General features: G+C 62.0%; 103 protein-coding genes, 2 tRNA genes, 1 other RNA gene and 1 pseudogene (1 of these 107 only partly in view). 60 read left to right on the top strand and 47 right to left on the bottom strand.

The features are described from left to right. The 5 genes from lnt to miaB all read right to left on the bottom strand — a co-directional run. A protein-coding gene (gene lnt, locus BLS27_RS21350) for an apolipoprotein N-acyltransferase (RefSeq protein WP_043211206.1) crosses the window boundary here: on the bottom strand, positions 1-225 show its beginning. The gene continues 1,293 nt to the left of window position 1, outside the view; only the first 225 of its 1,518 coding nucleotides appear in the window; it begins with the start codon at positions 223-225; its stop codon lies beyond the left edge, outside the window. Between the two features lie 8 nt (positions 226-233). Continuing rightward, positions 234-1,073 (bottom strand): HlyC/CorC family transporter, encoded by an 840-nt coding sequence (locus BLS27_RS21345; RefSeq protein ID WP_043211207.1) that lies wholly within the window; start codon positions 1,071-1,073, stop codon positions 234-236. Positions 1,074-1,094: 21 nt separating this feature from the next. Further along, positions 1,095-1,568, bottom strand: a complete 474-nt coding sequence (gene ybeY, locus BLS27_RS21340) for an rRNA maturation RNase YbeY (RefSeq protein ID WP_043211208.1) — start codon at positions 1,566-1,568, stop codon at positions 1,095-1,097. Next, on the bottom strand, positions 1,561-2,559 hold the full coding sequence (locus tag BLS27_RS21335; RefSeq protein WP_043211210.1) for a PhoH family protein: 999 nt from the start codon (positions 2,557-2,559) through the stop codon (positions 1,561-1,563). The genes ybeY and BLS27_RS21335 overlap by 8 nt, the downstream gene beginning before the upstream one ends. Positions 2,560-2,748: 189 nt before the next feature. Further along, positions 2,749-4,077: a tRNA (N6-isopentenyl adenosine(37)-C2)-methylthiotransferase MiaB gene (gene miaB / locus BLS27_RS21330; RefSeq protein WP_043211212.1), complete on the bottom strand. Its 1,329-nt coding sequence runs from the start codon at positions 4,075-4,077 to the stop codon at positions 2,749-2,751. Between the two features lie 125 nt (positions 4,078-4,202). On the opposite strand from miaB, the gene BLS27_RS21325 reads away from it, so the two are divergent. Beyond that, positions 4,203-4,529: a DUF1820 family protein gene (locus BLS27_RS21325; RefSeq protein ID WP_043211213.1), complete on the top strand. Its 327-nt coding sequence runs from the start codon at positions 4,203-4,205 to the stop codon at positions 4,527-4,529. A 9-nt stretch (positions 4,530-4,538) separates the two neighbouring features. On the opposite strand, the gene BLS27_RS21320 is transcribed toward BLS27_RS21325, so the two are convergent. The 4 genes from BLS27_RS21320 to BLS27_RS21305 all read right to left on the bottom strand — a co-directional run bounded on the left by BLS27_RS21320 (position 4,539) and on the right by BLS27_RS21305 (position 8,066). Further along, positions 4,539-5,090: a tetratricopeptide repeat protein gene (locus tag BLS27_RS21320; RefSeq protein ID WP_043211215.1), complete on the bottom strand. Its 552-nt coding sequence runs from the start codon at positions 5,088-5,090 to the stop codon at positions 4,539-4,541. A 235-nt stretch (positions 5,091-5,325) separates the two neighbouring features. Beyond that, entirely contained in the window at positions 5,326-6,609 is a 1,284-nt protein-coding gene (gene hemL, locus BLS27_RS21315; RefSeq protein ID WP_090346789.1) for a glutamate-1-semialdehyde 2,1-aminomutase, read from the bottom strand. 15 nt (positions 6,610-6,624) lie between these two features. Then, positions 6,625-7,248, bottom strand: coding sequence for a thiamine phosphate synthase (gene thiE, locus BLS27_RS21310; RefSeq protein WP_090346788.1), 624 nt, complete (start codon positions 7,246-7,248; stop codon positions 6,625-6,627). A gap of 17 nt (positions 7,249-7,265) precedes the next feature. Then, on the bottom strand, positions 7,266-8,066 hold the full coding sequence (locus tag BLS27_RS21305; protein WP_043211219.1) for a hydroxymethylpyrimidine/phosphomethylpyrimidine kinase: 801 nt from the start codon (positions 8,064-8,066) through the stop codon (positions 7,266-7,268). 265 nt (positions 8,067-8,331) lie between these two features. Here BLS27_RS21305 and BLS27_RS21300 point away from each other — a divergent pair, with 265 nt between their 5' ends. The 4 genes from BLS27_RS21300 to BLS27_RS21285 all read left to right on the top strand — a co-directional run bounded on the left by BLS27_RS21300 (position 8,332) and on the right by BLS27_RS21285 (position 14,338). Further along, positions 8,332-10,323 carry a sensor histidine kinase gene (locus BLS27_RS21300; RefSeq protein ID WP_090346787.1) on the top strand — a complete coding sequence of 664 codons (1,992 nt, stop codon included), beginning with the start codon at positions 8,332-8,334 and terminating at the stop codon, positions 10,321-10,323. A gap of 94 nt (positions 10,324-10,417) precedes the next feature. Continuing rightward, positions 10,418-12,070 carry an acyl-CoA dehydrogenase family protein gene (locus tag BLS27_RS21295; protein WP_043211221.1) on the top strand — a complete coding sequence of 551 codons (1,653 nt, stop codon included), beginning with the start codon at positions 10,418-10,420 and terminating at the stop codon, positions 12,068-12,070. A 138-nt stretch (positions 12,071-12,208) separates the two neighbouring features. Next, complete coding sequence (amn, locus tag BLS27_RS21290; RefSeq protein WP_167358127.1) at positions 12,209-13,696, top strand: AMP nucleosidase; 1,488 nt, start codon at positions 12,209-12,211, stop codon at positions 13,694-13,696. A gap of 6 nt (positions 13,697-13,702) precedes the next feature. Further along, positions 13,703-14,338 (top strand): pseudouridine synthase, encoded by a 636-nt coding sequence (locus BLS27_RS21285; RefSeq protein ID WP_043211222.1) that lies wholly within the window; start codon positions 13,703-13,705, stop codon positions 14,336-14,338. 53 nt (positions 14,339-14,391) lie between these two features. Here the strand turns inward: BLS27_RS21285 and BLS27_RS21280 are convergent, their stop codons facing one another. After that, entirely contained in the window at positions 14,392-14,595 is a 204-nt protein-coding gene (locus tag BLS27_RS21280) for a DUF2788 domain-containing protein (RefSeq protein WP_023378567.1), read from the bottom strand. A gap of 54 nt (positions 14,596-14,649) precedes the next feature. Then, positions 14,650-15,126 carry an Lrp/AsnC family transcriptional regulator gene (locus BLS27_RS21275; protein ID WP_003249795.1) on the bottom strand — a complete coding sequence of 159 codons (477 nt, stop codon included), beginning with the start codon at positions 15,124-15,126 and terminating at the stop codon, positions 14,650-14,652. A gap of 395 nt (positions 15,127-15,521) precedes the next feature. On the opposite strand from BLS27_RS21275, the gene BLS27_RS21270 reads away from it, so the two are divergent. Then, positions 15,522-16,343, top strand: coding sequence for a DUF6515 family protein (locus BLS27_RS21270; protein WP_043211223.1), 822 nt, complete (start codon positions 15,522-15,524; stop codon positions 16,341-16,343). A 23-nt stretch (positions 16,344-16,366) separates the two neighbouring features. On the opposite strand, the gene BLS27_RS21265 is transcribed toward BLS27_RS21270, so the two are convergent. Further along, positions 16,367-17,236 (bottom strand): cation diffusion facilitator family transporter, encoded by an 870-nt coding sequence (locus BLS27_RS21265; RefSeq protein ID WP_090346786.1) that lies wholly within the window; start codon positions 17,234-17,236, stop codon positions 16,367-16,369. Positions 17,237-17,257: 21 nt separating this feature from the next. After that, entirely contained in the window at positions 17,258-17,677 is a 420-nt protein-coding gene (locus BLS27_RS21260) for a hypothetical protein (protein WP_043211235.1), read from the bottom strand. A 118-nt stretch (positions 17,678-17,795) separates the two neighbouring features. Here BLS27_RS21260 and hrpB point away from each other — a divergent pair, with 118 nt between their 5' ends. After that, positions 17,796-20,324, top strand: coding sequence for an ATP-dependent helicase HrpB (gene hrpB, locus BLS27_RS21255; protein ID WP_090346785.1), 2,529 nt, complete (start codon positions 17,796-17,798; stop codon positions 20,322-20,324). Positions 20,325-20,383: 59 nt separating this feature from the next. Here the strand turns inward: hrpB and BLS27_RS21250 are convergent, their stop codons facing one another. The 4 genes from BLS27_RS21250 to BLS27_RS21235 all read right to left on the bottom strand — a co-directional run bounded on the left by BLS27_RS21250 (position 20,384) and on the right by BLS27_RS21235 (position 23,435). Next, a complete protein-coding gene (locus BLS27_RS21250) occupies positions 20,384-20,908 on the bottom strand; it encodes a hypothetical protein (RefSeq protein ID WP_090346784.1) in 525 nt (174 codons plus the stop codon). Between the two features lie 116 nt (positions 20,909-21,024). Continuing rightward, positions 21,025-22,098, bottom strand: a complete 1,074-nt coding sequence (locus BLS27_RS21245) for an endonuclease/exonuclease/phosphatase family protein (protein ID WP_090346783.1) — start codon at positions 22,096-22,098, stop codon at positions 21,025-21,027. Between the two features lie 61 nt (positions 22,099-22,159). Next, the gene (locus tag BLS27_RS21240) at positions 22,160-22,654 is read right to left on the bottom strand and encodes a hypothetical protein (protein WP_090346782.1); all 495 of its coding nucleotides are present in this window, start codon (positions 22,652-22,654) and stop codon (positions 22,160-22,162) included. A gap of 124 nt (positions 22,655-22,778) precedes the next feature. Beyond that, entirely contained in the window at positions 22,779-23,435 is a 657-nt protein-coding gene (locus tag BLS27_RS21235; protein WP_090346781.1) for a YciC family protein, read from the bottom strand. Between the two features lie 156 nt (positions 23,436-23,591). Here BLS27_RS21235 and BLS27_RS21230 point away from each other — a divergent pair, with 156 nt between their 5' ends. Next, entirely contained in the window at positions 23,592-24,320 is a 729-nt protein-coding gene (locus BLS27_RS21230) for a DUF2076 domain-containing protein (RefSeq protein WP_090346780.1), read from the top strand. 108 nt (positions 24,321-24,428) lie between these two features. Beyond that, positions 24,429-24,911: an NYN domain-containing protein gene (locus BLS27_RS21225; protein WP_177343708.1), complete on the top strand. Its 483-nt coding sequence runs from the start codon at positions 24,429-24,431 to the stop codon at positions 24,909-24,911. A gap of 20 nt (positions 24,912-24,931) precedes the next feature. On the opposite strand, the gene BLS27_RS21220 is transcribed toward BLS27_RS21225, so the two are convergent. Beyond that, positions 24,932-25,390, bottom strand: a complete 459-nt coding sequence (locus BLS27_RS21220; RefSeq protein ID WP_043211229.1) for an Lrp/AsnC family transcriptional regulator — start codon at positions 25,388-25,390, stop codon at positions 24,932-24,934. 155 nt (positions 25,391-25,545) lie between these two features. On the opposite strand from BLS27_RS21220, the gene yedA reads away from it, so the two are divergent. Both yedA and rhlE1 read left to right on the top strand, forming a co-directional pair. Further along, on the top strand, positions 25,546-26,466 hold the full coding sequence (yedA, locus tag BLS27_RS21215; RefSeq protein WP_090346779.1) for a drug/metabolite exporter YedA: 921 nt from the start codon (positions 25,546-25,548) through the stop codon (positions 26,464-26,466). A gap of 93 nt (positions 26,467-26,559) precedes the next feature. Further along, complete coding sequence (gene rhlE1 / locus BLS27_RS21210) at positions 26,560-27,891, top strand: RNA helicase RhlE1 (RefSeq protein ID WP_090346778.1); 1,332 nt, start codon at positions 26,560-26,562, stop codon at positions 27,889-27,891. A 35-nt stretch (positions 27,892-27,926) separates the two neighbouring features. Here rhlE1 and BLS27_RS21205 read toward each other — a convergent pair whose 3' ends face one another. From BLS27_RS21205 to pmrG, 3 genes are all read right to left on the bottom strand, one after another. Then, entirely contained in the window at positions 27,927-29,168 is a 1,242-nt protein-coding gene (locus BLS27_RS21205) for a TIGR03862 family flavoprotein (protein WP_090346806.1), read from the bottom strand. Between the two features lie 149 nt (positions 29,169-29,317). Beyond that, complete coding sequence (locus BLS27_RS21200) at positions 29,318-30,232, bottom strand: histone deacetylase family protein (RefSeq protein WP_043210167.1); 915 nt, start codon at positions 30,230-30,232, stop codon at positions 29,318-29,320. Positions 30,233-30,381: 149 nt separating this feature from the next. Beyond that, entirely contained in the window at positions 30,382-31,071 is a 690-nt protein-coding gene (gene pmrG / locus BLS27_RS21195) for a lipopolysaccharide core heptose(II)-phosphate phosphatase PmrG (protein WP_090346777.1), read from the bottom strand. 168 nt (positions 31,072-31,239) lie between these two features. Between pmrG and BLS27_RS21190 the strand changes: the two genes are divergently transcribed. The 5 genes from BLS27_RS21190 to gabP all read left to right on the top strand — a co-directional run bounded on the left by BLS27_RS21190 (position 31,240) and on the right by gabP (position 36,226). Then, a complete protein-coding gene (locus BLS27_RS21190) occupies positions 31,240-31,809 on the top strand; it encodes a GNAT family N-acetyltransferase (RefSeq protein ID WP_043210154.1) in 570 nt (189 codons plus the stop codon). A gap of 95 nt (positions 31,810-31,904) precedes the next feature. Continuing rightward, positions 31,905-32,774, top strand: a complete 870-nt coding sequence (gene tesB, locus BLS27_RS21185) for an acyl-CoA thioesterase II (RefSeq protein WP_043210152.1) — start codon at positions 31,905-31,907, stop codon at positions 32,772-32,774. Continuing rightward, entirely contained in the window at positions 32,771-33,361 is a 591-nt protein-coding gene (locus BLS27_RS21180; protein ID WP_043210149.1) for an HAD family hydrolase, read from the top strand. The genes tesB and BLS27_RS21180 overlap by 4 nt, the downstream gene beginning before the upstream one ends. A gap of 65 nt (positions 33,362-33,426) precedes the next feature. Next, positions 33,427-34,437: a zinc-dependent alcohol dehydrogenase family protein gene (locus BLS27_RS21175; protein ID WP_090346775.1), complete on the top strand. Its 1,011-nt coding sequence runs from the start codon at positions 33,427-33,429 to the stop codon at positions 34,435-34,437. A gap of 394 nt (positions 34,438-34,831) precedes the next feature. Continuing rightward, a complete protein-coding gene (gene gabP, locus BLS27_RS21170) occupies positions 34,832-36,226 on the top strand; it encodes a GABA permease (RefSeq protein ID WP_043210144.1) in 1,395 nt (464 codons plus the stop codon). Between the two features lie 197 nt (positions 36,227-36,423). Here gabP and ssrA read toward each other — a convergent pair. The 5 genes from ssrA to BLS27_RS21145 form a co-directional block, all read right to left on the bottom strand. After that, positions 36,424-36,815: a transfer-messenger RNA gene (gene ssrA, locus BLS27_RS21165) on the bottom strand. 89 nt (positions 36,816-36,904) lie between these two features. After that, positions 36,905-37,198: a hypothetical protein gene (locus tag BLS27_RS21160; RefSeq protein WP_043210142.1), complete on the bottom strand. Its 294-nt coding sequence runs from the start codon at positions 37,196-37,198 to the stop codon at positions 36,905-36,907. Positions 37,199-37,378: 180 nt separating this feature from the next. Continuing rightward, positions 37,379-40,189 (bottom strand): FAD-binding and (Fe-S)-binding domain-containing protein, encoded by a 2,811-nt coding sequence (locus BLS27_RS21155; RefSeq protein WP_090346773.1) that lies wholly within the window; start codon positions 40,187-40,189, stop codon positions 37,379-37,381. Between the two features lie 72 nt (positions 40,190-40,261). After that, positions 40,262-41,407: an FMN-dependent L-lactate dehydrogenase LldD gene (lldD, locus tag BLS27_RS21150; protein WP_043210138.1), complete on the bottom strand. Its 1,146-nt coding sequence runs from the start codon at positions 41,405-41,407 to the stop codon at positions 40,262-40,264. Positions 41,408-41,470: 63 nt separating this feature from the next. After that, positions 41,471-43,141, bottom strand: coding sequence for a lactate permease LctP family transporter (locus BLS27_RS21145; RefSeq protein ID WP_090346771.1), 1,671 nt, complete (start codon positions 43,139-43,141; stop codon positions 41,471-41,473). Between the two features lie 254 nt (positions 43,142-43,395). On the opposite strand from BLS27_RS21145, the gene BLS27_RS21140 reads away from it, so the two are divergent. Next, positions 43,396-44,163: an FCD domain-containing protein gene (locus tag BLS27_RS21140; RefSeq protein ID WP_043210135.1), complete on the top strand. Its 768-nt coding sequence runs from the start codon at positions 43,396-43,398 to the stop codon at positions 44,161-44,163. 114 nt (positions 44,164-44,277) lie between these two features. On the opposite strand, the gene smpB is transcribed toward BLS27_RS21140, so the two are convergent. Continuing rightward, entirely contained in the window at positions 44,278-44,760 is a 483-nt protein-coding gene (smpB, locus tag BLS27_RS21135; RefSeq protein WP_043210132.1) for an SsrA-binding protein SmpB, read from the bottom strand. A 163-nt stretch (positions 44,761-44,923) separates the two neighbouring features. Between smpB and BLS27_RS21130 the strand changes: the two genes are divergently transcribed. Next, the gene (locus tag BLS27_RS21130) at positions 44,924-45,358 is read left to right on the top strand and encodes a type II toxin-antitoxin system RatA family toxin (RefSeq protein WP_043210130.1); all 435 of its coding nucleotides are present in this window, start codon (positions 44,924-44,926) and stop codon (positions 45,356-45,358) included. Beyond that, a complete protein-coding gene (locus BLS27_RS21125; protein ID WP_043210129.1) occupies positions 45,351-45,659 on the top strand; it encodes an RnfH family protein in 309 nt (102 codons plus the stop codon). The genes BLS27_RS21130 and BLS27_RS21125 overlap by 8 nt, the downstream gene beginning before the upstream one ends. Positions 45,660-45,749: 90 nt before the next feature. Here the strand turns inward: BLS27_RS21125 and BLS27_RS21120 are convergent, their stop codons facing one another. Continuing rightward, the gene (locus tag BLS27_RS21120) at positions 45,750-46,280 is read right to left on the bottom strand and encodes an outer membrane protein assembly factor BamE (protein WP_043210127.1); all 531 of its coding nucleotides are present in this window, start codon (positions 46,278-46,280) and stop codon (positions 45,750-45,752) included. Positions 46,281-46,377: 97 nt separating this feature from the next. Here BLS27_RS21120 and fur point away from each other — a divergent pair, with 97 nt between their 5' ends. After that, a complete protein-coding gene (gene fur, locus BLS27_RS21115) occupies positions 46,378-46,782 on the top strand; it encodes a ferric iron uptake transcriptional regulator (RefSeq protein WP_043210124.1) in 405 nt (134 codons plus the stop codon). Positions 46,783-46,913: 131 nt separating this feature from the next. Here fur and recN read toward each other — a convergent pair whose 3' ends face one another. After that, on the bottom strand, positions 46,914-48,587 hold the full coding sequence (gene recN / locus BLS27_RS21110) for a DNA repair protein RecN (RefSeq protein ID WP_043210122.1): 1,674 nt from the start codon (positions 48,585-48,587) through the stop codon (positions 46,914-46,916). Positions 48,588-48,781: 194 nt separating this feature from the next. Between recN and grpE the strand changes: the two genes are divergently transcribed. The 8 genes from grpE to BLS27_RS21070 all read left to right on the top strand — a co-directional run bounded on the left by grpE (position 48,782) and on the right by BLS27_RS21070 (position 59,206). Further along, positions 48,782-49,336: a nucleotide exchange factor GrpE gene (grpE, locus tag BLS27_RS21105; RefSeq protein WP_043210121.1), complete on the top strand. Its 555-nt coding sequence runs from the start codon at positions 48,782-48,784 to the stop codon at positions 49,334-49,336. Positions 49,337-49,437: 101 nt separating this feature from the next. Continuing rightward, positions 49,438-51,363 (top strand): molecular chaperone DnaK, encoded by a 1,926-nt coding sequence (gene dnaK, locus BLS27_RS21100; protein ID WP_043210119.1) that lies wholly within the window; start codon positions 49,438-49,440, stop codon positions 51,361-51,363. Between the two features lie 207 nt (positions 51,364-51,570). Continuing rightward, positions 51,571-52,695, top strand: a complete 1,125-nt coding sequence (dnaJ, locus tag BLS27_RS21095) for a molecular chaperone DnaJ (RefSeq protein WP_043210117.1) — start codon at positions 51,571-51,573, stop codon at positions 52,693-52,695. A gap of 13 nt (positions 52,696-52,708) precedes the next feature. Continuing rightward, positions 52,709-53,515 carry a 4-hydroxy-tetrahydrodipicolinate reductase gene (dapB, locus tag BLS27_RS21090; RefSeq protein ID WP_043210115.1) on the top strand — a complete coding sequence of 269 codons (807 nt, stop codon included), beginning with the start codon at positions 52,709-52,711 and terminating at the stop codon, positions 53,513-53,515. A gap of 320 nt (positions 53,516-53,835) precedes the next feature. Further along, positions 53,836-54,972 carry a glutamine-hydrolyzing carbamoyl-phosphate synthase small subunit gene (carA, locus tag BLS27_RS21085; RefSeq protein ID WP_043210113.1) on the top strand — a complete coding sequence of 379 codons (1,137 nt, stop codon included), beginning with the start codon at positions 53,836-53,838 and terminating at the stop codon, positions 54,970-54,972. Between the two features lie 106 nt (positions 54,973-55,078). After that, entirely contained in the window at positions 55,079-58,300 is a 3,222-nt protein-coding gene (gene carB, locus BLS27_RS21080; RefSeq protein ID WP_043210112.1) for a carbamoyl-phosphate synthase large subunit, read from the top strand. Further along, positions 58,297-58,779: a transcription elongation factor GreA gene (gene greA / locus BLS27_RS21075; protein WP_080642091.1), complete on the top strand. Its 483-nt coding sequence runs from the start codon at positions 58,297-58,299 to the stop codon at positions 58,777-58,779. The genes carB and greA overlap by 4 nt, the downstream gene beginning before the upstream one ends. Next, positions 58,757-59,206: a hypothetical protein gene (locus BLS27_RS21070; protein ID WP_052352448.1), complete on the top strand. Its 450-nt coding sequence runs from the start codon at positions 58,757-58,759 to the stop codon at positions 59,204-59,206. The genes greA and BLS27_RS21070 overlap by 23 nt, the downstream gene beginning before the upstream one ends. Positions 59,207-59,218: 12 nt before the next feature. On the opposite strand, the gene yhbY is transcribed toward BLS27_RS21070, so the two are convergent. Next, complete coding sequence (yhbY, locus tag BLS27_RS21065) at positions 59,219-59,527, bottom strand: ribosome assembly RNA-binding protein YhbY (protein WP_090346768.1); 309 nt, start codon at positions 59,525-59,527, stop codon at positions 59,219-59,221. A gap of 102 nt (positions 59,528-59,629) precedes the next feature. Here yhbY and rlmE point away from each other — a divergent pair, with 102 nt between their 5' ends. From rlmE to BLS27_RS20980, 16 genes are all read left to right on the top strand, one after another. Continuing rightward, positions 59,630-60,256: a 23S rRNA (uridine(2552)-2'-O)-methyltransferase RlmE gene (gene rlmE, locus BLS27_RS21060; RefSeq protein ID WP_043210105.1), complete on the top strand. Its 627-nt coding sequence runs from the start codon at positions 59,630-59,632 to the stop codon at positions 60,254-60,256. Between the two features lie 203 nt (positions 60,257-60,459). Continuing rightward, the gene (gene ftsH / locus BLS27_RS21055; protein ID WP_043210103.1) at positions 60,460-62,367 is read left to right on the top strand and encodes an ATP-dependent zinc metalloprotease FtsH; all 1,908 of its coding nucleotides are present in this window, start codon (positions 60,460-60,462) and stop codon (positions 62,365-62,367) included. An 8-nt stretch (positions 62,368-62,375) separates the two neighbouring features. Further along, entirely contained in the window at positions 62,376-63,227 is an 852-nt protein-coding gene (folP, locus tag BLS27_RS21050) for a dihydropteroate synthase (protein ID WP_043210099.1), read from the top strand. 16 nt (positions 63,228-63,243) lie between these two features. Continuing rightward, positions 63,244-64,584: a phosphoglucosamine mutase gene (glmM, locus tag BLS27_RS21045; RefSeq protein ID WP_043210097.1), complete on the top strand. Its 1,341-nt coding sequence runs from the start codon at positions 63,244-63,246 to the stop codon at positions 64,582-64,584. A gap of 66 nt (positions 64,585-64,650) precedes the next feature. Then, positions 64,651-65,406, top strand: coding sequence for a triose-phosphate isomerase (gene tpiA / locus BLS27_RS21040; protein ID WP_090346765.1), 756 nt, complete (start codon positions 64,651-64,653; stop codon positions 65,404-65,406). A gap of 4 nt (positions 65,407-65,410) precedes the next feature. Beyond that, complete coding sequence (gene secG / locus BLS27_RS21035; protein ID WP_043210094.1) at positions 65,411-65,803, top strand: preprotein translocase subunit SecG; 393 nt, start codon at positions 65,411-65,413, stop codon at positions 65,801-65,803. Between the two features lie 21 nt (positions 65,804-65,824). Continuing rightward, positions 65,825-65,910, top strand: a tRNA-Leu gene (locus BLS27_RS21030). Positions 65,911-66,008: 98 nt separating this feature from the next. Further along, positions 66,009-66,085 (top strand) — tRNA-Met (locus tag BLS27_RS21025). Between the two features lie 129 nt (positions 66,086-66,214). Next, positions 66,215-66,673, top strand: a complete 459-nt coding sequence (gene rimP, locus BLS27_RS21020; RefSeq protein ID WP_043210161.1) for a ribosome maturation factor RimP — start codon at positions 66,215-66,217, stop codon at positions 66,671-66,673. Between the two features lie 59 nt (positions 66,674-66,732). Further along, on the top strand, positions 66,733-68,214 hold the full coding sequence (gene nusA, locus BLS27_RS21015) for a transcription termination factor NusA (protein ID WP_043210092.1): 1,482 nt from the start codon (positions 66,733-66,735) through the stop codon (positions 68,212-68,214). Positions 68,215-68,241: 27 nt separating this feature from the next. Next, positions 68,242-70,776 (top strand): translation initiation factor IF-2, encoded by a 2,535-nt coding sequence (gene infB, locus BLS27_RS21010; protein ID WP_043210090.1) that lies wholly within the window; start codon positions 68,242-68,244, stop codon positions 70,774-70,776. 115 nt (positions 70,777-70,891) lie between these two features. Next, positions 70,892-71,290 (top strand): 30S ribosome-binding factor RbfA, encoded by a 399-nt coding sequence (rbfA, locus tag BLS27_RS21005; RefSeq protein WP_043210088.1) that lies wholly within the window; start codon positions 70,892-70,894, stop codon positions 71,288-71,290. A 3-nt stretch (positions 71,291-71,293) separates the two neighbouring features. Next, positions 71,294-72,211 carry a tRNA pseudouridine(55) synthase TruB gene (gene truB, locus BLS27_RS21000; protein ID WP_043210085.1) on the top strand — a complete coding sequence of 306 codons (918 nt, stop codon included), beginning with the start codon at positions 71,294-71,296 and terminating at the stop codon, positions 72,209-72,211. Between the two features lie 149 nt (positions 72,212-72,360). Next, complete coding sequence (gene rpsO / locus BLS27_RS20995; RefSeq protein ID WP_011532144.1) at positions 72,361-72,630, top strand: 30S ribosomal protein S15; 270 nt, start codon at positions 72,361-72,363, stop codon at positions 72,628-72,630. Between the two features lie 251 nt (positions 72,631-72,881). Next, positions 72,882-74,987, top strand: a complete 2,106-nt coding sequence (gene pnp / locus BLS27_RS20985) for a polyribonucleotide nucleotidyltransferase (protein WP_043210083.1) — start codon at positions 72,882-72,884, stop codon at positions 74,985-74,987. A gap of 258 nt (positions 74,988-75,245) precedes the next feature. Next, the gene (locus BLS27_RS20980) at positions 75,246-75,599 is read left to right on the top strand and encodes a BON domain-containing protein (RefSeq protein WP_043210081.1); all 354 of its coding nucleotides are present in this window, start codon (positions 75,246-75,248) and stop codon (positions 75,597-75,599) included. A gap of 111 nt (positions 75,600-75,710) precedes the next feature. On the opposite strand, the gene BLS27_RS20975 is transcribed toward BLS27_RS20980, so the two are convergent. Continuing rightward, positions 75,711-76,025 carry a heme-binding protein gene (locus BLS27_RS20975; RefSeq protein WP_090346762.1) on the bottom strand — a complete coding sequence of 105 codons (315 nt, stop codon included), beginning with the start codon at positions 76,023-76,025 and terminating at the stop codon, positions 75,711-75,713. Positions 76,026-76,085: 60 nt separating this feature from the next. Here BLS27_RS20975 and BLS27_RS20970 point away from each other — a divergent pair, with 60 nt between their 5' ends. Continuing rightward, on the top strand, positions 76,086-76,499 hold the full coding sequence (locus tag BLS27_RS20970) for a VOC family protein (RefSeq protein ID WP_043210077.1): 414 nt from the start codon (positions 76,086-76,088) through the stop codon (positions 76,497-76,499). Positions 76,500-76,618: 119 nt separating this feature from the next. On the opposite strand, the gene BLS27_RS20965 is transcribed toward BLS27_RS20970, so the two are convergent. From BLS27_RS20965 to dksA, 13 genes are all read right to left on the bottom strand, one after another. Then, complete coding sequence (locus BLS27_RS20965) at positions 76,619-79,555, bottom strand: DUF748 domain-containing protein (protein ID WP_090346759.1); 2,937 nt, start codon at positions 79,553-79,555, stop codon at positions 76,619-76,621. Positions 79,556-79,633: 78 nt separating this feature from the next. Further along, positions 79,634-80,503: an oxygenase MpaB family protein gene (locus BLS27_RS20960; protein WP_043210159.1), complete on the bottom strand. Its 870-nt coding sequence runs from the start codon at positions 80,501-80,503 to the stop codon at positions 79,634-79,636. Positions 80,504-80,534: 31 nt separating this feature from the next. Continuing rightward, entirely contained in the window at positions 80,535-82,469 is a 1,935-nt protein-coding gene (gene acs, locus BLS27_RS20955) for an acetate--CoA ligase (RefSeq protein ID WP_043210073.1), read from the bottom strand. Between the two features lie 256 nt (positions 82,470-82,725). Next, entirely contained in the window at positions 82,726-84,390 is a 1,665-nt protein-coding gene (gene pgi, locus BLS27_RS20950; RefSeq protein ID WP_043210071.1) for a glucose-6-phosphate isomerase, read from the bottom strand. Between the two features lie 141 nt (positions 84,391-84,531). Next, positions 84,532-85,395: a pantoate--beta-alanine ligase gene (panC, locus tag BLS27_RS20945; protein ID WP_043210067.1), complete on the bottom strand. Its 864-nt coding sequence runs from the start codon at positions 85,393-85,395 to the stop codon at positions 84,532-84,534. Then, positions 85,392-86,192 carry a 3-methyl-2-oxobutanoate hydroxymethyltransferase gene (gene panB, locus BLS27_RS20940; RefSeq protein WP_043210064.1) on the bottom strand — a complete coding sequence of 267 codons (801 nt, stop codon included), beginning with the start codon at positions 86,190-86,192 and terminating at the stop codon, positions 85,392-85,394. Before panB ends, panC begins: the two co-directional genes overlap by 4 nt. A 250-nt stretch (positions 86,193-86,442) precedes the next feature. Further along, positions 86,443-86,922 carry a 2-amino-4-hydroxy-6-hydroxymethyldihydropteridine diphosphokinase gene (gene folK / locus BLS27_RS20935; RefSeq protein ID WP_043210062.1) on the bottom strand — a complete coding sequence of 160 codons (480 nt, stop codon included), beginning with the start codon at positions 86,920-86,922 and terminating at the stop codon, positions 86,443-86,445. A 2-nt stretch (positions 86,923-86,924) separates the two neighbouring features. After that, on the bottom strand, positions 86,925-88,307 hold the full coding sequence (locus BLS27_RS20930) for a polynucleotide adenylyltransferase PcnB (protein ID WP_090346757.1): 1,383 nt from the start codon (positions 88,305-88,307) through the stop codon (positions 86,925-86,927). 913 nt (positions 88,308-89,220) lie between these two features. Next, on the bottom strand, positions 89,221-90,675 hold the full coding sequence (locus BLS27_RS20925) for a sigma-54-dependent transcriptional regulator (RefSeq protein ID WP_043210058.1): 1,455 nt from the start codon (positions 90,673-90,675) through the stop codon (positions 89,221-89,223). A 4-nt stretch (positions 90,676-90,679) separates the two neighbouring features. After that, positions 90,680-93,655 carry a sensor histidine kinase gene (locus BLS27_RS20920; protein WP_167358126.1) on the bottom strand — a complete coding sequence of 992 codons (2,976 nt, stop codon included), beginning with the start codon at positions 93,653-93,655 and terminating at the stop codon, positions 90,680-90,682. Beyond that, the gene (locus BLS27_RS20915; RefSeq protein ID WP_003250005.1) at positions 93,639-93,815 is read right to left on the bottom strand and encodes a hypothetical protein; all 177 of its coding nucleotides are present in this window, start codon (positions 93,813-93,815) and stop codon (positions 93,639-93,641) included. Before BLS27_RS20915 ends, BLS27_RS20920 begins: the two co-directional genes overlap by 17 nt. 154 nt (positions 93,816-93,969) lie before the next feature. Then, positions 93,970-94,857 (bottom strand): tRNA glutamyl-Q(34) synthetase GluQRS, encoded by an 888-nt coding sequence (gene gluQRS, locus BLS27_RS20910; protein WP_090346753.1) that lies wholly within the window; start codon positions 94,855-94,857, stop codon positions 93,970-93,972. Between the two features lie 63 nt (positions 94,858-94,920). Beyond that, positions 94,921-95,367, bottom strand: a complete 447-nt coding sequence (gene dksA / locus BLS27_RS20905) for an RNA polymerase-binding protein DksA (RefSeq protein WP_043210050.1) — start codon at positions 95,365-95,367, stop codon at positions 94,921-94,923. A gap of 211 nt (positions 95,368-95,578) precedes the next feature. Here dksA and BLS27_RS20900 point away from each other — a divergent pair, with 211 nt between their 5' ends. Both BLS27_RS20900 and sfsA read left to right on the top strand, forming a co-directional pair. Beyond that, positions 95,579-96,751: a pyridoxal phosphate-dependent aminotransferase gene (locus BLS27_RS20900; protein WP_043210048.1), complete on the top strand. Its 1,173-nt coding sequence runs from the start codon at positions 95,579-95,581 to the stop codon at positions 96,749-96,751. After that, the gene (gene sfsA / locus BLS27_RS20895) at positions 96,751-97,464 is read left to right on the top strand and encodes a DNA/RNA nuclease SfsA (RefSeq protein WP_070576470.1); all 714 of its coding nucleotides are present in this window, start codon (positions 96,751-96,753) and stop codon (positions 97,462-97,464) included. The genes BLS27_RS20900 and sfsA overlap by 1 nt, the downstream gene beginning before the upstream one ends. Here sfsA and BLS27_RS20890 read toward each other — a convergent pair. After that, positions 97,454-97,771, bottom strand: a complete 318-nt coding sequence (locus BLS27_RS20890; RefSeq protein ID WP_070576466.1) for a Rieske (2Fe-2S) protein — start codon at positions 97,769-97,771, stop codon at positions 97,454-97,456. The two genes, sfsA and BLS27_RS20890, sit on opposite strands and share 11 nt — an antisense overlap. A 152-nt stretch (positions 97,772-97,923) precedes the next feature. On the opposite strand from BLS27_RS20890, the gene BLS27_RS20885 reads away from it, so the two are divergent. The 4 genes and pseudogenes from BLS27_RS20885 (at position 97,924) to BLS27_RS20870 (ending at position 101,500) form a co-directional block, all read left to right on the top strand. Further along, positions 97,924-98,799 carry a heme/hemin ABC transporter substrate-binding protein gene (locus tag BLS27_RS20885; RefSeq protein WP_043210041.1) on the top strand — a complete coding sequence of 292 codons (876 nt, stop codon included), beginning with the start codon at positions 97,924-97,926 and terminating at the stop codon, positions 98,797-98,799. Between the two features lie 50 nt (positions 98,800-98,849). Then, the gene (locus BLS27_RS20880; RefSeq protein ID WP_167358128.1) at positions 98,850-99,833 is read left to right on the top strand and encodes a FecCD family ABC transporter permease; all 984 of its coding nucleotides are present in this window, start codon (positions 98,850-98,852) and stop codon (positions 99,831-99,833) included. Between the two features lie 53 nt (positions 99,834-99,886). Then, a pseudogene (locus BLS27_RS20875) lies at positions 99,887-100,600 on the top strand (heme ABC transporter ATP-binding protein); the annotation flags it as partial. A gap of 12 nt (positions 100,601-100,612) precedes the next feature. Further along, positions 100,613-101,500: a ChaN family lipoprotein gene (locus BLS27_RS20870; protein WP_090346746.1), complete on the top strand. Its 888-nt coding sequence runs from the start codon at positions 100,613-100,615 to the stop codon at positions 101,498-101,500. 184 nt (positions 101,501-101,684) lie between these two features. Here the strand turns inward: BLS27_RS20870 and BLS27_RS20865 are convergent, their stop codons facing one another. Continuing rightward, positions 101,685-101,963: a TfoX/Sxy family protein gene (locus tag BLS27_RS20865; RefSeq protein WP_043210034.1), complete on the bottom strand. Its 279-nt coding sequence runs from the start codon at positions 101,961-101,963 to the stop codon at positions 101,685-101,687. A 213-nt stretch (positions 101,964-102,176) separates the two neighbouring features. Beyond that, positions 102,177-103,739, bottom strand: coding sequence for a bifunctional aminoglycoside phosphotransferase/ATP-binding protein (locus BLS27_RS20860; RefSeq protein ID WP_090346744.1), 1,563 nt, complete (start codon positions 103,737-103,739; stop codon positions 102,177-102,179). A 153-nt stretch (positions 103,740-103,892) separates the two neighbouring features. On the opposite strand from BLS27_RS20860, the gene mrcB reads away from it, so the two are divergent. The 9 genes from mrcB (at position 103,893) to msrQ (ending at position 113,748) form a co-directional block, all read left to right on the top strand. Then, complete coding sequence (mrcB, locus tag BLS27_RS20855; RefSeq protein WP_090346742.1) at positions 103,893-106,214, top strand: penicillin-binding protein 1B; 2,322 nt, start codon at positions 103,893-103,895, stop codon at positions 106,212-106,214. Positions 106,215-106,239: 25 nt separating this feature from the next. Beyond that, the gene (locus tag BLS27_RS20850; protein WP_090346739.1) at positions 106,240-107,013 is read left to right on the top strand and encodes a tetratricopeptide repeat protein; all 774 of its coding nucleotides are present in this window, start codon (positions 106,240-106,242) and stop codon (positions 107,011-107,013) included. Beyond that, positions 107,010-107,342 (top strand): YqcC family protein, encoded by a 333-nt coding sequence (locus BLS27_RS20845; protein WP_043215773.1) that lies wholly within the window; start codon positions 107,010-107,012, stop codon positions 107,340-107,342. The genes BLS27_RS20850 and BLS27_RS20845 overlap by 4 nt, the downstream gene beginning before the upstream one ends. A gap of 409 nt (positions 107,343-107,751) precedes the next feature. Continuing rightward, on the top strand, positions 107,752-109,476 hold the full coding sequence (locus tag BLS27_RS20840; protein WP_043215778.1) for an acetolactate synthase 3 large subunit: 1,725 nt from the start codon (positions 107,752-107,754) through the stop codon (positions 109,474-109,476). Position 109,477: 1 nt separating this feature from the next. After that, entirely contained in the window at positions 109,478-109,969 is a 492-nt protein-coding gene (ilvN, locus tag BLS27_RS20835) for an acetolactate synthase small subunit (protein ID WP_003250040.1), read from the top strand. A 58-nt stretch (positions 109,970-110,027) separates the two neighbouring features. Further along, positions 110,028-111,044, top strand: coding sequence for a ketol-acid reductoisomerase (ilvC, locus tag BLS27_RS20830; protein WP_090346737.1), 1,017 nt, complete (start codon positions 110,028-110,030; stop codon positions 111,042-111,044). Between the two features lie 153 nt (positions 111,045-111,197). Continuing rightward, positions 111,198-112,049 carry a CDP-diacylglycerol--serine O-phosphatidyltransferase gene (gene pssA / locus BLS27_RS20825; RefSeq protein WP_043215775.1) on the top strand — a complete coding sequence of 284 codons (852 nt, stop codon included), beginning with the start codon at positions 111,198-111,200 and terminating at the stop codon, positions 112,047-112,049. Positions 112,050-112,126: 77 nt separating this feature from the next. After that, positions 112,127-113,140 (top strand): protein-methionine-sulfoxide reductase catalytic subunit MsrP, encoded by a 1,014-nt coding sequence (gene msrP / locus BLS27_RS20820; RefSeq protein ID WP_043215776.1) that lies wholly within the window; start codon positions 112,127-112,129, stop codon positions 113,138-113,140. Next, complete coding sequence (msrQ, locus tag BLS27_RS20815; RefSeq protein ID WP_090346734.1) at positions 113,140-113,748, top strand: protein-methionine-sulfoxide reductase heme-binding subunit MsrQ; 609 nt, start codon at positions 113,140-113,142, stop codon at positions 113,746-113,748. The genes msrP and msrQ overlap by 1 nt, the downstream gene beginning before the upstream one ends. Positions 113,749-114,228: the final 480 nt, after the last annotated feature.

Raw genomic sequence — 114,228 nt, 5'->3', positions numbered from 1 at the left:
GACGTAGATCCACCAGGTGCCGGCACCGTACAGGCCGAAACCGAACCACCAGCCACGCCACATCGCCTGGCGCGGGCTGAGCTCGCGCAGGCCGAGGTAGAGCAGGGCGATGGACAGCAGCGCCAGAGGCCAGATGTCGAACGGCGCCAGGGCCAGGAGGGTCGATGCGCCGGCCGCCAGGGCCAGCAGGTTACCGGGCCAGCCGGGGCGGGTGATCCAACGCATGTTTGTCCTTAACGGGTGATCGGAGTCAGGCGCAGCAAGTGTATCCGCCGGCTGTCGGCGTTGAGAATACGGAACTTGTAGGCCCCGATCTCGGTGGTCTCGTTGCGCTTGGGCAGGTGGCCGAAGGCACTCATCACCAGGCCGCCCACAGTATCGAACTCATCGTCGGAGAACTCCGAGTCGAAGAACTCGTTGAAGTTCTCGATCGGGGTCAAGGCCTTGATCAGGAAGTCGCCACTGGGCAGTGGCTTGATGTAGCTGTCTTCCTCGACATCGTGCTCGTCCTCGATGTCGCCGACGATCTGCTCGAGCACGTCCTCGATGGTCACCAGGCCCGCCACGCCGCCATATTCATCGATGACGATGGCCATGTGGTTGTGGTTGGCGCGGAATTCGCGCAGCAGCACGTTCAGGCGCTTGGACTCCGGCACGAAGGTGGCCGGGCGCAGCAGGTCCTTGATGTTGAAGCTGTCGCCGTTCTCCTTGAGGATCAGCGGCAGCAGGTCCTTGGCCAGGAGGATCCCGAGCACATCGTCATGGCCTTCACCGATCACCGGGTAGCGCGAGTGCGCGGCATCGATCACCGCTGGCAGGAATTCGCGTGGAGACTGGCTGGCCTTGATGCTGATCATCTGCGAGCGCGGCACCATGATGTCACGCACCTGCAGGTCGGCGACCTGGATGGCGCCTTCGACGATGGTCAGCGCTTCGCTGTCGAGCAGTTTGTTCTGATGGGCTTCGCGCAGCAGCTCGAGAAGCTCCTGGCGGTTTTTCGGCTCATGGGCAAAAGCCTGGGTCAGTTTACCCAGCCAGGACTTCTGCCCATTGCTCGATCGGTCTTCGCTCATGGCGGTTACTCGTGATCCTTTTCAGTTGTCAGGTTGTGTGATTTCGTCGTCGGCGTAAGGGTCCGGGTGACCCAATTCCGCCAGCAAGGTTCGTTCCAGGGCTTCCATCTCCTCGGCTTCGTCGTCCTCGATATGATCGTAGCCAAGCAGGTGCAGGCAGCCATGGATGACCAGGTGCGCCCAGTGGGCTTCGAGCGACTTGCCTTGCTCGGTGGCTTCCCGCTCGACCACTGGCACGCAAATGACCAAGTCGCCCAGCAGGGGGATGTCGAGCAGGTCATCGGGAACGTCGGCGGGGAAGGACAGCACGTTGGTGGCGTAGTCCTTGTGCCGGTAGGTGTGGTTCAGCTCACGGCCTTCGGGTTCATCGACCAGGCGAATGGTCATTTCCGAGTCGGCGGTGCGCTGGCGCAGCGCCAGTTCGCACCAGCGACGGAAGGCAGCGTCATCCGGGGCGGCAGCATCCGTGGCCCGTTGCAGGTCGAGTTCAAGCATCTTTGCCGGGGACCTCGGGCTTTGCCTGGCGCGCGTCGAAGCGGTCGTAGGCTTCGACGATACGCTGCACCAACGGGTGGCGGACCACATCCTTGGGCTGGAAGTGGGTAAAGCTGATGCCCGGCACGTCCTTGAGCACTTCGATCACATGGGCCAAGCCCGACTTGGTGCCGCGCGGCAGGTCGACCTGGGTGATGTCGCCGGTGATCACCGCCGTCGAGCCGAAGCCGATGCGGGTGAGGAACATCTTCATCTGCTCAAGGGTGGTGTTCTGGCTTTCGTCGAGGATGATGAAGCTGTTGTTCAGGGTACGACCGCGCATGTAGGCCAGCGGGGCAATTTCGATGACTTGGCGCTCGATCAGCTTGGCCACGTGTTCGAAGCCGAGCATCTCGTAGAGCGCGTCGTACAGCGGGCGCAGGTACGGGTCGATCTTCTGGGCCAGATCGCCAGGCAGGAAGCCGAGCTTCTCGCCGGCTTCCACTGCCGGGCGCACCAGCAGGATGCGGCGCACCTGTTCGCGCTCCAAGGCATCCACGGCGCAGGCTACAGCCAGATAGGTCTTGCCTGTACCGGCCGGACCGATGCCGAAGTTGATATCGTTGGCCAGGATTTCCTTGACGTAGCGCTGCTGGTTGACCCCGCGCGGGCGGATGTTGCCCTTGCGCGTGCGTAGCGACACGCTGACCTCGTTGACCGCTGGGTTGTCTAGGTTCTCGACGGTCGATTCCTGCAGGTACAGGTGGACGGTTTCCGGCGACAGCTCGGAAGCCTTGGCTTCGCGATAGAGGCGACGCAGCAGTTGCTCGGCGGCAGAGGTGGTCTTGGGTTCGCCAATCAGTTCGAACTGGTTGCCGCGGTTGCGGATTTCGATGGCCAGGCGTTGTTCGATCAGGCGCAGGTGCTCGTCGAACTGGCCGCACAAGTTGGCGAAGCGGTGGGCCTCGAAGGGTTCGAGGATGAAACGATGAGGTTGTATGGGTGCGTTCAAGGTCGTTTTTAGCCGCTCGACGGCAATGGAGGTGAACTCAAGAATAACCCCTGAAGGGCAGTGGCGAAAGCACTGAAACGATCAAGGGACAGGTATCTGTGGTGGCGCATTGGCGGGTAGACCCACTCCCACGAGGTTTACCGCCATTCGGTGGGAGCGGGTTCCCCGGCGAACAGACCACCACCATCATCATTCAATCAATGAGCCGACCAGCGAATGGGGCTTGGCCTCTTCGATGCGTACATCCACCAGTTGGCCGATCAGCGCTGGATTGTCGCAGTGGAAGTTGACGATTCGATTATTCTCGGTACGGCCTTGCAGCTTGCCTGGGTCACGCTTGGAGAAGTCGGTGACCAAGATGCGCTGGACACTGCCGACCATGCGTCGGCTGATTTCGAAACCCTGCTGGTCGATGCGGTGCTGCAGCAGTTGCAGACGCTGTTTCTTGACCTCCTCGGGCGTATCGTCCACAAGCTCCGCGGCCGGGGTGCCGGGACGTGCGCTGTAGACGAAGGAGAAGGAAAAGTCGAAACCGACCTCGGCCACCAGCTTCATGGTTTGCTCGAAGTCCTTCTCGGTCTCGCCGGGGAAGCCGACGATGAAGTCCGAGCTGATGCAGATGTCCGGTACCGCAGCCTTGAGCTTTCGCAGCTTGGACTTGTACTCGAGGATCGTGTGGTTGCGCTTCATGGCCGCCAGCACGCGGTCGGAGCCTGCCTGTACCGGCAGGTGCAGGTGCTTGACCAGCTGTGGCACCTCGGCGTGGGCCTGGATCAGGCTGTCGGAGAATTCCAGTGGGTGCGAGGTGGTGTAGCGGATCCGTTCGATTCCGTCGACTGCCGCCACCACACGGATCAGCTCGGCGAGGTCTGCCAGACGGCCATCGTGGGTCAGGCCGCGATAGCCGTTGACGTTCTGGCCCAGCAGGGTGATTTCGCGCACGCCATTCTCGGCCAGGTGGATGACCTCGGCCAGTACGTCGTCGAAGGGGCGGCTGACCTCGGTGCCACGGGTATAGGGCACCACGCAGAAGGTGCAGTACTTGCTGCAGCCCTCCATGACCGAGACGAATGCCGTCGGGCCGTCGATGCGGGGCTCGGGAAGGTGGTCGAACTTTTCGATTTCAGGGAACGACACATCGACTTGCGGTACCCGAGTGATGCGCGCGGCGTCGATCATTTCTGGCAGACGGTGCAGGGTCTGCGGACCGAACACCACATCGACGTAAGGCGCGCGCTTGCGCAGGGCCTCGCCTTCCTGGCTGGCCACGCAACCCCCGACGGCGATGACCATGTCTGGGTTGCGGTCCTTCAGGGCGCGCCAGCGGCCGAGCTTGGAGTACACCTGATCCTGTGCTTTTTCGCGGATCGAACAGGTGTTGAGCAGGATGACATCGGCGTCGTCGGGGCGCTCGGTGACTTCCAGGGCCTGGTGTTCGCCCAACAGGTCGATCATGCGCGAGCTGTCGTACTCGTTCATCTGGCAACCGTGGGTTTCAATGTAAAGCTTCTTGGCCATGGCAAATCATCTGCTGCGGGTGCTGAAAGGCCGCACATTATAGAGGTGGCACCGGGTGCTTAACAGGGCAAGCGGTCTGCTATGATGCCGGCCATTTTCCTAACACGGTGTCGTCTTCTTCGATCATGAGCAAACGCGAACCCGCCATCTATAAAGTGATCTTTCTCAACCAGGGCCAGGTCTTCGAGATGTATGCCAAGCAGATCTACCAGAGCGACCTGTGGGGCTTTCTTGAAATCGAGGAGTTCGTTTTCGGCGAGCGCACCCAGGTCGTAGTCGACCCCAGCGAAGAGAAGCTCAAGGCGCAGTTCGAAGGTGTGGTGCGCAGTTTCGTGCCGATGCATTCGATCGTGCGTATCGACGAGGTGGAGCGATTGGGGACGGCGAAGATCAGCGAGGCCAAGGGTGGCGGTAACGTGATGCCGTTCCCGATGCCAATGCCGGAGAAGTAGGTCGGCCCGTCAGGGCAGGGGGGAGAAGGGTGTGCGCCCTTCGGCGTTTTGCAGCTCCAGCAGGTATTTGCGGAAAATCTGGCCGAGCACCTGGGTGGCGTGTTCGAGTTCATCGCGGGGCATCTGCTCGGTGACTTCGTCGGCCAGGTCCAGGGCGTCTTCGTCGCCATTGACCGCTGCCATTTTCAGCAGAATGTAAGCCTGAACGTTGTTGGCCGGAACGCCTTCGCCATGGAAGAACATCGAGCCGAGACGGTATTGCGCCTGGGCCTGGCCTTGCAATGAGGCCTTCTCGAACCAGTTGACGGCCTTTTTCAGGTCTTTGGGTGCCTGGTTGCCACTGTAGTAGAACTCACCCAGCTCGTATTGCGCCTGGGCATCGCCCGACTCCGCCGTCCGTTCGCAAGCCTTCAGGGCGTTCTGCAGGTCCTCTGGCTGTGTGTCGAAGGTGCAGCGTCCCGTCGCTGGAATCAGCAACGAGTTGCCACCCTCTGCCAAGGCCAGCAGGGGCTGAAGAAGCAGCAGGCAGCCCAGGGTAAGGGCGCGGCCGGTGCGGTTCATGGGGATCGACTTACCTCTGCAAAGCTGCGGCCAATGTCTCTGGTGGCACATTATGGGATAAGCAGCGCCTACCTTACAAAGTTTTACTCGAAATTCTGTATTGAGAAGCCTTTGTCGATTGCACAGCATTTATCGCCTGCCTCGGCTTCTTCGCGGCTGTACCCGCTCCTACAAGTCATGCGTTGAACCTGTGGGGGCGGGTATGCGTGCGCAGAAGCCGATGCAAGGCGGGCAATCACTTCAGTGCAGCGAAGGCTTTTTCGGCGGCGTCCAAAGTGATCTGCAGCTCCTTGTCGCCGTGGGCAATGGAGGTGAAACCCGCCTCGAAGGCGCTTGGTGCCAGGTACACGCCGCCCTCGAGCATCAGGTGGAAGAAGCGCTTGAAGCGTTCCACGTCGCTGCCCATCACGTCATCGAAGGTGACGATGTCGTCGGCACCGCTGAAGTACAGGCCGAACATGGCACCGGCCTGGGTGGTGACGAACGGTACGCCAGCGGCATCGGCACGCTGTTGCAAACCATCCAGCATGCGGGAGGTGAAGGCGGTCAGTTCGTCGTGGAAGCCTGGGCGGCTGATCAGCTTGAGCGTGGTCAGGCCTGCCGCCATGGCCAACGGGTTACCCGACAGGGTACCGGCCTGGTAAACCGGGCCGAGCGGGGCGATGCATTCCATGATCTCGCGCTTGCCGCCGAAGCAGCCAACCGGCATGCCGCCGCCGACGATCTTGCCGAATGTCGACAGGTCCGGCTTGATGCCGTAGTAGCCCTGGGCGCCGCCGAGGGAGACACGGAAACCGGTCATCACTTCGTCGAAGATCAGCACCACGCCGTGTTTGTCGCACTGCTCGCGCAGGCCTTCGAGGAAGCCCGGAGCCGGCGGTACGCAGTTCATGTTGCCGGCGACGGGTTCGACAATGATGCAGGCGACGGTCTTGCCGACTTCGCTCAGGGTCTTCTCGACGGCGGCGATGTCGTTGAACGGTAGGGTCAGGGTGTGCTTGGCGAAGTCCGCCGGCACACCGGCCGAGCTCGGTACGCCCTGGGTCAGCAGGCCGGAGCCGGCCTTGACCAGCAGGCTGTCGGAGTGGCCGTGGTAGCAGCCTTCGAACTTGATGATCGCATCGCGGCCGGTGTAGCCACGGGCCAGGCGGATGGCGCTCATGGTCGCCTCGGTACCTGAGCTGACCATGCGCACCATCTCCATGGACGGCACGATCGAGCAGACCAGGTCGGCCATCTCGGTTTCCATGGCGGTCGGGGCGCCGTAGGACAGGCCGTGTTCGAGTTGCTTGCGTACCGAGGCCAGGACGTCCGGATGGCCGTGACCCAGAATCATCGGGCCCCAGGAGCCTACGTAATCAACGTAGCGCTTGTCGTCTTCGTCGACGACATAGGCGCCTTCGGCATGTTTGAAGAACAGCGGGGTGCCGCCGACGCTGCGGAAGGCGCGGACCGGCGAGTTCACACCACCAGGGATGTGCTTCTGGGCTTGGGCGAACAGGGATTCGGAACGGGACATGGGATTTCTCTCGAATCAGGAAGCGAACAGGGCATTGAAGGCGCGGGCGCGGCGGGTGACTTCCTGCGCGCTGTCGACACCGAACAAGCCATGGATCACCGCCAGCAGGTCGGCGCCATGGGCGACCAGGGGGGCGGCGTTGTCGAGGGTGATGCCGCCGATCACGGCGATCGGCAGTTGCACGCGGGCACGGGCCTGGGCGAGCAGGGCGATGTCGGCCGCTGGCGCGCCGGGCTTGGTGACCGAATTGAAGAAGCGACCGAAGGCCACATAGCTGGCGCCCTCGGTGGCGGCCTGCTCGGCCAGCTCGAGCTGGGCATGGCAGGTGGAGCCGATGATCGCATCGCGGCCGAGCAGGGTACGGGCCGGGGTCAGGGGGCCGTCGGTCTGGCCCAGGTGCACGCCGACGCCCAAGTGCGCGGCCAGTGGGGCGTCGTCGTTGATGATCAGTTGCGTGCCGTAGCGCTCGCAGAGCTTGAGCAGGCCTTCGGCTTCGTGCAGTCGGCGTGCTGCGTCGTCGCTCTTGTCACGATACTGCAGCAGGCAAACACCGCCTTCGAGGGCTGCCTCGACGTGGGAGAGCAAGCGACCGGCGAGCAGTTGGCTGTCGGTGATCGCGTACAGACCGCGTAACTTCATCTGTCAGGCCTCATGGATCAGGAGCAGAAGTCCAGGGGCAGCCGGCGAGGGACGAACTGCCCCTTGCCCAGTTGCTCGGCGTCGCGCAGCGTGCGCCAGGTGTAGTCCAGGGCGCTGCGCACTGCACTTTGCAATTGCTCACCCAGCGCCAGTCGGCCCGCCAGGGCGCTGGCCAGGGTGCAACCGGAGCCATGGTAGCTACCCGGCAGGCGTTCGCAGGTCCAGGTGTGCTGTTGACCGTCGCGGCTATAAAGGCGGTTATGGATTTGTGCCTCGTCACCGTGACCGCCGGTAATCAGAAGATGTCTACAGAACGGCAAAAGTTTCTCGGCGCATTCGTCCGCGGTGCCTTCGGGCAGTTCAGCCAGGATCCGGGCTTCGGGCAGGTTCGGCGTGGCGATGGTGGCCAGCGGCAGCAGGCGTTCGCGCAGCGCATAGCCGACTTCGTCCTTGCCCAGCCGGCCACCGCCACCGGCGCGCAGAACCGGATCGCAGACGAGTGGCAGGTGCGGATGGGCGGCCAGCAGTTCGGCGACGGTATCGACCATTTCGATCGAGCCGAGCATGCCGAGCTTGACCGCTGCTACGGTGGAGTCGGCCAGCACGGCGTTGGCCTGTGCCAGAACCCACTCGCGGTCCAGCACGCGGAAGTCGGAAACGTTGACGGTATCCTGCACGGTCAGGGCGGTCACGGCAGGTGCGGCGTGACAGCCTTGGGCGATCAGGGCTTCGATATCTGCCTGCAGGCCGGCGCCGCCACTGGGGTCGTGGCCGGAAAGACAGAGGACAACGGGGCGGGAGCTGTAGGTCATGTTCATGGTCGGCGAGCTTACCACCAAACCTGTGGGGGCGAATCGCCCTGCTGATGGCTTTTGTTGATCAAGTGGTCAGATTTTTGTGTTTTGTCTTTCTGTAAGCATTGAGATAGAGCCTTTACTTTGAAATTTGAAGTGGCTGGTTGCCCTGTCCGAAGGCTATGCTAGAGTGCTCGGATAACTCGACAAATAGGCGCTGCCGGAATTCGTCGTCTCAAAGGGAAGGGAGGCCACCACGACGCGACTGGACAGGCCATGCTGGGGCTGTATGCGCTACTTGCTGATCATGCTTTTGGGCTGTGTGCCCCTGTTCGCCGGAGCGGTCGATTTCGACAGCGCCACCCGGTACCTTCCATTGGGTCAAGTCATGCAGGTCTTCGAAGACCGCGATGGCAGCGCCAGCATCACCCAGGTCAGTTCGCCGGCGTTCGCCAGCCGTTTCCGGCAGCATCGTGAGGATGTCCTGAACGCGGGCTATTCCACTTCGGTGTTCTGGCTGAAGATCGACCTGCGCAACATCAGCCCACCTACCGCACCTTCCCGTCAGTGGCTGTTGGAGTTGGCCTATCCACCGCTGGATCACCTGGATCTCTATCTGCCTGATGGCCATGGCAGTTATCGTCTGGTTCAGCGCACAGGCGATGCCTTGCCCTATGCCAGCCGGCAGATCCGCCAGAACAACTATCTATTCGAGCTGCCTTTGAACCCAGGTCAGGCGACCACGGCCTACCTGCGTTTGCAAAGCCAGGGATCGATCCAGGCACCGGTGGCGTTATGGTCAACCGAGGCTTACATGGAAGAGCAGCCAACTCGCCTCTATGTACTGGGCATGATCTACGGCGTATTGCTGGTGATGCTGGTTTACAACCTCTTCATTTACCTCAGCGTCCGCGACGTCAGCTACCTGTATTACATCCTCTATATCGCCTCATTCGGGCTCTACCAAGTCTCGGTCAACGGCGCGGGTGTCGCTTATTTTTGGCCGGACAGCCCTTGGTGGGCCAATGCCGCCACGCCGTTGTTCATTGGTGCAGCGGGGCTGTTCGGCTGCCAGTTCGCCCGGCATTTCCTGCAATTAGGCGGCCTCAGCCGTGGCTTCGACCGGCTGTTGCTGGGATTGATGGCCGGTGGAGGGCTGATCATGGTGCTGGCAGTCACCATGCCCTACGGCCTGGCTTTGCGTATGGCGACGCTGTTGGCGCTGCTGTTCACTGTAAGCATCTTCACCGCCGGGCTTTATGCCTGGTGGCATGGAGTACGGGTGGCGCGCTGGTTCATCATCGCCTGGACCGCGTTCCTCCTGGGCGGGCTGGTCAATACCTTGATGGTGCTCGGTTACCTGCCGAACGTATTCCTGACCATGTATGCCAGCCAACTGGGCTCGGCCTTGGAAGTGGCGTTGCTGTCCCTGGCTCTGGCCGATCGTATCAACAGCCTGCGCGAACAGCAGGCCCAGGCCTTGCGCGACACTGGCCGCACCCTGGAGCAGCTCAACCAGCAACTGGCCCGAAGCAACCGTCTGAAGGACGAGTTCCTGGCCACGGTCACCCATGAGCTGCGTACACCGATGAACGGCGTGATCGGCTCGCTGGAGCTGATGCACACCCTGCCGATGACGGCCGAGCACGCCCAGTATCACCGCACCGCCACAGGTTCCGCCCAGGACATGATGGCTATGGTCGACGACATCCTCGTGCTCACCGAGCTGCAGGCGGGGCGTCTGCGGCCCCATGCCGCGCCCTTCAGCCTGCGCCGGCAGTTGCAGGAGCTGCGGGCAGGCTTCGCCGGGCGTGCCCTGGGCAAAGGCCTGTACCTGAGCCTGGATATCCCAGCGGAGCTGCCCGACGAGCTGCTTGGCGATGCGCAGAAACTGCTGCGCTGCCTGGCCTGTCTGGTGGACAACGGCCTGAAATTCACTCACCAGGGCGGCGTGGTGATTCAGGTGCGGGGGCGCAGGCTCGGGCCAGACAACCTGGCGTTGACCTTCACCGTCAGCGACAGCGGCATTGGCTTCGACGACTTGGACCAGGCCATCCTCTACCAGCGCTTCTTCCAGGTCGATGGCTCGATGACCCGCCGTTATGGGGGGCTGGGCATCGGGTTGTCGATCTGCCGTCAGCTGGGCGAGCTGATCGGCGCCCGCTTGGCCCATGAGTCGACCCGCGGGCTGGGCAGCCGCTTCGAGCTGTCCTTGAACCTGTCCGTAGCCCAGGCGCAATGGCCGTCCGGCCGGTTGGCCTCGGGGGCAATGGGCGGTTAAGGACGGGCGAGTTAGTCGTTTTTGACACTTTGACTGACCTTCAAGGAGTGCTTCACTGGGGCTTTCAGGCATGACCGGATCCAGGGAGCCCCCGATGAACCTGCACCAGTTCGCTGAAACCCACGAAGTCACTAACCAGCCGCCGTCGCTCGACGGCGCCAACCTGTACCGCCTCGACCAGCCATTGCAGGAGTGGTCCCGGCGCTTCGGTGCCGGCTGGGCCGAGTCGCGGATCGACGCCTACGGTGCCTTGGCCGGCGGCCCACTGATGGCTGCGGGTTTTCTGGCCAATGCCCACAAGCCGGAGTTCAGCAGTCATGACCGTTATGGTCACCGCATCGACCTGGTGACATTCCATCCGGCCTATCACGAGCTGATGCGCACGGCGGTCGAGCATGGATTGCCTTCTTTGCCCTGGGCCGAACCTCGTCCCGGCGCCCATGTCGCGCGCGCTTCGATGACCTACCTGCACAGCCAGGCAGAAGCAGGCACTGGCTGCCCCCTGACCATGACCTTCGCTGCGGTGCCGGCCTTGAGACTGCAGCCGGAGCTGGCCGAATACTGGTTGCCCAAAGTACTGGCGCGCGAGTACGACCCGCGAAACGTGGGCGACCGGCACAAAGCCGGGGTGACCCTCGGCATGGCCATGACCGAGAAGCAGGGCGGCACCGATGTGCGGGCCAACACCACCCGGGCCTATCCGGTCGGAGCCCCGGGCCCGGGCCAGGCGTACGAGCTGGTCGGCCACAAGTGGTTCTGCTCGGCACCAATGTGCGATGCCTTCCTGACGCTGGCCCAGACCGACAAGGGCTTGAGCTGCTTCCTGCTGCCACGCCACCGCCCCGACGACACGCACAATCAGTTCTATATCCAGCGTCTGAAGAACAAGCTCGGCAACTGCTCTAATGCTTCCAGTGAAGTGGAGTTTCGCGGCGCCCTGGCGTGGATGATCGGTGAAGAGGGGCGTGGAGTGCCGACCATCATCGAAATGGTGGCCATGACTCGTTTCGATTGCATGGTCGGCTCCAGCGCTTTGATGCGACAGGCGCTGACCCAGGCCGCGCACCATTGCGCCCATCGCAAGGTCGGCGGGCGCATGTTGAGCGAACAGCCATTGATGCAGAACGTGCTGGCCGACCTGGCATTGGAAAGCGAGGCGGCACTGGCGTTGAGCCTGCGCATGGGACAGGCGCTGGACCAACTGGACGATCCACAGCAGGCGCATTTTGCACGCCTGGTGACCGCCGTGGGTAAGTACTGGATCTGCAAACGCGCTCCGGGAATGATCAACGAAGCTGCCGAATGCCTGGGCGGTGCGGGCTACGTGGAGGACAGCATCCTGCCGCGCCTTTACCGCGAGGCACCGGTCAACTCCACGTGGGAGGGCTCGGGCAATGTGCAATGCCTGGATGTGCTGCGCGCTTTGTCCAAAGAGCCGGGCGTGCTCGACGCATTGTTCGCCGAACTTGGCGATGGCCACGGCGACCCGCGCCTGGCGGCGCATATCGGCAACCTGAAGGGCGCATTCGCCGATACCGGTGATATCCAGTACCGCGCCCGGCAACTGACTGAAGACATCGCCGTGGCCTTGCAGGCCAAGTTGTTGCTCGAAGCGGGCAATACGACGGTCAGTGACGCCTTCATCGCCAGCCGGTTGGGCGCGGGTGGGCGGGTCTATGGGGCATTGCCAAGGGGTGTCGATGCGCAGGCGTTGGTGGCGCGGGCGACGCCGGTCTGGTCGGCCTGAGGCGCCCTGTTCGCCGGCAGGCCCGCGCCCACAGGGACCCCGTGCGGACCAGGTAGGAGCAGGTGTGTCAGCGGTGAGGGCGAATACGATTGTCAAGGATGTAATTGCAACAGAAGGCAGGCAAGATGGAAGTCATGCATGTCAGAAGACAGGAAGACCAGCGTGAGCCAAGCGTTTGTAGTCGTTGATACACCTGAACAGGCCGTCGATCGTCTGGCGGCCTTGCATGAACAGGCCACCGGCGCCCTCAGCCAGGCCCTCAAGCGCTACCTCAAGGACCGCACCGAGCCGGACGACGACCAGCGGGCGCTGTTTCGTTATCCCGCCCTGCGCCTGACCTACTACAGCCATGGTGAAGTGGCCGCCACCACCCGGGCCTATGCCAAGGTGCAGGTGGCAGGTACCTACAGCGTCACCATCACTCAGCCGGCGGCGTTTCGCGGTTACCTGCTCGAGCAACTGCGACCGCTGATGCACGACTACACCGTGACCCTGGAAGTGGGCGTCAGCGAACAGAACATTCCTTACCCTTATGTGGTCGACCAAGGCGATGAGCTGGCCGGCAGTGGCATCACTGCCGCCGAGCTTGCGCGGGTCTTCCCAAGCACCGACCTGTCGGCGGCCACCGACAACATCGCCGACGGGTTGTGCGACTGGGGCAGCGCCGAAACCCTGCCACTGGCACTGTTCGATGCCGCCCGCGTGGACTTCTCCCTGCGACGCCTGGTGCATTACACCGGCAGCGACTGGCGGCATGTCCAACCGTGGATCCTGCTGACCAACTACCATCGCTACGTCGACCAATTCATCGGTCATGGCCTGGAGCAACTGCGTCAGGATTCGCGCTTCGTGCGTATGGTCCTGCCGGGCAATGTCATCATCGAAAAGGGCATGGACGACGACGAGACCCAGGCCTTGGTGGCCAGTGTGGTCTGGCACCGTTACCAGATGCCGGCTTACCACCTCATCGCTGCCGATGGCGATGGCATCACTCTGGTCAATATCGGCGTCGGCCCGTCCAATGCTAAGAACATCACCGATCACCTGGCCGTGCTACGCCCGCATTGCTGGCTGATGATCGGCCACTGCGGAGGCCTGCGCCAATCGCAGACCATCGGCGACTATGTGCTCGCCCACGCCTACATGCGTCGCGATGGCATTCTCGATCGGGTGGTGCCGCCGAATATCCCGATCCCGGCCCTTGCCGAAGTGCAGTTGGCACTGCAGGAGGCCGCGGCGCAGGTGACCGGCGAGCGTGGCGAGCAATTGAAAAAGCGCCTGCGCACCGGCACCGTGCTGACCTACGATGACCGCAACTGGGAGCTGCGCTGGGCCCAGGAGCGACCGCTGATCAACCTGTCCCGCGCCGTGGCGGTGGACATGGAGAGCGGCACGATCGCTGCCCAGGGGTATCGCCTGCGGGTGCCTTACGGCACCTTGCTGTGCGTTTCGGACAAACCGCTGCACAGCGAGATCAAGCTGCCGGGCTCGGCCAATGCCTTCTATAATCGTGCGGTCAGTCAACATCTTAAGATCGGCATCGCGGCCCTGGATTTGCTGCGTACCGAGCTCAATTCGCTGCACTCGCGTAAACTGCGCAGCTTCGATGAGCCGCCGTTCCGCTGAGGATCCATGTCCCTGCCACCCCGTTCCAAGCCGCGCCGTCCCCAGGCGCGGCCCACAGGTCCGCGCCGCCAGCCCAAGGCGCCGCCGGCCGAACCCCGCCTTATCCTGTTCAACAAACCCTTCGACGTGCTGACCCAGTTCAGCGATGGCGAAGGGCGCGCGACGCTCAAGGACTACATCGACATTCCTGGCATCTATCCGGCCGGGCGCCTGGACCGTGACAGCGAAGGCCTGCTGTTGTTGACCAATGACGGTCGGCTGCAAGCGCGCATCGCCGATCCCAAGCACAAGTTGCCCAAGACCTATTGGGTGCAGGTGGAAGGTGAGCCGAGCGAGGCGCAACTGCAGCAGTTGCGCGAGGGGGTCGAGCTCAACGATGGGCCGACACTGCCCGCCGAGGCCCGGTTGCTTGAGGAGCCAGTGCTTTGGCCGCGCAATCCACCGGTGCGGTTTCGCAAGAGCGTACCGACTCATTGGCTTGAGCTGGTGATTCGAGAAGGGCGCAACCGCCAGGTGCGACGCATGACGGCGGCAGTGGGGCTGCCCACGCTACGGTTGGTGCGGGTGAGGATCGGCGATTGGGCGCTGGATGGGCTGGAGCAAGGGTGCTGGCGGGAGGTTGCGCCGAAGCTACTTCGTTAGGCGGCTACTGCGCAGCCCATCACAGTCTCTGGCCAGCGCTCCTCCCCGTGCGGCTAGACCCCTTCGAGGAACCCTACCACCACGCTCTTGATGATGAAGGCCAGCACACCCAGGCCCAGGACGAAAAACAGAATCAAGGTGCCGAAGCGGCCTGCCTTGGACTTCTTTGCCAGGTCCCAGACGATGAATCCCATGAAACCGATCAGCACGGTCACCAGAACGATCATCATCCATTCTTCGAATACGGCGGGATCCATCAGTGTTCTCCAGGCAGGCTGAGCGCCGATTATAAGCGGGGCGGCAGGGGACGGTCAGCGCAGATGCGTCAACGGCAGTTCAGTGCTGGCCAGCACTTGGTTGAGCACGAAGCTCGAGCGCACGCTGGTGACGCCTTCGATGCGAGTCAGGCTGCCGAGCAGCAGTTTCTGGTAATGGTCCATATCCGGGACCACGACTTTCAGTTGATAGTCGGCATCCATCCCAGTGACCAGGCTGCATTCGAGCACCTGGGGCAAGTTGCGAATGGCGGCCTCGAAAGTCTCGAAGCGCTCGGGGGTGTGGCGGTCCATGCCGATCAGCACATAGGCGGTCAGGCTAAGGCCGAGCTTCTTGCGGTCCAGCAAGGCTACTTGGCGGGAGATGTAGCCGTCGTCTTCCAGTTGCTTGACCCGCCGTGAGCAAGGGGAGGGGGACAAGCCGATACGTTCGGCCAACTCCTGATTGGAGATGCGGGCGTCGCGCTGCAATTCGGCAAGGATGCTCAGGTCATAGCGGTCGAGCTTGCTCATGGAAATGGCCTTTTCTGTTCGGATTGCTGCGAATTATCAATCCAGGGTTAAAAATTGCGCAAGTGCTATTTATCTGAGCAATATTCGCAATCCTCTGCTCCGCCGCCTCCCGTATCGTTACCAACAGAATCACTGCCCGGACAACAGTCCACGGCGACCGGCCTCAGGAAGGCCGTCGCGGCCAGCCATCCAACAGGATCCGCCAGGCCCCCGGGCTACGCACCGTCCAGAAGACGATGTGAGGTGAGCCGACGCCACAAGCGCCGAGCACGGACGACAATTCCCAAAGGGAGGCCATGGCCTCCCTTTTTTCATGCCCGGAATCATCTGCATCTGCCCTCGCCGCGATAGACTGCATGCAGTTCCAATGCAGTTCTTACCATCGAGAGGGCAACATGAGGTCGCGCATCCGGCAATGGGCAGGTGTTGGTTTGCTGGGCCTGGGCATCAGCCTGGGCGCATGGGCCCAAGGGGCAGGCGAGGGGCAGGGCGCGCAGGACCCCAACGGCGCGACCATGGGCCGCTCGCCACTCAATTCGCGTGACGAGGTGCGCCAGACCCAGCCGCCGCGCCAGGGGTATTACCAGGACATCCCCCGGCGCAATGGCGGCTATCACTGGGAAGCGGGTGGGCCTGGGCAGCGTCCCGGTGGAGACTGGCCCGGGCGTCCCGACGGCCATGGCGATGGCTGGGGGCCTGGCCCGCAGTACCATCCCGGACACAGGATCGACCACTTCCCGGACCGTTATTGGAAGGTGCCCCATCAGGGGCAGGACTACTACTATTCCAGCGGCTACTGGTATCGCCCGCAAGGCGGCGCGTATGTGCTGGTAAGGCCACCCTATGGCGTGCGGGTCGGCTACCTGCCGGTCTACGCCCAAGAGGTCTGGTTCGATGGCACGTTGTTCTTCCAGGTCTCGAACACCTATTACCAATACCTGAGCGACAGCCAGGAATATGTGGTGGTCAATCCCCCCAACATCCTGCCCGCGCCGGGGCCGCAGTTGAGTACTGGATATGACGTGATCGCCCATCCGTTGTCCGGGCAAACGCCTCGGCAGCAGAACCAGGACCGTTATGAGTGTCATCGCCAGGCCGTGCAGCAGTCCGGTTTCGATCCGGCCGCGGCGGCCGTCGCGCCACCAGCCCATGTGGCCGATGCCTACCATCGGGTACTGGCCGATTGCCTCAGTGCCCGGGACTACAGCGTGAATTGAAGGCTGCGGACCTGATCGACGGGTTACACCGGATCGGCATGCACCATCACGTCCGCTCGCGGGTAACGCTGGCGGATGGCAGCTGATGCCTGCACGCACAATTCGTGGGCGTCATGCAGTTTCAGCTCGCCGGGAAGCTCCAAGTGAAGTTGGACGAACCAGCGGTTGCCCGATACTCGGGTGCGCAGGTCGTGGGCGCCTTTGACGCCGGGGATGGCGCAGACCAGTTCGAGCATGCGCTCGCCGATATCGGCCGGCAGTTCCTGGTCCATCAGGATCGCCGTGCTCTCGCGGGCGATCTGCACGGCGCTCCAGAGGATATACAGGGCGATCCCCAGACCGAACAAGGCATCCAGTTGTGGCCAGCCAAAGCGCGCCAGCATCAGAGCGAGCAGGATGCTGCCATTGAGCAGCAGATCGGAGCGGTAGTGCAGCGAGTCGGCGCGCACCGCGGTGGAGCCGGTGGCGCGGATGACCTTGCGCTGGAACGTGAGCAAGGCCAGGGTCAGGACAAGCGACAGCAGCATCACTGCGATGCCGGCAGCGGTATCGCCCAGCGGTTGCGGCGATTGCAGGCGATCGACCGCCTGTACGCCGATCAGCACCGCACTGACGCCTATGAACAGCGCCTGGGCCATGCCGGCCAGCGCCTCGGCCTTGCCATGGCCGAAGCGGTGATCGTCGTCGGCCGGGCGCAGGGCATAGTGCACGGCCAGTAAGTTGAGGAAGGAGGCGACGGCGTCGAGGGCCGAGTCGGTCAGGCCGGCCAGCAGACTGACTGAATCACTCAGCCACCAGGCGACCGCCTTGCTCACGACGAGGATCGTGGCCACGGCCAGGGACGCGCGCGTGGCCAGGCGTAGCAGGCGTTGGTGTTCGGCGCTCGAAGTCATGCCGCAGGTGCGTTCCCTGGATCAGGCGGCCGGTACCAGGCCATAGGCGGCCAACTGCTCGACGCTGCCCCGGTGCTGGATCAGCCGAGGGTCGTTCAGCGGCAGGCGTTGGCCCAGTTCGCTTTCGAGGATAGCTTGCAGCTTGGCCTTGTCGACCTGGCCATCGGCATTGATGGCTGGTTTGAGCTTGACCGGGTCGATGTGGGCGGTAACGCCGGGCGGGTAATAGATGGCCCCGCTGGCGAAGTCGACGCCGAAGGCGATCAGGCCGGGGATGACATAGAACAGAAGACCCACAGCGTCGAGCGCGGCGATCACGGGGTCGATCTTACCTTCGATCTGGCCGCGCCGGTCGGGGTAGAACAGCGTGCCGCAAGCGGTCAGTTGGGTGAGCAGGGTGACGATGAGCGCGCCACCGATGACGCGGGTAGGGATGCGCATTGGGATCTCCGCAAAGTGACCAACGAGGACCAGGCCGGTCGCCTGGTCCTGATGTTTAAGACCATGATAAGGCAGGCTCGGTTCGCCGTTATACTCGGACGACTGTTCGAGGACCACCATGATTTCATTACCAATCGATGCCGTACTGCCCGCTCTGCGTCAAGCCCTGAGCGAGCGCGATGAGGCCGTACTCGAAGCCCCGCCCGGCGCCGGCAAGACCACCCGGGTACCCTTGGCCCTGCTCGATGAGCCCTGGCTGGCCGGGCAGACCATCCTGATGCTCGAACCCCGCCGTCTGGCGGCCCGGGCGGCGGCCGAGCGCCTGGCCAGCGAGCTGGGCGAAAAGGTCGGGGAGACTGTCGGCTACCGCATCCGCCTGGACAGCAAGGTCGGGCCCGATACCCGCATCGAGGTCGTCACTGAAGGCATTCTTACCCGTCGCCTGCAGGCCGACCCTGCGCTGGAGGGGGTGGGTCTGCTGATCTTCGACGAGTTCCACGAGCGCAGCCTGGACGCCGACCTGGCCTTGGCGTTGAGCCTCAATGGCCGGGAACTGCTGCGCGACGAGCCGCCGCTGAAGATTCTACTGATGTCCGCCACCCTGGAAGGTGAGCGGCTGTCGCGCCTGCTCGACGATGCCCCGGTAGTGAGCAGCGAGGGGCGCATGCACCCTGTGGATATTCGTTGGAGCAGGCCGTATCAGCCAGGCGAGTTCGTCGAGCCGCGGGTGGTCGATTGCGTGCTCCAGGCGCTGGCCGAACAGCCCGGCAGCCTGCTGGTGTTTCTGCCGGGGCAGGCCGAGATTCGGCGGGTCCATCAGTCGCTGCAAGAGGCATTGGGCGAACGCTCGGATGTGCTGCTGTGCCCATTGCATGGCGAACTCGAGCTCAATGCTCAGCGCGCCGCCATCGAGCCTGCGCCCAAGGGCCTGCGCAAGGTGGTGCTGGCCACCAACATCGCCGAGACCAGTCTCACCATCGACGGTGTACGCGTGGTCATTGACGCCGGTCTGGCGCGTGTTCCTCGGTTCGACCCCGGCAGCGGCATGACGCGTCTGGAGACCCAGCGCATTTCTCGCGCCAGCGCTACCCAGCGCGCCGGTCGAGCAGGGCGTCTGGAGCCTGGGGTGTGCTACCGGCTGTGGTCCGAGGCTCAGCACGATCAGTTGCCGGCCCACGGTAGCGCCGAGATCCTCCAGGCCGATCTGGCCGGTCTGGCCCTGCAACTGGCGCGCTGGGGTGTCTGGCCCGATCAGTTGCGTTGGCTGGATCCACCTCCGAGCGCTGCCCACGCCCAGGCCTGCGACCTGCTCGCCCGGTTGGGGGCGTTCAAGCCGGGCAGTCGCGAGAGCCTGAGCGAACACGGCCAGGCCATGGCTGAACTACCTGCGCACCCGCGCATTGCCCATCTGTTATTGCGTGGCCAGGCACTGGGCCTGGCCGACATGGCCTGCGATGTGGCCGCGCTGCTCGGTGAGCGCGACATCCTGCGCGGGGCAGGCGCCGACCTGCACAGCCGGTTGGCCCTGCTCAGCGGCGAGACTAAAGCGACCCGTGGTGGTCAGGGGGGCGTGCAGCGCGCCCGGCAATTGGCGCGCCAGTACCGGGGCCTGCTGCGCGGCATGCGGGGCGCTGCTGTCGTCGATGTCGATCACCCCCGCTGGTTGGGGGCATTGCTGGCGCTGGCCTATCCCGACCGGGTGGCCCAGCAGCGGCGCGAGGGTAGCGCCGAGTACCGATTGGCCAATGGACGCGCGGCGCTGTTCGCCGAGGTGGATGCGCTCATGAAGTGTCCCTGGCTGGTCGTCGCGGACCTGGGCAGCCGTCAAGGGCAGCGCGAGGAGCGCATCTACCTGGCAGCTGAGTTCGATCCGGGCCTGTTCGAGGGGGTGCTGGCCGAGCAGGTGGAGACACTCGATGTCCTGGACTGGGACGAACGCGAGCAGGTGCTGCGCGCCGAGCGCCAACGCAAGGTCGGCGAGCTTGTGCTCAGTCGCGAACCCTTGCCAGGGTTGGATGACGAGGCCCGCGCCAAGGCATTGCTGGGCCTGGTGCGACGCAAGGGTTTGAACCTGCTGAGCTGGACACCTGAACTGCGTCAATGGCAGGCGCGGGTCGCGCTGTTGCGTCAGTTGGACATCAACAAGGACGGCCACAGCGAGTGGCCCGATTTGAGTGACGAAGCCCTGCTTGCCAGCCTGGAAAGCTGGCTGCAGCCGTATTTGGGCAAGGTGTCTCGCCTCAGCCACTTCGCCCAGCTGGACCTGCCGTCGATCCTGCGCAACCTGTTGCCCTGGCCGCTTCCGCAGCGCCTGGAGGAGCTGGCCCCTGCGCACCTGACCGTACCATCCGGCTCGAGCATTCGCCTGGACTACAGCGAGAACCCGCCGATTCTGGCCGTGCGCCTGCAGGAGTTGTTCGGCCTGGCCGATACGCCGCGCATCGCCCAAGGCCGTCAGCAGGTCAAACTGCACCTGCTGTCCCCGGCGCGCCGCCCGGTCCAGGTGACCCAGGATTTGGCCAACTTCTGGCGTACCACCTATGCCGAGGTGAAGAAGGACCTCAAAGGTCGCTATCCCAAGCATTATTGGCCCGACGACCCGCTCGTCGCCGAAGCCACGGCGAGGGCCAAGCCCAGAGGGACCTGATGAGGTCTAGAGGCGCTGCGTGTTGACACGATAGAGCCGGGTGGGCAGTCATCCGGCAGTCATTGTTGCCGGGTGATGATGAATGTTGCGTCCTCCCCGGCTTGCACGTTCAGGTAGACCTGCCATTCGTATGCGATTTTCACGGTGTGCCCCAGGTGATCCCGGATCCGGCAGGTCAGTGTGTTCTCAGTCCATTCCAGCGGCTCGAGTTTCAACACATCAACGTTCGAATCACCCCGGTAAAGCCCGAGATAACCATTGCGGCTGATCTCGACTTGCCTGTTGCTGTCACCGCCAGTGCCCTTTATGCGGACATGCAGGCGATTAGTCGTTTGCGAGTCGAATGTAATGTTGAAAGTCGTGGCTGTTCCACCCGCCCCGGTAATGAGCCAGCCTTCATTGATGTCGGGGCCTTTGCTCAGTCGCACAGGGGAGGGTGGGAGTGAAGGCGCCCCGTCCCAAAAAAACTGAAACTCCTCCCAGTCGTTGGAAAGACCGTCCCAGTATTTTGTTACCCCATAGCAATGTATGTGGGCGTCGAAAGATCCAGCTGCTGCGATCCAGTTAGTGAAGCTGTTGCTCATGAAAATACTCTGCGGTTCTGTTGATCAAGGGCTCGTGGCCCACGAACAGAACACTACCCAGGCGTCGATCTGGGACGAAGCAGGAGGTCTTTCCGTGCTTTCACGCTCACCCTGCGTCAATGAGGCACTTTCAGGATGGCCATGAGCGGCAGGTGGTTTGAGATCTGCAGCGTGTCCTGTCGCAGTACCTGGGCCTGGATGCGCTGAAGGCGAGGGCTGTGAAGTACATAGTCGAGGGTGCGGTCAGGACCGTTGACTGCCGGGTCGTTGGGGTAGTGGGTGAGCCAGGCGGCGCGCTCGGCACCGCTGGCTTCGGCGTTGCTGGGAATCATCGGGTACTTGTCCCACAACAGGTGCAGGTCGCTGTCGGCCGGGTAGTTGCCGCGCTGTGCCGGCGGCAGGCGACGGTACTGCCCCAGGGGCAGTAGGTTGAGGTCGCCGCCGATCAGCCAGGGCGTGCCTTGGCTTTCCAGGCGATCAAGCACCTTGGCCAGATGCTCTACCTGTCGGCGTTGCAAGTCGCTGCCGGGCTGGTAGGGCGAGAGCCGTGTGTTGAGCACCGCCAGACGTCCCCCGTCAGCCAGCGGCAGGTAGCTGACCAGCAGTGCCGGCTGGGGGCGTTGCAGGCGGGTCAGGGCATTGCTCGCCGCGTTGGGCAACTGCAGGCGCTCGGCCTTTTCGATCGGGTAGCGGCTGAGGGTGGCCAGGGTGCGGCCAACACTGCCGAAGATATGCCGGTCAGGCACGAAATCGGCTTTCCACTCGTAGGTCTGGACGGTGCAGGGGTAGAGGTCGGCCAAGCGTTCACGCAGCAGCGCCAACTGGTCCTGGTAGCCGGTGGCCTTGGCGTTGTTGTCCAGCTCCTGCAACAGGATGACATCCGGCGTTTCGGCACGGATCACGCGGGTGACTTCGTCGAGATTGAAGGCGAGGTCTTCTGCGCTGGGGCGGGTGTCGCTGCCCTGCCCTTGGTCGTACCAGAACACGTAGCGCTTGCCGGCCAGGTATTGCACGTTCCAGGTCATGACCTTCAGGGGCTGGCCAGGTTGCAGCGACCGGGGGCTGCCTTGGCAGGCGATCGGCAGCGGTTCGCGGGGGGAAGGTTGCCAGCCCAGGTAGTCGGCGAACAGCCAGGGCAGGGGCAACAGCAAGAGCAGGGAGAGCAAGACGTTGCGCAGTAGTCGGATCATCGGCTCGGCTTGTCGGTGCAGGTCGCGCCAGCATAACCGAGCCGTTCGTCGGTCGGCCAGCTTACGACGTTCGTACGACCAAGAACTCGAGGATGTTCCCTTTGTTGACCGTCAGGTGGTGAGGCGAGCTTGCCAGCACTTTCACTTGCTGGCCCTGATGGTCACGAATGCGACAGTGAAGGGTGTTTTCGCTCCAGGCCAGAGGTTCGACCTTCCAGAAGTCGTCGATGTTCGAATACGTGTAGAGGCCTAGGTAACCGTTGCGGCTGATACCCAGTTTTCGGTTCCGGTCGCTGTCGAGCGAAAGCATGAAATTCAACCGGTTCAGGGTCTGGGAGTGATAGTGGAAACGCAGCGTCATGGCTGTCTGCGCGGGGTTCAACCTGAGCCAGCCGTCGTCTGTCGTCCCCTGTTGAAGGGCGCCGGTGCTGCCTAGCGGGGCATAGAACCGGGAGAGATGGCTGACGGGGATCCTCTGGACGCCATCGAGCGCGAAGAGATGGGCCGAGAAGGAGAGTTCGTCCGCCCAGCTCGGTATAGCAGTGTTGTCGCTCATGCGTTCATCCTCTGAGTGTGGATTGCCAACCCCTGTCCATCGACAGGGGCTGGGTCACTCTAGAGGTCCGCTGATTGAACAGCAGATCGAAGTCGTTCCCTGAGAGGACTCACTCGTTGAGGCCTCAGGCGAGCGCGTCATTCTCCAGCAGCATGAACAGGCGGTACAGCACCACGCTGCTGAACAGTTGCAGGAAACCGCTGAGGCTATCCAGTGCCAGTTGCACGCCCGGCTGCGGCTCGGGGAAGGCCATCAGCAGCAAGCCGTCGAGCAGCCACAGCGGTGCCAGAACTGCAACGACACAGACCAAGATGCGCATGAAATGCCCGGTGGTCATCCTGGCGCTTTCGCGCATGGCCTGAACCACTGGCAGGCCACGCAAGACCAGCAGGTATTCGGCGAATACCAGATTGATCATGATCCACACGCCCGGGAAGATGAACAGCGCAAGGCCCGCCATGATCAGCAGCGAGCTGATCAGGATCAGCAGCGCCAGCGATGGCCACAGCTGCACGGCGCGGGCGAACAGGTTGCGCTTGGCGATGTCCTGGCCGTTGCTGCGGGTATCCATGTAGAGGATCAATGCGGCGCTGTACAGCGGGTAGAACAGCAGGCTGACCAGCATGCCGTAGCCCGCCGAAGCCTGGTCGCCCAACTGGCGATACAGCAGTTGGGTACACAAGGCCTCGAGGATCACCAGCGGCAGGCACAGTTGAAGAATGCTCACCAGGTGGCGGCGGAAGAAATACAAGGAGTCGCGCAGAACGCTCAGCGGATTCATCGGGTCAACATCGCATGGCAGAAAAAGCAGGGCGTAACTTTAGCCCAGTCCACCCCTGGCTGAAAAAAGTTTCACTGTTTTGTCGATTGAATCCCCGGCCGGCGAGCCCCATCTTTGACGCTATCCGATGTATTGCCCAGCGCACGAGGTAGCTCCATGAACACTGAAGAACAAACCCTGATCGACGGCCTGTTCAGTCGCATCAAGCAAGCCGAGGACGCAGGCCAGGCCCGTGATCCCCAGGCCCAGGCGCGTATCGAGGAGCACCTGCGACAGCAGCCGGCAGCGGCCTATTACATGGCCCAGGCGATTCTGGTCCAGGAGGCGGCGATCAAGCGTCTGGATGAGCAGAACAAACAGCTCGAGGCCGAACTCAAGCAAGCCAAGGCGCAAGCCGAGGCCAGCCGAAGCGGCAGTACGGGCGGCGGCTTTCTCTCGAGCTTGTTTGGCTCCGGCTCCCGTGAACCTATACCCGCGCCGCAGCCACAGCGTCAGGCCGCACCGGCGGCTCCTGCCGGCGGTTGGCGTGAACCCTCGGCCCAGGGCTTCGCCCAGCCACAAGCGCAGCCGGGTATCAATGCCGCACCAGCCCGCAGTGGGGCCAGCAGTTTCCTTGGCGGCGCCATGCAGACCGCCGCGGGCGTGGCCGGTGGCGTGTTGCTGGCGCAAGGTATCAGCAGCCTGTTCAACCATCATTCCCAGCCTGAGGAGGTGGTCGAGGTAATCAAGGAGGAGCCAGCCCCGGCCAGCGACAGCAGCGGCTGGAACGACCAGCATAGCCAGCAGCAGGTGGCCGACAATGGCTACGATCAGGGCGGCTTCATGGACAGCGACTACGGTAGCGATGGCGGTGGCTTCTTCTCCGACGACGACACCTTCATCTGAGGCCTCTGGCATACTGGCTGCACTTGGGGGCGCACACGGCGCCCCTTTCGCGAAACGAGGCCGATCCCATGGGCAGTCTTCGTTACCCGCGCAACTGCCAGAGAGGTCATGGTGAAGAAGATCGCGCTGTTCGCCGATGTGCAGAACCTCTACTACACCGTGCGCCAGGTGCATGGCTGTCATTTCAACTACGCCGCGCTGTGGGCTGATGTCAGCAGCCAGGGGCAAATCGTCGAGGCGGTGGCCTATGCCATCGACCGCGGCGACAGCAAGCAGCAACAGTTCCAGCAGATCCTGCGCAACCTCGGCTTCGAGGTACGCCTCAAGCCCTTCATCCAGCGCAGCGACGGTTCGGCAAAGGGCGACTGGGACGTGGGCATCACACTCGATGTGATCGATGCCGCCAGCCGTGTCGACCAGGTGGTGCTGGCCTCCGGCGATGGCGACTTCGATCTGCTGATGGAACGGGCCAGCCAACGTCATGGTGTCGAGACGGTGGTCTATGGGGTGCCTGGGCTTACCGCGTTGTCGCTGATCCGGGCGGCCAGCCGATATGTACCGATCGAGGGGCGCCTGCTGTTGCGCCATTGAGGCAGACAGGCTGGAACGCCTCAGGGCTTCCTGCCGTTGCCCTCCAGATGGTCGAGCGGCACTCGCCGCTCGACTGCACTGGACAGGATGATCGATGTCTTGGTGAACCCCAGCTGCGATACCTGGTTGATCAGCGCCTCCAGCTCGTTCATCGACGCTACCGCCGCTTGCATGATCACGCAGGGGTCACCGGTGACGCGATGGCATTCGGTGAGCTGCGGGATGCGGGTCAGCGCATCGTATGCCTGTTGGGTGCCGTGGCTGGCCAAGCGCAGTTCGATCACGCATTGGATCGGCAGGCCGATTTTCTCCAGATCCACCTTGGCGGCATAGCCGGTGATCACCCCACTGGCTTCCAGCTTGGCGACTCGCTCGGCTACGGCGGGTGCTGAAAGGTTCACTTGGCGCGCCAGTTGCGCGTAGGTGGCCCGGCCGTTTTCCAGCAAGGCAGCAAGGAGCATGCGGTCGTACTTGTCCATGAATGATTCCAGTGTGCTTTGCAATCGATGGTAAAGCCCCTGCATAACCATGCATTGCAAAGTGTTTCGGTCATTTAAAGCCGTTTTGTAACTTAAATTTGCGGTGGCGCCTTCTTAAACTAAGTCACCCGTAAACGGATTTCGAGTGTTTTCCCATGCCTGCCTCCCGTCGCTTCCCGTTGTTGCTCATTGGTGCCTTTTTGGCCTTGTACTTGGTCTGGGGCTCGACCTACCTGTTCATCCGTATCGGTGTGGAGTCCTGGTCGCCGATGCTCATGGCTGGGGTACGTTTCGTCATTGCGGGCAGCCTGCTGTACGGGTTCTTGCGTTGGCGGGGTGTGCCGGCGCCGACCTGGCCACAATGGCGGGCGGCCGGGGCGATCGGTTTTTTGCTGCTCAGTTGCGGCAATGGTGGCGTGACGTTGGCCGAGCATGCCGGTGTGGCATCGGGCGTCGCCGCCCTGGCGGTGGCCACTGTGCCGCTGTTCACCCTGGTGTTTGGCCTGTTGTTCGGGCATCGCAACTCGCGGCTTGAATGGGCGGGCATTGCCCTGGGCCTGGTGGGCATCGGCATGCTCAATATGGGCTCGAACCTGCAGGCCAGCCCCATGGGCGCGGCGCTGATTCTGTTCGCGGCCGCGGCCTGGGCCTTTGGTTCGGTGTGGAGCAAGACCCTGCCCTTGCCCCAGGGTGCGATGGCCAGTGCCGCAGAGATGCTCGTTGGCGGTGCCGCCTTGTTGATCGGCAGCGCGCTCAGTGGCGAGCGCCTGACCCAGATGCCGACCGCAGCCGGTTGGGGCGCGCTGGCGTACCTGGTGTTCTTTGGCTCGATCCTGGCCTTCAGTTCCTACATGTACCTGCTCAAGCACGTGCGGCCGGCCGCGGCCACCAGCTATGCCTACGTCAACCCGGCGGTGGCGGTGCTGCTGGGGATCATCTTTGCAGGCGAGCGCATCGGCGCCGAGGAGTGCGTGGCCATGGCGGTGATCATCGGCGCGGTGGTGCTGATTGGCTTGCCGCAATGGCGCAAGGCGCCCGAGCCGCCGGCGCCGCTCAAAGAGCAGGTGTGCAAGTAACCTCGCGGTATCGTGAGCGCGGCAATGCGTCCACAGGGGCAGCGTTGGTTGCGGTAAACTGCCGCCTTCGCTGAACCCCCTGACGGTATTGCCATGAATTTCGCCAAACTCGGCCTGATCGAACCCTTGCTGCGCACTTTGCAGCACCTGGACTACACCACCCCAACCCCCGTCCAGGCCCAGGCCATCCCTGCCGTGCTGGCCGGCCGCGACCTGATGGCCGCCGCCCAGACCGGCACCGGCAAGACGGCCGGCTTTGCCTTGCCGGTGCTGCAACGCCTGGCCCTGGAAGGCGCCAAGGTCGCCAGCAACTCGATCCGTGCCTTGGTGCTGGTGCCGACGCGTGAGCTGGCCGAGCAGGTCCATGCCAATATCCGTGAATACGCCGAAAACCTGCCGGTGAGCACCTATGCGGTGTACGGCGGCGTCAGTCTCAATCCGCAGATGATGCGCCTGCGCCGTGGCGTCGACCTACTGGTGGCCACTCCGGGGCGCTTGCTCGATCTGTTCCGCCAGAACGCTGTCAAGTTCGGCCAGGTGCAGACCCTGGTGCTCGACGAGGCTGATCGCATGCTGGACCTGGGCTTTGCCGAGGAACTGCAAGCTGTCTATGCCGCCTTGCCACGCAAACGCCAGACGTTGCTGTTCTCCGCTACCTTCTCCGACCAGATCCGCATGCTGGCCGGGCTTGCCTTGAATGATCCGCTGAGCATCGAAGTCAGCCCGCGCAATACCACGGCCAGTACCGTGAAGCAGTGGTTGGTGCCGGTGGACAAGAAGCGCAAGGCCGACCTGTTCTGTCACCTGCTGCGCAAGCAGCGCTGGAAGCAGGTGCTGGTGTTTGCCAAGACGCGCAATGGTGTCGACCAGTTGGTGGAGCGGTTGCTCGCCGAGGGCGTCAATGCCGACGGTATCCATGGTGACCGTCCGCAGGCCACCCGCCAGCGGGCACTGGACACCTTCAAGGCCCGTGAGATCCAAGTGCTGGTGGCAACCGATGTCGCTGCCCGTGGCCTGGATATCGACGACTTGCCGTTGGTGGTCAACCTCGATCTGCCGATCGTGGCCGAAGACTATGTGCACCGCATCGGGCGCACCGGACGTGCAGGAAACAAGGGCGAGGCGATTTCGCTGGTGTGCGCCGATGAAGTGCAATTGCTGGCGGCCATCGAGGTGTTGATTCGCCAGACCTTGCCGCGACACGAAGAACCGGACTTCATCCCCGATCACCGCGTGCCGATGACCGACGCCAGTGGCCAGGTCGTGAAGAAGCCGAAAAAGCCCAAGAAACCGAAGGAGAACAGCGCCAAGCGTGGCTTGGGGCGCTGGATGGACAGTGCCGAGTCGAGTTTCTCGGAGCCTTCGGTCAAACCGGTGCGCAAGGTGCCGAGTTTCAACAGCGGGCCGCGCAAGCGCAAGCCGTGAGGCCTGGGGGGCCGTAAAGCGGCCCCCTCAACGTTTCAACGACACCGAGCCAGCCAATCCACCACCGCCTTGCCTGCCCGCAATCCGCTGGCAAAACAGGCCGTCAGCAGATATCCGCCGGTAGGCGCCTCCCAATCGAGCATCTCCCCTGCGCAGAAAACCCCCGGCAGTTGCTTGAGCATCAAATTGCCGTCCAGCGCTTCGAAGCGCACGCCACCGGCGCTGCTGATCGCCTCATCCAATGGCCTTGGCCGCACCAATTCGATCGGCAAGGCCTTGATCGCCCGCGCCAGCGCTTGGGGATCAGCGAAGGTCGCTTGATCGGTCAGCTCCCGCAGCAATGCTGCCTTGACCCCCTCGATGCCCAGTTGGCCTTGCAGGTGCTTGGCCATCGAGCGAGAGCCACGGGGTTTGGCCAGGGCCTGGGCGATTTTATCCACAGGGCGGTCCGGCAGCAGGTCGAGCAGCAGCCTGCCCCGGCCATCTCGGTTGATGGCCTCGCGCACCGCCGCTGACCAGGCATATACCAGGCTGCCTTCGACGCCTTGGGCGGTGAGTATGAACTCGCCCTTGCGCGGGGCGCTGCCGGGTACGCTCAGGGCAATATTCTTCAGCGGTGCGCCGGCGAACTTGTCCTTGAGCAGTTGGCTCCAGCCCTGAACCTCGAAACCACAGTTGCTCGGTTGCAGCGGTGAGATATCCACACCCCGCTCAGCCAGCAACGATTGCCACGTACCGTCGGAGCCCAGGCGCGCCCAACTGCCGCCACCCAGGGCCAGCACCACGGCATCGGCTTGCACCTTCAGCTCGCCCTGTGGATAAGCGATCCGCAAGGTGCCGTCGCTGTTCCAGCCTAACCAGCGGTGGCGGGTGTGGATAACCACGCCGCGCTCGCGCAGGCGCTTGAGCCAGGCGCGCAGCAGCGGTGCAGCTTTCATGTCACGGGGGAACACCCGACCTGAGGTGCCGACAAAGGTGTCGATGCCCAAGCCGTGAATCCACTGGCGCAGGGCGTCGGCATCGAAGTCGTGTAGCAGCGCGTCGATTTTGTCCTGACGCTCGGCATAGCGGGAGATGAATGCGGGATAAGGCTCGGAGTGGGTGATGTTCATGCCGCCAACGCCGGCCAGCAGGAACTTGCGGCCCACCGATGGCATGGCATCGAAGACCTGCACCGCCAGGCCGGCATTGGCCAATGCCTCGGCCGCCATCAGGCCGGCGGGGCCGCCACCGATGACGGCGACGAGGGGAGGGGAGGCGTGATGTTGATCGGGCATGGTGGGCGGCAGGCTGTGGAAAAGAGCCGGCATTCTACCCCAGCGAGGCCTGTCCAAGCACTGATCAGAAAATGATCAGGTCCTTGTGGGGCAGACGGTTAAAGGCCTGCAGAGGCTTTCCCGCAGGTTATCCACAGGCGGTTCCACAGTCATTGTGCACAACCCAGCACCCGCGCCGCGCTGTGATGAAGAATGCCATGGCGCCTGGCCAGGGCTTCGCGGTCTTTGCTGTAGCCACCGCCGATCACGCCGACCACTGGAATGTCCCGGCCCAGGCAATGACGCATCACGCGTTCATCCCGGGCGGCCAGCCCTTCGTCGGTCAGTTGCAGGTATCCCAGGGCATCGTCCTTGTGAACATCCACGCCGGCGTCATACAGCACCAGATCGGGCTGGTACAGCGGCAGCAAGTAGTTGAGCGCGTCATCCACGACCTTCAGGTACGCCGTGTCGCCCATCCCGCGGGGCAGGGGGATATCCCAGTCGCTCTGGGCTTTGCGCGCTGGGAAGTTCTGCTCGCAGTGCAGCGACACGGTGATCGCCTCCGGGGTGTCGTGGAGGATGCGTGCGGTGCCATCGCCCTGGTGCACGTCGCAGTCGAAGATCAGCACCCGATGCACCCGCCCGGCCTCGAGCAGGTAACGGCTGATCACCGCCAGGTCGTTGAAGATGCAAAACCCTGCCGGGTGGTCGTAGTGGGCATGATGGGTGCCACCCGCCAGGTGGCAGGCGATGCCATCGCGCAAGGCCATTTCGGCGGTCAGCAGCGAGCCGCCCACGGCCCGTACCGTACGCCGGGCCAGCGCCTCGCTCCAGGGCAGGCCCAGGCGTCGCTGGTCTTCTCGGGACAGCTCGCCCTGCATGTAGCGCTCGATGTAGCTGCGGTCATGGGCTAAGGCGAGGATGTCGTTGGGGCAGATGTCCGGGCGCAGCAATTGCTCGTCCGTGACCAGGCCGCTGTCGACCAGGTGATCGCGCAGCAGGCGGAACTTATCCATGGGGAAGCGATGCTCGGGTGGGAAGTCCGGGCTGTAGTCGTCGTGGTAGATCAGCGGCAACGGCATGGAAGGAATCGCGGTGAGGGCCAAGAATTGATCTTGCCAGCAGTCGCAGTGGGACGCCATCGCGGGCAGACGGTGCGCAGCCAGACACCGCCGGCACAATGTCCAGGCGATGTATATCCAGTCGCCGGCAATCGTAGAGTCGCCGCGCACTACTTGCCGGCGCTGGCCAGCACCCGCTGCCAGTCGGGCTCGTTCATGCGTCCAAGGATCCGCGCCTTGCCGTTGCTGTCCACCGAGACGAACAGGGCGCTGGCATAGCCGCTTTCGCGTTCTCCCCCGAGTACATGCAATTGACGCTGGAAGTGATCGATGCAGCCGTTGTGGGTGACCAGCACCAAGTTATGACCAGGGCGCTTGCGGGCGAGGGCTTCGGCAGGAAACTGGCTGTCGCAGTTTTCCAGCCAGTCTTCACTGGGCACGGCCTGGCCGAGAATGAAGTGTGCGGTCTGGCGGGTTCGCAGCTTGGGGCTGCTGTACTGATCGGCGGTACCCAGGCCCAGTTGCTGCAGGCCTTGACCGACGCGCATCGCAGCCTGGCTACCGGCGACGGTGATCCCGGTCGGGTCGTCCAGGCACGGGCCGGGCGCGCTGTCGCAGCGCTCGGCGTGGCGAATCATCACGATCACCGTTCCCTGCGCCCAATCCTGCAGCAGCCCGCTGTCGCTCAGCTGTTGCTCGTTGCCAAGGTCCACGATGTGCGTCCTCGTCGAAAGCCAGGTGGTCAGGCCGGCCAGCGTCAACAGCAGGCCTGCGGCTGCGGCAATTGCCTTGCGTAAGTAACGGCGTCGTTTGGGGGGCGTGTGTACGGCGGGGTTTTGCAAGGTGTTGCTCGGGTGCATGCTTGACTCCAATGACAGGACGCAGCCGTGGGCCGCGGCGTATGGCGGCATTGTGCAAAGCGGGCTGTTGGAGGCCGGTGAAGTGCGTGTGAAAATTGCATTCACAGTGCCAACGGCGCGCTGGCGCCTACGCTTTACAGTGCATGACCGCGAATTCGGAGCACCCTGATGACCCCTATCCTCGAACTGGAAAGCGCACGGCTTGTGTTGCGCCAATGGCAGGACGACGATCTGCGTGAGTTCGCCGCGCTGTGCGCCGACCCGCAGGTGATGCGCTATTTTCCGGCACCGATGACGCGCCTTGAGTCCGCGGCGCTGATCGGGCGGATACGTGGGCATTTCAATGAATACGGTTTTGGCCTATGGGCCTTGGAGCGTAAGGACAGCGGCGCCTTCATCGGCATGACGGGGCTGCTCAATGTCAATTTCGACGCCCCTTTCGGCCCTGCCGTGGAGATCGGCTGGCGCCTGGCGCGGCGTCATTGGGGCCTGGGCTTTGCCAGCGAGGCGGCGTGGACCTGCCTGCGTTGTGCTTTCGCCCAATTGCACCTGGATGAAGTGGTGTCGTTCACTGCCGAGGGCAACCTGCCGTCGCAGAAGGTCATGCAGGCCATCGGCATGGTCCAGGACCTTGCCGGCAGTTTCGAGCATCCCCGCCTGGCCGCCGGCCACCCCCTGCGCCCTCATGTGCTGTACCGCATCGATCGCGCGCGGTGGCAACAGACCTTGCGTGGCTGAATGGCACGCCATGCAGGGTGCGAATGACAAACCCTGTATCATTTGCCCGCATGAGAGCGCCGTAGAGCCGTGATGCCTTGCTAGGAGAATCCCCCATGAGCCATGTATTGGACGACTTGGTCGACCTGCTGAGCCTCGAGTCCATCGAAGAAAACCTGTTCCGAGGTCGCAGCCAGGACCTTGGCTTCCGTCAGTTGTACGGTGGACAGGTGCTTGGCCAGTCACTGTCGGCGGCCAGCCAGACCGTCGAAGAGGCGCGCCATGTGCATTCATTGCACGGCTACTTCCTGCGCCCGGGCGACGCCAGCATGCCGGTCGTGTATTCGGTCGATCGCGTGCGCGACGGCGGTAGCTTCAGCACCCGGCGGGTGACGGCGATCCAGAAGGGGCACCCGATCTTCACGTGCAGCGCTTCGTTCCAGTACGACGAGGGTGGTTTCGAGCACCAGGCGCCAATGCCCGATGTGGTCGGGCCGGAAAACCTGCCCAGCGAAGTCGAGCTGGCGAGCGCCATGGCCGAACATCTGCCCGAGCGCATTCGCGACAAGGTGCTGTGCGCCAAGCCCATCGAGATTCGCCCGGTCACCGAACGCGATCCGTTCAACCCCAAGCCGGGCGATCCGATCAAATACGCCTGGTTCCGTGCCGACGGCAAGCTGCCGGATATGCCGGCCCTGCACAAATACCTGTTGGCCTACGCCTCGGACTTTGGCCTGCTGACCACCTCGCTGCTGCCCCATGGCAAATCGGTGTGGCAGAAGGACATGCAGATTGCCAGCCTCGATCACTCGCTGTGGTTCCACGGCAACCTGCGCGCCGATGAGTGGCTGCTGTACGCCACTGATAGCCCCTGGGCGGGCAACGCCCGTGGCTTCAACCGCGGCAGCATCTTCAACCGCGCCGGCCAGTTGGTGGCGTCGTCGGCCCAAGAGGGCTTGATCCGCCATCGTGAGGACTGGGCATGAGCCTGGGCAGCATTCGCCACTGGGTGTTCGACATGGACGGCACGCTCACGGTGGCGGTGCACGATTTCGCGGCGATTCGCGAGGCGCTGGGCATACCGCCTGAGCACGACATCCTTACCCACCTGGCGGCCTTGCCGGCCGAGGAGGCCGCGGCCAAGCATGCCTGGCTGCTTGAGCACGAGCGCGACCTGGCGATTGCCTCCAAGCCGGCTGAAGGGGCGGTGGAGTTGGTGCGCGAACTGGCCGGACGGGGTTGCCAACTGGCCATCCTGACCCGCAATGCACGGGAGCTGGCGCACGTCACTCTGGAGGCCATCGGCCTGGCCGACTGCTTTGCTGTCGAACACATCCTCGGGCGTGACGAAGCCGCGCCCAAGCCTAGCCCCGACGGCTTGCTGAAGATCGCCCAAGCCTGGGACGTTTCTCCGGCTTCGCTGGTGATGGTTGGCGACTATCGTTTCGACCTGGATTGCGGCCGCGCCGCAGGGGCGCGCACGGTCCTGGTCAATCTGCCGGACAACCCCTGGCCGGAACTGGCGGACTGGCATGCCGCCGATTGCCGCGCCCTGAGGTCGTTGCTCGGCTGACCCTGCCTGTCCAGACCGGTCTAATCTGCAGTGTTGGTTTTTCGATCCCTCAAGGAGACTTTGTGATGAGCAACAAGGCCATCTATGTGCAACCCGGTGGCGGTTACGACAACGTCCAGGTAGGGACCAGCGAGGCGCGCGCGCCGCAGGCTGGCGAAATCACCGTGCGCCTGCACGCCAGCTCGCTCAATTACCATGATTTCGCCGTGGTCAGCGGCATGTGGGGGCCGAGCGAACGACGCATCCCAATGGCCGACGGCGCAGGCGAAGTGGTCGCGGTCGGGCCGGGTGTCAGCGAGTTCCAGGTGGGGGACTCGGTGGTGAGCACGTTCTTCCCCGACTGGCTCGATGGTCAGGCGAACGTGGAAGGCTTCGCCACGGTGCCCGGCGATGGTATCGATGGCTACGCCCGTGAGCAGGTGACGGCCCGCGCCACCGCCTTCACCTTGGCGCCCAAAGGCTACAGCCACGCCGAGGCGGCCACCCTGACCACCGCCGGTCTTACCGCCTGGCGCGCGCTGATGAGCGATGACCACCTCAAGCCGGGCGACACCGTACTGGTACAGGGCACCGGTGGTGTGTCGATCTTCGCTTTGCAGTTCGCCAAGCTGGCCGGAGCCACGGTGATCGCCACCTCCTCCAGCGATGCCAAGCTCGAGCGCCTAAAAGCCTTGGGCGCCGATCATCTGATCAACTACCGCAGTACCCCTGCATGGGGCCAGAAGGTACGTGAGCTCACGGATAACCGCGGTGTCGATCATGTGATCGAAGTCGGCGGGCCGGCCACCCTCGAACAGTCGATGATCGCTGCGCGTATCGGCGGACACGTTTCGTTGATCGGTATCCTCACCGGCGTTGCCGGTCAGTTGCCGCTGGTCCAGGCGCTGGTGCGCCAGATCCGCTTGCAAGGTGTGCTGGTGGGCAGTCGTGCCCAACAACAGGCGATGATCCGGGCGATCGACGCCAACGGCCTGCGTCCTGTGGTGGACAAGCACTTCGAGCTCGAGCAGATCGTCGAGGCCTTCCGCTACCAGGAAAGCAACCGCCATTTCGGCAAGATCTGCCTGACCTATTGAGCGGGTCAGGGGGCCGCTGGTGCGGCCCTTCGCGGGTAGACCCGCTCCCACAGCTTCCGCGCCGTTTTCAAGACCTACGATGGCGCTACCCTGTTGCGCTGGAACGACCGTTCCAGAGCGATTCTGTGCAAACATAGGTGGCAATCTACTGGCCATGGCATGGATGGAAACACCATGTCGTGATCGAGCAGTTGCGGGGCGTTTTCGAGCATTTTTTGGTCGACCACCCCCGCTTAAAGTGGTCCCTGCATTTTGTGGGTGCATCGCCCTGGATACGTGAAAACCTCAACAACACACGTAAGCGATGCGCCGTGTCACTGTTCTTTCAAAGGAGAAGTTGTTCGCCTACCTCTGCCCGTCCTTTCCTTGTGTCAGCAAAAAGAGAACAAGATCAATGAACACCGTGGGATCTGATGGCAACCTTGCACAAGGTTTCAAGCCACGTCATGTAACGATGCTGTCCATCGCAGGCATCATCGGTGCCGGACTTTTCGTAGGCTCAGGGCATGCCATCGCGGCAGCCGGGCCGGCAACCATTCTTTCTTATTTCGTGGCCGGGACCTTGGTGGTTCTGGTCATGCGCATGCTCGGTGAAATGGCGGTCGCCCATCCTGACACCGGTTCCTTTTCCACTTACGCCGAACAGGCCATCGGCCGCTGGGCCGGCTACACCATCGGTTGGCTGTACTGGTGGTTCTGGGTCTTGGTGATCCCGATCGAAGCCCTGGCCGCCGGGCACGTGCTCAATGCCTGGTTCCCCCAAGTGGACAGCTGGATCTTCGCCTTGCTTTCGGTCGTGTTGTTGGCCGGCACCAACCTGTTCAGCGTGGCCAAGTACGGTGAGTTCGAGTTCTGGTTCGCGATTCTCAAAGTCACGGCCATTCTCGGTTTCATCGGTCTTGGATTCGCCGCTCTACTGGGCTGGTTGCCCAATCGCGAAGTCAGCGGCTTGAGCACGCTGATGGCCGAGCACGGTGGTTTCACGCCCAAGGGCTGGTCCGCCGTAGTCGGCGCCTTCATCACTGTGATGTTCAGCTTCATCGGCACCGAGGCGGTGACCATTGCCGCTGCCGAATCCAGCGACCCATCGCGCAACATCGCCAAGGCCACCCGCTCGGTGATCTGGCGGATCAGTACCTTCTACATCCTGTCGATCTTCGTGATCATCTCCGTCGTGCCGTGGAACGATCCGCAACTGGCTGTGGTGGGCTCCTATCAGCGTGCCCTGGAAATCATGAACATCCCCAATGCAGCCTTCATGGTCGACCTGGTGGTGTTGGTGGCTGTGACCAGCTGCATGAACTCCTCGATCTACATCGCCTCGCGGATGATGTACTCCCTGGCCAAGCGCGGTGATGCCCCGGCAATCCTGAACAAGACCAACAGCGTCGGCGTACCTCGTGCCGCGGTGTTCGGCAGTACCTTGATCGGTGCGGCCATTGCCATCCTCAACTATTTCGCGCCTAAGGGCGTGTTCGAGTTCCTGCTCGCCAGCTCCGGTGCCATCGCATTGCTGGTGTACATGGTCATCGCCATTTCCCAGCTGCGCATGCGCCGCCGTCTGGAACGCGAGAGCACCGAGCTCAAGTTCCGCATGTGGCTGTTCCCGTACCTGACCTGGGCAGTGATCATCTTCATCGCCTGTGCCTTGGGCGTGATGATGTTCACCGAAGAACACCGTGCCGAGGTGACGGCAACCCTTAGCCTGGCGTTGGTGATTTCCTTCCTGGGGATCGTCACAACCCGTGGACAGGCCCGCAAGGAAGTGGGCGTGCGCTCGATGGGTTGATCCAAAGTCCGAGCGGGAGCTTCGATGGCATCGCCGCCGCTGCTCCCGCTTTGGCAGCCGCAAGACATGCAGGATGCGATGGCCGACAACGACGAAGCGATCGTGGATGATCTGAAGGATCAGGCCGAAGGCTGACCGGTAGCCGTCGTGCAGGCATAAAAAAAGGCACCTGGGTGATCAGGTGCCTTTTGTGTGTCTGGTGGAGCCGGGGGGATTTGAACCCCCGTCCGCCAGTCCTCCGCTGTCGGTACTACATGCTTAGCCGTGTCTATTGAGTTAATCCGCAGCCGCCCGACGGGCAGGGTGCTTTGGACGAGTTGTGTAAGTTTTAGCCGCTTCGTCCACAACGTACTACGCGGCGATCCTGTTCTGTATGACAATCACTTCGGGTTTACAGGCATCCCCTGGTGATTGCTGGAGCCGAAGCTACCAGGAGAGCGGGCTCAGCTGCTTACGCAGCGAGAGCGTAGCCCTCGTAGTTTTCGTCATTGGCAACTATAGAAAGTTGCAACAGTGGATTTACGAGTTCTGTTACCAACTCGGCATGCACCTAGAGTTTCGATACCGGCGTCGAATCCTAATCGGCCCCACACTCAGCTCTAGCTGACGTGCCTTTCGACACGTGGGAGCAGTATACGCGTTTGCACGCCCGGCGTCGACAGCTGCGCCGATTGCGCGTCAGGAGCCGCTGCCGCTGCTGGAGCCACTGCCTTTCTCGGTTTTTTCCATGCGTTCGAGTACCTGGCTGGTGATGGCGATGCATTCCTTGGTGTCGCCGGAAGCCTGGGCGGCCTTGGCCTTGTCGACGCGCTCGGTGATGGCTTTGTCCAAGCCTTCGGAGGTCGTGCCGAGGGTGGCCATGTTGTCGTCGATTTTTTGCAGGTTGATGGCGCAGAGGTCTTCGTCGGCGAACACCGGCGAGGCCAGCAGGGTTGCGGCCGCGAACAGGGCGGAAAGCGCAGTACCTTTCATGGGGTGTCTCCTCGTGATGGCCTCTGGAAGGTGGGCCTGTAACGGTGGACTGCGCAGGTTTTGCCTGGGTTCCATTTGATGGGTAGTACTGTTGCTGCCGGATGTTTTCGTCGCGGGTAAACCCGCTCCCACAGGGGGGCGGGTTCATGCGTGAGAGGCAGTCAGGCCGCCCTGGCGGCCTTAAAGGCTGCGCGCTCGCGTGACGCGGTCCACTAGATAGACCAGCCCGTGATAGTCGATGCCGCTGTGGCTGGACAGACCGATCTCGCAGGTGCGGCTGGTGGAGATGCCTTCGCTGCAGTACTGCACGGCATCTTTCAGGCTGCGCAGCGAGTGGGCGTTGAGTTCCGGTGTGGTGAAGCCTTTGTCGCCGGCGAAACCGCAGCAATGGATGCCCTCGGGGATCACCACCTGCTTGCTGCACAGACGCACCAGGTCGATCAGCGCCTGGCTTTCGCCCAGATGTTGGGTGCTGCAGGTGACATGCACAGCGACGGGCTCGTCCTGCGCAGTGAACGTCAGGCGCTCGACCAGGTGAGTGCGAATGAAGCGCACCGGGTCGTACAGGTCCAGGCGGGTATCGGCCAAATCCTGGACCAGGCGCAGGGTACAGGGGCTGGTGTCGCAGTAGATCGGGTCGAGGCCGCCACGGCTGGCGTGCAATAGCGCGTTGATCAGTTCCTGGCGCTTGTGCTCGGCCTGTTCGGCATAGCCTTTTGAGGCGAAGGGCTGGCCGCAGCACAGGCTGTCGGCGTTCTCGGGGAACACCACCTGATAGCCGGCTTTTTCCAGCAGTGCGCGGGTTTTATCCAGCAGCGAGCTTTGCTCTCGATCCCCGGCTGACGGCCCCATCACCCGCGAGACGCAGGCGGCGAGATAGACCACCCGTGGGCGAGCATCATGGCTTGCCGGCGCGATATCGACGGCGCGAACCGCTTGGGGCATGGCGGGGGTCCATTGGGGCAGGCGCCCATTGCTGGCTTTGCGCAGGGAGGTGCTCAAGCGGCTCAGGCGTGGGGCGCCGAGCAGCTTGCGCGCACCGTTGGCGGCGGCCAGGGTCAGTCGAGCGCCGCGCAGAGCGGTAGTGAAGTGTTCTGCGAGCCAGTTGGCGGCCTGGCCATGTGCGGCAGCCTGGCCTCGCAGTTTCTTCACCAGTTCACCGGTATTGATGCCCACCGGGCAACGCTGGGCGCACAAGCCGGTGGCAGCACAGGTATCGATGCCCTGGTATTGATAGGTTTTCAGTAGCTCCCGAGTATCGAGGCCAGCACGGGTCCTGGCTTGGATATCACGCCACATGACAATGCGCTGGCGCGGGCTCAGGGTCAGCCCTTTGGAGGGGCACACCGGTTCGCAGAAGCCGCACTCGATGCATTTGTCGACGATCTCGTCGGCTGCTGGGAGGGGCTTTAGGTGCTTGAGATGGATATCTGGATCTTCGCTGAGCACCACGTCGGGGTTGAGGATGCCGTTGGGGTCCAGCAGGCGTTTGAGCTGCCACATCAACTGATAGGCGTCCTGGCCCCATTCGAGCTCCACGAAGGGCGCCATGTTGCGTCCGGTGCCGTGTTCGGCCTTGAGCGAGCCGCCGAACTCCACGGCCACCAGTTGTGCTACGTCATCCATGAAGGCCTGGTAGCGCGCCACTTCCTCAGGGCTGTTGAAGCCCTGGGTGAAGACGAAGTGCAGGTTGCCTTCCAGGGCGTGGCCGAAAATGATCGCCTCGTCGTAGCGGTGTTTGTCGAACAGCTGGATCAGGCGATTGACACCCTCGGCCAGTTGCTCGATGGGGAAGGTCACGTCCTCGATGATGACCGTCGTGCCGGTCTGGCGCACCGCGCCGACGGCGGGGAAGGTGTCCTTGCGGATCTTCCACAGCTGGTTGTACACCGCCGGGTCTTCGCTGAAATCCACGCGTTGCTCCAGGGGGAACCCGGCAATGGCCGCCATGATCTGGCTGAGCTGCTCGTGGAGCAGGCTCTGGCTGGCGGCGCGGGACTCGATCAGTAAGGCGCAGGCATTGGTCGACAGCCCCTTCACCCAGGCAGGCATGCCGGGCATGTCCTGCACCGAACGCAGGCTACGCCGGTCAAGCAGCTCCACGGCGGACACCGGCTGTGGCTTGAGCACGGTCACGGCGCGGCAGCAGCTTTCCACCGAGGGGTGGACCAGTAGGGCGCTGGCCTTGTGCGGGTGATCGGGCACGGTGTCGTAGGTGACTGCGCTGATGAAGCCCAGGGTGCCTTCGGAGCCGACCAGTAGGTGCTGGAGGATATCCAGCGGTTGGTCGTAGTCCACCAGAGCGTTGAGTGACAGCCCGGTGGTGTTCTTCAGCCGGTACTTGTGCCGGATGCGCTCGGCCAGCGCCGTGTTGGCCCGGGTCTCGCGGCCCAGGCGGGCGAGTTCGTCCAGCAACGGCGCGTGGCTTTGGCTGAAGGCAGCGACACTGGCCGGGTCCTCGCTGTCCAGACAGGTGCCGTCGGCCAGCACCATGCGCATACCGGCCAAGGTGTGGTAGGTGTTCTGAGCGGTGCCGCAGCACATGCCGCTGGCGTTGTTGGCGACGATGCCGCCGATTTTGCAGGCGTTGATCGAGGCCGGATCCGGGCCGATCTTGCGCCCATAAGGCGCGAGCCAGGCGTTGGCCTGGGCACCGATGACGCCGGGTTGCAGCCGGATCTGCTCGCCCTGGCCACGGATCTGACGACCGTTCCAGTTATCGCCTAGAACGATCAGCACCGAATCGCTGATGGCCTGGCCGGACAGGCTGGTGCCTGCAGCCCGGAAAGTGACCGGCACACGGTCGCGCTGGGCCAGGTGCAGTAGGCCCACCACCTCGTCCTCGGATTCGACGCGCACCACCAGCTTTGGGATGAGCCGGTAGAAGCTGGCGTCGGTGCCGAACGCCAGGGTCGAGGTCGGGTCATCGAAGCGGCGCTCGGCGGGAATCAGGCGCTGGGCATCTCGCAGGAACGCGGCGGGCAAGCTCATGCAATCTCCTCTCGGGGCCACAGCGTCTGTCGCGCTGCGTGCCCCGGTCAATCAGGCAGTTTCGTGCAGGCGTCAGGCGCCCAGTTCGCGGACCAGCGAATCGCGGGTGATTTCGCTGATGGATTTGGCACCGGTCAGGACCATGGCCACGCGCATTTCTTTCTCGAACAGATCGAGCAAATTCTTCACCCCGGCCTCGCCATGGGTGGCCAGCGCATAGAGGAAGGCGCGACCGATCAGCACAGTGTCAGCGCCCAGGGCGATCATGCGCACCACGTCCAGGCCATTGCGGATACCGGAGTCGGCGAGGATCTTGATGTCGCCTTTGACCGCGTCGGCAATCGCCGGCAGGGCGCGGGCACTGGACAGTACCCCGTCGAGTTGGCGGCCGCCGTGGTTGGAGACGACGATGCCGTCGGCACCGAACTTCACTGCGTCCTTGGCATCCTCGGGATCAAGGATGCCCTTGATGATCATCGGGCCATCCCAGAACTCTCGGATCCACTCCAGATCCTTCCAGGAAATGGACGGGTCAAAGTTGGCACCCAGCCAGCCGATGTAGTCCGCCAGGCCTGTGGGGTTGCCGCGGTACTTCGAAATATTGCCCAGATCATGTGGGCGGCCCAGCAGGCCTACATCCAACGCCCACTGCGGGTGAGTCATCGCTTGCCAGATGCGACGCAGCGGCGCGTTCGGGCCGCTCATGCCGGAGTGGGCATCACGGTAGCGGGCGCCGGGCACCGGCATGTCGACGGTGAACACCAGCGTCTTGACCCCAGCGGCCTTGGCCCGCTCCAGGGCGTTGCGCATGAAGCCGCGATCCTTGAGGACATAAAGCTGGAACCACATGGGCCGGTCGATCGCCGGGGCGACTTCTTCGATGGGGCACACCGAGACCGTCGACATAGTAAAGGGAATGCCCTTGGCCGCCGCCGCCCGTGCGGCCTGGACCTCGCCACGGCGCGCGTACATACCGGTCAAACCGACCGGTGCCAGGGCCACGGGCATGCTCAGGGTTTCGTCGAACAGCCGGGTTTCCAGGCTCAACTCGGACATATTCTTCAATACGCGCTGGCGCAGGGCGATGCTGGCCAGATCCTCGACGTTGTGGCGCAAGGTGTATTCGGCGTAAGCACCGCCGTCGGCGTAGTGGAAGAGGAACGGAGGCAGCTTGCGTTGGGCCGCGGCGCGATAGTCGGTGGAGGCGGAAATGATCATGGATTCTCGCAGCGTGGGTGGGGATCGTTGCCGGACGCGCCAAGGCGCCCGGCACCTTTCACTTTAGTGATGAACCAGCATGCCGGTGAGCCAGTAGGCCTGGACTAGGGTGATCAGGCCGACGATGGTGGCGAAGAACAGGCTGTGCTTGACGGTAAAGCGGAACAGGTCGGACTCCTTGCCCACCAACCCGGTGGCGGCGCAGGCCACGGCGATGGACTGCGGGGAGATCATCTTGCCGGTCACGCCGCCGCTGGTGTTGGCGGCCACCAGCAGGGTGTCGTTGACCCCAATCTGGTGCGCGGTGGTGGCCTGCAGTGAGCTGAACAGGGCGTTGGACGACGTGTCGGAGCCCGTCAGGAACACACCCAGCCAGCCCAGGAACGGCGAGAAGAACGGGAATGCTGCACCCGTACCGGCCAGCACCAGGGCCATGGTCGAGGACATGCCCGAGTAGTTGGTGACGAAGGCGAAGGCCAGGACCATGCCAATCGACAGGATCGGCCAGCGCAGCTCCCAGAACGTCTCCTTCAAAGTGGTCAGACCAGTTTTTACGTTGATCTTGAGGACCCACATCGAGATCAGTGCCGAGAGGAAGATCGCTGTGCCGGTGGCGGAGATCGGGTCGAGCTTGAAGATCGCCGGCATTGCGGTCGGCGCGGTGACGATCGGCGCGGTCTTGATCACCAACTGGTCGAGGTGCGGGATGGCGAAGTTGAACACGAAGTTGTACATCGCGCCGCCCGGGGCGAAGGCTGCCTTGAACGGTTTGAGGGTCCAAATGGTGACCAGCACGGTCAGGATCAGGAACGGCGACCAGGCCTTGAAGATCTCGCCGAAGCTGTATGGCGAAGGTTGGCTACCGCCACTGCTGACCACGGCCGCGCCGACACTGCCTTTGGCTTCGGCGAAGGCGCGCTTGGGCTGCCAGACTTTCAGGAACAGGGTCAGGGCGATCAGGCTGGCCAGTGCCGAGGTGATGTCCGGCAGCTCAGGGCCGATGAAGTTCGAGGTGAAGTACTGGGTGATGGCGAAGCTCAGGCCGGCCACCAGGGCGGCTGGCCAGGTTTCCTTCACGCCGCGCAGGCCATCCATCATGAATACCAGCCAGAAGGGCACGAACAGCGACAGCAGTGGCAGCTGGCGGCCCGTCATGGCGCCGATGTGGAAGGCGTCGATTCCGGTGACCTGACCGGCGACGATGATTGGAATGCCCAGGGCGCCGAACGCCACCGGGGCGGTGTTGGCGATCAGGCACAGGCCGGCAGCATACAGCGGGTTGAAGCCCAAGCCCACCAGCAGCGCGGCAGTGATGGCCACCGGGGCACCGAAGCCGGCCGCGCCTTCGAGGAAGGCGCCGAAGCAGAAGCCGATCAGCAACACCTGCAGGCGCTGGTCATCGGTGATCGACAGCACGGAGCTTCGGATCACTTCGAACTGGCCGCTCTTGACCGTGAGTTTGTAGAGGAACACCGCGGCAACGATGATCCAGGCAATCGGCCACAGGCCGTAGAGGAAGCCGTAGCCTGCAGCGGCCAGGGCCATGTCGACAGGCATCTGGAAGGCGAAGATCGCAACCAGAATCGACAGGGCCAGCGTGATGCTGCCGGCGACGTGACCTTTGAGGCGGAACATCGCCAAGGCCAGGAAGAAGAACACGATGGGAATGACCGCCGCCAGCGCGGACAGGCCAAGACTACCAAGCGGGCTATAGAGTTGTTGCCAGGTTTGCATATGGGGTGGCCCCTAATTGTTGTTGGTCAGGCACTGGCATTGGATAATTGGTAATACCAATTTACAATGGCTGGTCGCTAGGTTAAAAGCGCTATCGAGGCTGTGTCAATTTGTCCTGGGCAAAACTTTGGTCGGATGCCGATGAATGGCCGGCTGATGGGCAGGGGAAATCGTCAACTGATGGGTGTCGATACGCTGTGGATCGGCGAGAATGGACGCCCCCCTAAGTGCGTGGGGATTGTGGAGAGCATGTGATGGTTTTTGATCAGGTCCGCCAACGGCGCCTGTCCGACGACATCGTCGATCGGTTGGAAGGGATGATTCTCGAAGGTACGCTGACCTCAGGGCAGCGCCTGCCGGCCGAGCGCGTGTTGGCGGAGCAGTTTGGCGTATCCCGGCCTTCGTTGCGCGAGGCGATCCAGAAGCTGGTGGCTAAAGGGTTGTTGGTCAGTCGCCAGGGCGGTGGCAATTATGTGGCCGAGGCACTGGGGTCAACGTTCAGCGATCCGTTGCTGCAGCTGCTCGAGCGTAACCCCGAGGCTCAGCGCGACCTGTTGGAGTTTCGCCATACGCTGGAGGCTTCCTGTGCCTACTATGCGGCCCAGCGGGCCACGGAGCCTGACCGTGAGCGGCTCAAGGCTGCCTTCGATGCGCTGCAGGACTGCTATGCCCGTGTCGACGAGGTCAGTCGGGCGGAGGAGGGGGCGGCCGATGCGCGTTTTCACCTAGCGATCGCCGAGGCCAGTCACAATGCAGTGCTGCTCCATACCATCCGCGGCTTGTTCGACCTGCTCAAGCGCAACGTGGTGACCAATATCGGCGGTATGTACCAACAGCGCAGCGAGACCCGCGACATGCTGATCAGTCAGCATCGCGAGTTGTATCGGGCAATCATCGAGGGTAGGGCAGACGATGCGCGGGAGGTCTCGAGCCGGCACATTCTGTACGTGCAGGAAGTGCTCGAAGAAGCGCAGCAGGAGGCCCAGCGTGTAGCACGCGCAGAGCGACGCAGCGGGCGTTGAGATGGGTTGCTTTGTGTAGGCGTTTAGCGGGTAAACCCGCTTCTACAGGGTCGCCGTCGCTGTCCCTGTAGGAACGGGTTTACCCGCGAATAGACTTGCACAGGCAGGGAGGGCTTACTCGCCCTTGCCCTTGTTGCGCATCGTGCGCTGGATCTCGCGATTGGAGTCGCGCTCGCGCAGGGTGTCGCGCTTGTCGAACTCCTTCTTGCCCTTGCCCAGTGCAATTTCGCACTTGATCAGGTGCTTGCTCCAGTACAGCGAGAGGGCTACGCAGGTGTAGCCCTTCTGTGCCACGGCAGCCTCCACGCGTTCGAGCTCGCGCTTGTTCAGCAGCAGCTTGCGGGTGCGGGTGGGGTCGGCGATGACGTGGGTGCTGGCGGTGGTCAGCGGGGTGATGTGGCTGCCGAACAGCCAGGCTTCGCCGTCCTTGAGCAGCACGTAGCTGTCGGTCAGGTGCGCCTTGCCGGCCCGCAGGCTCTTTACTTCCCAACCGGACAGGACCAGTCCGGCCTCGAACTTGTGTTCGATGAAGTAATCGTGTCGCGCTTTTTTGTTTTGCGCGATGGTCCCGGTCGGATGTTTCTTTTGCTTAGCCATAGGGGCCGCATTATAGGCAGTCGCTGCGTCGGCGGCTACGGGGTTTAGGTGTGCTTGAGCCTGTAGGATGAATCCCGGACAATGCAGGGCCTGTTCCCTCGAAGGGAACTGTTTTCGATGTGCTTAGAAAGCGCTGCCGCCCTGCCTTGGAAGTGACGCCTGGATGACTACCCATATTCAACGCTCTGCCCTGCTGCCGTACCCTGCCCAGGCGCTCTACGATCTGGTGAATGACGTGGCCAGCTACCCGAAATTCCTGCCGTGGTGCTCGGCCTCGACCGTGATCGAAGCCAGCGACACGCACATGCGGGCGAAGCTGGAAGTGGCCAAGGGCGGCATGAGCCAGCAGTTCGTCACACGTAATGTGCTGGTACCTGGGCAGTCGATCGAAATGAATCTGGAGGAAGGGCCGTTCACCCAGTTGCATGGCCTGTGGGTGTTCAAGGCATTGGGCGATAAGGCCTGCAAGATCAGCCTGGACCTGTCCTTCGATTATGCCGGCCCTCTGGTGCGCGCTACCCTCGGCCCTCTGTTCAACCAGGCGGCCAACACGCTGGTCGATGCATTCTGCCAGCGGGCCAAGCAACTCAATGGCTGAGGCAAACCTGAACATCGAGGTCGTATACGCCACTGCCGAGCGTCAATGGCTGCTGACGTGCGTGGTGCCCGCAGGCACAACCGTACATCAGGCGTTGCTCCACTCTCGGCTCGCCGAGCAAGTGCCGGGCTTGGACGTCGAGGCTTGCCCGGTGGGGATCTTCGGCAAGGTGGTGAATGATCCGTTTGCGCATCAGGTCGAGGAGGGGGATCGTCTGGAGGTCTACCGGCCGTTGTTGGCGGATCCGAAGGAAGTGCGCAAGCTGCGTGCCGCCAAGGCGAGAGCTGCGCGGCAGGGATAGGCCTGATACTTGTTGGGCACACAGTGGTCCTTAAGTCGATCAGGCAATAAAAAGCCCGGGCATTGCCCGGGCTTTTTTGTCTCGCCGCGCTTATTGCGGGGAGGTTTCCAGCGGTGCTGGTGTCGGGACCGGCGTGGTCTCGATAGTGTCGATTTCTTTCTGGATCGATTCTTCCAACGAGCCTGGCTTGGCCGGTTTTTCTTCCGGTTGGCTTGGCTGGGCCGGTTGAGTGGCTGGGCTGACGGTGGTGTCGCCGCTGCCGCCGAGGATTTCCTGGTCGCGGCTCACGCCTGGCATGAAGTCGCCGGACAGGCTGACTAATTGATCGCTGTCGTTGAAGAAAATGCTCATGCGCTCTTGCTGACGCTGGCCGCCGCCAGGCTGCAGGCTGTAGAGGTAATCCCAGCGATTGGTATTGAACGTGTCCTGGATCAGTGGGTTACCCATGATAAACCTTACTTGGCGGCGGGTCATTCCGGGGCGCAATTGGTCTATCATGTCCTGCGTAACGACATTGCCCTGCTGGATGTCGATTTTGTAAACCCCGGGAAACGAGCAACCGGCGAGTGCGAGCAGTCCCACTAGGGTGAGGCTGGTTAGCAAGAGCTTGGTGTTTTGCATCGGTGGGCGACTTCCACTATCTTGGCTGGACAACGTAAACCCCGATCATACCCGTATTAAGAGAAGCTGCGAAGCAGCATCGGCGAGAAAGCTGACCATGGTTGAAAATAGCGAATTGCGCAAAGCCGGTCTCAAGGTGACCCTGCCTCGAGTCAAGATTCTACAGATGCTCGACTCCACGGAGCAGCGCCACATGAGCGCCGAAGACGTCTACAAGGCACTGATGGAAGCCGGTGAAGACGTCGGTCTGGCAACCGTGTATCGCGTACTGACCCAGTTCGAAGCGGCGGGTCTGGTGGTTCGCCACAACTTCGACGGCGGTCATGCGGTCTTCGAGCTGGCTGACGGCGGCCACCACGACCATATGGTCAACGTGGACTCTGGTGAAGTCATCGAGTTCGTGGATACAGAGATCGAAAAGCGCCAGAAAGAGATCGTTGCCCAGCACGGCTACGAGCTGGTTGACCATAACCTGGTCCTCTATGTGCGCAAGAAAAAGTAACGATTTATATCGTTAACAAAACAAAGGCGGCCCTCGGGTCGCCTTTTGTTTTTAGGTTGCGGGGGATCTCGTTGTTATTCATACATAGGCCCGATCCCGCCAGCGCTGCGCCTTAATTGAAGCCGAACAACTCAGGCCTTACCTGTGACCACCATCTTGCGCGCATGGGCCAGCGATTCCTTGGTGAGGTCGATGCCGCCCAACATCCGCGCCACCTCCTCGACCCGCTCGCGCTTGCCCAGGTTGGCCACTGCTGTATGAGTGGTATCGCTGTTGCGTACCTTGTGCACGAACAGATGATGGTGCCCCTGGGCTGCGACCTGGGGCAGGTGGGTCACGGTCAGGACTTGGCCGCGCTCGCCCAGCCGACGTAATAGCTGGCCGACAATTTCTGCGGTAGGGCCGCCGATGCCAACGTCCACTTCATCGAACACCAAGGTGGGGATGCGCGAGGTTTGCGCAGTGATCACCTGGATCGCCAGGCTGATCCGCGACAGCTCGCCGCCTGACGCCACTTTTGCCAAGCCCTTGAGTGGCTGGCCCGGGTTGGCGCTCACCAGCAGCTCGACCACCTCCAGACCATGGGGCGAAAGCTCGCTGCCTTCATAGGGTGTGAGTTCGATACAGAAACGCCCGCCGGGCATGCCCAGGCGCTGGATCTCCTGTTCAACGGCCGTGGCGAGCTGCTTGGCCGCCTGCTGGCGCAACGCACTGAGCTCGAGGGCTTTGGTCTGGTAATGCTGGGCATAGGCGGCCAGTTCCTCGCCCAGGCGCTCGATCGATTCGTCGCTGGCGTTGAGCCCTTCCAGCTCGTCCATCAAGCGCTGTTGCAGGTGAGGAAGCTCGGTCGGGTGCACGCGGTGCTTGCGTGCCAGGGTGTAAATAGTGTCGAGGCGTTCCTCCAGGGCTTGCAGGCGCATGGGGTCGGCATCGAAGTGATCGAGGAAGCGGTTGAGTTCGCCCACGGCTTCCTCGACCTGGATCTGTGCGCTGGCGATTAGATTGGCGGCCTCGCCCAGCGCTTTGGGCGCGTTGGCGACGGCGGTCAGGCGATTGAGGCTGGTGGTCAGTGCACTGAGCACATTGCCGGAATCGCTTTCGCTGCAATGGTCGATCACCTGGCGGCAGATACCGAACAGGGCCTCGGCGTTGGTCAGGCTTTTATGTTCCTGTTCCAGTTGCTCCAGTTCATTTTCGCCCAGGCCAAGGTTGTCCAGCTCTTCGAGTTGATAGCTGAGCAATTGGTGACGGGCGCGTTGCTCGTCACCGGAGTTGGACAGGCGTTCCAGCTCCTGGCGGGTCTGACGCCAGCGCTGGGCAGCCAGTTGTACCTGACGGGCCAGGTCGATGGCGCCCGCGTACTCGTCCACAAGGCGACGATGGGTGTCGGTTTTCAACAGAGACTGGTGTTCGTGCTGGCTATGAATATCGATGAGCAGTTCGCCCAGGGCCTTGAGATCGCCCAAGGGGGAAGGGGTGCCATTGATATAGCCGCGGCTGCGTCCTTCGGCAGTGATGACCCGGCGCAGGATGCAGGGACCGGTGTTGTCCAGGTCGCGCTCGGCCAGCCAGGCACGGGCTTCAGGAATCTCGTCCAGGTCGAATGTGGCGAGGATGTCTGCCTTGTCTGCCCCAGGGCGTACCACGCCGCTGTCGGCGCGATCGCCCAAGGCCAGGCCCAGGGCGTCGAGCATGATCGACTTGCCGGCGCCGGTTTCGCCGGTGATCACGCTCATGCCGCGGGCAAGTTCGAGGTCGAGGTGCTCGACGATGGCGTAGTTGTGAATGGACAGGTGCACCAGCATGAGGGCGGCTCCCGAAGGGTCATGTCTGGTTATTTATACAGTGCTTTTCGTCGGGCTGACAATGCCCGCCGGGCGATCAATATCGTCATGGGAAAACAGCGTTGGCCCTTGAACCTTGTTTTTCCGGCCCCATATAGCCGGCAAGACAAGACGAGCCTGGGCTCGCATATCAGAAATTGCGGAGGAGAAACCTAATGGCTGACGAACAGCTGGATGAGAAGAACCTTAACGCCGAAGAGGCTGGTGCAGAGGATCTCGGTGCCCGCGTCCAGGTGCTCGAGGAGCAGCTGGCCGCCGCCAAGGATCAGTCCCTGCGCGCTGCCGCCGAACTGCAGAACATCCGCCGTCGCGCCGAGCAGGATGTCGAGAAGGCCCACAAGTTCGCCCTGGAGAAGTTCGCGGGCGACTTGCTTCCGGTGATCGACAGCCTGGAGCGTGGCCTGGAGCTGTCCAGCGCCGACGACGAGACCATCAAGCCGATGCGCGAAGGCATCGAGCTGACCCTGAAGATGTTCCACGACACCCTCAAGCGTTACAACCTCGAGGCTGTCGACCCGCACGGCGAGCCGTTCAACGCCGAGCACCACCAGGCCATGGCCATGCAGGAAAGCGCCGACGTCGAGCCGAACAGCGTGCTCAAGGTGTTCCAGAAGGGCTATCTGCTCAATGGCCGGCTGCTGCGTCCCGCCATGGTGGTGGTCAGCAAGGCGCCGGCAGCCCCCCAGCCGTCGATTGATGAAAAGGCTTGAAATCCTTCCGGGCATCCCCATCTAGGTGTCAAGCATTCAAGTATTACCGCAGTTGGCCAATGTAGCCGCTGCAACCTAATTCAAGTTTCGGGAGAGTAAACATGGGCAAAATCATCGGTATCGACCTGGGGACCACCAACTCGTGCGTCTCCATTCTGGAAAACGGTAACGTCAAAGTCATCGAGAACGCTGAAGGCGCGCGTACCACCCCTTCGATCGTGGCCTACGCCAACGATGGCGAGATCCTGGTTGGCCAGTCGGCCAAGCGTCAGGCCGTCACCAACCCGCACAACACCCTGTTCGCAGTGAAGCGCCTGATCGGCCGTCGCTTCGAAGAAGATGTCGTGCAGAAAGACATCAAGCTGGTTCCGTACAAGATCGTCAAGGCCAACAACGGTGACGCCTGGGTCGAAGCCAGCGGCAAGGAAATGGCTCCGCCGCAGATCAGCGCCGAAGTCCTGAAGAAAATGAAGAAGACCGCCGAAGACTACCTCGGCGAGCCAGTGACCGAAGCGGTCATCACCGTGCCGGCCTACTTCAACGACAGCCAGCGCCAGGCCACCAAGGACGCCGGTCGCATCGCCGGTCTGGACGTCAAGCGCATCATCAACGAGCCGACCGCCGCTGCACTGGCCTACGGCATGGACAAGGCCAAGGGTGACCACACTGTCATCGTGTATGACCTCGGTGGTGGTACCTTCGACGTTTCGGTCATCGAAATCGCTGAAGTCGACGGTGAGCACCAGTTCGAAGTACTGGCCACCAACGGCGACACCTTCCTGGGTGGCGAAGACTTCGACATGCGCCTGATCGACTACCTCGTCGATGAGTTCAAGAAAGAGTCCGGCATGGACCTGAAGAACGATCCGCTTGCTCTGCAGCGTCTGAAGGAAGCTGCTGAAAAGGCCAAGATCGAGCTGTCCTCCGCTCAGTCGACCGACGTCAACCTGCCGTACATCACTGCAGATGCGACCGGTCCTAAGCACCTGAACGTGAAGATCTCCCGCGCCAAGCTGGAGTCGCTGGTCGAGGACTTGGTCAACCGTACCATCGAGCCTTGCCGCATCGCTCTGAAGGACGCCGGTATCGACGCCAGCAAGATCGACGACGTGATCCTGGTCGGCGGCCAGACCCGTATGCCGCTGGTACAGAAGGCCGTTGCCGACTTCTTCGGCAAGGAAGCGCGCAAGGACGTCAACCCGGACGAAGCCGTCGCCATGGGTGCTGCCATTCAGGGCGCGGTCCTGGCCGGTGACGTCAAGGACGTTCTGCTGCTGGACGTCAGCCCGCTGACCCTGGGTATCGAAACCATGGGTGGCGTGATGACTGCGCTGATCGAGAAGAACACCACCATCCCGACCAAGAAGTCGCAGGTGTTCTCGACGGCTGATGACAACCAGAGCGCCGTGACCATTCACGTGCTGCAAGGTGAGCGCAAGCAGGCTGCGCAGAACAAGTCGCTGGGTAAATTCGACCTGGCCGACATTCCGCCAGCCCCGCGTGGTGTTCCGCAGATCGAAGTGACCTTCGACATCGATGCCAACGGCATCCTGCACGTGAGCGCGAAGGACAAGGCCACTGGCAAGTCCCAGTCGATCGTGATCAAGGCCAACTCGGGTCTGTCCGACGAGGAAATCGAACGCATGGTGCGTGACGCCGAGGCCAACGCCGAGGAAGACCGCAAGTTCGAAGAGCTGGCCGCTGCTCGTAACCAGGGTGATGCGCTGGTTCATTCGACCCGCAAGATGGTCACCGACGCTGGCGACAAGGCCACTGCCGAAGAGAAAGCGGCGATCGAAGCGGCTGTGGTTGCACTGGAAGCTGCCCTGAAGGGTGACGACAAGGCTGCCATCGATGCCAAGGTCGAGGAACTGTCCAAGGTCTCCGCGCCGGTTGCCCAGAAGATGTACGCCGAGCAACAGGCCGAACAGCCTCAGGGCGGCGCACAGCAGGCCGAGCCGGAAGCCAAGCACGATGACGTGGTCGACGCCGAGTTCGAAGAAGTAAAAGACAACAACAAGCAGTAATCCCTGCATGTTGTCGGCCAGCTCATCGTCTGATGTCGGTGAGCTGGTAGGATGTCGCCGCGCGGGGGCTTGCTCCCGCGTTGGTGTGTCTGGAATTCGAGAATTTTTACAGCATCTGTCAGGGCGCAATCGTGTGGTGGCAGGTGCTGACGGCGTGGCGCAGCAAGCGCATGAACGCGCCGAATGCCCCCAAGAGTGCAATGACCTATGGCAAAGCGTGATTTTTATGAGGTCCTGGGTGTCGAGCGCGGCGCCAGCGAAGGTGACCTCAAGAAGGCCTATCGCCGCCTGGCGATGAAGTACCACCCGGACCGCAACCCGGGCGATAAAGAATCGGAAGACAAATTCAAGGAAGCCAACGAGGCTTACGAGGTTCTGTCCGATGCCAGCAAGCGCGCAGCCTACGACCAGTACGGACATGCCGGCGTCGATCCGAGCATGGGTGGTGGCGGTGCCGGCTTTGGTGGCGCTAACTTCTCGGACATCTTCGGTGATGTCTTCAGTGACTTCTTCGGTGGTGGGCGCGGCGGCTCCCGTGGCGGTGCGCAGCGCGGCAGCGACCTGCGCTACACTCTTGAGCTGAACCTCGAGGAGGCCGTGCGCGGCACTACGGTCAGCATCCGTGTGCCAACCCTGGTCAACTGCAAGCCTTGCGATGGTTCCGGTGCGAAGAAGGGGTCGACCCCGTCGGCCTGTCCAACCTGTGGCGGCATCGGTCAGGTGCGCATGCAGCAGGGCTTCTTCTCGGTGCAGCAAACCTGCCCGCGCTGCCATGGCCAAGGCAAGATCATCACCGATCCTTGCACCGCCTGTCATGGCGAGGGACGTGTCGAGGAATACAAGACGCTGTCGGTCAAGGTGCCGGCGGGTGTCGATACCGGCGATCGCATTCGTCTTTCTGGCGAAGGCGAGGCGGGGACCCATGGTGGTCCGACCGGTGACCTCTATGTCGTCATCAGTGTGCGTGAGCACGCTATCTTCCAGCGCGACGGCAAGCACCTGTACTGCGAGGTGCCGATCAGCTACACCGATGCGGCCCTGGGTGGTGAGCTGGAAGTGCCCACCCTCGATGGTCGGGTCAAGCTCAAGATTCCGGAAGGCACTCAAACCGGCAAGCAATTCCGTCTGCGTGGTAAGGGCGTAGCCCCTGTGCGCGGTGGCGGGGCTGGCGACCTGCTGTGCCGAGTGGCTGTGGAGACCCCGGTCAACCTCAGTCGACGTCAGCGCGAGCTGCTCGAGGAGCTGCGCGACTCGTTGCAGGGTGACAGCTCCCATTCGCCCAAGGCCAGTGGCTGGTTCGAGGGTGTGAAGCGCTTCTTCGGCGATCTCTGACAAGGAACAGGCTATGCGACGTATTGCGGTAATGGGCGCGGCGGGACGGATGGGCAAGACCCTTGTCGAGGCTGTGCAGCAACAGGCGCCCCAGGCTGGCCTGACGGCGGCCATTGATCGTCCGGACAGCTCTCTGGTCGGGGCCGATGCCGGCGAACTGGCGGCCTTGGGGCGGATCGGTGTGGAAATCTCCAGTGATCTGTCCAAGGTCGCTGACGAATTCGATGTGCTGATCGACTTCACTCACCCGTCGGTGACGCTGAAGAACCTCGCCTTCTGTCGCAAGGCAGGCAAGGCGATGGTGATTGGTACTACCGGTTTCACGCCAGAGGAAAAAGAGCAGTTGGCCGAGGCGGGCAAGGAGATTCCGATTGTCTTTGCCGCCAATTTCAGCGTCGGCGTCAATCTTTGCCTCAAGCTTCTGGATACCGCCGCGCGGGTGTTGGGCGACGAGGTGGATATAGAGATCATCGAGGCGCACCACCGCCACAAGGTCGATGCACCTTCGGGTACTGCCTTGCGTATGGGAGAAGTAGTTGCCCAGGCGTTGGGTCGTGATCTGGGAGAAGTGGCGGTCTATGGGCGTGAGGGGCAGACCGGTGCCCGCGATCGTAAGACCATCGGCTTCGCCACGGTGCGCGCCGGTGATGTAGTGGGGGACCATACCGTGTTGTTCGCCGCTGAAGGCGAACGCGTGGAGATCACTCACAAGGCCTCCAGCCGCATGACCTTCGCCAAGGGGGCGGTGCGTGCCGCGCTATGGCTGGAGGGGCGCGAGCCAGGCCTGTACGACATGCAGGATGTGCTCGAGCTGCGTTAAAGCAAGTTAGAGAGGCGCCTCGCGGGCAAGCCCGCTCCTACAGCAATAGCGTTGCTTTGATGTGCGGCGCGGTTCTTGTGGGAGGGCGGGCCACCCGTGAAGGAGTCGCCGATGTCAGCCTGTCGCATTCCTGTGTTTCAGAGGCACATACGCGGTAGACCTAAAACGTAATTTTCTGTAAGCTACAGCTTTAGTGTGTCCACTAAAAGCGCGCAGCGAATTGAATTCAGCACATGAAAGCGGGGTGACGTGTCCATACGTCACTCCGCTTTTTTGCAACCTGCGATCGCCCTTTCATGCTTGATTTACGGGAGGTCTTCTTGACAAAGCCAGCCATACTCGCCCTTGCCGACGGCAGTATTTTCCGCGGTGAAGCTATCGGTGCCGACGGTCAGACCGTTGGTGAGGTGGTATTCAACACCGCTATGACCGGCTACCAGGAAATCCTTACAGACCCTTCCTATGCGCAGCAAATCGTTACCCTGACCTACCCGCACATTGGCAATACCGGTACTACACCGGAAGACGCCGAGTCGAACCGTGTCTGGTCCGCTGGCCTGGTTATCCGTGACCTGCCCCTGCTGGCCAGCAACTGGCGCAACACCCAGTCGCTGCCTGACTACCTCAAGGCCAATAATGTCGTCGCCATCGCTGGCATCGACACTCGTCGCCTGACCCGAATCCTGCGCGAAAAGGGCGCCCAGAACGGCTGCATCCTCGCCGGTGACAACATCAGCGAAGAAGCCGCCATCGCCGCTGCTCGCGCCTTCCCAGGCCTCAAGGGTATGGACCTGGCCAAGGAAGTTTCCACCAAGGAACGCTACGAATGGCGCTCCAGTGTGTGGAATCTGGCAACCGACAGCCACCCGACTCTGGAAGCTGCGGACCTGCCCTATCACGTGGTGGCCTACGACTACGGCGTCAAGCTGAACATTCTGCGCATGCTGGTTGCCCGTGGCTGCCGCCTGACCGTCGTGCCGGCCCAGACCCCTGCCAGCGAAGTCCTGGCCCTTAATCCGGATGGCGTATTCCTGTCCAACGGCCCTGGCGATCCCGAGCCATGCGACTACGCGATCCAGGCGATCAAGGACATCCTCGAGACCGATATTCCGGTCTTTGGTATCTGCCTCGGCCACCAGTTGCTAGCCCTGGCTTCTGGCGCCAAGACTGTCAAGATGGGCCACGGCCATCACGGTGCCAACCACCCGGTCCAGGATCTGGACACCGGCGTGGTCATGATCACCAGCCAGAACCACGGTTTCGCCGTCGACGAAGCCACCCTGCCGGGCAACGTCCGCGCCATCCACAAGTCGCTGTTCGACGGTACCCTGCAGGGCATCGAGCGCACCGACAAGAGCGCGTTCAGCTTCCAGGGCCACCCTGAAGCGAGCCCAGGCCCGACCGACGTCGCGCCACTGTTCGATCGTTTCATCGATGCCATGGCCAAGCGCCGCTGAGCATCCTGCATCAAGGCCCCGGGGCGGCAAGTGCCGCGCCCGGAAGCGCCTGACCCAGATTGTTCAAGACGGCTTGCCGACTGACCCGCGGATTTGAGTGACAACCATGCCAAAACGTACAGACATCAAAAGCATCCTGATTCTCGGCGCTGGCCCGATCGTGATCGGCCAGGCCTGCGAATTCGACTACTCCGGCGCCCAGGCCTGTAAAGCGCTGCGCGAGGAAGGTTTCCGCGTCATCCTGGTGAACTCCAACCCGGCCACCATCATGACCGACCCGGCCATGGCCGATGCCACCTACATCGAGCCGATCAAGTGGCAGTCGGTGGCCAAGATCATCGAAAAAGAGCGCCCTGACGCACTGCTGCCAACCATGGGCGGCCAAACCGCGCTGAACTGCGCCCTGGACCTGGAGCGCCACGGCGTTCTGGAAAAATTCGGCGTCGAGATGATCGGTGCCAATGCCGACACCATCGACAAGGCCGAAGACCGTTCGCGCTTTGACAAGGCGATGAAGGCCATTGGCCTTGAATGCCCGCGCTCCGGTATCGCCCATAGCATGGAAGAAGCCAATGCGGTGCTCGAGCGCCTGGGCTTCCCGTGCATCATCCGTCCGTCCTTCACCATGGGCGGCACGGGTGGCGGCATCGCCTACAACCGTGAAGAGTTCGAAGAGATCTGCGCCCGTGGTCTGGACCTTTCGCCGACCAAGGAGCTGCTGATCGACGAATCGCTGATCGGCTGGAAGGAATACGAAATGGAGGTTGTCCGTGACAAGAAGGACAACTGCATCATCGTCTGCTCCATCGAGAACTTCGACCCGATGGGTGTGCATACCGGTGACTCCATCACCGTTGCACCAGCGCAGACCCTGACCGACAAGGAATACCAAATCATGCGCAACGCCTCCTTGGCGGTGCTGCGCGAGATCGGCGTCGAAACCGGCGGTTCCAACGTCCAGTTCGGTATCTGCCCGAACACCGGCCGCATGGTCGTGATCGAGATGAATCCGCGTGTATCGCGCTCCTCGGCGCTGGCCTCCAAGGCCACTGGCTTCCCGATCGCCAAGATCGCCGCCAAGCTGGCGGTGGGGTATACCCTCGACGAACTGCAGAACGACATCACCGGCGGCCGTACCCCGGCGTCCTTTGAGCCGTCGATCGACTATGTCGTCACCAAGCTGCCGCGCTTTGCCTTCGAGAAGTTCCCCAAAGCCGACGCCCGCCTGACCACCCAGATGAAATCCGTGGGTGAAGTCATGGCCATTGGCCGTACCTTCCAGGAGTCCCTGCAGAAAGCCCTGCGTGGTCTGGAAGTGGGTGCATGCGGCCTCGACCCGAAAGTCGACCTGGCCAACCCGGAAGCCAACAGTATCCTCAAGCGCGAGCTGACCGTGCCAGGCGCCGAGCGTATCTGGTACGTCGCCGACGCCATGCGCGCTGGCATGACCTGCGAGCAGATCTTCGACCTGACCGGCATCGACATGTGGTTCCTGGTGCAGATGGAAGACCTGATCAAGGAAGAAGAGAAGGTCAAGACCCTGGCTCTGTCGTCGATCGACAAGGACTACATGCTGCGCCTCAAGCGCAAGGGCTTCTCGGACCAGCGTCTGGCCAAGCTGCTCGGCATCACCGACAAGAACCTGCGCCGTCACCGCCACAAGCTCGAAGTGTTCCCGGTGTACAAGCGCGTCGACACCTGCGCTGCCGAGTTCGCCACCGACACCGCCTACCTGTACTCGACCTATGAGGAAGAGTGCGAGGCCAACCCATCGACCCGTGACAAGATCATGATCCTGGGTGGTGGCCCGAACCGTATCGGCCAAGGTATCGAGTTTGACTACTGCTGCGTACACGCTGCCCTCGCGCTGCGTGAAGATGGTTACGAGACCATCATGGTCAACTGCAACCCGGAAACCGTCTCCACCGACTACGACACTTCCGACCGTCTGTACTTCGAACCGCTGACTCTGGAAGACGTGCTGGAAGTCTGCCGCGTCGAGAAACCGAAGGGCGTCATCGTTCACTACGGCGGCCAGACCCCGTTGAAACTCGCCCGCGCCCTGGAAGAAGCCGGCGTACCGATCATCGGTACCAGCCCGGACGCTATCGACCGCGCCGAAGACCGCGAGCGCTTCCAGCAGATGGTTCAGCGTCTGAGCCTGCTGCAGCCGCCAAACGCCACCGTGCGCAGCGAAGAAGAAGCCATCAGCGCCGCTGGCGGCATCGGCTACCCGCTGGTGGTGCGTCCTTCTTACGTACTGGGCGGTCGTGCCATGGAGATCGTCTACGAGTTGGACGAGCTCAAGCGCTATCTGCGTGAAGCGGTGCAGGTCTCGAACGACAGTCCGGTACTGCTCGACCACTTCCTCAACTGCGCCATTGAAATGGACGTGGATGCGGTCTGCGACGGTACTGACGTGGTGATCGGCGCGATCATGCAGCACATTGAGCAGGCCGGTGTTCACTCCGGTGACTCGGCATGCTCGCTGCCACCTTACTCGTTGAGCAAGGAAGTGCAGGACGAAGTCCGCGTTCAGGTCAAGAAAATGGCTCTGGAGCTGGGTGTCGTCGGTCTGATGAACGTGCAGTTGGCCCTGCAGGGTGACAAGATCTACGTGATCGAAGTCAACCCACGCGCCTCGCGTACCGTACCGTTCGTCTCCAAGTGCATCGGCACTTCGCTGGCGATGATCGCGGCTCGAGTCATGGCTGGTAAGACCCTGAAAGAGCTGGGCTTCACCCAGGAAATCATTCCGAACTTCTACAGCGTCAAAGAAGCCGTCTTCCCGTTCGCGAAGTTCCCAGGTGTTGACCCGATCCTCGGCCCTGAGATGAAATCCACTGGTGAAGTCATGGGTGTCGGCGACAGCTTCGGTGAAGCCTTCGCCAAGGCCCAGATGGGTGCCAGCGAAGTGCTGCCAAGCGGTGGTACCGCCTTCATCAGCGTGCGTGACGACGATAAGCCGCAGGTTGCGGGTGTCGCTCGCGACCTGATCGCCCTAGGCTTCGAAGTGGTTGCTACCGCAGGCACCGCCAAGGTCATCGAGGCGGCTGGCCTGAAGGTGCGCCGTGTGAACAAAGTGACCGAAGGTCGTCCGCACGTGGTCGACATGATCAAGAACGACGAAGTGTCGCTGATCATCAACACTACCGAAGGTCGTCAGTCGATCGCCGATTCCTACTCGATTCGTCGCAATGCGCTGCAGCACAAGATCTACTGCACGACCACCATTGCGGCTGGTGAAGCCATCTGTGAAGCGCTGAAATTCGGTCCCGAGAAGACCGTTCGCCGCTTGCAGGATCTGCACGCAGGACTCAAAGCATGAGCATTACCAAGTACCCAATGACCGTCCAGGGCGCTCGCGCCCTGGAAGAGGAACTGCTCTTCCTGAGCAAGACCGAGCGTCCGCGCCTGAGCCAGGCGATCGGTGAAGCGCGGGAGCTGGGCGACCTCAAGGAAAACGCCGAATACCATGCCGCTCGTGAAGAGCAGGGTATGGTCGAGGCGCGTATCCGCGATATCGAAGGGCGTCTGCAGAACTCGGTGGTGATCGATGTCACCACCATTGCCCACACCGGCAAGGTGATCTTCGGTACCACCGTGGACCTGGAGAACACTGAGACCGGCGATCAGGTTTCCTACCAGATCGTGGGTGAGGATGAGGCGGACATCAAGAAGGGCAAGCTCTCGGCGAGCGCGCCGATTGCCCGTGCCATCATCGGCAAGGAAGAAGGCGACACCGTCGTCGTCAACACGCCAAGCGGCACGGTCGAGTACGAGATTGTCGAAGTCAAGCACATCTGACCGGCGCCTACGCGCGCCGTCCCTTGAGGGCATCCTCTGGCAACTGGCCCAGGTATTCTGGGTCGGTGGCCTGTGGGTTTTTCATGTGGGATTGGTGCCGGCACTCAAGGTGACGGGCCTTGCGCCCTTGTTGGTGCAGGATGTGGCTGCCCAGATTGACCGCTGGTTGATCGGCGTCGCGCTGCTTGGCCTGATGACCCAGCTGGCAGTATTGGCGAGGGTAGACGGTCTGGCGGCCTGGTGGCGACAGTTCCGTGGGCAGATGCTTTTGCTCGGCTTCGGTGCCTGTGTTGGCTATTACACGCTGCGCTACGGGATTTCCGTGGGTGAGCGTTGGCAGATGTTCTGCTTTTTAGTGCTGGGCTTCTCCGGCATCGTGCTGGTGGCCCAACCGGTCCCGGTCAGGGCGCGTCCATCGCGCCACTGACCGGAGCCACCGTCACTTGTAACGGTGGATATTGGACAGCTGCTTGTTCGGCTGCGGATTTTTGCGATAGATCAGCGCTTTCTTACCGATGCTCTGTACCAGTTCGGCGCGGCCGGCCTTGCACAGTTCGGCAATGGCGGCAGCGCGCTCTTCGCGATCTTCCGAGCGGATTTCGACCTTGATCAGTTCATGATCGGTCAGTGCGCGTTCCAGTTCGGCGATGACGCCTTCGTTCAAGCCATTGCCCGCGACGATCAAGACCGGCTTCAGGTCGTGGCCAATCGATTTGTATTGTTTCTTCTGCTCGTTATTGAGCGGCATAATCTGACCCTTTTCGTCTGATTCTGTAAAATTGGCGGCCATTTTACCCGAGGGCCCGTGGCTCCGCCCAGTCAATCACGACGCTAATCATCGAGGTGCCCCGTGGCGCAACGTTCCAAGAGCAGCCATAACTGGCTGAGAGAGCATTTCAACGATCCTTTCGTCAAGCAGGCGCAGAAGGATGGCTATCGCTCGCGCGCGAGCTACAAGCTGCTGGAGATCCAGGAAAAGGACAAGCTGATCCGCCCCGGCATGAGCGTGATCGATCTCGGTGCCGCGCCGGGTGGCTGGTCGCAGGTGACCAGTCGTCTGATTGGTGGTCAAGGGCGGCTGATCGCCTCCGACATCCTGGAAATGGACTCGATCCCCGACGTTACCTTCATTCAGGGCGACTTTACCCAGGATGAAGTGCTGCAACGGATCCTCGAGGCGGTGGGCGATTCGCATGTGGACCTTGTGATTTCAGACATGGCCCCCAATATGAGTGGTACGCCCGCCGTGGACATGCCGCGTGCCATGTTCCTCTGCGAGCTGGCCCTGGACTTGGCGTGCCGCGTGCTTCGCCCGGGTGGGGATTTCCTGATCAAGATTTTCCAGGGCGAAGGTTTCGACCAGTACCTGAAGGACGTGCGTGGCAAGTTCGACAAGGTGCAGATGCGCAAACCGTCGTCGTCGCGTGATCGCTCCCGTGAGCAGTACCTGTTGGGACGCGGCTTCAAGGGGGCGTGAGAGGCGTTTTGCGGATCGGCCGATAGTTATTTCCAATCGGCGGTTCCGTCAGGATCGTCCGAACTTCGTGTAGTCTAGCTTTCACAAAGGGTTACAGACGGCGCCTGCGGATGCGTAGGTAATGTAGTAAGTTAGGGCGGTGAATATCATGCGAGGCACGGCTGCGTCGTGCGCCGACCTCAGAGGGTAGCTAATTGAACGACATGGCAAAGAATCTGATCCTGTGGTTGATCATCGCGGCTGTCCTTGTGACGGTGATGAACAACTTCTCCAGCCCGAACGAGCCGCAGACCCTCAACTATTCCGACTTCATTCAGCAGGTCAAGGACGGGAAGGTCGAGCGTGTTACCGTCGACGGCTATGTCATCACCGGCAAGCGTACCGATGGCGACAACTTCAAGACCGTTCGTCCGGCCATCACCGACAATGGCCTGATCGGCGACTTGGTCGACAACCATGTCGTGGTTGAAGGCAAACAGCCGGAACAGCAGAGCATCTGGACTCAGTTGCTGGTGGCCAGCTTCCCGATCCTGGTCATCATCGCCGTGTTCATGTTCTTCATGCGCCAGATGCAAGGCGGTGCGGGCGGCAAGGGCGGCCCGATGAGTTTTGGCAAGAGCAAAGCGCGCCTGCTGTCCGAAGACCAGGTCAAGACCACTTTGGCCGATGTCGCGGGTTGCGATGAGGCCAAGGAAGAAGTCGGCGAGCTGGTCGAGTTCCTGCGCGATCCGGGCAAATTCCAACGTCTGGGTGGTCGCATTCCGCGTGGTGTGCTGATGGTCGGCCCGCCCGGTACCGGTAAAACGCTGCTGGCCAAGGCCATCGCGGGCGAGGCCAAGGTGCCGTTCTTCACCATTTCCGGTTCCGACTTCGTCGAGATGTTCGTCGGTGTAGGCGCCAGCCGTGTGCGCGACATGTTCGAGCAGGCGAAAAAGCACGCCCCTTGCATCATCTTCATTGATGAGATCGACGCCGTTGGCCGCCACCGTGGCGCCGGCATGGGCGGCGGTCACGACGAGCGTGAGCAGACCCTCAACCAGTTGCTGGTGGAGATGGACGGCTTTGAAATGAACGATGGCATCATTGTCATCGCTGCCACCAACCGTCCTGACGTGCTCGACCCTGCGCTGCTGCGACCCGGTCGCTTCGACCGTCAGGTGGTGGTCGGTCTGCCGGATATCCGCGGTCGTGAGCAGATCCTCAAGGTGCATATGCGTAAGGTGCCGGTTGGCGAGAACGTCAATGCCGCCGTCATCGCCCGCGGTACGCCAGGTTTCTCCGGTGCCGACTTGGCCAACCTGGTCAACGAGGCTTCTCTGTTCGCCGCGCGCGCCAGCAAGCGTCTGGTTGAGATGAAGGAGTTTGAGCTGGCCAAGGACAAGATCATGATGGGTGCCGAGCGCAAGACCATGGTCATGTCCGAGAAGGAAAAACAGAACACCGCCTACCATGAGGCAGGTCATGCCATTGTCGGTCGTCTCGTTCCCGAGCATGACCCAGTCTACAAGGTCTCGATCATTCCGCGCGGTCGTGCGCTTGGTGTGACCATGTTCCTGCCTGAGGAGGACCGCTACAGCCTTTCCAAGCGGGCGCTCGTCAGTCAGATCTGCTCGCTGTACGGTGGCCGTATCGCTGAAGAAATGACCCTGGGCTTCGATGGCGTCACAACCGGTGCGTCCAACGACATCATGCGCGCCAGCCAGATTGCCCGGAATATGGTTACCAAGTGGGGCTTGTCCGAGAAGCTCGGCCCGCTGATGTATGCCGAAGAGGAGGGCGAGGTGTTCCTCGGTCGCAGTGCGGCGAGCCAGCATGCCAGCGTCTCGGGTGAGACTGCCAAGCTGATCGACTCCGAAGTGCGCAGCATCATTGACCATTGCTACGCCACCGCCAAGCAGATCCTCACCGACAACCGCGACAAGCTCGACGCCATGGCCGAAGCCTTGATGAAGTACGAGACCATCGATGCCGATCAGATCGACGACATCATGGCCGGTCGTACGCCGCGTGAACCGCGCGATTGGGATAATGATGCCGGCACCTCCGGCAACCAGGCCTCCCAAGATGATCGTCCGGAGTCGCCAATCGGCGGTCCAGCGGCTCAACACTAAGGGCATCTATGACCTCACAGCAGTACCCGACCCGGTTGCCTTGCGGCAACCGGGTTCTTGATTTGTCCCGTACCCATGTCATGGGTATCCTCAATATCACCCCTGATTCCTTCTCCGATGGCGGGCGCTTCAATCAGCGCGACGAGGCCTTGCGCCATGCCGAGGCGATGGTGGCTGCCGGCGCGACGCTGATCGACATCGGCGGCGAGTCCACGCGTCCCGGCGCTAGAGCGGTGTCGCCGACCGAAGAGCTGGAGCGAGTGGCGCCCATGGTCGAGGCAATCAACAGCCGGCTCGACGTCATCATCTCGGTCGATACCTCCACGCCTGCAGTCATGCGCGAATCCGCTCGGCTAGGTGCGGGATTGATCAACGACGTACGGGCTTTGGAGCGTGATGGTGCCCTGGATGCTGCCGCCGACACGGGTCTGCCGGTGTGCCTGATGCACATGCGCGGCGAGCCGGGCACCATGCAGGACAATCCGCATTACGACGATGTCTCCGCTGACGTGACGCGCTATCTTGAAGAGCGGATGGCCGCATGCGCCGTCGCAGGGATTGCCGCTGACCGAATCATCCTCGATCCGGGTTTTGGCTTTGCCAAGACGCTCGATCACAACCTCAGCCTCTTCAAACACATGGAAGTGCTCTATCGCCTGGGCCGGCCGTTGCTGGTCGGTGTCTCGCGCAAGAGCATGATCGGCCTCACGCTCGATCGCCCCGTTGGCGAGCGGCTTTACGGCAGCCTGGCGCTGGCCGCATTGGCCATGACCAAGGGAGCCAGCATCCTGCGTGTGCACGATGTGGCCGAGACCGTCGACGTGGTGCGAATGATCACTGCGGTGCAGAACGCCGAATAAGAACATTGGAGTCCCTATGAGCAGAAAATACTTTGGTACCGACGGTATCCGTGGCCGCGTCGGCGAATACCCGATCACCCCTGACTTCATGCTGAAGTTGGGGTGGGCAGCGGGCATGGCGTTCCGCAAGCAGGGCAATTGCCGCGTCCTGGTGGGCAAGGACACCCGGATTTCGGGCTACATGTTCGAGTCCGCGCTCGAAGCGGGCCTCTCTGCCGCCGGTGCCGATGTGATGTTGCTCGGCCCCATGCCGACTCCGGCGATCGCTTACCTGACTCGAACCTTCCATGCAGAGGCCGGCATTGTCATCAGTGCTTCGCACAATCCACACGATGATAACGGCATCAAGTTCTTCTCCGGCCAAGGCACCAAATTGCCCGACGAGGTCGAGCTGATGATCGAGGAATTGCTCGATCAGCCGATGACTGTGGTCGAGTCCAGCAAGCTGGGCAAGGTTTCCCGCATCAACGACGCGGCGGGCCGTTACATCGAGTTCTGCAAGAGCAGCGTGCCCACCAGTACCAATTTCGAGGGGCTCAAGCTGGTGGTCGATTGTGCTCATGGTGCTACCTACAAGGTGGCGCCAAGCGTGTTCCGTGAGCTCGGCGCCGACGTCACCGTACTGCATGCCCAGCCTGACGGGCTGAACATCAACGAAGGCTGCGGCTCGACCCATATCGAGTCGCTGCAGGCCGCCGTATTGGTGGGCCATGCCGACCTTGGGATCGCCTTCGATGGTGATGGCGACCGTGTGCTGATGGTCGACCATACCGGCGCCATCGTTGATGGTGACGAGCTGCTGTTCATCATCGCCCGCGACCTGAAAGATCGAGGCAAGCTGCAGGGCGGTGTGGTCGGCACGCTGATGAGCAACCTGGGCTTGGAGCTGGCGCTCAAGGACCTGGACATTCCGTTTGCCCGGGCCAAGGTGGGTGATCGTTATGTGATGGCCGAGCTGCTCGAGCGCGACTGGCAGCTCGGCGGCGAGAATTCTGGACACGTCGTGTGCTGCAATCACACCACCACCGGAGATGCGATCATTGCCGCGCTGCAGGTGTTGCTGGCGCTCAAGCGCCGGGGCGAGACGCTTGCTCAGGCCCGCCAGGGGCTGCGCAAGTGCCCGCAGGTGCTGATCAATGTGCGCTTTGGTGCGAGCAAGGTGGACCCACTGGAGAACCCTGCCGTGCAAGAGGCCAGCGCCAAGGTCACCGAGGCCATGGCCGGGCGCGGGCGTGTGCTGCTGCGTAAGTCCGGTACCGAGCCTCTGGTGCGAGTGATGGTCGAAGGCGACGACGAAAACCAGGTCCGCGGTCATGCCGAAGCCTTGGCCAAATTGGTCGCTGAAGTTTGTGCCTGAAATAGGCTTGCCAGCGCAGATCCGGTTGGGTAAGATCTGCGCCCACTTTGACCGACGAGGTAAAGCATGCGTCGCCCCATGGTAGCTGGTAACTGGAAGATGCACGGTACCCGCGCCAGCGTCGCTGAGCTGACCGAAGGCTTGAGCAATCTGGCCTTGCCGAGCGGAGTGGAAGTCGCGGTGTTTCCGCCGTCGCTGTTCATCAATCAAGTGATTGATGGGTTGCAGGGCAAGGGAATCACCGTCGGCGCACAGAATTCTGCTGTACAGCCCGAGCAGGGCGCGCTGACTGGCGAGATTGCGCCGAGTCAGCTGGCTGAAGCAGGCTGCAAGCTTGTGCTGGTCGGGCATTCGGAGCGTCGCCAGATCGTTGGCGAAAGCGATGAAGTGCTCAATCGCAAGTTCGCAGCCGCTCAGGCAAGTGGTTTGAAGCCTGTGCTCTGTGTGGGGGAAACCCTTGAGGAGCGCGAGGCAGGCAAGACGCTGGAAGTGGTTGGGCGTCAGCTGAGCAGTATCATCGATGAATTCGGTGTTGCCGCTTTTGCCAACGCTGTAATTGCCTATGAGCCTGTTTGGGCCATCGGTACAGGTCTGACGGCGACGCCTCAGCAAGCTCAGGATGTGCATGCAGCCATTCGAGCCCAGCTGGCGGCGCAGGACGCCGAAGTTGCCGCGAAAGTGCAGCTTCTTTATGGCGGCAGCGTGAAGGCGGCCAATGCGGCCGAACTGTTCGGCATGCCGGATATCGATGGGGGGCTCATTGGTGGAGCGTCCCTGAACGCAGACGAATTCGGTGCAATTTGTCGCGCCGCAGGAAACTGAACAAATGCTGGAAACAGTCGTAGTTGTTTTTCATCTGTTGGCTGCACTGGCTGTGGTAGTGCTGGTTCTGTTGCAACAGGGTAAAGGTGCGGAAGCAGGTGCATCTTTCGGCGCAGGTGCTTCAAATACTGTGTTCGGAAGCCAAGGTTCCGCTACCTTTTTGAGTAAAGTTACTGCTATACTTGCTGCCACTTTCTTTTTGACTGCTCTTGGGTTAGGATACTTCGCTAAAGAGAAAGCTCATCAGCTGACTCAAGCAGGTCTGCCAGATCCAGCGGTTCTGGAAGTCAAAGAGCAGAAGCCGGCAGTAAATGATGATGTACCGGTGCTCCAGGAGAAGAAGAGCGAAGCCACCAACGCTGGTGACGTACCTCCTCCAACCGAAGAGCAGAAGTAACGGGTTTCAAGAAGTAGTATTGCCGAGGTGGTGGAATTGGTAGACACGCAACCTTGAGGTGGTTGTGCCCATAGGGTGTAGGGGTTCGAGTCCCCTTCTCGGTACCAATTGAAGCATGAGAGCCCGCTTTAGCGGGCTTTCTTGCAGGTGGAGGTTAGATTGACCCTGTAGCGGGTTCGGTCTTATACTTTCGCCCCAGCTTTGTCGCGGGGTGGAGCAGCTTGGTAGCTCGTCGGGCTCATAACCCGAAGGTCGTTGGTTCAAATCCAGCCCCCGCAACCAGCTTCAGCGGAGCCCCTTTTCAGGGGCTTTTTGCTAGCTGAACAGTTCTTGCGCCGTTGTCCAACGGCGCTTTCAGGGATGGGCGCTTTGCCCATTTTTTATTTGCACAGCATGCACGAGGGGGTTCAGGTGTCGAGCAAGCTAGAACAGTTGCAGGCCTTGTTGGCCCCGGTGGTCGAGGGTCTGGGCTATCAATGCTGGGGGATCGAATACGTTTCCCAGGGTAAGCATTCGGTCCTGCGCATCTATATCGACAAGGAAGGCGGAATCCTGGTGGACGATTGCGAAGCTGTCAGTCGCCAAGCCAGTGCCATTCTGGATGTGGAAGATCCGATCACCAACGAATATACCCTCGAGGTGTCCTCTCCTGGCATGGACCGCCCGCTGTTCACTCTGGAACAGTTTGCCTCGCATGCCGGCGAACAAGTGAAGATCAAGCTGCGTACGCCCTTCGAAGGTCGTCGTAACTTCCAGGGCCTTCTCCGCGGTGTGGAGGATCAGGATGTGGTGGTCCAGGTGGACAACCATGAGTTCCTGTTGCCGATCGACTCGATCGACAAGGCCAATATTATTCCCAGTTTTGACTGAGACGTGCCGGGCCCGGCGGACTATCCGGGCCCAATGGCTTGCGCAAGGCGAGGCGTACGATGAGCAAAGAAGTACTGCTGGTTGTTGAATCGGTATCCAACGAAAAGGGTGTACCACCCGGCGTCATTTTCGAAGCGCTGGAAGTGGCCCTGGCCACTGCAACCAAAAAACGTTTTGAGGACGAAGTCGACCTGCGTGTGGAAATCAACCGCCACACCGGTAGCTACGAGACCTTCCGTCGCTGGACCGTGGTTGACGAAGCCGATCTGGATGATCCGGCGATCGAAACCTGGTTGAGCAAGATCCACGAGACCCACCCTGATGCCAAGGTCGGAGACGTGATCGAAGAGAAGATCGAGTCGATCGAATTCGGCCGCATCGCCGCCCAGACCGCCAAGCAGGTGATCGTGCAGAAGGTCCGCGAGGCCGAGCGCGCCCAGGTGGTCGATGCCTACCGTGAGCGTGTTGGCGAGATCATCTCCGGCACCGTCAAGAAGGTGACCCGCGACAACGTCATCGTTGACCTTGGCAACAACGCCGAGGCCCTGCTGGCCCGCGAGGACATCATCCCACGCGAAACCTTCCGTGTCGGTGTCCGCCTGCGTGCACTGCTCAAGGAAATCCGCACCGAGAACCGCGGCCCTCAGCTGATCCTGTCGCGCACCGCGCCGCAGATGCTGATCGAGCTGTTCCGCATCGAAGTGCCAGAGATCGCTGAAGGTCTCATCGAAGTCATGGCCGCCTCCCGTGATCCGGGGTCGCGTGCCAAGATCGCCGTCCGCTCCAAGGACAAGCGCATCGACCCGCAAGGTGCCTGCATCGGCATGCGTGGTTCGCGCGTCCAGGCCGTATCCGGCGAGCTGGGTGGTGAGCGCGTGGATATCGTCCTGTGGGATGAGAACCCGGCGCAGTTCGTCATCAACGCCATGTCGCCGGCTGAAGTCGCGGCGATCATCGTTGATGAAGATGCCCATGCAATGGACATCGCAGTCGCCGAAGACAACCTGGCCCAAGCCATTGGCCGTGGTGGTCAGAACGTTCGCCTGGCCAGTCAGTTGACCGGCTGGACCCTGAACGTGATGACCGAGAAGGACATCCAGGCCAAGCAACAAGCAGAAACCGGCGACATCCTGCGCAACTTTATCGAGGAACTGGAAGTCGACGAGGAGCTGGCCCAAGTGCTGGTCGACGAAGGCTTCACCAGCCTCGAAGAAATTGCCTACGTACCGTTGGAAGAAATGCTCAACATCGATGGCTTTGACGAGGAAATCGTCAACGAGCTACGCGCTCGTGCCAAGGACCGTTTGTTGACCAAGGCCATCGCTACCGAAGAAAAACTGGCAGACGCCCATCCGGCCGACGACCTGCTCTCCCTCGAGGGTATGGACAAGGATCTGGCGGCGGAACTGGCGGTGCGCGGCGTGGTTAACCGCGAAGACCTGGCCGAGCAGTCGATTGACGATCTGCTCGACATCGACGGCATCGACGAAGAGCGTGCCGGCAAGTTGATCATGGCCGCCCGAGCCCATTGGTTCGAGTAATTAGGCGCGGCCTGAGGAGAGAAGTGCATGACGCAAGTCACGGTGAAAGAACTGGCCCAAGAGGTCGAGGCACCGGTAGAGCGCCTGCTGCAGCAGATGCGTGAGGCAGGTCTGCCGCACACCGACGCCGGTCAGGTAGTGACCGATAACGAGAAGCAGGTTTTGCTGACTCATCTGAAAAGCAGCCACAAGAGCAAGGCGGAAGAGCCGCGCAAGATCACCTTGCAGCGCAAGACCACTAGCACCCTGCGTGTCGCCGGTAGCAAAAGCATCAGCGTAGAAGTACGCAAGAAGAAAGTATTCGTGCAGCGCAGCCCGGAGGAAATCCAGGCTGAGCAGAAGCGCGAGCTGGAGGAGCGCCGTGCAGCCGAGAATGCCGCACGCGAGAAGGCGGACGCCGAAGCTCGCCAGCGCGCTGAGGAGCAGGCGCGTCGTCAAGCGGCTGAAACCGCAGCCCAAGCGCCTGTCGAGAAAGCTGCGCCTGCAGCGGTAGCGGCCCCGGCTCCGGTTGTTGCCGAGGCACCTGCGTCCGAAGATGCCGCTGCGCGTGCCGCTGAGCGCAAGAAGGACGAGACTCGTCGCAACGAAAGCCGTGTCCGTGACGAAGACCGTCGTGGTGGTGAGCGCCGTGGCGAAGCCCCGCGCGTATCCATCAAGGTCAAGGTCAAGGAAAAGGAAAAGGCGCCGACCCCTCGTGCTGCCCCACGTACCACCGACGAAGAGAGCGATGGTTTCCGTCGCGGTCGCGGTGGCAAAGGCAAACCGAAGAAGCGCAACCAGCATGGTTTCCAGAACCCGACCGGTCCAGTCATCCGTGACGTGACCATCGGCGAGACGATTACTGTTTCCGAACTTGCACAACAGATGTCGGTCAAGGCCGCCGAAGTCGTCAAGTTCATGTTCAAGCTGGGGACCCCGGTCACCATCAACCAGGTGCTCGACCAGGAAACCGCTCAGTTGGTAGCCGAAGAACTGGGCCACAAGGTGACCCTGATCAGCGACACCGCTCTGGAAGACTCCCTGGCAGAATCGCTGAAGTTCGAAGGCGAGACCGAGCCGCGTGCACCGGTAGTGACCGTAATGGGTCACGTCGACCACGGTAAGACCTCGCTGCTCGACTACATCCGTCGTGCCAAGGTTGCTGCAGGCGAGGCCGGCGGCATTACCCAGCACATCGGTGCCTACCACGTCGAAACCGATCGTGGCATGGTCACCTTCCTCGACACCCCTGGCCACGCTGCGTTCACCGCGATGCGTGCCCGTGGTGCCAAGGCCACCGACATCGTGATCCTGGTAGTGGCGGCGGACGACGGCGTGATGCCGCAGACCCGCGAAGCCGTCCAACACGCCAAGGCTGCCGGAGTTCCGCTGGTGGTTGCGGTTAACAAGATCGACAAGCCGGGTGCCGACATCGATCGCATTCGTAACGAACTGGCTGTTGAAGGCGTGACCTCCGAGGATTGGGGTGGTGACACTCCGTTCGTCAAGGTTTCCGCGAAGATGGGTACCGGTGTCGACGAACTGCTCGAGGCCGTGCTGCTGCAGGCAGAGATCCTCGAGCTGACCGCCACGCCAACCGCACCTGGTCGTGGTGTCGTGGTCGAGTCGCGCCTGGACAAGGGCCGCGGCCCGGTCGCTACCATCCTGGTTCAGGACGGTACGCTGCGTCAGGGTGATATGGTCCTGTGCGGCTCCAACTATGGCCGCGTGCGTGCCATGCTCGACGAGAACGGCAAGCCTGTGAAGGAAGCCGGCCCGTCGATCCCGGTCGAAATTCTCGGTCTGGACGGCACTCCGGAAGCCGGTGACGAGCTGTCCGTGGTCGCCGACGAGAAGAAAGCCCGTGAAGTCGCCCTGTTCCGTCAGGGCAAGTACCGCGAGGTCAAGCTGGCTCGTGCTCACGCCGGCAAGCTGGAAAACATCTTCGAGACCATGGGTCAGGAAGAGAAGAAGACGCTCAACATCGTCCTCAAGACCGACGTGCGTGGTTCTCTGGAAGCGCTGCAGGGCTCGCTGTCGGGCCTGGGCAACGACGAAGTTCAGGTGCGCGTGATTGGTGGCGGTGTCGGTGGTATCACCGAGAGCGATGCCAACTTGGCGCTGGCGTCCAACGCGGTGCTGTTCGGCTTCAACGTTCGTGCCGATGCCGGTGCGCGCAAGATCGTCGAGCAGGAAGGTCTGGATATGCGTTATTACAACGTGATCTACGACATCATCGAAGACGTCAAGAAGGCCCTGACCGGCATGCTCGGCAGCGATGTTCGCGAGAACATCCTGGGTGTCGCCGAAGTACGTGACGTGTTCCGCTCGCCGAAGTTCGGCGCCATCGCTGGCTGTATGGTCATCGAGGGTACCGTGTACCGCAACCGTCCGATCCGCGTACTGCGCGAGGACGTGGTGATCTTCGAAGGCGAACTGGAATCGCTGCGTCGCTTCAAGGACGATGCTGCCGAAGTTCGTTCGGGCATGGAGTGCGGTATTGGCGTCAAGAGCTACAACGACGTCAAGGTCGGCGACAAGATCGAAGTCTTCGAGAAAGTCCAGGTGGCACGTACCCTGTAAGGGCCGTGCCGGGCGCAAGCCCCGCCCTTGGGCGGTTTGCGGCGCCTCTGAAGGTAACGCCCGGTCAGGCTCCAGCCTGTCCGGGCGTTTGCCGCTTTAGTTACAGGTAGCAAGAATGGCAAAAGAATATAGCCGTACCCAACGCATCGGCGATCAGATGCAGCGCGAGCTGGCCGAACTGATCCGTCGTGAAGTCAAGGATCCGCGTGTCGGCCTGGTGACAATCACCGCCGTGGATGTCAGCCGTGACCTGGGCCATGCCAAGGTCTTCATCACCGTCATGGGCCAGGATGGCGCCGATGCCGTGCCGCAGACCCTCAAGGCCCTCAACAGTGCAGCGAGTTTCCTGCGCCTGCACCTGGGGCGTGTCATGCAACTGCGCAGCGTACCGCAGCTGCATTTCCACTTCGATGAGAGCGTCAGCCGCGGTGCCCACCTGTCGGCGCTGATCGAGCGTGCAGTGGCGGAAGATCGCCTGCACAAGGATGCCGACAAGCCGGACGCCGAGGAGTAATCGGTGGCTCAGGTCAAACGAATCCGCCGCAACGTAAGCGGCATCATCCTGCTCGACAAGCCGTTGGGGTTCACCTCCAACGCCGCGTTGCAGAAGGTCCGCTGGCTGCTCAATGCCGAGAAGGCTGGCCATACCGGTAGCCTCGACCCGTTGGCCACTGGCGTGCTGCCGTTGTGCTTCGGCGAGGCTACCAAGTTCTCCCAGTACCTGCTCGACTCCGACAAGGGCTACGAGACAGTCATGCAACTTGGGCAGACTACCAGTACCGCCGATGCCGAAGGCGAGGTCTTGCAAACCCGCGATGTGACCGTTGGTCGTGCAGATATCGAAGCTGTTTTGCCACGTTTTCGCGGTGAAATCAGTCAGGTACCGCCGATGTACTCGGCCCTCAAGCGTGACGGCCAGCCGCTGTACAAGCTGGCACGTGCAGGAGAGGTAGTGGAGCGCGAGGCGCGTTCTGTTACTATTAGCCGCTTGGAGTTGATCGAGTGCGAAGGCACTCGGGTTCGCCTGTCGGTCGGTTGCAGCAAAGGCACCTATATCCGCACCCTGGTGGAGGATATCGGTGAGGCGTTGGGCTGTGGTGCCTACGTCGCGCAACTGCGCCGTACCCAGGCCGGCCCCTTCGAGCTGGCACAGACCGTGACCCTCGATGAGCTCGAGCAGGCCCACGCCGAAGGTGGCAACGAAGCGCTTGATCGCTTCCTGATGCCGTCCGACAGCGGATTGCAGGATTGGCCACTGGTGCGTCTCTCCGAGCACAGCGCGTTCTACTGGCTGCATGGCCAGGCGGTTCGTGCGCCGGATGCGCCGCAGTTCGGCATGGTCCGAGTACAGGATCACAATGAACGCTTCATCGGTATCGGTGAGGTGAGCGAAGACGGGCGTATTGCGCCGCGTCGACTGATTCGGTCGGAATGATCGAAACCGTACGTCCAAGCCCTGGCCCAAGCGTACGGAACCGAGGGTGGCTGTTAATAGGCACGGTCACACCTCTACTCATTAATACAGGGATTCGTCCCTGGCCTATTGGAGACCGTCCGCGGGATCCGTTTATCAGGAGAAGCCAAATGGCCCTCAGCGTTGAAGAAAAAGCTCAGATCGTTGCCGAATACCAGCAAGCCGCCGGCGATACCGGTAGCCCGGAAGTGCAGGTTGCTCTGCTGACCGCCAACATCAACAAGCTGCAAGGCCACTTCAAGGCCAACGAGAAAGACCACCACTCCCGTCGTGGTCTGATCCGTATGGTTAACCAGCGTCGTAAGCTGCTGGACTACCTGAAGGGCAAAGACACCACTCGTTACAGCGCCCTGATCGGTCGCCTGGGTCTGCGTCGCTAATAGCGTCCTGGCCAGTGGTGTGCATGGCGTGTCGCAGGTTTCGGGAGTGCTGCCTGGCAGCACTCGCGTCAGGCACGCCACGCGTATCTACGAGGTTGGCAGCCTGGTTGTGCTGAGCGGTTTTACCGCGCAGCGGCCAGGCTCCCAGCCTCGTGTTGTATCTGGACGGTCAATGGGGCCGATTCCCCGTTCTGCCCAAGAATTCGCAAGAACAAGTTCCCCCCAGAGCCACTGAAAAAAGGTAGGAAACCGTGAACCCGGTAATCAAGAAATTCCAGTTCGGTCAGTCGACCGTAACCCTCGAGACGGGCCGCATTGCCCGCCAGGCGACCGGCGCCGTGCTGGTCACCGTCGACAACGACGTCACCGTGCTGGTGACCGTGGTCGGTGCCAAGCAGGCAGATCCAGGCAAGGGCTTCTTCCCGCTGTCCGTGCACTACCAGGAAAAGACCTACGCCGCTGGTAAGATCCCAGGTGGCTTCTTCAAGCGTGAAGGCCGTCCTTCCGAGAAAGAAACCCTGACTTCGCGCCTGATCGACCGCCCGATCCGCCCGCTGTTCCCTGAAGGGTTCATGAACGAAGTGCAGGTTGTCTGCACCGTGGTTTCCACCAGCAAGAAGACCGATCCGGACATCGCTGCGATGATCGGTACTTCGGCTGCCCTGGCCATCTCCGGTATCCCGTTCGAAGGCCCGATCGGCGCAGCCCGCGTTGCCTTCCACGAAAGCACCGGCTACCTGCTGAACCCAACGTACGAGCAACTGGAAGCCTCCAGCCTCGACATGGTCGTGGCCGGTACCGAATCCGCTGTACTGATGGTTGAATCGGAAGCCAAAGAGCTGACCGAAGACCAGATGCTGGGCGCTGTGCTGTTCGCTCACGACGAGTTCCAGGCCGTGATCCAGGCCATCAAGGAATTCGCTGCCCAAGCCGGCAAGCCGACTTGGGACTGGCAGCCAGCCCCAGCCAACACCGAGCTGCTGAACCTGGTGCGCGCCGAGTTCGGCGAGGCCATCTCCCAGGCCTACACCATCACCCTGAAGGCCGATCGCTACAACCGTCTGGGTGAGCTGCGCGACCAGGCCGTCGCCCGTTTGTCCAATGAAGAAACCGGCCCGACCGCCGGCCAAATCAAGGACATCTTCGGCGAACTGGAATACCGCACCGTCCGCGAGAACATCGTTAACGGCAAGCCGCGTATCGACGGCCGTGACACCCGCACCGTGCGCCCGCTGAACATCGAAGTCGGCGTTCTGCCCAAGACCCACGGTTCGGCCCTGTTCACCCGTGGCGAAACCCAGGCCCTGGTCGTCGCGACCCTGGGTACTGCCCGTGATGCCCAGCTGCTGGATACCCTGGAAGGCGAGAAGAAAGACGCCTTCATGCTGCACTACAACTTCCCACCGTTCTCGGTAGGCGAGTGCGGTCGCATGGGCGGCGCTGGCCGTCGTGAAATCGGCCACGGCCGTCTGGCTCGTCGTGGCGTCCAGGCCATGCTGCCGAGCGACAGCGAGTTCCCATACACCATCCGCGTCGTATCGGAAATCACCGAGTCCAACGGCTCCAGCTCCATGGCCTCGGTCTGCGGTGCCTCCCTGGCACTGATGGATGCAGGCGTACCGATGAAGGCGCCTGTGGCCGGTATCGCCATGGGTCTGGTCAAGGAAGGCGACAAGTTCGCAGTCCTGACCGACATTCTGGGTGACGAAGACCACCTGGGCGACATGGACTTCAAGGTTGCTGGTACCGCCAAAGGCGTTACCGCACTGCAGATGGACATCAAGATCAACGGTATCACCGAAGAGATCATGGAAATCGCCCTGGGCCAGGCCCTGGAAGCGCGCCTGAACATTCTCGGCCAGATGAATCAGATCATCGCCCAGTCGCGCAGCGAGCTGTCGGCCAACGCACCGACCATGCTGGCGATGAAGATCGACACCGACAAGATCCGTGACGTCATCGGCAAAGGCGGCGCGACCATCCGCGCTATCTGCGAAGAGACCAAGGCTTCGATCGACATCGAAGACGACGGTTCGATCAAGATCTTCGGCGAGACCAAGGAAGCGGCCGAAGCGGCCAAGCAGCGCATCCTGGGCATTACCGCTGAAGCCGAGATCGGCAAGATCTACCTGGGCAAGGTCGAGCGCATCGTCGACTTTGGCGCCTTCGTCAACATCCTGCCGGGCAAAGATGGTCTGGTGCACATCTCCATGCTCAGCGATGCGCGTGTAGAGAAGGTCACAGACGTTCTGAAAGAAGGTCAGGAAGTCGAAGTGTTGGTACTGGACGTGGACAACCGCGGCCGTATCAAACTGTCGATCAAGGACGTTGCGGCTGCCAAGGCCTCCGGCGTCTAAGCCTCTTCAGGCGAAAGAAAGGACCCAATAGGGTCCTTTTTTTTTTCGCCTCGATTTTTCCTTGGTCCACTTGCATCTTGCATGCAGGATTTTGCCTGCCCTTGCAAATTGCACGATCGCAATCCGAATCGATTATTTTAACTATTTGAATTTAAAGAGATTTTTTATCCGGAAAAGCTGGCACAGCACATGCAACGGTAGGTTTACCTGCTGCCAGGAACCACGGCGCAGACCTTTCGAACAACAGGAGTGACTCACATGAAGAAATTCGCCATTGCTGCCGCTACTGCCACCGCCCTGACTCTGACCATGGCTAATGCGGCATTTGCCCAGCAGCCCGCCCAGTCGTCCCCAATGACGCTGGCGGCCGGTGAAGTGACCAAGGCCAAGGAAGAGACTAAAGACACTTGGATCACCACCAAAGTGAAGGCCGACCTGATGACAGAGAAAGGCATCCCTGGCAGCGACATCAAGGTCGAAACCAATAAGGGTGTGGTCTCCCTGTCCTCTGACGTGGCGATCACCGCCTCGCAGAAAGAACAGGCGATCGCCATCGCCAAGGCTATCAAGGGTGTCCAGGCTGTGTCGGCTGACGGCCTGAAAACCGAGTAAGGATTGTCCCGTCGGCCAAAAGGATTTGGCCACCTTTTCATCGAGGGCCGCTGTGCGCCCCTTTCGCTAGCGTTGACGCGAGCGACAGGGCCGTACAGCGGCCTTCGACTTTCATTCACCGCCCAAACGCACAGGGTTGAACGTGATCACATCACTCTCGAAGCATTCCTGCTCGACGATCAGCGGCTCCACCAATGGCCGGCTGTCACGGAAATGCGCGGTTTGGGTGTGCGCCTCGTACGCGGCGTCGTCGCGATAGATCTCATAGAGGTAGATCACGTCCGGATCGAGACGGTCCTGTGACACATCGAACACCAGACAACCTGGCTCATTGGCCACCGAGGCCGCCGCATTGGCCTTGATGGCGTTCAGAAATTGTTCAGCGCTGCCGTTCTTTACACGGGTCTTGATGAAGAGGCTGTACACAAAGCGATCCTTTTGTTTTAAATTTGCTCGCAAATTGTATACATATAAGGAGCCGCGTCCATGTCTGATCTTCCTGCCCGTCCTGGCCGTCTGAATGGTCTGCGTCATCTCGCCCTGCTGGTTCCCAACCTGGAAGAGTGCGAACGTTTCTACGTCGACCTGCTTGGTATGGAAGTGCTGCACCGGGCTCACGAAGATCTGGTCTACCTGACCTGCGGTAACGACAACCTGTCCCTGGGGCGCGGTGCGGGTGCGGCTAACGGCTTGCAGACCTTGGACCACTATGGGTTCATTGTCGACAGCGTGGAGGAGCTGGACGCTTGGTACCTGTACTTCAAGGCGCACGGTGTGACCCTGCTGGATCGCCCATTCGATCATGGCGATGGTGCGCGTAGCTTCCATGTCCTCGACCCGGCCGGCAACAAGGTGCAACCGCTGTATCACCCGGCGGTTTCCGGACAGCGGCTGGTCTGAAGGTAGGGTTTGCGGGTAGCTCCGCTCCTACAGGGCCACTACACCCTCTGTAGGAGCGGGTTTACCCGCGAAGATGACACCGGTGGCCAAGGGCACCCCAAGGTGCCTGCAGGGGCGGGCTACTCGGCATCCAAGTGCAATGGCGTGATGACCCGCCCATCGCTTTCAGCCTGGCCCAGGTTGGTATCGATGAAGTACACCCGGTCGTCTTCCAACTGACCTTTGTCCACCAGGTAGTCCTTGATGCTGCCAGCCCGATCTTGGCCCAACTGACGCAACAGCGCGGTACTTTCAGCCCAGGACTTGATCACCGCATCGTGCAGCTTGGCGGTGCGTTCGTCGCGGCTCAGTTGTTGCCATTCGGCCGGAGGTTGCTGTTTGAGACGGGCGCGGTAGATACCCTCGAGCATCGCCGGTTTGTCACTGTCGTCGACCACCAGCATCGATGCATTGGCTGGCACCTTGTCGCCGCGGCGCTGGAGGATCTTGTACCAGGTCGCCTGGTACTCGCGCTCCAGGCGTTGCTTGGCGATCAGCGGGCCATCGCTGCTCTGAGCACTGGTGCCTTCGATTTCCAGGCGCAGTTCTGGGCGCTCCTTGAGCGCACTGGCCAGTTTGTCCAGTGCGGACTGGGCGTCGGCACTGAGGTCGCTGGAGCCTGGCGCGAATGCCACATTACCCAGATCCTCGGCGCCACCGCCGGCAATCAGGCCGCCGATGAACTTGAACGGTGCCTGGGCTGCGCGCAGCACCAGATTGCGCAAGGTTTGCCAGATGATCGGCATGACGCTGAACTGTGGATTGTTCAGGTCGCCGGTCACCGGCAGCTCGATGGAGATCTTGCCTTCGGTGTCCTTGAGCAGGGCGACTGCCAGGCGGATCGGCAGGTCCACGGCATCGGGGCTGTCGACCTTCTCACCCAGCTGCAGCTGCTCGACCACCACCTTGTTTTCAGCCTTGAGTTGGCCGTTGGTGATCAGGTAGTGCAGGTCCAGGTTCAGTCGGCCTTTGCGGATGCGGAAGCCCGCGAACTTGCCGGAGTAGGGCGTCAGCGTGGTCAGCTCGACGCGTTTGAAGCTGGTGGCGATGTCCAGGCTGGCCAGTGGGTTGAACGGGTTGAGCGCACCTTTGATGGTCACCGGTGCGTAACGATCGACCTTGCCTTTCACATCGACCTTGGCCGGTGCCGGCTTTCGGTTGTCGATGGTGCCGATCTGGCCGTTGAGCTGCTGGATGGCAGTGGCGAAGTTGGGGGTCAGGGTGAGGTCGGCGAAGTTGGCCGAGCCATCGTTGATGTCGATTCCACCGATGCGGATGCCCAGCGGCTTGTCAGTGCTGGCAGTGGCCGGCTTGGTTTGACTGGTTGCGGGTGCGCTGGCCGGTTGAGGGATCAGCAGATCGTCGACGTTGGTGGTGCGGTCTTCATTGATGATGAAGCGTGCATAGGGCTGCAACAGCGCCACCTTGTCGATCGACAGGGCATCGCCATGGACATACGACAGACCGCTCAGATCCAGTTGCTGCCATTTGACGAAGTCGCGATTTTTGATGGTGTCCAAAGTGTGCAGCTGGCTGACCTGGGCTTTGCCGCCGACGCTGAAGGCCAGTGGTTCGGTACTCTTGAGATCGACCTTCAGGTCGCTGGAAAGCATGCCGCTGCGCAATTCCAGGCGGATGAACGGGCTGATGTAGGCCTGGGCCACGCGCAAGTCGATATCACGGGTGCTGACATCCAGCTTGGCGGTGACCGGCGCCAGATTGACTTGGCCGGCCGCCTGCAGCTTGCCTTGCTTGCCGACCCCGGTGTCGAGCTTGAGTGTGAAGGGCGACTGGTTGAGGCTGTCGAAGTTCTGCAGGTCGGCGTTGAGCGGGCCCACATCCAGTGCCACAGGCTCCTTCTGGCTACGGTCGGCCAGGTGTACCTGATAGTTGCGCAGTTGCACATCCTTGAGCAGCACCTGCCAGGGCTTGCTCGGCTCCTTGGCGGCCTTTTCCTCGGCACTCGGCTCGGCAGCGGCAGGTTCGGCTTTTTCCTTCGGAGTGGCCTTGGCCGGCTGACTGGCGAACAGCTTTTGCCAGTCAAGCTGGCCGTCGCGTTCGAGAGCGGCCCAGGTCTCGAGCTTTTCGCTGCGGATCTTGCCGACGATGATCTGTTGTTTGGCCAAATCGATGGAAGTTTCGCTCACGTCCAGACTGGCCAGACGCGCCAGCGGGCGTCCGTCCGGTGCCTTGATGGCGAAGGGGGCGACGCGCACCGAGGTGTTGTCCAGCAGCAGCTCGGTTTCCTTGGACAGATTGAGCTTGTAGTGAGTGTCCAGGCTGACCACGCCTTCTTCCAGCACCAGGGGGACCGCATCGCGCACATAGGGCCAGAAGGCTTTCATCCTGCCTTCGGTGACCTTGAGGGTTCCTTCGGAGGCGATAGGGGCCAGGCTCAGGGTACCGCTCCAGTCGATACGTCCACCATTGGGGCCAATGGCCACCAACGCCATGTCGGCATTGTCGTCGGGCAGGGTGCTGAGGTTCTTCAGTTCCAGGTTCATGGAGTCGTAGAGGAACTCGATGGGTTCGCTCGGTCGCAGGTCCTGGAAGTGCAAATAGCCTTCGTTGAGCTTGATGCTGCCGATGCGCAGCGGGAAGGGGTCGCCTGCGGGCTCCTCAGGTTTGGGCTCGCTGGGCGGCAGTTTGAACAGCTGGGTCAGGTTGAGGCTGCCATCCTTGGCGAACAGCACCTCGTTGCGTGGCTTGTCCAGCTCGACAGCCTCCAAGTGCAGGGCCTTGGTCCACAGGCTGTCGAGCGAGAGGTTGGCATAGAGGCGTTCGAAGCCCACCTGCTCCTTGCCCGGTTCGCCGATCTGCAGACCCCAGAGCGTGAGCTCGAGGCTGAACGGGTTGAACTCGATACGTTGCAGGTGTGCCGGCACCGTGGCGTATTGCGCCAGTTGCTGGTTGGCGATGCGCAGGCCGACACCGGGGATGATGAGAAAGCCAAGCAGGCTGTACAGGGCCACGAGGGCCAGCATGGCGCCGAAGGCGCGCGTCAATCCTTTGGGCATGTAAGACGTCATCTGTCTGAAGCGGGGTGCCTTGGAGTATGGCACGTTAAAACGGTTCCGACGAAGCGACCAAAAACCTCACTCGAGTCCCATACGCCGTCTTGCCCGGTGTGCCGAGCCGTTGCGCATGGCCCAGCGCAGCACTGGAGCGATGCGATTGATGCCCAGGCGGATCATGCGCTGCTGAAGAGGATTCTGGTGCAGATCGAGCATATCGCGGGCCCAGTCCGGCAGCAGGTCGATGCCGGCATTGAGCATCAATTTGCCGACCGGTTGCGCCATGCGGCTGGGAGCTGGGGCATCAAGCAGGATATCCACCACCTCATGACTGCGTGCGTCGCACAGCAGCTGTGGGCGCATGCATTGCAAGTAGTCTTCGACTGCCTGACACGAGCGCGGTACATCGCGTGCCCCCAAGCGTTCGGCGATCAGGGCGATCTCGTTGTAGTAGGCGTCCTGGGCCTCGCGGCTGAGATGGGGGTTGCGGTAGCGCAGGTGGGCGGCCAGGAAGCTACTGACCTCGGCGACATGGACCCAGGTCAGCAGGTCGGGGTCGCTGGCGGCATAGGGGCGCCCGTCGGGGGCAGTGCCCACGACCTTGAGGTGGATGGTGCGGACCTTTTCGATCAGCCATTCGGCATCGCGGGTCGAGCCGAACGTGGTGCCGGAGATGAACTGGCTGGTGCGGCGCAGGCGACCGAGCAGGTCCTGGCGGAAGTTGGAATGGTCCCACACCCCAGCCAGGGCCAAAGGGTGCAGCAGTTGCAGCATCAAGGCGCTGATACCGCCGACGAGCATGCTGGGGAAGTCGCCGTGCACCTGCCAACTGATGCTCTGCGGGCCGAACAGGCCCGGGTCACCTTTGGGGGATTCCAGGTCGAGCTGGCCTAGGGCCAGCCCGGTGAGGCTCATGACCTGAGTTTCGATGCGGCGGCGTAAGGCTTCCATGGCGGTCCCGCAGGCCGCCATGGGCGGCCGTCTATTGATTGAGGCGATTGTCGATCAAGCCCTGGACCACGGTCGGGTCGGCCAGGGTCGAGGTATCGCCCAGGTTGTCCAGCTCGTTGCAGGCGATTTTGCGCAGTATACGCCGCATGATCTTGCCCGAGCGGGTCTTGGGCAATGCCGGCGCCCACTGGATCAGCTCGGGTTTGGCGAAGCTGCCGATCTCCTTGCTGACCAAGGCCAGCAACTCGTTCTTGAGCGTGTCGTCCGGGGTGACGCCGTTCATGGGCGTGATGAAGGCATAGATGCCCTGGCCCTTGAGGTCGTGCGGGTAGCCGACCACGGCGGCCTCGGCGATGCTGTCGTGGAGCACGAGAGCGCTTTCGACTTCGGCGGTGCCGATGCGGTGGCCGGAAACGTTGATCACATCGTCGACGCGCCCGGTGATCCAATAATCGCCATCGGCATCGCGACGGGCGCCGTCACCGGTGAAGTAGTAGCCGGGCATGGGCTTGAAGTAGGTGTCGACCATGCGTTGATGGTCGCCATAGACACTGCGGATCTGCCCGGGCCAACTGGCTTTGATCACCAGCAGGCCTGCGCCTGGGCCTTCGATGACCTTGCCTTTTTCGTCCAGCAGCACCGGTTGCACGCCAAACAAAGGTTGCGTAGCGCAGCCCGGCTTGAGGTGGGTGTTGCCTGGCAGCGGGCTGAGCATGATGCCGCCGGTCTCGGTCTGCCACCAGGTATCGACGATGGGGCAGCGCTTCTGGCCCACCGCCTCGAAGTACCATTCCCAGGCTTCCGGATTGATGGGCTCGCCCACGCTGCCGAGCAGGCGCAGGCTTTGTCGGGAGGTGTTCTGTAGGGGCGCCGAACCTTCGCGCATCAGTGCGCGCAGGGCGGTGGGGGCTGTGTAGAAGATGTTCACCTGATGTTTGTCGACCACCTGCCAGAAGCGCGAGGTGTCCGGGTAATTGGGCACGCCTTCGAACATCAGCGAGATGGCGCCGTTGGCCAGGGGGCCGTAGACGATATAGCTGTGGCCAGTGACCCAGCCGACATCGGCGGTGCACCAGAACACCTCGCCATCACGATAGTCGAACACCACCTTGAAGGTCAGCGTGGCCTGCAGCAGGTAACCAGCGGTGGTGTGCAGCACGCCCTTGGGTTTGCCGGTACTGCCGGAGGTATAGAGGATGAACAGTGGATCTTCAGCTTCCATGGCCTCGGGCGGGCAGTCGTCATCGGCCTGTTCCGTGGCTTCGTGATACCAGAGATCACGGCCCTCGCTCCAGGCGATATCGGCCCCGGTGCGCCGTACCACCAGCACGCTGCTGACCGCCGGGCAACTGGCCAGGGCCTTGTCGACGTTCTGCTTGAGCGCAATGCGCTTGGCGCCGCGAACCCCTTCGTCTGCGGTGATCACCGTGCGGCAGTCCGCGTCCAGAATGCGATCACGCAGGGCATCGGGTGAGAAACCACCGAACACGACCGAGTGAATGGCGCCTATGCGGGTGCAGGCGAGCATGGCATAGGCCGCCTCAGGGATCATCGGCATGTAGATGCACACACGATCGCCTTTCTTCACCCCACGGGCCTTCAGGGCATTGGCGAGACGGCAGACCTGGCGGTGCAGCTCGCGGTAGGTGATGGCCTTGGCGTCCTTGGGGTCGTCACCTTCCCACAGCAACGCCGTCTGCTGGCCGCGGGTGGCCAGGTGGCGGTCGATGCAGTTGTAGCTGACGTTCAACTGGCCACCGTCGAACCAGCGCGCCTTGCCGGTCTTCAGATCGCATTGCTGCACACTCGACCAAGGCTTGATCCAGTCCAGGCGCTTGGCCTGTTCGGCCCAAAAGGTATCGGGATCTTCGATCGACTGGCGGTAGAGACGCTGGTAGTCGTCGGGGGAGAGGGCGGCGGACTGGCTCACGGCCAGGGCCTGGGGGTAGTTGCGGATATCGAACATGGCGGGTTGTCCTGCTCTTGTGAGGGGCGAGGGACTGCAGCGGCTATTCGATGGACAGTGTAGAAGGTAGGGGTGTTCCCTGGAGGGCCGCCCCGGTGATTGAGTTGCGTGGTCAGCGTACCTGTGGAGCTTTAGCCGCGAAGCAGGCGTACCGGTGCATGGCACAGGCCGGGTCGGCACTCGCGGCTAAAGCCGCTCCCACGGGGCGCTGGGCACATCTGCGAGTGATATGCAGCACCGTGAAAGCGACCCTATATCAACCGCGGTGGCGACCGCGGAAGTAGTTGATCAGGCCTTGGGTGGAGCCATCCTCAGCGCTGTCTTCCAGACTGCCGACCAGGCGTTGGTATACGCCCTTGCCCAACTCCTTGCCCAACTCCACGCCCCACTGGTCGAAGGCATTGATACCCCAGATGACGCTCTGTACGAACACCTTGTGTTCGTACATGGCCACCAGCGCGCCGAGGCGACGAGGGCTGATGCGCTCTACCACCAAGGTATTGCTCGGGCGGTTGCCCGGAATCACCTTGTGTGGTGCCAGCTTCTCGATGTCCGCTTCATTCAGGCCTTTGGCGCGCAATTCGGCCTCGGCTTCCTCGCGGGTCTTGCCGAGCATCAGCGCCTGGCTCTGGGACAGGCAGTTGGCGTACAGCCACTGGTGGTGGTCGGCCACCGGATTGAAGCTCACCACCGGGACGATGAAGTCGGCCGGGATCAACTGGGTGCCCTGGTGCAATAGCTGGTGGTAGGCGTGTTGGCCGTTGCAGCCGACGCCGCCCCAGATCACTGGACCGGTATCGGTTTTCACCGGGGTGCCGTCCTGCAGCACGCTCTTGCCGTTGGATTCCATGTCCAACTGCTGCAGGTGCTTGGTGATATTGCGCAGGTAATGGTCGTACGGCAGGATCGCGTGGCTCTGGGCGCCCCAGAAGTTGCCGTACCACACGCCCAGCAGGGCCAGCAGCACTGGCATGTTCTTATCGAACGGCGTGGTCTGGAAGTGCTGGTCCATGGTGTAGGCCCCGGACAGCAGCTCCTTGAAGTTTGCGGTGCCGATGGCCAGTGCGATCGGCAGGCCGATGGCCGACCACAGCGAGTAGCGCCCACCCACCCAATCCCACATCGGGAAGATATTCTCTTCGCGCATACCGAAGGCCACGGCGGCAGCCTTGTTGCTCGATACCGCGATGAAGTGGCGGTACAACTCGGCCTCGGAACCGCCCTGGGCCAGGTACCAGGTACGCGCGGCGGTGGCGTTCTTCAGGGTTTCGAGGGTGTTGAACGATTTGGACGAGACGATGAACAGGGTGGTCTCGGCACGCAGATTGGCCGACAGCTCATGGAACTCGCTGCCGTCGATGTTCGCCAGGTAATGGCAGCGCACGCCACGCTGGGCGTAGGGCAGCAAGGCTTCGGAGACCAGCTCCGGCCCCAGGAAGGAGCCGCCGATACCGATGTTCACCACGTCGGTGATGGGCTTTTCGCTGTAACCGCGCCACAGGCCGTCATGGATACGGCCCACCAGTTCGGTGATCTGGTTGAGGACCTTGTGTACTTCCGGCATCACATTGACGCCATTGACACTGAGCTTGTCGCCCACCGGGCGGCGCAGGGCGGTGTGCAGGACCGGACGACCTTCGGAGGCGTTGATGATCTCGCCGCTGAACATCGACTTGATGGCATCGGCCAACCCGACCTGGTTGGCCAGGTTCACCAGCAGATCGCGGGTCTGCTCGGTGATCAGGTTTTTCGAGTAGTCGAGGAACAGGCCGCAGCTGCTGAGGGAAAACTGATCGAAGCGCTTGGGATCGGCTGCGAAGGCTTCGCGCATGCTGAAACCCTGCATGGCGTCGCGGTGTTGCTGGAGCGCCTGCCAGGCGGGCAGTGCCGTCACATCGTGGGGGGTACGGTAATACGCCATTGCGGATGCTTTCCTTGGTGCGTGATGGGCCTTGGACAACAGACAGTTGCTGGCAGTTGCAGGCTGGCCATCATTATAGGCATTGGCTGTCAGGAAGGAATGGGGGGCTTTGCGCCCCCTCACGAGCTCCCGCCCCAGGTATCACGCAGTCTTTTCGTCCAGGTGCAGGTACAGGTTGTCGATCAAGCGGGTAGTGCCCATATAGGCCGCAGCCAGGATCACCAGGTCGCGGTCATCGATCATTGCCGGGCGCAAGGTCACGGCGTGGCGCACTTCCAGGTAGTCTGGGCGGAACCCAGCGGCAACCAGTTGCACCTGCCCCTCGGCAATCAAAGCGGGATAGTCACGCTGGCCCTTGGTGATGGCCTCGGCCATGGTCTTCAAGGTTCGGTACAGCGCAGGCGCAGCAGCGCGCTGCTCCGGGCTCAGGTAGCCGTTGCGCGATGACAGCGCCAGGCCATCCTCGGCGCGCACGGTGGGCTCGCCGATGATCTGGATCGGCATGTTCAGGTCGCGCACCATGGCGCGGATCACCGCCAACTGCTGGAAGTCCTTTTCGCCGAACACTGCAAGGTCGGGCTGGACCATGTTGAACAGCTTGCTGACCACGGTGGCGACGCCTTCGAAGTGTCCAGGGCGGCTGGCGCCACACAAGCCTTCGGACAGTTGCGGCACGCTGACGCGCGTCTGCACTGCCATGCCGTCGGGGTACATCTCCTCGACGGTGGGCGCGAACAGCAGGTGACACCCAGCTTCGAGCAAGCGCTCTTGGTCGGCGGCTAGGGTACGGGGATATTTGTCCAGGTCTTCGCCGGCGCCAAACTGCAGCGGGTTGACGAAGATGCTCGCGACCACGAAATCGGCACGCTGCGCGGCTTTGGTCACCAGTGCGGCATGGCCACTGTGCAGGTTGCCCATGGTCGGCACGAAGCCGATCCGCTTGCCTTCGCCGCGGGCGCGTGCCACGGCGGCGCGCAGTTCTCGGACGGTCTTGACTGTATTCATGCGCTGAACCCGTGTTCGCTACCTGGGAAGCTGACTGCCTTGACCGCTTGCACGTAGGCAGCCAGGGCGCTGTGAATATCCGGCTGGCCTTCCATGAAGTTCTTCACGAACTTGGGCACACGCCCGCTCAGGGATAGCCCGAGCATGTCATGCAGGACCAGCACCTGACCGTCGGTGGCGCTGCCGGCTCCGATACCGATGACCGGAATGCTGACCGCCTGGGTGATCTCGGCGGCCAAGTCGCTGGGCACGCACTCCAGCAGCAGCATGGCCGCACCGGCTTGTTCCAGGGCGATGGCGTCGGCACGCATTTGGCGAGCCTGGGCTTCCTGGCGGCCCTGAACCTTGTAGCCGCCTAGCACATTGACGGTCTGCGGAGTCAGGCCCATGTGCGCGCACACTGGCACGCCACGTTCGGCCAGCAGACGGATGGTCTCTGCCAGCCAGGCGGCGCCTTCGAGCTTGATCATGTGGGCGCCGGCCTGCATCAGGGTGGCGCAGTTGGCGAAGGCCTGCTCAGGTGTGGCGTGGGCCATGAACGGCAGGTCGGCGAGGATCAGGGCGCCCTCGTTGCCACGCTTGACGCAGGCAGTGTGGTAGGCCATTTCGGCGGTCGTGACCGGCAGGGTACTGTCATGGCCCTGCAGGACCATGCCCAGGGAGTCACCCACCAACAGTATTTCCACGCCGGCTGCGCAGGCGGCCTTGGCGAAGGTCGCGTCGTAGCACGTCAGCATGGCGATTTTCTCACCCTTGGCCTTGAGGCCGTGCAGGGTGGTCAGGGTTACTTCAGGCATGTAGGAAATCCTCGTTCAGGCGCTGTGAAAAACGACTGCGTACAACGCGTGTAATCATCTTCCGGAGCGGCACATCATCGTGTGTGATGTTCGGGCACAGGTCCGTCCGAGCCTAAATAGGTAAAAAGGCGGCACTTTGGTGCCACGGGACGCCTATAGTCGTGAGCGAGGGGGGGGAAGTCAATCACCCTGTTACCGCATTGTTACGATCAGGGTGTTACTGGCGTTACCGTTGTCCGAAACGCCCGGATTACAGGCGTTCCAGACCCACGAAGGGGCAGGCCTCAAGCAATTGCGCCAGGCTACGGCCGTCGGCAAGGTGGAAATCGGCGGGTACCAGCTCAGCCAGGGGATAGAGCACGAAAGGGCGCGCCTGCATGTGGTAGTGCGGGACTTTGAGGCGTGGCACGTCGATGACTTGGTCGCCGAACAACAGGACGTCCAGGTCGAGGGTACGGGGCCCCCAGCGCTCCTTGCGCTCGCGGCCTTGGTCAAGCTCGATGGCCTGAAGGGCGTCGAGCAACGCCAGTGGCGCGAGATGGGTGTCCACGGCGGCCACGGCATTGGTGTAGCGCGGTTGGCCGGGGAGCAGGGAGTCGCTGGTATAGAAAGCCGAGGTGGCTGCCAGGCGGGTACCTTCGACGTTGTCCAGCGCCTGCAGGGCGCTTCGCAATTGTTCGGCGGGCTCGGCCAGATTGCTGCCCAGGCCAATGTAGGCGCGGGTCGTCATGTTCAATCCCAGTTTTCGTCGCCGCTGCGCTTGCGCTTGCTGCCACTGCGCTTGCGTTTGCGGGGCGCGGCACCGTCGTCGCGGCTGCCCAGGTCACGGATCATGTCGCGACGTTCGCTGTCGTTGGCGTCCTGATAGTCTGTCCACCATTGGCCCAGATCGTCGGTTTCCTCGCCGGCGCTTTCGCGCAGTAACAGGAAGTCGTAGCCGGCGCGGAAGCGTGGGTTGTCGAGCATCATGTCGGCGCGCTTGCCACTGCGGCGTGGCAGACGCTCCTGCATGTCCCAGATCTCGCGGATCGGCAGGGTGAAACGCTTAGGTATCGCGATGCGTGCGCACTGTTCGGCGATCAGGTCGTGGGCGGCGTTGTTCATGGCCGGAATCGGCGGCACACCCTGGCTTTGCAGGTACAGCGCGCGGCCCGGCAGCGCCGGCCAGAGCAGGGCAGCGAACAGGAAGGCCGGGGTGACCGGCTTGCCTTGCTTGACCCGCAGGTCGGTGTTGGACAGCGCCTGGCTGATCAGGGTGTGGGTGTAGGTCGGGCGTTCTTCCAGCGCATGGGCGCTGGCCGGGAACAGTGGGTCGAATAGGTGCAGGTCCACCAGCATCTCGAAGGTGATTGCGCCTTGGCCGGAAAGGAACAGCTTGAGGCTTTCTTCGAACAGGCGCGCTGGCGGGATCTCTCGCAGCAGCGGAGCCAGGTCGCGGATTGGCTGAACCGTGTGCTTTTCGATGCCGAAATCGAGCTTGGCGGCAAAGCGCACGGCTCGCAGCATGCGCACCGGGTCTTCCTGGTAGCGTTGGGTAGGATCACCGATCAGGCGCAGCAGGCGGTTGCGGATATCGTGCACGCCGTTGGCATAGTCGAGGATGCGTTCGCTGACCGGGTCGTAGTACAGCGCGTTGATGGTGAAGTCACGACGCTGGGCGTCGTCTTCCAAGGTGCCATAAACGTTGTCGCGCAGAATGCGCCCGCTGGCATTGTGCGACGAGCGGTGGCTATCGCCTTGATCTTCTTCGGAGTGATGGGCACGGAAAGTGGCGACTTCGATGATCTCACGGCCAAAATGCACGTGGACCAGCTTGAAGCGGCGGCCAATGATTCGAGCGTTGCGAAACTCTGCGCGGACTTGCTCAGGAGTGGCACTGGTGGCGACGTCGAAATCCTTGGGATTGATACCCAGGAGCAGGTCGCGGACGCAGCCGCCGACCAGATAGGCCTGGTAACCGGCGCTTTGCAGGCGCTCGACGATACTCACCGCGTGGCGGCTGAACTGGCTGCGTTGCAGCGAGTGCTGGCTCTTGTTGATCACTTCAGGCGTGGTGCGCCTGTGGTGCTGACCACGGATAGGAGGACGGAACGACTGGAACAGCTTCTTCAGCATGGGATGCACTGTTTGAAGGAATGTTCGGCCAAGAATAGGAGAATGGCCGCATGATGGGCGGGGATTCTAGCATTTACTCGGGGAATGGTGTAGGCGCTGCTTCGGAGGTGATGCTGGAGGGGGAGAAACGACATGGGGAGCCGAAGCTCCCCAGGAAAGTCGTTGCGTGCTCTTATTGTTTTTCTGCCGGGCTTCTTGTTTTTGTTGATGCCCTGCCCACAAATCTCAAAGCTTGTGGACGACCCCCAACCCGGGGGTGAAGAGCAAACGGATTGCTTTGGTCGCTGATGTTATGCTGATCGTTCGATCCAACCAGTTCAGGCGCTGCTTTTTAGTGCAGTTTTTGTTGTTCTCTGCCTGGCTGTGGGGCAAGCCCCAAACACAACTCCTCTCCAAAAGAATCAGTTAGCTGCGCCTCCGCCGTCTTGTTTTTATTGTGCGTGAGCCGTTTCGTCTTGTTCTTATTCTGGATTGCAGTGCTTGTTATTGTTCTTGTACCAGACATATAGCAGGTGCCGTGCCAACTTTGCTAAACCCAGCAAAATCAAGGCTTTGCGGGTTCTGTGCTTTCGGTGTCATGCAGAAAATGTCGAAATTTCGTTACCGTACGCCTCGGCTGATGTTACGCCTGGGCGGGTGGGGTAACAGATTCCTTGGGCAACTGCGCTGTTACCGAGGAACACCGGCAACGCCGGTGTCAGTGCGGCGAGTAGGTTTCTTCGTGGCGGCACCCGCTCCCGCAGGTTTCGTGGCGCATTCATCGACACGCTGTACCTGTAGGAGCGGGTTCGTCCACGAATAGGCGCGAGTGAGCACCACAAGACAGTGGGTTTCTCACGAGCTGCGTGGTGTTTTGGGGAGGAAGGCGCAGGCAGGAGAAAACCCTCCTGCCTCTGTAGCGGGGAGGGGCGGATCAATTGTCGCTAGTGGCATTGCTCTTGCGCCGTGGAATACCCAGGCGTTGACGTCGTTCCCACAGGCATTTGCGGCTGACGCCCAGCTTGCGCGCCAGCTCGGTCTCGGTCATGTGATCCTGATGCTCGAGGACGAAATGCTGGAAGTAGTCTTCCAGGGACAAGTCCTCGGTTGGTTCATGGCTGGCGTTGTTGGTACCGGCGCCGGCCACGGCCGGAGCGGTGTCGAACGGCCCTTCGTCCTCCAGGCCGCTCAACTCGATGTCGATGCCCAGCAGATCAGCGGAGATTTCCGCGCTCTCGCTGAGAATCACCGCGCGCTCCACGGCGTTTTCCAGCTCGCGTACGTTGCCTGGCCAACTGTAATGACGGATCGCTTGCTCGGCCTCGGCGGAGAAGTGCAGATCGTCTCGGCCGATGCGAGCGCTCTGGCGGGCCAGGAAGGCATCGGCGATTTCGTTGACGTCGCTGCCGCGCTCGCGCAGGGCCGGAAGCTTCAGGGCAATCACGTGCAGGCGGTAATAAAGGTCTTCGCGGAACTGCCCTGCCTTGGCCAGGTTCTTCAGGTCGCGATGGGTCGCGGCTATCAGACGGACATCGACCTTCTGCGATTGCACCGAGCCGACCCGACGGATCTCGCCTTCCTGTAGCACACGCAGCAGGCGGGCCTGGGCTTCGAGTGGCAGCTCGCCGATTTCATCGAGGAACAGCGTACCGCCGTCGGCCGCTTCGACAAGGCCGGCACGGCCTGCGCTGGCACCTGTGAACGCGCCTTTCTCGTGGCCGAACAGTTCGGACTCGATCAGGGTTTCCGGGATGGCCGCGCAGTTGACCGAGATCATCGGGGCTTTGGCGCGACGCGAAAGGTTGTGCAGGGCGCGGGCGACCAGCTCCTTGCCGGTGCCGGATTCACCCTGGATCAGGACATTGGAGTCGGTAGGCGCGACCTTGCGGATCTTGCCGAACATGTCCTGCATCGGTGGGCACGAGCCAATGATGCCGATCTCGCCGTTGGCCGAGGCCGGGCTGGCCTTGTCGGCGGCGACTGCCTTGCCGTTGGCGCGCGGCTCGGCGGCGCTGACGGCGGCAGGTGCCGGGGCGTTCTGCCGGTCGCGCAGGATGCGCGCCACGGCCTGGAGCATCTCGTCGTGATCGAAGGGCTTGGCGATGTAGTCCACCGCGCCCATTTTCATCGAATCGACCGCCGAGCGCAGGCTGGCATAGCTGGTCATGATCAGCACCGGTGTGCCCTGGCCGAGCTTGATCAACTCGGTGCCCGGGGCGCCGGGCAGGCGCAGGTCGCTGACGATCAGGTCGAAGGTGGCAATGCTGAAGCGTTCCTGGGCTTCCTGCACCGAGCCGGCTTCGCTGACTTGGTACTGGTTCCGCTCGAGCAGTCGACGCAAGGCCGAGCGGATGATGGTTTCGTCTTCGACGATCAGAATGTGCGGCATTGATTCAATTCTCTCGACGGTCTCGAATTTCAGGGGACGTCGCTACGACATGCCTTGGCAGGGTCACGCGGATCCGGGTACCACGTTGGCGTTCGATATCGGCCGGGCTGTCGATGGTGATTTGCCCATAATGCTCTTCCACGATGGAATAGACCAGAGCAAGCCCCAGTCCAGTGCCTTCGCCAGGGTCCTTGGTGGTGAAGAAGGGCTCGAACAGCCGGTCCATGATGTTTTTCGGGATTCCGCTGCCTTCGTCCTCGACGATCAGGTCGACAGTGTGCTCACACACAGCGCTGCGCACACGCACGGCGCTGCCGGGCGGGGATGCGTCGCGGGCGTTGGAAAGCAGGTTGATCAGCACCTGGGCCAGGCGCTGGGGATCACCCTCGGCCCAGTGATCCGGGTCGCAGAGGTTGAAGAACTGTACTTCGAAAATGCGCCGGTTCAACGCCAGCAGACCAATGGCATCTTGCGCGACTTCGGCCAGGCACACCGGCTCCTCGCTGTTCTGGTGGCTGCCACCTGCATGGGCGAAGCTCATCAGCGACTGGACGATGCGCGAAACGCGTTTGGTCTGTTCGATGATCTGGCTGGAGAGTTCGATGATCTCTCCATCGCCTTCACGCTCTTCGCGCAGGTTCTGCGCAAGGCAGGCGATGCCGGTGATAGGGTTGCCGATCTCATGGGCCACGCCCGCAGCCAGGCGACCGATGCTCGCCAGGCGCTCTGAGTGCACCAGTTTGTCTTCCAGGGCCTGGGTTTCGGTCAGGTCCTCGACCAGCAGCACCAGGCCGCTGTTGCCCGGTGCCAAGGGCTCGGCGATGGCCGCCTTGTGCAGGTTGAGCCAACGGGTCTGTCCGTCCAGGGCCAGGCGCTGCTTGTGCAGATGTTCGTCGGGGATGTTGATGAAGTTCTGCAACAGCCCGCGCCAAGGCTCGCTGACAGTGACCAGACGCGAGCCGACCACATGCATGGCAGCCACGCCGGTCAGCTCTTCCATGGCTTTGTTCCACATCAGGATCTCTTGGTCCTTGGCCAAAGAGCACACGCCCATGGGCAGCTCCTGCAGCGTCTGGCGGTGGTAGCGGCGCAGGGCATCGAGCTCGGCGGCGAGGCCGGTCAGGCGCGAGTGGTAGTCTTCCAGGCGGCTTTCGATGAAGTGGATGTCTTCGGTGACGTAGTTCTCGTTGCCCGATTTGTAGGGCAGGAAGGTCTCGACCATGTCCTGGGCCACGCTCGGCCCCATCAGTCCCGACAGGTTGGCCTCGATGCGGTCGCGCAGGCGGCGCAAGGCATAGGGGCGGCGTTCGTCGAAGGGCAGGTAGAGGTCACGCAGGGCCTGCTCGACTTCCTTCTGCGCGGCCTTCGCGCCCAGGGGCTTGGCCAATTGGGTGGCGAACTCCTGGGGCGAGGCGGCATGTAGCTCACGCCGTTGTGGCCGGCGCACGTTGTCCACGGCGCAGGCCTCGGCAGCGCTGACTTCTTCGCTGCTGGCATTGGTGAACAGCGAGATCAGGGTGAACAGCAGGACGTTGGCGGCCAACGAGCCGATGGCTGCCATGTGCCAGCTGGTGTCGTCCAGCACGTAGATCATGTCCAGCAGCGGGATATAGAAGCCCTGCAGATTGCCCAGCAGCGGCAGCAGCATGGTCACCATCCACACCGCGATGCCCGCCATCAGGCCGGCGATGAAGCCGCGGCGGTTGGCAGTCGGCCAGTACAGCACCGAAAGCACGCCCGGCAGGAACTGCAAGGTGGCGACGAAAGCGACGATGCCCAGGTTGGCCAGGCTCTGGTGATTGTTCTGGGTCAGGTAGAAGACGAAGCCTGCCGCGATGATGGCGACGATCAGGGCGCGCCGGGTCCACTTCAGCCAGCGGTAGATGTTGCCCTCGGCCGGTGGCTGATAGAGCGGCAGCACCAAGTGGTTGAGGGCCATCCCCGAGAGGGCCAGGGTTGTGACGATGATCAGCCCGCTGGCGGCAGAGAGGCCACCGACATAGGCGAGCAGGGCCAGCGCTGGGTTATCGGCGGCGATGCCCAGGCCCAGGGTGAAGTACTCTGGATTGGTGCTCGCGCCCAGGCGCAGGCCGGCCCAGAGCACCAGCGGCACGGCCAGGCTCATCAGCAGCAGGAACAGCGGCAGGCCCCAGCTGGCGCTGACCAGCGAGCGCGGGTTGAGGTTTTCGGTGAAGGCCATGTGGTACATGTGCGGCATGACGATGGCCGAGGCGAAGAACACCAGCAGCAGGGTTCGCCACGGACCTTCCTGCAGCGGCGTGTGCAGTGCGGCCAGCGCAGTCTGGTTCTGCAGCAGCCAGACCTCCAGCTGGTGCGGACCGCCGAATACGCCATACAGCGCATACAGACCGATACCGCCCAGGGCCAGCAGCTTGATCACCGATTCGAAGGCGATGGCGAACACCAGGCCTTCGTGTTTTTCACGCGTGGCGATGTGGCGCGAGCCGAAGAAGATCGTGAACAGGATGATCAACACGCAGAATGCGAAGGCTACCCGAGCCTTGACCGGCTCGCCGGTGAGGATGCTGATCGAGTCGGCCACCGCCTGGATCTGCAGGGCCAGCAGGGGCAGCACACCGATCAACATGAAGATGGTGGTGAGCGCGCCGGCCCACGTGCTGCGAAAGCGAAACGCCAGCAAGTCGGCCAGCGACGAGAGCTGGTAGGTGCGGGTGATCTTTAGAATGGGATAGAGCAGCACCGGCGCCAGCAGGAAGGCCCCGGATACCCCTAGGTAACAGGCCAGGAAGCCATAGCCGTACTGATAGGCCAGGCCCACCGAGCCATAGAAGGCCCAGGCACTGGCATAGACGCCCAGGGACAGGGTGTAGGTCAGCGGGTGGCGGATGATCGAACGCGGGATCAGCCCACGCTCGCTGATCCAGGCCACACCGAACAGCACCAGCAGGTAAGCGGCGCTGATCAGGATCATCTGGGTCAGGCTAAAGCTCATCGGCATCTCGTTGGCTCTGCAAAATGAAGGTGACGACGATGAGGATCAGCCAGAGCAGGTAGGGTCGGTACCAGGCACCGGTCGGCTCGATCCACCAGTCCATGATGGCCGGGGAAAACAGGTAGATCCCCACGACCAGAAGCAGGACCAAACGATAGATGTACATGCTGGCCTCGAAGGTTGGGCGCTGCGGGCTTGGACTTATTATTGGCGCAAATGGCTGGGACGATGCTAGCGGGATTCATCCTCGCTCGGCAACAATTTGAATTTATTGGGTTTTTGCACCGCGCTTGTTACAACGGGCCTGCGCGAACGCTCGATCAGCGCAGGTCAGCCTCCGGCACCGTCAATTTGTGGGCGATCGCCTCGGGGCGCCACTGCTGCCGTGCGACCGTCAGCACCTCGGCGGGGCTGGCGCGCTCCATGCCAGGCTCTGTGGCCTGGCCCAGGGCCCGCAAGGCGCGCAACAACAGGGGCGTAGCTTGATCGGCCGCCAGTGGTGGCGAGCGATAGGATTTACCCAGCTTGTGGCCGTCCGGCTGAGTGATCAGCGGGATGTGCAGGTAGCGTGGCTGGGAGAAGCCCAGCAATTCCTGCAGGTAGAGCTGGCGAGGTGTGTTGTCCAGGAGATCGGCGCCCCGCACGATATCGGTGACGCCTTGCCAGGCATCGTCCAGCACCACGGCCAGTTGGTAGGCGTAGAGCCCGTCCCGGCGCTGGATGACGAAATCGCCCACCTCACGTCCCAGGTGTTGCTCGAAAGCCCCCTGGACGCGATCGGTGAAGCGGTAGATCAACTCCGGCACCCGCAGGCGGATCGCCGCGCCTTCGCGGGCATGTCCGGCGTTTCGGCACAGCCCCGGATACACCCCGCCATAACCCTCCAGTTGTTTGCGCGAGCACGTGCAGGCATAGGCCAGGCCCATGCGCATCAGACGCTCGACCACCTCGGCATAGGCTTCGTGGCGCTGGCTTTGGTGGACGACCTCGCCGTCCCACTCCAGGCCGTAACGCTCCAGGGTCTGCAGGATGGCATCCCGTGCACCGGGCATTTCCCGAGGCGGGTCGGTGTCCTCCATGCGCAACAACCAGCGTCCGCCCACCGCGCGGGCATCGAGCCAGGAAGCGAGCGCCGCGACGAGCGATCCGAAGTGCAGAAAGCCGCTGGGGGTGGGGGCGAAGCGCCCGATGTAGCTGGAGTCGTTCATGGGTTTGCAGGCTATATAAATGAAACGGGGCGCATCGAGCGCCCCGTTCAGATGGGAATCAGGTCAGGCCTTGCCGACCTGCTTTTCCTTCTTCTCCGCCAGTTCCTTGCAGTCGAAGCACAGGTCGGCGGTTGGGCGCGCTTCCAGGCGACGCAGGCCGATCTCGACGCCGCAGGCTTCGCACCAGCCGTACTCTTCGTCCTGGATCGATTGCAGGGTCTTGTCGATCTTCTTGATCAGCTTGCGTTCACGATCCCGGTTGCGCAGTTCGAGGGCGAATTCCTCTTCCTGGCTGGCACGGTCGGCAGGGTCCGGGAAGTTGGCTGCTTCATCCTTCATGTGGTCTACAGTCCGATCCACACTGGTCATCAGCTCTTGCTTCCAGGCACTGAGGAGTTTGGTGAAATGCTTGCGCATGGGTTCACCCATGTACTCTTCGCCCGGCGTTTCCTTATAGGGTTCGACACCGTACATGGTTTGACCGGCTTTTTGCTTTTCTACGGTGGACATGAATAGACCGCCTCTCACTCATCTGATCCAATGCGCAGGCTGCTCCATCTCCGGCACCCGCCGGCCCTGCGACTGCGAGCCGCCGAACTTACCAGATAGATCGGGGGTGCGCTACCCCGCCCGATCCTAGGAGTTGACAGCGGTGCGAGCCGCACGTTCGATGCCTCGCAGGGGTAGAATCACCAGTTTAGACCCAATTGAGAGAAGGCCCATGGCTCAGCCCTACAGTGCACGCAGTCGCGCTATCGAACCCTTCCACGTCATGGCGTTGCTGGCGCGCGCCAATGAGCTGCAGGCTGCTGGCCATGATGTCATCCACCTGGAGATCGGCGAGCCGGACTTCACCACCGCCACGCCCATCGTGGCGGCTGGCCAGGCGGCCTTGGCCTCGGGCCACACCCGCTACACCGCGGCCCGCGGCCTGCCCGCCCTGCGCGAGGCGATTGCAGGTTTCTACGACCAGCGCTACGGGGTGAGCGTCGACCCTGAACGGATCCTCATCACCCCGGGCGGCTCCGGTGCGTTGCTGCTGGCCAGCAGTCTGTTGGTCGATCCGGGCAAGCACTGGCTGCTGGCCGACCCCGGCTACCCGTGCAACCGCCACTTCCTGCGTCTGGTCGAAGGTGGGGCGCAACTGGTACCGGTAGGGCCGGACGTCAATTATCAACTGACGGCCGACCTGGTCGACCGCTACTGGGACAAAGACACTGTCGGTGCCTTGGTGGCCTCGCCTGCCAACCCCACGGGTACAGTGCTCGAGCGTGACGAGTTGGCCAGCCTCTCCAAGGCTACCCGCGAGCGCCACGGGCATCTGGTGGTGGACGAAATCTATCATGGCCTCACCTATGGCATGGACGCACCGAGCGTGCTGGAGGTGGACGACCAGGCGTTCGTCTTGAATAGTTTTTCCAAGTATTTCGGCATGACCGGTTGGCGCCTCGGCTGGCTGGTCGCACCGCCCAGCGCGGTGAAGGACCTCGAGAAGCTGGCGCAGAACCTCTACATCAGTGCGCCGAGCATGGCCCAGCATGCCGCGCTGGCCTGCTTCGAACCTCAGACCCTGGCCATTCTGGAAGAACGTCGTGCCGAGTTCGCCCGCCGCCGGGACTTTCTGCTGCCGGCGCTGCGCGAGCTGGGCTTCGGCATCGCCGTGGAGCCGCAGGGCGCTTTCTATCTGTATGCCGATATCAGTGCCTTCGGTGGCGATGCCTTCGCTTTCTGCCAGCACTTCCTGGAAACCGAGCACCTGGCCTTCACGCCGGGCCTGGACTTCGGTCGTCACCAGGCCGGTCATCATGTGCGGTTCGCCTACACCCAGAGCCTGCCGCGTCTTGAGGAAGCCGTGCAACGCATCGCACGTGGCCTGAGGAGCTGGCAAGGCTGATGTTGTTCTTCCCTGCACTCGAACAGGCGCGCTTGTTGCGCCGCTACAAACGGTTCCTGGCCGACATCGAGTTGGCCAGCGGTGAGCAACTGACTATCCACTGCCCCAACACCGGCTCGATGCTCAATTGCATGCGCGAGGGCGGGCAGGTTTGGTTCAGCCGCTCCAACGACCCCAAACGCAAGTTGCCCGGCACCTGGGAGATCAGCGAGACGCCCCAGGGGCGCCTGGCCTGTGTCAACACGGGGCGGGCCAATGCCTTGGTGGAGGAAGCGCTGCGCGCCGGACGTATCACCGAACTGGCCGGGTTCACGGCGCTCAAGCGCGAAGTGGCGTATGGCGAGGAAGGCAGCCGGGTGGACTTTCGTCTGGAGTTCGCCGAGGGGCCGGCTTATGTGGAGGTCAAGAGTGTGACCCTGGGCTACCCGGACACGCCGGTCGCGGCTTTTCCCGACGCGGTGACCCAGCGCGGCGCCAAGCACCTGCGCGAGCTCGCAGCCTTGGCGCGCCAGGGAATCCGTGCGGTGCAGTTGTATTGCGTGAACCTGACCGGTGTCGAGGCGGTGCGTCCGGCCGAGGAAATCGACGCGGCTTATGCCCAGGCCCTGCGCACTGCAGTGGCCGATGGCGTGGAGGTGCTGGCCTACGGCACGCGCCTGGACGCCGAGCAGATCGTCATCGACAGGCCATTGCCGGTGCTGCTCACGCCTTGAGCCAGATGCCCTGGCTGTCTTCAAGGCAGGCCAGTGCCTGCAACTGTTCGCCCTCGCAGGGGCCGGCCACGCATTCGCCGCTTTCGATCAGGAACAACGCGCCGTGATGGGCGCAGTGGATCAGGCTGGCGCTCTGATCGAGAAAAGCATCCGCCTCCCAATTCAATGGAATGCCCTTGTGGGGGCAGCGGTTGCGATAAAGGTAAACCTGGCCCTGACGCCGTACGCCGAAAACCTGCTCGCCCGCTACGCTGAATGCGCGGCTGTGGCCTTCGGCGAGATCGAGGGATGCGCAAAGAAAATGCATTGAAGCAGACAGCTCATGTGACAAAGGGATGGCTTGACGCCTCAATGCGAACAATTATCAAATTGCTCGCAGTCGCTGCGCCAGGCTGCCTATGGTGCGCAGTTCCGTCGCCCGCTACAAGGCGCGCGGCCCGCCTTCTGTAAAGGAAAACGATGATGCGTCGTCCCGCTGCCCTGATCGTCCTGTGTGCAAGTCTTGTACTTGCCACCCAGGCATTGGCCGCCGAGCTACCCCAGCGCTGGGTCAGTGCGGGTGGCGCCTTGAGTGAATGGATCAGCGCCCTGGGGGGGGAGCGGCAACTGGTGGGGGTTGATACCACCAGTCAGCACCCTGAGTCGCTCAAATCACTGCCTAGCATCGGCTACCAACGGCAATTGTCCGCCGAAGGGATTCTCAGCCTGCGCCCGGATGTCTTGGTCGGCACCGAGGAGATGGGGCCGCCGCCGGTGCTGGCGCAAGTGCGCAAGGCCGGGGTGCGGGTGGAGTTGTTCTCCAGCAAGGCCGAGTTGGACGCCGTGGACGATAACCTCCAACGCCTAGGCAGTTTGCTGGGGGCCGAACAGAAAGCCGCCGAGCTGACCGCCGGTTACCACCGGCAACTCGATGCGCTGCAAGCCAGGGTCAAGCAGGCCCAGGCCAGCCAGAAGGCGCCAGGGGTTCTGCTGCTGGTCGGGCATGCAGGTGCCAAGCCCCTGATCGCAGGCCTGGGCACATCGGGGGACTGGCTGCTACGCCAGGCCGGTGCCCGTAACCTGGCCGAGCATCCGGGTTACAAGAACTTCTCGGTCGAGGCTCTGGCAGCGCTGGATCCAGATGTGCTGGTGCTCTCCGATCGCAGTCTCGAGGGCGAGCAGGCGCTGCAGGCGTTGCTCAAGGAAAACCCCGCGCTGGCCACGTCCCGGGCAGTCCGAGAGAGGCGCCTGGTAGCGCTGGACCCGACCTTGCTCGTCGGTGGTCTTGGCCCGCGCTTGCCGGCCACCTTGACCGCACTGGCCGAGGCCTTCTATCCGGTGGCCAAGGCCCAATGAGAGGCCGCGTTCAGTCCCGCGCGCTGTTTGTCTGTCTGACGCTGTCGTGCCTGTTGGCCGTTTGGTTGTCGCTGGCGCTTGGGCCGGTCAGCCTCCCGCTGTTCGATACCCTGCGTGCGGGCCTGCGACTGCTGGGTGTGCCGGTTCACGCCGAGGGGCTGGAACAAGCCGAGATGATCCTTGGGCAGATCCGCTTGCCTCGTACCCTCCTGGGGCTGGCGGTGGGCGCGGTGCTGGCGCTGTCCGGCGTGACGATGCAGGGGCTGTTCCGCAACCCTCTGGCAGATCCTGGGCTGGTCGGGGTGGCCAGTGGAGCAGCGCTGGGGGCGGCGGTGGCGATTGTCGGTGGTAGCTGGCTGGGCGGGACCCCAGAGTGGTTCTCGCCTTACCTGTTGTCGGGCTGTGCCTTCGTGGGCGGCCTCGGTGTGACCGCGCTGGTGTATCGCCTGGGCCGGCGCGACGGGCAAACCAGCGTCGCCACCATGCTGCTCGCAGGCATCGCCCTGACTGCATTGGCCGGTTCGGCGGTCGGCTTGTTCACCTACCTGGCCGATGACGCCACGCTGCGCACCTTGACCTTCTGGAACCTGGGCAGCCTCAACGGTGCCAGCTACGAGCGCCTGTGGCCCTTGCTGCTGGTGACAGCAGCGGTTGCGCTGTGGCTGCCACGCCGCGCCCAGGCGCTCAATGCCCTGTTACTGGGCGAGTCCGAGGCCCGGCACTTGGGCATCGATGTGGAGTCGCTCAAGCGTGAGCTGGTGTTCTGTACTGCCCTGGGCGTGGGGGCTGCGGTGGCGGCTGCGGGGTTGATCGGTTTCATCGGCTTGGTAGTGCCGCACTTGATGCGCTTGCTGGCAGGCCCCGACCACCGGGTGCTGCTGCCTGCCTCGTTGCTCGCAGGGGGCGCCTTGCTCTTGTTCGCCGACTTGGTGGCCCGGCTGGCGCTGGCACCGGCGGAGCTGCCGATTGGCATCGTTACTGCGTTCCTCGGCGCGCCGTTCTTCTTGTTCTTGTTGATACGAGGGCGAAGCTGATGCTGGAAGCCCAAGGGGTACGTTTGCGGCGCGGAACCCAGGACGTGCTGCAGGCGATCGACTTGCACGTGCGTCCTGGGCAGGTCCTGGGTGTACTGGGCCCCAATGGGGCCGGCAAAAGTAGCCTGTTGGGCGTGCTGTGCGGCGAGCTGGCTCCCAGTCAGGGGCAGGTGCGTTTGCGTGGTCGCACCTTGGCGGACTGGCCAGGCCAAGCACGCGCTCGTTGCCTGGCGGTACTGCCGCAGGTTTCCACCCTTGGGTTTGCATTTGGTGTCGAAGAAGTGGTCGGGCTTGGCCGGCTGCCTCACGCCAGTGGTCAGCAACGCGACCAGGAAATCGTCCACGCCGCCTTGGGTGCGGCTGATGCCCTGCACCTGGTCGATCGCAGCTACCTGGCGCTGTCCGGTGGCGAGCGCCAGCGGGTTCACCTGGCCCGGGTGCTGGCGCAGCTGTGGCCGGGGGAGGAGGGCGCCACCCTGCTGCTGGACGAGCCCACTTCGATGCTGGACCCCTTGCACCAGCACACCACCTTGCAAGCGGTGCGGCGCTTTGCCGACCAGGGCGCGGCGGTGATGGTGATTCTGCACGACCTCAACCTCGCCGCGCGCTACTGTGACCAGATCCTGTTGCTGGAGCAGGGACGCTGCCATGCGCTGGGCACCCCGCAGCAGGTGCTGACGCCTGACGCGCTCAAGGCGGTATTTGGAATCGATGTGCTGGTGCAGCCGCACCCGGAGCTCGGTCATCCGTTGATCATCACCCGCTAGGAGGCTTTGCCCATGCGCCATCCCGTGCTGTCCGGCCTATCGATCCTGCTGGCTTTGGTGTTGTCCGGCTGCCAGGCCAGCCTGCCCGACTTGCCGGCGTGGCAGGCCGGCGAAGGACGCGATAGCGCACAACTGGGGCAAATCCGTGACCTGGCCACGGGTGAGCAGCTCACGCCAGAGCAGCTAGTTGCGTACCTGGCCCCGGCGCCTCGGGTGCTGGTGGGAGAGAAGCACGACAATCCCGATCACCACGCGTTGCAGCTGTGGCTGTTGCGAGCCTTGGAGGCCCGTCGCCCCCAAGGCAGCCTGTTGCTGGAGATGCTGCAGCCCTCGCAACAACCGCTGATCGATGCCGTGCAAGGGCAGGCGGTCATGCCTGAGGATTTGCCCAAAGCCCTGGCCTGGCAGGACGGCTGGGACTGGCAATGGTATGGGCCGATCGTGCAGGAGGCTTTGCATCGGCAGATTGCGCTGCTGGCGGCCAATCTTTCGCCGGAGGAGTTGCGTCAGGCTTATCGGGACACCCCGGTGTTGCAGGGGCCGCGCTCGAATGCACCTGCGGTCAAGGCTGCGCTGCTAGACCAGGTGCGCGCCGGACACTGTGGATTGCTGCCGGAAAACCAGCTGCCGGCCATGCTTGCCGTGCAGCAGCAACGCGACCGCCGCATCGCCGAACGCGTCCTTGGCGCGCCACAACCGGCCCTGTTGCTGACCGGCAGCTACCATGCGCGCAAGGACTTGGGTGTGCCACTGCACCTGGCTGATCTGGGCGCAGAGAGCGAATCCAAAGTGTTGTTACTGGTGGAGGTGGGCGAAAAAGTCGAGCCGGGCATGGCCGACTACGTCTGGTACACGGCCGCCTTGCCTGAACAGGACTACTGCGCCCGATTGCGTCGTTGATCGGCCTTTGTTTATCCGAGGCAAAAAAGACCCGGCAAAGTGCCGGGTCAATAACCGTGATTAGCCTGATGAGGAGATAATCTGAGCGTCCGAACCAAGGACTTTTCAGGTTATCCAACCAGTCTCGCGACCAGTTGTGATAATCATAACGATTCTCATTTATAGGTCAATCCCCCCATCCCGCCTATTTTGATTTTTTTTGCACAGGGCTTTTGGCGTCCAGCTGTTCATCGAGCGCTTGTTTACGCTCGACCGGCAAATCATTCCAGTGCATGTCCAGCAGTGCCGCCTCGATGGAGTACAACAATACCTTCGATGCCCGGAACCCCCGCGACTTCACAGCCTGGTAGGCGCCTACCGCGCCCAGGCGGCGCAAGTCCGATGCACTGTGGATGCCGACGGCATGAAGCCATTGCGCGGAGGTCTTGCCAAGATTTCTCAGATGCTGCAATTCATCGTTCATCGGGCCTCCTTGCGATGGCTGAACGAGGTCTTTGGGATAAATCGCGAGCAGGTTTCAGAGGAGTGTAGCGGGGGTTGGGAAATACGCGGCCTTTTGCCATCGACCCCCGACGAGGGCCACCCTGAAAACCGGGCGTTGGCATCTGTGAGCGTGGCTTTACCCGGTCGCGATGGCATGCAAAAAGGGCTGCAAGAGCAGCCCTTCATGAATCGTTCAAATGCCTGGGAGACGCTGGCGGATCTGCTCGATCAATTGGTCCATGCTGGCGCTTTCCTGTGTGTCCACCCGCTTGCAGTGGGGCAGTTCTTCGGCGCTCAGCGGTTCGCGGCTGGCCTGTTGGGCCTTGACCACTTCCAGGGTGGCATCGGAGGGGTCGTTAGCCTCGGTCTGGCGCTGGGCCAGCCAGCTGGCGATGACCGCGTCGGGCGCCTGGCAATCGAGGATCAGGAACGGAACGCCCGTTTCGTTGGCAACCTGGGCCGCGGCTTGGCGCTGGGCCAGCTTGAGGTAGGTGGCATCGAGCACCACCGGGAAGCCTGCACGCAGGATGATCGCCGCCAGCTCATGCAGGCGCTGATACGTGGCGCGGCTGGCGTCCTGGTCATAGATGCCGGCCTGCAGTTGGCCAGCGCTTTGTTGCTGTTGCTCGCCGAACAGGCGCTTGCGCTCGACATCCGAACGTACACGAATCGCGCCCAGGGCTTCGACCAGACGCATGGCCACGTGGCTCTTGCCCACGGCCGAGACGCCATGGGTGATGGCCAGCAGCCGCGATGGAATGGCACTGTAGCTTTCGGCCAGGTTGGCATAGTTGCGGTAGGTGCGCAGGGTGGTGGCACGCTGCACGCCGTCGGCATCGGCCGGCATGCTGAACAGTGCGACCTTGGCGCGCACCAGGGCGCGGTAGGCCTTGTAGAAGTTGAGCAGTTCCAGGCCTTCGTAGTCGCCGGTCAGCTCCAGGTATTGGCTGATGAAACGACGGGCCAGGCATTTCAGCCCGCGGTCTTCGAGGTCCATGGCCAGGAAAGCGGTGTCGGCATAGACGTCGGTCAGGCGGAACGGCTCGTTGAATTCGATGCAGTCGAAGATCACCACCTTGCCGTCGATCAGCGTGGCGTTGCCCAGGTGGATGTCGCCATGGCACTCGCGGATGAACCCCTGGGCCTTGCGCGCCTCGAGCAACCCGTGAAGCCGCTCGAAGCTGCTGCGGGCCCACGCCTGTAGGTTGTCCAGTTGTTGCAGGTCGGCCTTGTCGCTGAGGAACGGACGGATCTGCTCGAAGTTCTGCTCGACCGGTGCCATGACACTGTCAGGTGTGCCTAACGGATGGTCGACCGATACCTTGGGCGCCTGCAGGTGGAATTCGGCGATCTGACGGGCCATCTGGTCGATGTGGCTGGCATTGAGTTCGCCATTGGCCTGCAAGGTACTGAGCATCTGGCCTTGGGGGAACTGGCGCATCTTCAAGGCATACTCGATCGGTGCGCCGGCGCCGCCCAGTTGCGGGGCATCGGCCGTTCCTGTGATCGGCAGCACTTCCAGGTACAGGCCCTTGGTAAGGCGCTGGTTCAGGCGTAGCTCTTCGTTGCAGAAGTGACGGCGTTGGTCCAGCTCGGTGAAATCCAGGAAGCCGAAGTTCATCGGCTTCTTGATCTTGTAGGCGTACTCGCCGGTCAGCAGCACCCAGGAGATATGCGTCTCGATGAGTTGGAACCCGTCCACCGGGTGGGCATAGAGGGCGGGGTTCTGCAGCGCGCTGATCAGGGCTTGGCTCACGGGCAATCCTTCTGGGGCAGGGAATTCGAAAGCGCCATTATGGTCAATGGTGCCGTCCCTGCAAACAGCTGGAAATCCTGGCGGATGAACGCGAGCTTTCCGTTTCGTCCCGCAGGCCACTAGCCTTTATCAAAGTGCGTATAATCCGCCGCCATGACTCGTACCCGAAACTCCCGTACCCCCAAGAAACGCCCGACCGGCCGCTCCCGCGCCTGGCTGGGCTGGGCGCTCAAGCTCAGCCTGGTCGGCCTGGTGGTGCTTGCCGGCTTCGCGGTTTATCTCGATGCTGTCGTCCAGGAGAAGTTCTCCGGCAAGCGTTGGACCATCCCGGCCAAGGTATACGCCCGTCCGCTGGAGCTGTTCGTCGGCCAGAAGTTGAGCCGCAACGACTTCCTCACAGAGCTCGATGCCTTGGGCTATCGTCGTGAAGCGGCCGCCAACGGCCCGGGCGCGGCCTCGGTCAACGGCAACACGGTCGACCTCAATACCCGAGGCTTTCAGTTCTACGAGGGCATGGAACCTGCGCAGTTCGTGCGCGTGCGTTTCTCCGGCGATTATGTCGCCGGGCTGTCCGGTGCCAATGGTGGCAAGCTGGATGTGGTGCGACTCGAACCGCTGATGATTGGCGGCATCTATCCCAAGAATCTCGAAGACCGGATCCTGATCAAGATCGACCAGGTTCCGCCTTATCTGCTGGAAACCCTGGTCGCCGTTGAAGACCGCGACTTCTACAGCCACCATGGCGTATCGCCCAAATCCATCGCCCGTGCCTTGTGGGTCAACACCTCCGCAGGCGCCATGCGCCAGGGCGGTAGTACCCTGACCCAGCAGTTGGTGAAGAACTTCTTCCTGACCAACGAGCGCAGCCTCAGCCGCAAGCTGAACGAGGCCATGATGGCCATGCTGCTGGAGCTGCACTACGACAAGCGCGAGATTCTCGAGGCGTACCTCAACGAGGTATTCGTCGGCCAGGATGGGCAGCGTGCGGTGCACGGCTTCGGCCTGGCCAGCCAGTTCTTCTTCAGCCAGCCGCTGCAGGAGCTCAAGCTGCACCAGATCGCCTTGCTGGTGGGGATGGTCAAAGGGCCGTCCTATTACAACCCGCGTCGTTATCCCGAGCGTGCGCTCACCCGACGCAATTTGGTGCTCGACCTGCTCGCCGAGCAGGGCGTGGTCAGCCAGGAGATGGCCGAAGCGGCGAAAAAGATGCCGCTGGGCGTGACCAAGCGCGGCAGCCTGGCCGACAGTTCCTTCCCGGCTTTCCTCGACCTGGTCAAGCGCCAACTACGCCAGGACTATCGCGACGAAGACTTGACCGAAGAAGGCCTGCGTATCTTCACCAGCTTCGATCCGATCCTGCAGATGAAGGCCGAGACGGCCATGAGCGAGACCTTCAAGCGCCTGGCTGGGCGCAAGGGTGCCGATGAGGTCGAGTCGGCGATGGTGGTGACCAATCCGGAAACCGGTGAGGTGCAGGCGCTGATCGGCAGCCGGCAGGCCGGCTTCGCCGGGTTCAACCGCGCCATCGACGCCGTACGGCCGATCGGCTCGCTGGTCAAGCCAGCGGTCTACCTGACCGCCCTGGAACAACCCAGCAAGTACACCTTGACCAGTTGGGTGCAGGACGAGCCGTTCTCGGTCAAAGGCGCTGACGGCCAGGTCTGGCGTCCGCAAAACTACGATCGTCGCCCCCACGGCACCATCTACCTGTACCAAGGGCTGGCCAACTCCTACAACCTGTCCACCGCCAAGATCGGTCTGGAAGTGGGCGTGCCCAACGTGATCAAGACCATTGGCAGGCTGGGCGTGAAGGTCGACTGGCCGGCGTTCCCGTCCATGCTGCTGGGCGCGGGCGGCATGTCGCCGATGCAGGTGGCGACCATGTACCAGACCATCGCCAATGGCGGTTTCAACACGCCGATGCGTGGTATCCGCAGTGTGCTCACCGCCGAAGGCGAGCCGCTCAAGCGCTACCCGTTCCAGATCCAGCAGACCTTCGATCCAGGTGCCATCTATCTGGTGCAGAACGGCATGCAGCGGGTGATGCGCGAGGGTACCGGCCGTTCGGTCTACAACGTGCTGCCCCGTTCGCTGACCCTGGCAGGTAAGACCGGTACCAGTAACGATTCGCGCGACAGCTGGTTCTCCGGCTTCAGCCAGGATTTGCTGGCGGTGGTCTGGCTGGGCCGCGACGACAACGGCAAGACGCCGTTCACCGGTGCCACGGGTGCCTTGCAGGTATGGACCAGCTTCATGAAGAAAGCCGACCCGCTGCCGCTGGACATGCCGCAACCGGACAACGTGGTGCAAGCCTGGATCGACCCGTACAGCGGCCAGGGGTCGGACGGTAGCTGTCCGGGGGCGGTGCAGATGCCGTATATTCGTGGAAGTGAACCGCCTGCCGGCGCTGCCTGTGGTGGCCCGCAAGACCCAGTGGAGTCCGTCATGGACTGGGTCAAGGGATGGATGAATTGAGCGCTAGCTTTGAAGAGGGTGTGAAGTGAACAAGTGGTTGTTTCCTGCCTTGACGGCGATTGCCGTGCTCCAGGGGTGCTCCAGCGTTCCGCGCGGCAATATCCCCGTGGTGGACTCGAGCACCCGGGTATCGAACAGTGAGCGAATTGCGAGCAACCGTAACGTTGCCCGCCAGCCCAGCGGAGGCACCAGCCAGGCGCAGTCCCTGCCTGAGGATTCCGGTGTGACCGTGGTGATCCCGCAAGGCGCTGGCGCAGCGCCCATCCAGGCCTTCCCGGCCGGTACGGCTGCGCCAATCAGCACTGGGCCAATCACCCCTGGCCCTGTGAGCAGCGGCCCGATCGCCACCAACCCCAACCCGATTGCCGACGAGCCGTTCGACATCGCCTCGATGAACAGCGCGTCCAGCACGCCCAGCGCTCCGACCGGTATTCCGCGCAGCAACGCCACCGGCGGGCTGTCGGCCGATGAGCAGCTCGATGGGCCGGTGCTGGCGCTGCTGACCACCGCTCAGCAGCAACAGGGCGGTGGTGACTTCAACGGTGCCGCCTCGAGCCTGGAGCGTGCCCAGCGCATCGCTCCGCGCGAGCCGCAGGTACTGTTCCGTCTGGCCCAGGTGCGCCTGGCCCAGGGCGACTCGGCGCAGGCTGAGCAACTGGCACGTCGTGCGCTGACCTACGCCAATGGGCGTCCCGACCTGCAGGCCGAGCTGTGGAACACCATCGCCCAGGCCCGTGAGAAGCAAGGGGACAGCCAGGGTGCGGCATTGGCGCGGCAGAAGGCGCGGACTACCTCGTGATGGAGCAACGCATCCTCGATATTGCCGATCATCTGTTGTTGATCGAGCGCGAATTGCAGGTCCAGGGCTGGTGGAGCGAACAGGTGCCCAGCGCCGAAGCACTGGCCAGCGTGGTCCCGTTCGCGGTGGATGTGATGACCTTCGAGCAGTGGCTGCAATGGATTTTCCTGCCGCGTATGAAGCTCATCATCGAGCACGGTCACCCGCTGCCCAATGCCTCTGGCATTCTGGTCATGGCCGAAACGGTGTTCGTCGATCGCCCAGAGCAGAGTCGCGAGCTTAGACGTCTGCTGGCAGCATTTGACCAATTGATCAGTCCTTCCGCCTGATTTCTTCTTTTTTTCCTATAAGGGCCGCAGATTGTGGCCCTTTTTTTTGGAAATCTTTATTTTCATGCTGCTGACCACCTTTTTCGTGGTGGCAGGAATTCATCCTGGGGAAAAATTGGCAATAATTTTTCTTGACTTGCGCGCGACGAATCAGAAGAATCCAGATTCCGCTGTAGAGGGACTGCCAGAAGCAGACCCGCTAAGCAGATCATGAGGCGCACACCCGCGCCGACTTGTAACACCCCGCAACGCGTTACCTCGCGCTGGGTGGGAACCCCCCGCAACACTCTGGGGCGCTCCCAATACTTGCTCAGTCAGTGCTGACGTTCGCTCATGCTCTGCTTGGCAGTAAACCTATTAAGACCCGTCCATTTGAGGGCGGTATTCTGGCGTTTTAGAGGTGAACAACGTGGAGCTTTTATCTGGCGCTGAGATGGTCGTCCGCTTCTTGCGTGACGAAGGCGTTAAGCACATCTATGGGTACCCTGGCGGTGCTCTCCTTCATGTTTACGACGCCCTGTTCAAGGAACCGGAGATCAACCACATCCTGGTTCGTCACGAACAGGCTGCCACCCATATGGCGGACGGTTACGCCCGTGCAACCGGCAAGGCCGGCGTGGTGCTGGTGACTTCCGGCCCAGGCGCGACCAATGCCATCACCGGCATTGCCACTGCCTATATGGACTCGATCCCGATGGTCATCCTGTCCGGTCAGGTGCCTAGCACCATGGTTGGTACCGATGCCTTCCAGGAAACCGACATGATTGGTATTTCCCGGCCGATCGTGAAGCACAGCTTCATGGTCAAGCATGCCTCGGAAATTCCCGAAGTCCTGAAAAAAGCCTTCTACCTGGCGCAATCCGGCCGTCCAGGCCCGGTCGTGGTCGACATTCCAAAAGATATGACCAACCCGGCCGAGAAGTTCGAATACGTCTATCCCAAGAAGGTCAAGCTGCGCTCCTACAGCCCGGCTGTCCGCGGTCATTCCGGCCAGATCCGCAAAGCGGCCGAGATGCTCTTGGCAGCCAAGCGTCCGGTGGTCTATTCCGGCGGTGGGGTCATTCTTGGCGGCGGCTCCGAAGCCCTTACCGAGATTGCCAAGTCGTTGAACCTGCCGGTCACCAATACCCTGATGGGGCTGGGTGGCTTCCCGGGCACCGATCGTCAGTTCATCGGCATGCTGGGCATGCACGGCAGCTACACCGCCAACATGGCGATGCACAATGCAGACGTGATCTTCGCTGTCGGTGCGCGTTTCGACGACCGCGTAGTCAATGGCCCGGCCAAGTTCTGCCCGAACGCCAAGATCATTCACATCGACATCGACCCGGCGTCGATCTCCAAGATGATCAAGGCCGACGTGCCGATCGTTGGCCCGGTCGAAAGTGTGCTCACCGAGATGCTCACCATCCTCAAGGAGATCGGCGAGCAGCCTGACAAGGCGGCACTCGATGCCTGGTGGAAGCAGATCGACGAGTGGCGAGGTGACCGCGGCCTGTTCCCTTACGACAAGGGCGATGGCAGCGTCATCAAGCCGCAGACCGTGATCGAAACCCTGTGCGAAGTGACCAAGGGCGATGCCTTCATCACCTCCGATGTCGGCCAGCACCAGATGTTCGCGGCGCAGTACTACCGTTTCAACAAGCCAAATCGTTGGGTCAACTCCGGCGGCCTGGGCACCATGGGCTTCGGCTTCCCGGCGGCGATGGGCATCAAGCTCAACTTCCCTGACCAGGACGTGGCTTGCGTGACCGGTGAAGGCAGTATCCAGATGAACATCCAGGAACTGTCCACCTGCATGCAGTACGACCTGCCGGTGAAGATCGTCAACCTGAACAACGGTGTGTTGGGCATGGTTCGTCAATGGCAGGACATGGCCTACAGCGGCCGTCACTCGCATTCCTACGTGGAGTCGCTGCCTGACTTCGTCAAGCTGGTTGAGGCCTATGGCCATGTGGGTATCCGCATCACCAGCCTGAAGGACCTCAAGCCAAAACTGGAAGAGGCTTTCGCGATGAAGGACCGCCTGGTGTTCATCGACATCGCGGTCGACAGGACCGAGCACGTCTACCCGATGCAGATCAAGGACGGCTCGATGCGTGACATGTGGCTGAGCAAGACGGAGCGTACCTGATATGCGGCACATCATTTCCCTGCTGTTGGAAAACGAACCCGGTGCCTTGTCTCGCGTGGTCGGTCTGTTCTCCCAGCGTAACTACAACATCGAAAGCCTGACCGTGGCGCCGACCGAGGACCCGACTCTGTCGCGCCTGACCCTGACGACCGTTGGTCATGACGAAGTGATCGAACAGATCACCAAGAACCTGAACAAACTGGTCGAAGTGGTCAAGCTCGTCGATCTGTCGGAGAGTGCTCACATCGAGCGCGAGCTGATGCTGGTCAAGGTCAAGGCCACCGGCGCCCAGCGCGCCGAGATCAAGCGCACCACGGATATCTTCCGTGGCCAGATCGTCGATGTCACCGCCAGTGTGTACACCGTGCAACTGAGCGGTACCAGCGATAAGCTGGACAGCTTCATCCAGGCCATTGGCACCGCGTCGATCCTGGAAACCGTGCGCAGCGGCGTCACCGGCATTGCCCGTGGCGACAAAGTGCTCAGTATCTGAATACGCATACAAGAATCAGTGATGGCTCCGTGGAGCCGAGATATAACAGGGGTATTTCATGAAAGTTTATTACGACAAAGACTGCGACCTTTCCATTATCCAGGGCAAGAAAGTCGCCATCATCGGTTACGGCTCCCAGGGGCACGCCCAGGCGTGCAACCTCAAGGACTCCGGTGTGGACGTTACCGTCGGTCTGCGTAAAGGTTCGGCCACCGTTGCCAAGGCAGAAGCCCACGGCCTGAAAGTCGCTGACGTTGCTATTGCCGTCGCCGCTGCCGACCTGGTCATGATCCTGACCCCGGACGAGTTCCAAGGCGCCCTGTACAAGAACGAAATCGAGCCGAACATCAAGAAGGGCGCTACCCTGGCCTTCTCCCATGGCTTCTCGATCCACTACAACCAAGTCGTTCCGCGTGCCGACCTGGACGTGATCATGATCGCGCCGAAGGCTCCGGGTCACACCGTTCGCTCCGAGTTCGTCAAGGGCGGCGGCATCCCTGACCTGATCGCCGTCTACCAGGACGCCTCCGGCAACGCCAAGAACGTTGCTCTGTCGTACGCCTCGGGCGTCGGCGGCGGCCGTACCGGTATCATCGAAACCACCTTCAAGGACGAAACCGAAACCGACTTGTTCGGTGAGCAGGCCGTTCTGTGCGGCGGTACCGTCGAGCTGGTTAAGGCCGGTTTCGAAACCCTGGTCGAAGCGGGCTACGCGCCGGAAATGGCCTACTTCGAGTGCCTGCACGAGCTGAAGCTGATCGTTGACCTCATGTACGAAGGCGGTATCGCCAACATGAACTACTCGATCTCCAACAACGCCGAATACGGTGAGTACGTCACCGGTCCGGAAGTCATCAACGAAGAATCCCGCAAGGCCATGCGCAACGCTCTGAAGCGCATCCAGGACGGCGAGTACGCGAAGATGTTCATCTCCGAAGGCGCCACCAACTACCCATCGATGACCGCCAAGCGTCGTAACAACGCCGCTCACGGCATCGAAGTCATCGGCGAGCAACTGCGCTCCATGATGCCTTGGATCGCGGCCAACAAGATCGTCGACAAGACCAAGAACTAAGTCTTGCGTCGGTAACATGAAAAACGCGGCTTCGGCCGCGTTTTTTCGTTTACGCGGCCTGCTTCTGGTATAAAGCGACCAGTGGCTTGCCGTCAGAACCTGTTTCGCAGGCCCGTGTCGAATATTTTCCACCCCAGTTGCAAGGTACTTTTCATGAGCGAACGTCCCGAAGAGCCGAATAAGCCCTCCGACGCCGAAAGCCTGCTACCTGTCGATGAGCATATTGAAGAAGGGCATGACGCCGAAGGGCGCAAGGTCCGTCACCGTGGCATTTACCTGCTACCCAACCTGTTCACGACCGCCAACCTGTTTGCCGGTTTCTATTCCATCGTCAGCTCCATCAGCGCGCACGGTTACCTCAGTGCCGGCGACCCGCGTGAAGCGAGCAAGTACTTCGCGTTCGCCGCGATCGCCATCTTCGTGGCCATGGTCCTCGATAGCCTCGATGGTCGTGTTGCGCGCATGACCAACACCCAGAGCGCCTTCGGTGCCGAGTACGACTCGCTGTCGGACATGGCGGCCTTCGGCGTTGCGCCTGCCTTGCTGGCGTTCGTCTGGGCGCTGGGCGACATGGGCAAGGTCGGCTGGATGGTCGCCTTCATCTATGTCGCTGGTGCGGCATTGCGTCTGGCGCGCTTCAATACCCAAGTCGGCACGGCTGACAAGCGCTACTTCATCGGCCTGGCCAGCCCGGCTGCCGCCGGTGTGGTCGCTGGCACCGTATGGGCCTTCAGTGACTATGGCATCCAGGGCTCCAAGCTGTCGTTCCTGGTCGCCTTGTTGGTGGCCGCTGCCGGCATGCTGATGGTCAGCAACATCAAGTACAACAGCTTCAAGGAGCTGGACCTCAAGGGGCGTGTGCCCTTCGTGGCCATTCTGGCTGTGGTGCTGGTGTTCGCGGTGGTGTTCAGCGACCCGCCCCGAATCCTGCTGCTGATCTTCCTCGGCTATGCGATTTCCGGCCCTGTGCAGTATCTGCTGCGTGGTCGTCGCCGCAAAAGCTGACAAAGCGTTAATGTTGGAATAACCCTCCGGCTCCATAGTCTTACAGGTACATCCGTTGCCTGTGCTGTGGAGCCGTCATGCTTATCAAGTCTCCCAGATCGTCCGATTGCAAAGCGTCGGAGATCACCCCTGAAAGACTCTATCTTTCCAGGCGTTCAATGCTTGGGGCTTCCCTGGCAGGGCTGGCCCTTGGCGCGTTGCCGCGTGCTGGTTCGGCTGTCGAGGCGTCGCGCTATGCCGACGTCGCGCCTGGTGCCGCGCCTGCCTGGTTCACAGACAAGCTGGCAGCCGCGCGCTGGCAGGCTGTGACGGTCAAGGACGAAGCGATCACGCCGTTCAAGGACGCCACCCACTACAACAACTTCTATGAGTTCGGCCCCGACAAGGGGGACCCAGCGGCCAATGCCGGTGCGCTTAAGACCGAGCCCTGGACTCTGGTGGTCGATGGTGAAGTGGCCAAGCCCGGTCGCTATGCCTTGGAAGACTTCGTCAAACCCTACCAGCTCGAAGAGCGCATCTATCGGTTGCGTTGTGTCGAGGCCTGGTCGATGGTCATTCCCTGGCTGGGCTTTCCATTGGCACAGGTGCTCAAGCAGGTCGAGCCGAACTCCAAGGCGCGCTACGTACGCTTCGAGACGCTGCAGGATCCACAGAGCATGCCTGGGCAGCGCTCAGGCTTTGCCTTGATCGATTGGCCCTATGTAGAGGGGCTGCGCCTGGACGAGGCGATGCATCCCTTGGCGATTCTGGCGGTAGGCATGTATGGCCGGGAGTTGGCCAATCAGAACGGCGCGCCGTTGCGCTTGGTAGTGCCATGGAAGTACGGGTTCAAGAGTATCAAGTCCATCGTGCGCATGAGCCTGGTGGCAGAGCGGCCAAGCACCACCTGGGAGAGTCTTGCGCCTACGGAATATGGCTTCTATGCCAACGTCAATCCGATGGTCGACCACCCGCGCTGGAGCCAGGCCAGGGAAAGGCGTTTGCCCAGTGGGCTGTTCAGTCCCAATGTGCGCGATACCCTGATGTTCAATGGCTACGCCGATGAAGTGGCGTCGCTGTATGCGGGGCTCGATCTGCGGAAGAACTACTGATGCGTTATCCCTGGTTTCGACTGGCCATTTTCCTGGTGGGGTGTGCGTTTCCCGGTTGGTGGCTATATGAAGCGGCGATGAATCTGCTGGGACCAGACCCTGGCAAAATCTTGGTAGATCGCCTGGGTCTTGGCGCGTTGACCTTCTTGCTGGTCACCTTGAGCATGACGCCGTTGCAGAGACTCACAGGGTGGCCCGCTTGGATAGTCGTGCGGCGGCAACTGGGGTTGTGGTGCTTTGCTTACGTCGTCCTGCACATGGCTTCCTATATTGTGTTCATCCTCGGGCTGGACTGGGGGCAATTGGGTGTCGAGCTGCGCAAGCGCCCTTACATCATTGTGGGAGTGTTGGGCTTTCTTGGCCTGCTGGCGCTCGCGGCGACGTCGAATCGTTACAGTCAGCGGAGGCTCGGCGCGCGATGGAAGAAGTTGCACCGGTTGGCTTATGGGATTCTCGGGTTGGGATTGCTGCACTTCCTCTGGATCGTTCGCTCAGACCTGCAAGAGTGGGTGATATACGCCGCCGTCGGGGCAGTATTGATGTTTGTGCGTATTCCGCCGGTGTGGCGTCGTGTCCCTCGTTTGCTGGGGCGGGGCAGGGCGGTTTGAAACTTTCTTGAAATAACTGTTGACGGGGTTTCGAATCCCCTTATAATGCGCCCCACTTCCGACGCAGTTGAAACGCAAAACTCCTTGATAATCAACGAGTTGAACGATTCAGGTAGTATCGGAAAGGCTTCGGTCTTCTGATCGGCAGCGGTGAAAAAGGCAGTTGACAGCAGGTTTTAACGCTGTATGATTCGCCTCCCGCTACGAGAGATCGCAGCGAGTTAAGCGGTTGAAGTTGAACGGGTTTCTCGGAAAAAACTTCAAAATAAACGCTTGACAGACTTAGAGGAAAGCGTAGAATGCGCGGCCTCGGTTGAGCAAAGCGCTTAACCAAATCGCTCTTTAACAATCGAATCAAGCAATTCGTGTGGGTGCTTGTGAGTATGGACTGATCGTCGCCAAGATTATCAGCATCACAAGTGGCCATGCGAGAAATCACATAGTCATTTGAGATTGCTGAGCCAAGTTTAGGGTTTCTTA

The organism is Pseudomonas guariconensis, from assembly GCF_900102675.1.
GTDB lineage: Bacteria > Pseudomonadota > Gammaproteobacteria > Pseudomonadales > Pseudomonadaceae > Aquipseudomonas > Aquipseudomonas guariconensis.
This window is presented reverse-complemented; position numbering and strand designations above follow the sequence as displayed.

Excerpts from the sequence above, each read along its gene's own strand:
- BLS27_RS21345 (WP_043211207.1), bottom strand. The coding sequence starts at position 1,073 with ATGAGCGAAGACCGATCGAGCAATGGGCAGAAGTCCTGGCTGGGTAAA.
- ybeY (WP_043211208.1), bottom strand. The coding sequence starts at position 1,568 with ATGCTTGAACTCGACCTGCAACGGGCCACGGATGCTGCCGCCCCGGAT.
- miaB (WP_043211212.1), bottom strand. The coding sequence starts at position 4,077 with ATGGCCAAGAAGCTTTACATTGAAACCCACGGTTGCCAGATGAACGAG.
- BLS27_RS21325 (WP_043211213.1), top strand. The coding sequence starts at position 4,203 with ATGAGCAAACGCGAACCCGCCATCTATAAAGTGATCTTTCTCAACCAG.
- BLS27_RS21320 (WP_043211215.1), bottom strand. The coding sequence starts at position 5,090 with ATGAACCGCACCGGCCGCGCCCTTACCCTGGGCTGCCTGCTGCTTCTT.
- hemL (WP_090346789.1), bottom strand. The coding sequence starts at position 6,609 with ATGTCCCGTTCCGAATCCCTGTTCGCCCAAGCCCAGAAGCACATCCCT.
- thiE (WP_090346788.1), bottom strand. The coding sequence starts at position 7,248 with ATGAAGTTACGCGGTCTGTACGCGATCACCGACAGCCAACTGCTCGCC.
- BLS27_RS21305 (WP_043211219.1), bottom strand. The coding sequence starts at position 8,066 with ATGAACATGACCTACAGCTCCCGCCCCGTTGTCCTCTGTCTTTCCGGC.
- BLS27_RS21300 (WP_090346787.1), top strand. The coding sequence starts at position 8,332 with ATGCGCTACTTGCTGATCATGCTTTTGGGCTGTGTGCCCCTGTTCGCC.
- BLS27_RS21295 (WP_043211221.1), top strand. The coding sequence starts at position 10,418 with ATGAACCTGCACCAGTTCGCTGAAACCCACGAAGTCACTAACCAGCCG.
- amn (WP_167358127.1), top strand. The coding sequence starts at position 12,209 with ATGTCAGAAGACAGGAAGACCAGCGTGAGCCAAGCGTTTGTAGTCGTT.
- BLS27_RS21285 (WP_043211222.1), top strand. The coding sequence starts at position 13,703 with ATGTCCCTGCCACCCCGTTCCAAGCCGCGCCGTCCCCAGGCGCGGCCC.
- BLS27_RS21280 (WP_023378567.1), bottom strand. The coding sequence starts at position 14,595 with ATGGATCCCGCCGTATTCGAAGAATGGATGATGATCGTTCTGGTGACC.
- BLS27_RS21275 (WP_003249795.1), bottom strand. The coding sequence starts at position 15,126 with ATGAGCAAGCTCGACCGCTATGACCTGAGCATCCTTGCCGAATTGCAG.
- BLS27_RS21270 (WP_043211223.1), top strand. The coding sequence starts at position 15,522 with ATGAGGTCGCGCATCCGGCAATGGGCAGGTGTTGGTTTGCTGGGCCTG.
- BLS27_RS21265 (WP_090346786.1), bottom strand. The coding sequence starts at position 17,236 with ATGACTTCGAGCGCCGAACACCAACGCCTGCTACGCCTGGCCACGCGC.
- BLS27_RS21260 (WP_043211235.1), bottom strand. The coding sequence starts at position 17,677 with ATGCGCATCCCTACCCGCGTCATCGGTGGCGCGCTCATCGTCACCCTG.
- hrpB (WP_090346785.1), top strand. The coding sequence starts at position 17,796 with ATGATTTCATTACCAATCGATGCCGTACTGCCCGCTCTGCGTCAAGCC.
- BLS27_RS21250 (WP_090346784.1), bottom strand. The coding sequence starts at position 20,908 with ATGAGCAACAGCTTCACTAACTGGATCGCAGCAGCTGGATCTTTCGAC.
- BLS27_RS21245 (WP_090346783.1), bottom strand. The coding sequence starts at position 22,098 with ATGATCCGACTACTGCGCAACGTCTTGCTCTCCCTGCTCTTGCTGTTG.
- BLS27_RS21240 (WP_090346782.1), bottom strand. The coding sequence starts at position 22,654 with ATGAGCGACAACACTGCTATACCGAGCTGGGCGGACGAACTCTCCTTC.
- BLS27_RS21235 (WP_090346781.1), bottom strand. The coding sequence starts at position 23,435 with ATGAATCCGCTGAGCGTTCTGCGCGACTCCTTGTATTTCTTCCGCCGC.
- BLS27_RS21230 (WP_090346780.1), top strand. The coding sequence starts at position 23,592 with ATGAACACTGAAGAACAAACCCTGATCGACGGCCTGTTCAGTCGCATC.
- BLS27_RS21225 (WP_177343708.1), top strand. The coding sequence starts at position 24,429 with ATGGTGAAGAAGATCGCGCTGTTCGCCGATGTGCAGAACCTCTACTAC.
- BLS27_RS21220 (WP_043211229.1), bottom strand. The coding sequence starts at position 25,390 with ATGGACAAGTACGACCGCATGCTCCTTGCTGCCTTGCTGGAAAACGGC.
- yedA (WP_090346779.1), top strand. The coding sequence starts at position 25,546 with ATGCCTGCCTCCCGTCGCTTCCCGTTGTTGCTCATTGGTGCCTTTTTG.
- rhlE1 (WP_090346778.1), top strand. The coding sequence starts at position 26,560 with ATGAATTTCGCCAAACTCGGCCTGATCGAACCCTTGCTGCGCACTTTG.
- BLS27_RS21205 (WP_090346806.1), bottom strand. The coding sequence starts at position 29,168 with ATGCCCGATCAACATCACGCCTCCCCTCCCCTCGTCGCCGTCATCGGT.
- BLS27_RS21200 (WP_043210167.1), bottom strand. The coding sequence starts at position 30,232 with ATGCCGTTGCCGCTGATCTACCACGACGACTACAGCCCGGACTTCCCA.
- pmrG (WP_090346777.1), bottom strand. The coding sequence starts at position 31,071 with ATGCACCCGAGCAACACCTTGCAAAACCCCGCCGTACACACGCCCCCC.
- BLS27_RS21190 (WP_043210154.1), top strand. The coding sequence starts at position 31,240 with ATGACCCCTATCCTCGAACTGGAAAGCGCACGGCTTGTGTTGCGCCAA.
- tesB (WP_043210152.1), top strand. The coding sequence starts at position 31,905 with ATGAGCCATGTATTGGACGACTTGGTCGACCTGCTGAGCCTCGAGTCC.
- BLS27_RS21180 (WP_043210149.1), top strand. The coding sequence starts at position 32,771 with ATGAGCCTGGGCAGCATTCGCCACTGGGTGTTCGACATGGACGGCACG.
- BLS27_RS21175 (WP_090346775.1), top strand. The coding sequence starts at position 33,427 with ATGAGCAACAAGGCCATCTATGTGCAACCCGGTGGCGGTTACGACAAC.
- gabP (WP_043210144.1), top strand. The coding sequence starts at position 34,832 with ATGAACACCGTGGGATCTGATGGCAACCTTGCACAAGGTTTCAAGCCA.
- BLS27_RS21160 (WP_043210142.1), bottom strand. The coding sequence starts at position 37,198 with ATGAAAGGTACTGCGCTTTCCGCCCTGTTCGCGGCCGCAACCCTGCTG.
- BLS27_RS21155 (WP_090346773.1), bottom strand. The coding sequence starts at position 40,189 with ATGAGCTTGCCCGCCGCGTTCCTGCGAGATGCCCAGCGCCTGATTCCC.
- lldD (WP_043210138.1), bottom strand. The coding sequence starts at position 41,407 with ATGATCATTTCCGCCTCCACCGACTATCGCGCCGCGGCCCAACGCAAG.
- BLS27_RS21145 (WP_090346771.1), bottom strand. The coding sequence starts at position 43,141 with ATGCAAACCTGGCAACAACTCTATAGCCCGCTTGGTAGTCTTGGCCTG.
- BLS27_RS21140 (WP_043210135.1), top strand. The coding sequence starts at position 43,396 with ATGGTTTTTGATCAGGTCCGCCAACGGCGCCTGTCCGACGACATCGTC.
- smpB (WP_043210132.1), bottom strand. The coding sequence starts at position 44,760 with ATGGCTAAGCAAAAGAAACATCCGACCGGGACCATCGCGCAAAACAAA.
- BLS27_RS21130 (WP_043210130.1), top strand. The coding sequence starts at position 44,924 with ATGACTACCCATATTCAACGCTCTGCCCTGCTGCCGTACCCTGCCCAG.
- BLS27_RS21125 (WP_043210129.1), top strand. The coding sequence starts at position 45,351 with ATGGCTGAGGCAAACCTGAACATCGAGGTCGTATACGCCACTGCCGAG.
- BLS27_RS21120 (WP_043210127.1), bottom strand. The coding sequence starts at position 46,280 with ATGCAAAACACCAAGCTCTTGCTAACCAGCCTCACCCTAGTGGGACTG.
- fur (WP_043210124.1), top strand. The coding sequence starts at position 46,378 with ATGGTTGAAAATAGCGAATTGCGCAAAGCCGGTCTCAAGGTGACCCTG.
- recN (WP_043210122.1), bottom strand. The coding sequence starts at position 48,587 with ATGCTGGTGCACCTGTCCATTCACAACTACGCCATCGTCGAGCACCTC.
- grpE (WP_043210121.1), top strand. The coding sequence starts at position 48,782 with ATGGCTGACGAACAGCTGGATGAGAAGAACCTTAACGCCGAAGAGGCT.
- dnaK (WP_043210119.1), top strand. The coding sequence starts at position 49,438 with ATGGGCAAAATCATCGGTATCGACCTGGGGACCACCAACTCGTGCGTC.
- dnaJ (WP_043210117.1), top strand. The coding sequence starts at position 51,571 with ATGGCAAAGCGTGATTTTTATGAGGTCCTGGGTGTCGAGCGCGGCGCC.
- dapB (WP_043210115.1), top strand. The coding sequence starts at position 52,709 with ATGCGACGTATTGCGGTAATGGGCGCGGCGGGACGGATGGGCAAGACC.
- carB (WP_043210112.1), top strand. The coding sequence starts at position 55,079 with ATGCCAAAACGTACAGACATCAAAAGCATCCTGATTCTCGGCGCTGGC.
- greA (WP_080642091.1), top strand. The coding sequence starts at position 58,297 with ATGAGCATTACCAAGTACCCAATGACCGTCCAGGGCGCTCGCGCCCTG.
- yhbY (WP_090346768.1), bottom strand. The coding sequence starts at position 59,527 with ATGCCGCTCAATAACGAGCAGAAGAAACAATACAAATCGATTGGCCAC.
- ftsH (WP_043210103.1), top strand. The coding sequence starts at position 60,460 with ATGGCAAAGAATCTGATCCTGTGGTTGATCATCGCGGCTGTCCTTGTG.
- folP (WP_043210099.1), top strand. The coding sequence starts at position 62,376 with ATGACCTCACAGCAGTACCCGACCCGGTTGCCTTGCGGCAACCGGGTT.
- glmM (WP_043210097.1), top strand. The coding sequence starts at position 63,244 with ATGAGCAGAAAATACTTTGGTACCGACGGTATCCGTGGCCGCGTCGGC.
- tpiA (WP_090346765.1), top strand. The coding sequence starts at position 64,651 with ATGCGTCGCCCCATGGTAGCTGGTAACTGGAAGATGCACGGTACCCGC.
- secG (WP_043210094.1), top strand. The coding sequence starts at position 65,411 with ATGCTGGAAACAGTCGTAGTTGTTTTTCATCTGTTGGCTGCACTGGCT.
- nusA (WP_043210092.1), top strand. The coding sequence starts at position 66,733 with ATGAGCAAAGAAGTACTGCTGGTTGTTGAATCGGTATCCAACGAAAAG.
- infB (WP_043210090.1), top strand. The coding sequence starts at position 68,242 with ATGACGCAAGTCACGGTGAAAGAACTGGCCCAAGAGGTCGAGGCACCG.
- rbfA (WP_043210088.1), top strand. The coding sequence starts at position 70,892 with ATGGCAAAAGAATATAGCCGTACCCAACGCATCGGCGATCAGATGCAG.
- rpsO (WP_011532144.1), top strand. The coding sequence starts at position 72,361 with ATGGCCCTCAGCGTTGAAGAAAAAGCTCAGATCGTTGCCGAATACCAG.
- BLS27_RS20980 (WP_043210081.1), top strand. The coding sequence starts at position 75,246 with ATGAAGAAATTCGCCATTGCTGCCGCTACTGCCACCGCCCTGACTCTG.
- BLS27_RS20970 (WP_043210077.1), top strand. The coding sequence starts at position 76,086 with ATGTCTGATCTTCCTGCCCGTCCTGGCCGTCTGAATGGTCTGCGTCAT.
- BLS27_RS20965 (WP_090346759.1), bottom strand. The coding sequence starts at position 79,555 with ATGCCCAAAGGATTGACGCGCGCCTTCGGCGCCATGCTGGCCCTCGTG.
- BLS27_RS20960 (WP_043210159.1), bottom strand. The coding sequence starts at position 80,503 with ATGGAAGCCTTACGCCGCCGCATCGAAACTCAGGTCATGAGCCTCACC.
- acs (WP_043210073.1), bottom strand. The coding sequence starts at position 82,469 with ATGTTCGATATCCGCAACTACCCCCAGGCCCTGGCCGTGAGCCAGTCC.
- pgi (WP_043210071.1), bottom strand. The coding sequence starts at position 84,390 with ATGGCGTATTACCGTACCCCCCACGATGTGACGGCACTGCCCGCCTGG.
- panC (WP_043210067.1), bottom strand. The coding sequence starts at position 85,395 with ATGAATACAGTCAAGACCGTCCGAGAACTGCGCGCCGCCGTGGCACGC.
- panB (WP_043210064.1), bottom strand. The coding sequence starts at position 86,192 with ATGCCTGAAGTAACCCTGACCACCCTGCACGGCCTCAAGGCCAAGGGT.
- folK (WP_043210062.1), bottom strand. The coding sequence starts at position 86,922 with ATGACGACCCGCGCCTACATTGGCCTGGGCAGCAATCTGGCCGAGCCC.
- BLS27_RS20930 (WP_090346757.1), bottom strand. The coding sequence starts at position 88,307 with ATGCTGAAGAAGCTGTTCCAGTCGTTCCGTCCTCCTATCCGTGGTCAG.
- BLS27_RS20925 (WP_043210058.1), bottom strand. The coding sequence starts at position 90,675 with ATGCCGCACATTCTGATCGTCGAAGACGAAACCATCATCCGCTCGGCC.
- BLS27_RS20920 (WP_167358126.1), bottom strand. The coding sequence starts at position 93,655 with ATGCCGATGAGCTTTAGCCTGACCCAGATGATCCTGATCAGCGCCGCT.
- BLS27_RS20915 (WP_003250005.1), bottom strand. The coding sequence starts at position 93,815 with ATGTACATCTATCGTTTGGTCCTGCTTCTGGTCGTGGGGATCTACCTG.
- gluQRS (WP_090346753.1), bottom strand. The coding sequence starts at position 94,857 with ATGAACGACTCCAGCTACATCGGGCGCTTCGCCCCCACCCCCAGCGGC.
- dksA (WP_043210050.1), bottom strand. The coding sequence starts at position 95,367 with ATGTCCACCGTAGAAAAGCAAAAAGCCGGTCAAACCATGTACGGTGTC.
- BLS27_RS20900 (WP_043210048.1), top strand. The coding sequence starts at position 95,579 with ATGGCTCAGCCCTACAGTGCACGCAGTCGCGCTATCGAACCCTTCCAC.
- sfsA (WP_070576470.1), top strand. The coding sequence starts at position 96,751 with ATGTTGTTCTTCCCTGCACTCGAACAGGCGCGCTTGTTGCGCCGCTAC.
- BLS27_RS20890 (WP_070576466.1), bottom strand. The coding sequence starts at position 97,771 with ATGCATTTTCTTTGCGCATCCCTCGATCTCGCCGAAGGCCACAGCCGC.
- BLS27_RS20885 (WP_043210041.1), top strand. The coding sequence starts at position 97,924 with ATGATGCGTCGTCCCGCTGCCCTGATCGTCCTGTGTGCAAGTCTTGTA.
- BLS27_RS20870 (WP_090346746.1), top strand. The coding sequence starts at position 100,613 with ATGCGCCATCCCGTGCTGTCCGGCCTATCGATCCTGCTGGCTTTGGTG.
- BLS27_RS20865 (WP_043210034.1), bottom strand. The coding sequence starts at position 101,963 with ATGAACGATGAATTGCAGCATCTGAGAAATCTTGGCAAGACCTCCGCG.
- mrcB (WP_090346742.1), top strand. The coding sequence starts at position 103,893 with ATGACTCGTACCCGAAACTCCCGTACCCCCAAGAAACGCCCGACCGGC.
- ilvN (WP_003250040.1), top strand. The coding sequence starts at position 109,478 with ATGCGGCACATCATTTCCCTGCTGTTGGAAAACGAACCCGGTGCCTTG.
- ilvC (WP_090346737.1), top strand. The coding sequence starts at position 110,028 with ATGAAAGTTTATTACGACAAAGACTGCGACCTTTCCATTATCCAGGGC.
- pssA (WP_043215775.1), top strand. The coding sequence starts at position 111,198 with ATGAGCGAACGTCCCGAAGAGCCGAATAAGCCCTCCGACGCCGAAAGC.
- msrP (WP_043215776.1), top strand. The coding sequence starts at position 112,127 with ATGCTTATCAAGTCTCCCAGATCGTCCGATTGCAAAGCGTCGGAGATC.
- msrQ (WP_090346734.1), top strand. The coding sequence starts at position 113,140 with ATGCGTTATCCCTGGTTTCGACTGGCCATTTTCCTGGTGGGGTGTGCG.